Genomic DNA, 87,916 nt, shown 5'->3' with positions numbered 1-87,916 from the left:
CCATATAACACCCAAGCAATTTGCTGACTCGAAAGAGCACCAGATTGCGGTGTGTGAAGACGAAACGAACCGAAAGTTCGAATCTCACAAAACACTGAAAGCTGTCACATACCCAATTTGCTGAAGCGAGGCCACCAGGCCACGATTCGGTACCTGAATTTCTTGACGACCATAGAGCATTGGAACCACCTGATCCCATCCCGAACTCAGCAGTGAAACGATGCATCGCCGATGGTAGTGTGGGGTTTCCCCATGTGAGAGTAGGTCATCGTCAAGATTAAATTCCGAAACCCCTATCTGCTGATGCAGGTAGGGGTTTTGTTTTGCCCGCAGGAAAGTTCTTACGACAAGCTCGGACTGCTCCCGGCTGTCACAGTCCCCCGACAGTGCTAAGGTTCTGCCCTAGCTTTTGCATTTTCAAGGATGCCTTTCATGCCGGACGCAACGTCCCTCAGCCCTGCTTTCATGGTGGTTCACGGGAATCGCCTTGATGAATTGCGCAGCCTGGTGATCAGCCTGATGCGGCGCTATCCGCTGGCTCCCCTTGAAAATGAAATCGCGCTGGTACAGAGCAATGGTATTGCCCAATGGCTCAAGCTCGCACTGGCTGAAGACCCGGAAGATGATGATTCCGGCGGCTGCGGTATCGCGGCGGCTATTGATGTGCAACTGCCAGGCAGCTTCATGTGGCAGCTCTATCGAATGGTCCTAGGGCGTGATGAGATTCCGGCCAAGTCGCTGTTGGACAAGGCTCCGCTAACCTGGCGCCTGATGCGCCTGTTGCCGCAGCTTATCGAGCAGCCGCATTTCGAACCTCTACGACGATTCCTTACCCACGACACCGACTTGCGCAAGCGCTATCAACTGTCCGAGCGCCTTGCCGATCTGTTCGACCAGTACCAGGTGTACCGGGCCGACTGGCTCGAGGACTGGGCTGAGGGTCGACACCAGACCCGAAATGTCCGAGGTGAAATCAAGCCGCTCGCGCCGGCGAATTGCTGGCAAGCGGAACTGTGGCGAGCCTTGTTGCTGGATGTGGGGGAACAAGGCATGGCGCAAAGCCGCGCAGGCGTCCACCAGCGCTACATCGAACGTATCAACAATCTGGAAGCAGCTCCGAAAGGCTTGCCCGCGCGAGTCATCGTGTTCGGTATTTCCTCGTTGCCTGCCCAAGTCCTCGAGGCGCTCGCCGGTCTTTCCCGGTTCAGCCAGGTTCTACTCTGCGTGCATAACCCGTGTCGCCACCATTGGGCGGACATCGTTGCCGACAAGGACTTGCTACGTCATCAATACAAGCGCCAGGCACGCAAGACCGGCATGCCCGCCGTCCTCGATCCACAAATCCTGCATCAACATGCCCATCCGTTATTGGCCGCCTGGGGCAAGCAGGGGCGCGACTATATCAACCTGCTCGACAGCTACGATGACCCCAACAGCTATCGCGCTGTATTTCGCGACGGGCGCATCGACCTGTTCACTGATGGGACCCCGACGACCCTTCTCAGCCAGTTGCAGGATGACATCCTGGAACTCCGTCCCCTGAATGAAACCCGGGAACACTGGCCCGTCGTCGACACGGAACGAGACGGCTCGATCCGTTTTCATGTGGCCCACGGCGCCCAGCGTGAAGTGGAAATTCTCCATGACCAGTTGCTGGCCCATTTCAGTGCGGATCCGACATTGCGCCCACGGGATATCATCGTCATGGTCCCGGACATCGACAGTTATGCGCCACACATTCGCGCGGTGTTCGGCCAGCTCGACAGGAGCGACCCGCGTTTCATTCCATTCACACTGACCGACCAGGGCCAGCGCGGACGTGATCCACTGCTGATCGCCGTCGAGCATTTGCTCAAGCTGCCGGACAGTCGTTTCCCGGTCAGCGAAATCCTCGATCTGCTGGATGTCCCGGCGTTGCGCGAACGGTTTGGTATCGATGAGGCCGACCTGCCGACATTGCATCGTTGGATCGAAGGGGCGGGGATTCGCTGGGGAATGAGTGCCGAACACCGCGCCGGGTTGGGCTTGCCCGCGGAGCTTGAGCAGAACAGCTGGCATTTCGGCTTGCGGCGCATGTTGCTGGGGTACGCCGTCGGCAGCTCGCAGGCCTATGACGGCATCGAACCCTATGACGAGATCGGTGGCCTGGACGCGGCGCTGATCGGTCCGCTGGTTGCTTTGCTGGATGCCTTGGAAGTCGCCCACCAGGAACTCACCCAGCCAGCATCGCCGCAGCAATGGGGTTCGCGTCTGCACGATCTGATGCGGTTGTTCTTCCAGGCGAGTAACGAGCATGACGACTATCTGCTGGCCCAACTCGAGGACTTGCGTGAAACCTGGCTGGAAACCTGTGAGTCGGTAGGGCTGCACGATGAACTGCCGCTGACGGTGGTGCGTGAAGCGTGGTTGGCCGGGCTGGATCAGGGGCGACTGTCCCAACGCTTCCTGGCCGGAGCCGTCAATTTCTGCACCTTGATGCCAATGCGTGCGATCCCCTTCAAGTTGGTGTGCCTGCTGGGGATGAATGATGGTGATTACCCAAGAGCCCAACCGCCTTTGGATTTCGATCTGATGGGCGGCGACTATCGCCCGGGCGATCGTTCTCGCCGTGAGGACGACCGTTACCTGTTGTTGGAAGCGCTGCTGTCGGCCCGGGAAAAGCTCTATATCAGTTGGGTGGGACGCAGTATCCGCGATAACAGCGAGCGGCCGGCATCGGTGTTGATCGGCCAACTGCGCGATCATCTCGCCAGTGGCTGGCGGTTGGCCGATGACAGCAAGTCCCTCCTCGATGCCCTGACTCAGGAGCATCCGCTGCAACCGTTCAGCGCGCGTTATTTCCATCAAGGAGACGAGCTGTTCAGTTACGCGAGCGAATGGCGAATGCTCCACGACATCTCCGATGACACTGACAAAACTCAGGTGCTGGAACCCTACGTCCAGGAGGAGCCCTTGGGCCTTGGTCAGTTGCAGGACTTCCTGCGCAACCCCGTCCGCCATTTCTTCAGCCAGCGGCTGAAAGTGTTCTTCGACGCCATCGAAGCACCTCTGGCCGATGACGAACCTTTCGTGCTCGACGCACTGCAACGCTACACCCTGAGCGACAGCCTGCTCGAGGCCGCCCTGGTACGCCTGGACCAGCCGGACCTGGCCTTGGCCGCCCATGCCCAGAGGCTCCAGAACAGCGGGCTGTTGCCGATGGCCGGGTTCGGTGAGTGCATGCAGCGCGAATTGATCGAACCCTTGCCGGATCTGCTCCAGCGCTACCAACAGCTTCTGGCGTTGTGGCCCACACCGCTGACCAGTGCTGTGCCGGTCAGCCTGCAACTGCAAGGAGTGAGTGTCGAAGGGTGGCTCAGTGGCCTACACCAACGCTCCGACGGTGCGGTTCTCGCCATCACCGCCATACCCAACAGCATCGGCTCCACCAAGACCCGCAAGTGGCATCGCCTGATACGGCCCTGGGTCAATCATCTCGTGGCCTGCGCTAACGGCTTGTCGTTGACCACGGCGCTGGTGGCCAGTGATGACAGCTTGCTGTTGCCACCTTTTGAAGAGCCCGCCGCAAAAAAAATGCTTGGCGACCTATTGCAGGCCTGGCAGGCCGGTATGCGCCAGCCGCTACCGATCGCGGTGAAGACGGCGTTCGCCTGGCTCGGCCAGAGTGATCCGCTCAAGGCCGAAGCTGCGGCGCGCAAAGCCTATGAGGGCGACGGACAGACGTTCGAGGGCGAGCGGCGGGAAAACCCGGCCTTGGCTCGACAGTTTCCTGATTTCGCGGCCTTGATGGCTGACGAAACATTCCCCGACTGGTGCGATGCGCTTTACCGACCATTGCTCGAAGCCCCGTGGCGTTCATTGGTCAGCGAGGAGACCCGTTCATGAGTCAGCAGGCACCATTGGCCCTGGCTTTCCCGCTGCGGGGCAGCCAACTGATCGAGGCCAGCGCCGGTACCGGCAAGACCTTCACCATTTCGGCGCTGTACCTGCGCCTGGTGCTAGGGCACGGCGGTTCGGCGTCCGGTTTTGGCCGCGAGTTGCTTCCGCCGCAAATCCTGGTCGTGACCTTTACGGACGCCGCCACCAAGGAGTTGCGTGAACGAATTCGCACCCGTCTGGCCGAAGCCGCACGTTTCTTTCGCGATGAGATTCCAGCTCCGGATTCACTGATCGGCGCATTGCGCGATGAATTCAGTGCCGAGCAATGGCCAGGTTGTGCGAATCGGCTGGACATCGCCGCGCAGTGGATGGACGAAGCGGCCGTCTCGACCATCCATAGCTGGTGCCAGCGCATGTTGCGTGAGCATGCCTTCGACAGCGGCAGCCTGTTCACCCAGACCCTGGAAACCGACCACAGCGAATTGCTGGGCGAGGTATTGCGCGATTATTGGCGGCTGTTCTGCTATTCGATGCAAGGCGAGGCGTTGAACTGGGTGCGTACCCATTGGGGAGGTCCAGCGGCGCTGTTGCCACGGGTGAGGGGGTTGTTTTCCAGCGAGCCTGGCGACGCTGACGGGCTTGAGCCTGCCGAGCTAATCGCCGCTTCGTTGCAGGAGCGCAGTGCCGCCTTGCTCGATCTCAAGGCGCCGTGGCGGCAATGGGCCGTGGAACTGTTGGAGATCTGCCAGCAAGGCGTCGCCAGCAAGTCTGTTGATGGACGCAAGATGCAGGCGCGTTACTTCGAACCGTGGTTTCAGAAAATCACCGCCTGGGTCGATGACGAAAGCCACGAGCTGCTGGATATCGGCACCGGGTTCACACGCCTGACGCCCGAGGGCATGGCCGAAGCCTGGAAAGGCGAAGTGCCCAACCATCCCGGGCTGGAGGCCATGGCCGGTCTCAAGGCCAACCTGGATGCGTTGCCCACCCCTGATGCCGCCGTGCTGCAGCATGCCGCGCAATGGGTCGGGACGCGTTTCGAAGCGGAGAAACGTCGCCGCGCCGAAATGGGCTTCGACGACATGCTGCTGCGTCTCGACGCGGCGTTGCAGGCCGACGGGGGCGAGCGCCTGGCGAGCCTGATCCGCGAGCAGTTTCCGGTGGCGCTGATCGATGAATTCCAGGACACCGACCCGGTTCAGTACCGGATCTTCGAAAGCATCTACCGTATTGAAGACAACGACCCCGGGACCGGACTTTTCCTGATCGGCGATCCGAAGCAAGCGATCTACGCCTTTCGCGGTGCCGACATCTACACCTACCTGCGCGCTCGCGAGGCCACGGCCGGCAGGTTGCATACGCTGGGCACGAACTTCCGTTCCAGTCATGCCATGGTGGGGGCGGTTAACCATATTTTCCAGAAGGCCGAGTCCCGCCCGAAGGGGCGTGGGGCCTTTCTGTTCCGTGAGCCTTCGGGTGATAACCCGGTGCCGTTCCTGTCCGTTGAGTCCCAGGGCCGCAAGGAGTCCCTACAGGTGGCAGGGCACGCCGTTGCGGCGCTGAACATCTGGCACCTGTCGTCGGACCAGCCGCTCTCCGGTGCGGTGTATCGGCAATCCATGGCAGCCGCCTGCGCCAGTGAGATCACGGCATTGCTCAACGGTGGGCAGTCGGGGCGCGACGGCTTCACCGTCGATGGCGAAACGCTGCGCGGGTTGCGCCCGGCGGATATCGCTATCCTGGTGCGCGACGGTAAAGAGGCGCAGGCCGTGCGCGACGAGTTGTCCACGCGGGGCGTGCGCAGTGTCTATCTATCCGACAAGGATTCGGTCTTTGCTTCGCAAGAGGCGCGGGATTTGCTGACCTGGCTCAAGGCCTGCGCCGAGCCGGATGTGGAGCGACCGCTACGGGCAGCGCTGGCCAGCATCACGTTGAACCTGCCGCTGACGGAGCTGGAGCGTCTCAATCAGGATGAGCTGGCCTGGGAAGCCCGGGTCATGCAGTTTCGCGGTTATCGCACGGTCTGGCGCAGCCAGGGCGTGCTGCCGATGTTGCGGCGTCTGCTGCATGATTTCGAATTGCCCCAGGCCCTGATGACGCGCAGCGATGGCGAGCGGGTGCTGACCAACTTGCTGCACCTGTGCGAACTGTTGCAGCAGGCCGCCGGCGAGCTGGATGGCGAACAAGCCTTGATCCGGCATTTGTCCGAGCACCTGGCCTTATCCGGACAGGCGGGAGAAGAGCAGATCCTGCGTCTGGAAAGCGATGAGCAGTTGGTCAAGGTGGTCACGATCCACAAGTCCAAGGGGCTTGAATATCCGTTGGTTTTCCTGCCCTTCATCTGTTCGACGAAACCGGTGGATGGCAGTCGATTGCCGTTGCATTACCACGACGAGGCCAACAAGGCGCAGATCAGTCTCAAGCCCACCGCCGAATTGATCGCCAAGGCCGATGATGAGCGACTGGCCGAGGATCTGCGGCTGCTCTACGTGGCACTGACCCGCGCACAACATGCCTGCTGGCTGGGTGTCGCGGACCTCAAACGGGGCAATAACAACAGCTCGATCCTGCATGTGTCCGCGCTGGGTTATCTGTTGGGCGGAGGTGCGCCGTTGACCGATACGGTGGAGCTGAGGCGTTGGCTGGAAGACCTGCAACACGGCAGCGTCGCGGTGAACTGCCAGCCCATGCCCGAAGCTACTGACGAGCACTATCGGCCGCCACGCAACGACGCCGTGTTGCTCGAGCCCTTGGTGCCCTTGCGAAAAGCCAGCGAAAATTGGTGGATCGCCTCCTACAGCGCCTTGCGCATCGGCGAAAGCCTGAGCGAAGGCAGCGATACCGCGCCGGAGAATCCACAGGCCCAGAAACTGTTCGACGATGAGCGTCTTGACCCGGACGCGCCCAGGGAGACGATCGCCGTCGGTGGCGACATCCACCGCTTTCCCCGCGGCCCCGGTCCCGGCACTTTTCTCCATGGCCTGCTGGAGTGGGCTGCCGGGGAAGGGTTTTCATCCGCGCCGGCAGATATCGAGGATGCCATTGCCCGACGCTGCAATCGCCGAGGTTGGAAAGGCTGGATCACCACGCTGAGCGACTGGCTGCAGCACTTGATCAAAATGCCCATGCCCGTCGGCAGCGACCAAGCGCCGGTGGTGCTCGAACAACTGACCCGGTTCCAGGTCGAGATGGAGTTCTGGTTCGCCAGCCACAAGGTCGATGTGCAAAAGCTCGATCAACTGGTTTGCCGGTTCACCCATGGCGGTGTCGCCCGCGTTGCGGCGGAGCCGGTGCTGCTCAACGGCATGTTCAAGGGCTTCATCGATTTGACGTTCGAGCACGACGGCCGGTACTACGTGGCCGATTACAAGTCCAACTGGCTGGGTGTCGATGACATGGCCTACACCGTACAGGCCATGGAACAGTCGATCCTGGACCATCGCTACGACCTGCAATACGTGCTGTACCTGTTGGCCCTGCATCGCCAGCTCAAGGCTCGGCTTCCCGATTATGACTACGACCGGCACGTCGGCGGCGCGCTGTACCTGTTCCTTCGTGGGACCCGCTCGACCAGCCAGGGCGTGTATTTCACCAAGCCGCCACGGGCCTTGATCGAGCAACTGGATCGGCTGTTCCAAGGGGCGCCCGAACCCAAGGCTGAGCCGGCGTGGGTACAGGGAGAATTGCTATGAGTCGTTCCTTTGCCGACCTGCTGCCCAAGGCGTCCGACGATGAAAGCCTGGTTGACCTGGCGCCTTTGAGCCGTGCGCAGGACCTGCTGTTGTTGCTGACGCGCTGGGTCGAGCGCGGCTGGCTGCGTGCCCTGGACAAGGCCTTCGTGGCGTTCCTCCATGAACTGGCGCCCGACGATGATCCATTGGTCCTGCTCGCCGCTGCGCTGACCAGCCATCAACTGGGTCATGGGCACGTTTGCCTGGATATATTCGAGACCCTCAAGGAACCGGACTTTGCCCTGTCGCTGCCCCCCGAGGGTGATCCGCAGACAGGCGCGATGCTGCTGCCCTCGCAAATATTGCAGACGCTCGACGGCGCCCATTGGTGCAAGGCCCTGGCGTCCAGTCGGCTGGTGGCCTTGGCTGTGGACGAGAGCGAAGAGGCGCAGCAACGTCCATTGGTACTGTCTGGCAAGCGTCTTTATCTGCGTCGCTACTGGGGGTATGAACGGCGGATCGACGAGGCGTTGCGCCAACGATTGGTCGAGCAGGAAGCGGCGCCCGGTGACCTGCGCGAGCGTTTGGACGGGCTGTTCGGGCCGGCCAATGCCAGCGGTCCGATCGATTGGCAGAAACTGGCCTGCGCGCTAGCGACCCGTGGGGCCTTCAGCATCGTGACCGGCGGCCCGGGCACCGGCAAGACCACCACCGTTGTGCGTCTGCTGGCCCTGTTGCAAGCTCCGGCCGTCGAGGCCGGGAAGCCGCTGCGGATTCGCCTGGCTGCGCCCACGGGCAAGGCGGCGGCGCGCCTGACCGAGTCCATCAGCCAGCAAGTCCGGACCCTGGATGTGGATGAGGCTGTGCGCGAACGTATTCCCTGCGACGTCACGACGGTCCATCGATTGCTAGGCAGTCGTCCCGGCACTCGGCATTTTCGTCACCATGCAGGCAATCGCTTGCCGCTGGATGTGCTGGTGGTCGATGAAGCGTCGATGATCGACCTGGAGATGATGGCCAATCTGCTGGACGCACTGCCGGCCCATGCACGGTTGGTGTTGCTGGGGGACAAGGACCAGTTGGCCTCGGTGGAAGCCGGTGCGGTGCTGGGGGATTTGTGTCGAGACGCCGAGGACGGCTGGTACAGCCCCCAGACCCGTGCCTGGCTGGAGTCGGTCAGTGGGGAAAACCTGGCGGCCAGCGACCTGCAGCAAGACCTCAATGGCACTCATCCCCTGGCGCAGCAAGTAGTCATGCTCAGGCATTCCCGGCGCTTCGGAGAAGGCAGTGGGATCGGTCAGCTCGCTCGTTCGGTCAACCAGCAACAGCCGGAAAAAGCCCGGCAATTATTGGATAACGGGCAGTACGTCGATTTGTTTTCCTTGAAATTGGCAGGTGAACACGACACGAAGCTGGAAAAACTGTCACTCGACGGCAAGCCAGAAGGACCCAAGGGTTATCGGCATTACCTGAGCCTGCTGCGGCAGCGCCGTCCGGCCATTTCTCAGCCATTGGAAGACCATTGCTGGGCCGATTGGGCCCGTGAGGTCCTGGCGGCCTTCGACGAATTCCAATTGCTTTGCGCGGTGCGCAAAGGCCCGTGGGGCGTCGAAGGATTGAACCAGCGAATCACCGCGGCATTGCTCAAGGCCCGCCTTATCGATAGCGATCACCAGTGGTACGAAGGCCGTCCGGTACTGATGACTCGTAACGACTATGGGCTGGGGTTGATGAACGGTGATATCGGCATTGCCCTCAAGCTCCCCGAGCGTGACGGGCCGGATGCCGGCAAACAGGTCCTGCGGGTCGCTTTCCCGCGCAATGACGGCCAAGGTGGCGTGCGTTTCGTCCTGCCCAGCCGCCTGAATGACGTGGAAACCGTGTATGCCATGACGGTGCACAAATCCCAGGGCTCGGAATTCACCCATACCGCGTTGATCCTTCCGGATGCGCTCAACCCGGTCTTGACCAAGGAATTGGTGTACACCGCCATTACCCGGGGCAAGCAATGGTTCAGCCTGATCGAACCGCGGGCGGGGGTCTTCGAAGAGGCGGTCGGGCGCAAGGTCAAGCGCTTGAGCGGTTTGATGCTGGTGTTGGAGCAGGCTGACTGAATCATTGGCTTTCAAGGATTCATGTCCTTCTGGCAACCTGGCCTGTTTCGCTTTCAAGCCTGCGTAACACGCTGTCTCGCTGGCTTTTTGGCACTGTGCTATCGTTCCGGCACTTATCGTCTGGATCAAGAGATTTTCCATGGAAGTGCCTGTAGGGGAGGCAGTGCGCAGCAAGGGCTGGGGGCATGTTCTGCTTGCCGGCCTTTTGTGTTTGCTGCTGCCTGTCGCGGTTGCCCAGGAGCAGGCCTCCACGACCCAGGCCGAGCAGCGGGCCGAAGCGGTGACCCAAGTGGTCTTGGGCATTCTCAGTTATGCCCGCTGGCCGGTGGAACCCACTCAACTGCAACTGTGCATCGTCGGGCCGACCCAATACACCGACGATCTGGTCAAGGGCACCACCCAGGCCACGGGGCGGCCGGTAATAGTGCAGCGGTTGTTGGCCGATCATCCCAATATCGCCACTGAGTGCAACGCGGTCTACGTCGGCAGGCTGACCAACGATGAGCACACCCGTCTGTTTGCGTCCTTGATCGGCAAGCCCGTGTTGAGCATCAGTGAGGGCGGCGACCAGTGCACCGTGGGTAGCCTGTTCTGCCTGCGGGTAGGTGATGAACAAGTGTCTTTCGAGGTCAACCTCGATTCCGTGGCACGTAGTGGCGTGCGCATCCATCCGAGTGTGCTGCAGCTTTCCCGCCGCAGGTCCGCAACCCCATGAAGCAGAGCAAACCAAGGGTCCGTCCCACCCTGGGCTCGGTCATCGGTCGCGGTCATCTGATCGTCGCATTGGTGGCCATTACCATGGCCAGTGTGTCCCTGACCTTGCTCGGGCTGTTGGCGCTGCGAGTCTATGCGGATCACAACCTGCACTTGATCGCCCGTTCGATCAACTACACCGTGGAGGCCGCCGTGGTCTTCGATGATTCGGCCGCGGCCACCGAGGCACTGGCCTTGATCGCCTCCACCGAGGAGGTCGCCGATGCCGAGGTATTCAATGAACACGGCCGTCTGTTGGCGCGCTGGCAACGACCGCAAACCGGCCTGTTGTCGGAACTGGAAGTGCACATTGCCAAGGCATTCCTGGAAAAGCCCATCAGCCTGCCGATCGTTCACCAAGGGCAGAACATTGGTCGCATCGTGTTGGCGGGGCATGGCGGTAGCCTGTTGCGCTTTTTGCTCAGCGGTTTGGCGGGGATCATCCTGTGCACCGCGGTGAGTGCCTGGGTGGCGCTTTACCTGGCGCGGCGGCAGTTGCGGGCGATCACCGGGCCGCTGCGCAGCCTGGCCGAGGTGGCCCACGCGGCCCGCAGTGAACGAGCCTTGGACCGACGCGTGCCGCCGGCCGCCATCGCCGAACTGGATAATCTGGCCAATGACTTCAACGCGCTGCTCGATGAACTGGAATCCTGGCAGACCCACTTGCAAAGCGAAAACGAAACCTTGGCCCACCAGGCCAGCCACGACAGCTTGACCGGCTTGCCGAACCGGGCATTTTTCGAAGGTCGATTGATTCGCGCCTTGCGCAATGCCAGCAAGCTCAATGAACAAGTGGCCGTGCTGTACCTGGACAGTGATCGGTTCAAGGGCATCAATGACAATTTCGGCCACGCCGCCGGCGACGCGGTGCTGATGGCCGTGGCGACCCGGGTCCGGGCGCAGTTGCGCGAGGATGACTTGGTCGCGCGCTTGGGGGGCGACGAATTCGCCGTGCTGCTGGCGCCTTTGCACAAGGCCGAGGACGCTGAGCTGATTGCTGAAAAGATCATCGCCAGTATGGAAATGCCGATTCAATTGCCCGGCAACGCCTCCGTGTTGACCTCCCTCAGTATCGGCATTGCCGTTTTTCCCGATCACGGTGCCACACCGGGCACCCTGCTACACGCCGCCGATGCAGCCATGTATCAAGCCAAACGCCTCGCCCGAGGCGGTCAACATACGGCGGGGTCGGATCACTCCGTCGCTGATCTTCAAACCAGGAGCTGACTCGTGCGTTCATCCCTTCAAATTTCCCTGCGCTGGTTCGCGGCGCTTTTCCTGCTTGCCGTCGTGGCCCTGAGCGGTTGCCAGACGGCACCGCCGAAAGGCCTGACCCCGGCGCAAATTGCCGTACTCAAGCAACAAGGTTTCGAACTGACTGACGATGGCTGGGCCTTCGGTTTGTCGGGCAAGGTGCTGTTTGGCAGCGATGTGGAAAACCTCAACCCGGCCAGTACCGAAATCGTCGAGCGCATTGGCAAGGCGCTGCTGGGGGTGGGCATCGAGCGGGTACGCGTCGATGGTCATACCGACGCATCGGGCTCCCAGGCCTACAACGAACAACTGTCGAAGCGTCGGGCCGCGAGCGTGAGCAAGGTGCTGGCCAGCGTTGGCATGCGCGAAGAGAACGTTCAGTTGCGCGGGCTCGGTAGCAGCAAGCCGGTCGCGTCCAACGATACGGTCGAGGGCCGCACCGAAAACCGCCGCGTCGCCATCGTGGTCATCGCCGACTAGTCGGCGAATACCATCTCCCGACGCTCACCCATCAGCAATGGCCGGTTCTGTTCAGTCACCTCGCGGATGTAATCCCACAACAGCGTAATCCGCTTCAACTTCCTCAAATCCTCCCGGCAGTACATCCAGAACTGCCGGGTGACGTTGATTTCCTCCGGCAGCACCGGCAACAGCCGTGGATCCTGGGCGGCGAGGAAGCAGGGCAGGATTGCCAGCGAACGGCCTTGCTGCGCTGCCACGAATTGCGCGATCACACTGGTGCTGCGCAGGTGGGCATTGGCGCCGGGCAGGACGTTGGCCAGGTAGAGCAACTCGGAACTGAACGCCAGGTCATCCACGTAGCTGATGAATGAGTGCCTGGTCAGGTCGGCCGGGCGCTGGATCGGTGGGTGATTGTCCAGGTAAGGCTGGGTGGCGTAGAGCTGCAGTCGGTAGTCGCACAGTTTGCAGCACACATACGGGCCGTGTTCGGGGCGTTCGAGGGCGATGACGATGTCGGCCTCGCGCTTGGACAGGCTGATGAAGTGTGGCAGCGGCAGGATGTCCACCGAGATGGCTGGGTAGGCGTCGACGAAGTGGCTCAACTGCGGGGTGATGAAGAAGCTGCCGAAGCCTTCGGTGCAGCCCATGCGCACGTGGCCGGACAACGCGACGCCAGAGCCCGAGACCTGCTCGCAGGCCATGTGCAAAGTGCTTTCGATCGATTCGGCATAACCCAGCAAGCGCTGGCCTTCGGCCGTCAGGACAAACCCGTTGGTCCGGGATTTCTCGAACAGCAGCGTGCCCAACGAGGCTTCCAGCGAGCTGATGCGTCGCGACACCGTGGTGTAGTCGACGGCCAGGCGCTTGGCGGCCGTGCTGGCCTTGCGGGTGCGGGCCACTTCGAGGAAAAACTTGAGGTCGTCCCAATTCAGCGACCCCAGGGAGGTGATGTTTTTTTGCATGATGGACCGGCTTTTATGTGCATTCTTATTAGAAGTTTGCACATCTATACTCCAAAAACCGTCTCATCACCAACCGTGCTCGCGCACCTTGGTCTTTGCTGAACCAGCGCTCTCTCATAAGAACAATCCCGGAGGCCAGCATGAACGTTTCCCTTACGCCCAGCGATACCACCCTGCAAACCGTCAGACTGCTGATCGATGGCGAGTGGGTCGAATCCCAATCCAGCGAATGGCACGACATCGTCAACCCGGCCACCCAGCAGGTGTTGGCGAAGGTTCCGTTCGCCACGGCCGCGGAAGTCGATGCCGCCATTGCCGCTGCCCAGCGTGCGTTCCAGACCTGGAAATTGACGCCCATCGGCGCGCGGATGCGCATCATGCTCAAGCTCCAGGCATTGATCCGCGAGCATTCCAAGCGCATCGCCGCGGTGCTCAGCGCCGAGCAGGGCAAGACCATCGCTGATGCCGAGGGTGATATCTTCCGTGGCCTGGAAGTGGTCGAGCACGCTTGCTCCATCGGTACCCTGCAAATGGGCGAGTTCGCCGAGAACGTCGCCGGTGGCGTGGACACCTACACGCTGCGCCAGCCGATCGGCGTGTGTGCGGGCATTACGCCGTTCAACTTCCCGGCGATGATTCCGCTGTGGATGTTCCCGATGGCCATCGCCTGCGGTAACACGTTCGTGCTCAAGCCGTCGGAACAGGATCCGCTGTCGACCATGCTGCTGGTGGAGCTGGCCATCGAGGCCGGCGTCCCGGCGGGTGTGCTCAACGTGGTGCATGGCGGCAAGGACGTGGTGGATGCGCTCTGCACCCACAAGGACATCAAGGCCGTTTCCTTTGTCGGTTCGACTGCGGTCGGCACCCATGTCTATGACCTGGCGGGTCGCCATGGCAAGCGCGTGCAATCGATGATGGGCGCCAAGAATCATGCGGTGGTGCTGCCCGATGCCAATCGTGAACAAACCCTCAACGCCCTGGTCGGTGCCGGTTTCGGCGCGGCGGGCCAGCGTTGCATGGCCACTTCCGTGGTGGTGATGGTGGGTGCGGCAAAACAGTGGTTGCCAGAGCTCAAGGCCTTGGCACAAAAACTCAAGGTCAACGCCGGCAGCGAGCCGGGCACCGACGTCGGTCCGGTGATTTCCAAGCGGGCCAAAGCGCGGATCCTCGAGTTGATCGAGAGCGGTGTGCAGCAAGGCGCGAAGCTGGAACTCGATGGCCGAGGCATCAGCGTGCCGGGCTTCGAGCAAGGCAACTTCGTCGGCCCGACCCTGTTTTCCGGCGTGACCACCGACATGCGCATCTACACCGAAGAAATCTTCGGGCCGGTGCTGGTGGTGCTGGAAGTCGACACCCTCGACCAGGCGATTGCCTTGGTCAACGCCAACCCATTCGGCAACGGCACGGGTCTGTTCACCCAGAGCGGTGCGGCAGCGCGCAAATTCCAGAGCGAAATCGACGTCGGCCAGGTGGGCATCAACATCCCGATTCCGGTGCCGGTGCCGTTCTTCAGCTTCACCGGTTCCCGCGGTTCGAAACTCGGCGACCTCGGCCCGTACGGCAAACAAGTGGTGCAGTTCTACACTCAGACCAAGACCGTGACCGCGCGCTGGTTCGATGACAACAGCGTCAATGACGGTGTGAACACCACCATCAATTTGCGTTAAGGAGCCGGACATGAACATCGCATTTATCGGCCTGGGCAACATGGGCGCCCCGATGGCGCGCAACCTGCTCAAGGCCGGCCATTCGCTGAACCTGTTCGACCTGAACCAGACGGTACTGGCCGAACTGGCAGCATTGGGCGGTACCATCAGCGCCTCGCCGCGCGACGCAGCCCAGGGCGCGGCAATGGTCATCACCATGCTGCCGGCCGCCGCCCATGTGCGCAGTGTCTGGCTGGGTGAAGACGGTGTGCTGGCCGGTATCGCCGCTGGCACGCCGGCAGTGGATTGCAGCACCATCGATCCGCAAACCGCCCGTGACGTAGCGGCTGCCGCGGCGAAACAAGGCGTGGCGATGGCCGATGCGCCGGTCTCGGGCGGCACTGGCGGCGCGGCGGCGGGCACGTTGACCTTCATGGTCGGCGCCACGGCTGAGTTGTTTGCCACCTTGCAACCGGTGCTGGCGCAAATGGGTCGTAACATTGTGCATTGTGGTGAAGTCGGTACCGGGCAGATTGCCAAGATCTGCAACAACCTGCTGCTGGGAATTTCCATGGTGGGCGTCAGCGAAGCCATGGCCCTGGGCGATGCCTTGGGGATCGACACCCAAGTGCTGGCCGGCATCATCAATAGCTCAACGGGCCGCTGCTGGAGTTCGGACACCTACAACCCGTGGCCGGGCGTGATCGAAACGGCCCCGGCGTCCCGAGGCTATACGGGTGGCTTTGGCGCCGACCTGATGCTCAAGGACCTGGGCCTGGCGACCGAAGCCGCGCGGCAGGCCCATCAGCCGGTGGTGCTGGGGGCTGTGGCGCAACAGTTGTACCAGGCGATGAGCCAGCGCGGCGAGGGCGGCAAGGACTTTTCGGCGATTGTGAACAGCTATCGCAAGCCGCAGTAAACCTGTGATATCGAGAGGCTTTTGTGGCGAGGGAGCTTGCTCCCGCTGGGCTGCGTAGCAGCCCTGTTTGTTGGCGGTTGCTGCGCAACCGAGCGGGAGCAAGCTCCCTCGCCACAGAGCTGAAGCGGTGAAGTTTTCACGGTTGTTTTCCGAGAGACCACGTCGGGTGGTCTCTCGGTTTTTTGTTTCAGGCGAAGACGAAATATTTACGCACGGTCTCGACCACTTCCCAGGTGCCTTTCATGCCGGGTTCGATGACGAAAATATCACCGGCGCGCAGATGGATCGGCTCCAGGCCCTCTGGGGTGATGATGCAGTAGCCTTCCTGGAAATGGCAGTACTCCCACTTCACGTATTCCACATACCATTTGCCCGGTGTGCAGATCCAGGTGCCCATGATCTTGCTGCCGTCTTCGCTGGTGTAGGCGTTGAGGTTGACGGTGTGCGGGTCGCCTTCGAGTTTTTCCCATTTGCAGGCATCGAGTACGGGCAGCGGATGGGTGTCGCGCAGGACGGTGATGGGGGCGGTCATGTGAGCTCCGAAAGGGCGGAAGAGGACAGGCACCCTAACGCGCGGCAGGGGTGGGTAGATGTCTGTAGTCGACACCGGGCTATCCAGAAACGCGCATCAATCGGCCAGATGCCGAGCCAGGGCCTTGGCGTAGGTGGGCAAACCTTCGAAGTTGCGGGCGCACAGCAGCAGCGCCCGGTGGGTCCAGGCCTCGTGCAGTGGGACGCATTGATACGACAGCTCGGTCGGTCGCCGATCGACGGCCGCCTTCGGCACGATGGCAATGCCTGCGCCATGGGTCACCATGCGAATCATCCCGTCGAAACCCTCGGCGCGAATGCGGATTTGCATGCGCGAGCCGATGTGCAGGGCCTGTTCTTCCAGGTGGATCGCCAGGGCACTGGCGGCGTTCAGGCCGACATAGTCGTGGCTGAGGGTTTCGCTGAAACGCACGGTTCGACCGTCAGCCATGGGATGTCCGTTCGGTAGGATCAATACCAGCGGATCGTCGCGAAACGGCCAGGCCTGAAGGCCATCGGTGTCCACCGCGTCGGAAACGATCCCCAAGTCCGCCGCGCCCTCGCGCAGCGCATGGGTGATCCGTGAGCTGGGCAACTCCTGCAAGTCGATGTCGAGGTTGGGATGGGTCTTGAGAAAGCCGGCCAGCAGTTCGGGCAGGTACTCGGTCATGGCGCTGGTGTTGCACAGCAATCGCACCCGGCCTTTGACGCCCTTGGCGTATTCGGCCAAGTCCTGCTGCAGGCGTTCGGCCTGTTGCAGCAGGACCCGGGCGTGCTCGGCCAGGGCCCTGCCAGCCGGCGTTGGGGTTACGCCTCGTCGTCCGCGTTCAAGCAGGTCGATGCCCAGGGAAGCTTCCATGGCCCGGACTCGCGCACTGGCCGCGGCCAGGGACAAATGGCTGCGGGCCGCACCGGCGGTGATGTTGCCGGTGTCGAGGATGTTCAGGTAGAGGCGCAGGTCGGTGAGGTCGAAGTGCATGGGCGAGGGGCCTCTCTCAAGTGTTGCGGTGTTTGGTTTATCGTCATCGCGAGCAAGCTCGCTCCCACAGTTTGAAATGCAATCCCCTGTGGGAGCGAGCTTGCTCGCGAAGGCGCCAGTAGCATCCACAAAATCTACAGCCTCTTGCTAAAAGAGAGGCACCCTCAGTATATGGCAGATTTTCAAGCCAAGCCCCGGGGCGCACGATAGCCCCATGAACACACTCACCGCTTTCTATCAGAATCTCGGCCTGGCCCTTTCTTTACTGGTCATCGGCACCTTCCTGCTGGCCGGCACCATCAAGGGTGTGATCGGCCTCGGCCTGCCGACCATCTCCATGGGGTTGCTCGGTCTGGCTATGGCACCGGCGCAGGCTGCGGCGCTGCTCATCATTCCGGCAACCCTGACCAATCTCTGGCAACTGGCGTTTGGCGGTCATCTGCAAGCCCTGATCCGGCGCTTGTGGCCGCTGTTGCTGGCGATTTTCATCGGCACCGGGCTCGGTACGCTGTGGCTCGGCATGACAGGCGGGGCCTGGGTGGTGCGGGCCTTGGGCGGGGCGTTGTTGCTGTATGCGCTGAGCGGCCTGTTGCTGCCAACGCTGCGGGTCGGTCCGGATGCCGAGCCGTGGATCGCTCCGCTCTGCGGATTGCTGACCGGCCTCATCACTTCCGCCACTGGCGTATTCGTCATTCCGGCAGTGCCTTATCTGCAAGCGCTGGGCTTGAGCAAGGATGAACTGGTGCAGGCCCTGGGCCTGTCATTCACTGTTTCGACCCTGGCCCTGGCCGCCGGCCTGCTGTGGCGCGGCGAGCTGGGCGGGGGCGAATTGAGTGCTTCGTTGTTGGCGCTGGCCCCGGCGCTGCTGGGGATGTGGCTGGGGCAATGGCTGCGCCAGCGGATCAGCGCCGTGTTGTTCAAACGGGTATTTTTCATCGGCCTCGGTGCGCTCGGCGGCCATCTGCTGGTCAGCGGCTAGCCGAGGACGGGCTGAGCATGTCGACGCGGCGGATGTCGAAGTCGCGCTCCAGATAATCCATGCGTTGTTCGGAAAATTGCTTCATGTGCGGCAGGTTCGAATGCACCTCCAGGTGTGCCTGGGATGCCCAGATCTCATAGAAGATAAACAGCGTTGGATCCTGTTGGTCCCGCAGCATGTGATATTCGATGCAGCCAGGCTCGGCACGGCTTGGTTCGACGTAGGCGCGGAACAGCGCCTCGAAGGCCTCGGCTTTTTCCGGACGGGTCTTGGCGTGCAGGATGAAACCGTGCAGTTCGCTCATGGAGAGGGCTCCTGAATTAAAAGAGGTGCCGAAGCTTACGGCAACAATCGGTCATCCATTCTTGCGTATAGGTCAAATCACTTTTGTCGTTGCGGTGCTTATTCCGCGCGAAGCTCGTCGGTACTCTGCCGCCATCAATTTCAATCTTTCCATGCGGCGGCCAGCCAACGGCCCACGCTGTGGAACCCGATGAGGCTCCCCATGAAAAAAGTCCTGTTGCTCAACGGCGGCAAACAATTCGCCCATTCCGACGGTCGCTACAACGCCACCCTCCACGAGACGGCGCTCAGCGTGCTGGACCGTGGCGGGTTTGATGTGAAAACCACTTTCATCGATGGCGGCTACGACCTCCAGGAGGAAGTCGCCAAGTTCCTCTGGGCCGACGTGATCATTTACCAGATGCCAGGTTGGTGGATGGGCGCGCCGTGGACCGTGAAGAAGTACATCGACGAAGTCTTCACTGAAGGCCACGGAAGCCTCTACGCCAGTGACGGTCGGACCCGTTCCGATGCCTCGCAGAAATACGGCAGCGGCGGCCTGATCCAAGGCAAGCAGTACATGTTGTCCCTGACCTGGAACGCCCCGCAGCAAGCCTTCGACGACCCGAGCGATTTCTTCGAAGCCAAGGGTGTGGACGCGGTGTACTTCCCGTTCCACAAGGCCAATCAATTCCTCGGCATGACCGGCCTGCCGACCTTCCTGTGCGTGGATGTGATGAAGCGCCCGAACATCGAAGAAGATGTGGCGCGGTATGAGCGGCATTTGCGCGAGGTGTTCGGCCTTTCGCGGTAATCCAGCTACTATCGGGACTTACCCGAACGCAATCCTGCACCCAAGGCGAGCGGGCTTCTGTGGCGAGGGAGCTTGCTCCCGCTGGGCTGCGTAGCAGCCCCCCAAAAAGCGGCCGCTGCGCGCTGGAGCGCCAGCCCGGCCGAGCAGGAGCAAGCTCCCTCGCCACAAAAGCATCCTTCACACTGGATGTGCATTCCACGAGAGGCTGTCTGTGAAAGCCAGATCCGACGAGTTGCAGATTTTCGTCTGCGTGATCGAATGCGGATCCATCTCCGCCGCCGCCGAGCAAGTCGGGCAGACGCCGTCGGCGGTCAGCCGCACGTTGTCGCGGCTGGAGGCCAAGCTCGATACCACGCTGATCAACCGCACCACGCGGCGCATGGACCTGACCGAAGAGGGCAAGTATTTCTTCGAACAGGCCAAAGGCATCCTCGACCAGATGGATGAGCTGGAAGAGCGCCTGTCGTCTCGCCAGAAAAATCCTTCAGGACGCTTGCGGATCAACGCGGCCTCGCCGTTCATGCTGCACGCCATCGTGCCGCACATCGAAGAATTCCGCCGGCTTTACCCGGACATCCAACTCGAACTCAACAGCAACGACCTGATCATCGACCTGTTGGAGCAAAGCACTGACATCGCCATCCGCATCGGCACCCTTATCGACTCGACGCTCCACGCCCGCTCCCTGGGTTGCAGCCCGTTGCACATCCTCGCCAGCCCGGCCTATTTGAAGCAGCACGGCACTCCCACAAGCGTCGCCGAACTGTCGGAGCATGCGCTGCTGGGGTTTGCCCAGAACGAAGGCCTCAACCAGTGGCCGCTGCGTCACCAACATGGCGATCGCTGGCCGATCCAGGCCGCCATCAGCGCGTCCAGCGGCGAGACCGTGCGTCACTTGGCGCTGCAAGGGCAGGGCATTGCCTGCCTGTCAGACTTCATGACCCGCGACGACATCCAGGCCGGCCGGCTGAAGGTGCTGCTGGCCGATGCCAACAGCGGCTACCGCCAGCCGATCAACGCGGTGTACTACCGCAATTCGCAGCTGGCCCTGCGGATCCAGTGTTTCCTGGACTTCATCCAGGGCAAGCTCGCCGACTACGCCTCGCGGGAGTTCAAGGGTTGATTCGAAGCTTCAAGGCAAGAGTGATTTGGGCAATGAGTGTGCGCGGCAACAATGTCCGTGAGCTGCTGGGGTGGGCACCGAAGCGGACGTCGGTGGTGGAATGGATTCTTGAAGAAATGGTGTGATCCGTCAGTAAAACATAGGACCTGTGGGAGCGGGGGGGGGGGGGGGGGGGGGGGGGGGGGGTGGGGGGTGGGGGGGGGGGTGGGGGGGCCCGGCAGGCGAGGGCTTGCTCGCGAAAGCGGTGTGTCAGGCAACATTGGCGCAGACTGACACACCGCATTCGCGAGCAAGCCCGCTCCCACATTTGATCGCCAGTGACCACTCTATCTTCATCAGTCCTATAACCCCCTGTGGGTGTTGCTTCAGTCGTGTTGCACGCCCGCGCGCTTGAGCATTTGTTTGCAGCGCTCGGACAGGTGATACACGCGCAGGTGCTTGCCCGCTTTGCTGTAGCGCTCACGCAAGGTCTTGAGCGCGGCGACGGCCGAGTAGTCGACGAAGCGCAAGTGACGGCAATCGAGGGTCACCAGGGCCGGGTCGTTGGCCGGGTCGAACTGGTTGAGAAACGGCGTCGACGAGGCGAAAAACAGCGTGCCGTGCAGGCGATACAGCTTGCTGCCATCGGCTTCCTCATGGGTGTCGGCATACAGCTCCCGGGCTTGTTGCCAGGCGAAGTTGAGCGCCGCGATGATAATCCCGCAGAGCACGGCCACTGCCAGGTCGGTGAACACCGTGATGACCGTCACTGCGATGATGACCAGCACATCGTTGGCCGGCACTTTGTTGACCACCCGCAACGAGGCCCAGGCGAACGTCTGCTGCGCCACCACGAACATCACGCCCACCAGTGCCGCCAGCGGAATGCGCTCGATCAACGGCGACAGGAACAACACGAACAGCAACACCATCACCCCGGCCACCACGCCCGATAACCGTCCGCGTCCGCCGGAGCTGAGGTTGATCATCGTCTGGCCGATCATCGCGCAACCGCCCATGCCGCCCAGCAATCCAGAGGCCATGTTGGCCGCGCCCAATGCCACGCATTCACGGTCCGGATACCCACGGCTCTCGGTGATTTCATCGGTCAGGTTCGCCGGTGGACCGTCGGCTGCCGGGGAGTGGTGCAAAAACAGGTGCGGATGGTACGGAATTGAGTGCGGGGCGGCCAGCCGTTGGTCGATTGTGCTGGTGAATTTGGGGCCGCTTCGCAGCCCAGCGGGAGCAAGCTCCCTCGCCACAAAAGCGATGAAAATCTTGCGCTGAATTTTCATCAACGCCGTGTCGCGTTGTCCGTCAGCGACAAGTTTTACCTCTGCGCGAAAATTACTTTCAACGGGTTTGAAGATTCTTCGTCGAAATGATTTAAGAGTTTCACAACACATCGACGTGACCCCATTCGAGGAGTAACGCATGGCACCTGCTTTCGGTTATTGGCTATTGGTCTATGCGACCATCGCTATCATCGCGCTGATCGTCCTGATCGCGCGCTACCGGCTCAATCCGTTCATCGTGATTACCCTGGTCTCCATTGGCCTGGCGTTGCTGGCCGGGATGCCGCCGTCGGGTGTGGTGGGGGCGTACGAGGCGGGTGTCGGCAAGACGCTGGGGCACATTGCGCTGGTGGTGGCCCTGGGCACCATGCTCGGCAAGATGATGGCCGAGTCCGGCGGGGCCGAGCGCATGGCGCAGACGCTGATCGAACGTTTCGGCGAGCGCAACGCCCACTGGGCGATGGTGTGCATTGCCTTCCTCGTGGGGTTGCCGTTGTTCTTCGAGGTCGGTTTTGTGCTGCTGGTGCCCATCGCGTTCACTATCGCCCGGCGTGTGGGCGTGTCGATCCTGATGGTGGGGCTGCCGATGGTCGCCGGGCTTTCGGTGGTCCATGCGCTGGTGCCGCCGCATCCGGCGGCGATGCTGGCGGTGCAGGCGTTCCAGGCCTCGGTGGGGCAGACCTTGCTGTACGCGATCCTGATCGGCATTCCCACTGCGATCATCGCCGGCCCGCTGTACGCCAAGTTCATCGTGCCGCGCATCCAGCTACCGGCCGAGAACCCGCTGGAGCGACAATTTCTCGACCGTGAACCGCGAGCCAACCTGCCGGGTTTCGGCGTGACCCTGGGGACCATCCTGCTGCCGGTGATCCTGATGCTGATCGGCGGCTGGGCCAACCTCATCTCCACGCCGGGCAGCGGTTTCAACCAGTTCCTGCTGTTCATCGGCAACTCGGTGATCGCTCTGCTGCTGGCGACCATCCTCAGTTTCTGGACCCTCGGCCTGGCCCAGGGATTCAACCGCGAATCGATCCTTAAGTTCACCAACGAATGCCTGGCGCCGACTGCCAGCATCACTTTGCTGGTGGGCGCCGGTGGTGGTTTGAACCGGATCCTGGTGGACGCCGGGGTCACGCAGCAGATCGTCGGCCTGGCCGAGGAATTCCAGTTGTCACCGCTGGTCATGGGCTGGCTGTTCGCCGCGCTGATGCGGGTTGCCACGGGTTCGGCCACGGTGGCGATGACCACGGCCTCGGGCATCGTCGCGCCGGTGGCGATTGGCCTGGGTTATCCCCATCCCGAGCTGCTGGTGCTGGCGACCGGCGCCGGGTCGGTTATCTTTTCCCACGTCAACGACGGCGGCTTCTGGCTGATCAAGGAATACTTCAATATGACCGTCACGCAGACCTTCAAGACCTGGACGGTGCTTGAAACACTGATATCCCTGGTCGCGTTCGCCCTGACCCTCGGGCTTGCGCGCGTGCTTTGACCGCCACTGCAAGGAGTCGTCATGGACATCCTCTACCAGATCCGTGCCCGTCAGGATTCCTTCAGCGCCGGCGAAGGAAGAATCGCCCGGCTGATGCTCGAAGACGTAGGCTTTGCTGCCTCCGCCAGCCTCGATGAACTGGCCCAACGGGCGGAAGTCAGCAGCGCCACCCTGTCGCGCTTCGCCCGCACCGTCGGTTGCCGCGACCTGCGAGACCTACGCCTGCAACTGGCCCAGGCCAGCGGCGTCGGCAGCCGTTTCCTCGACCCGGCCGGCGCGCCGGAGCAGTCGGCGTTTTATGGACAGATCGTCGGCGATATCGAAGCGACACTGCGCCAACATCTGTCAGGGTTCGAAGAGTCGCGGTTTGGCGATGCCGTGAGGATGATCGGCAAGGCACGGATGATCCATGCGTTCGGCCTGGGCGGCTGGTCGGCGCTGTGCGGCGAGGAATTGCAAGTGCGGCTGGTGCGTTTTGGCTACCCGATTGCCGCCTGCCGCGACCCGGTGATGATGCGCATCACCGCTACCTCGCTGAGCGACCAGCATCTGGTCATCGCCTGCTCACTGACCGGTATCACGCCGGAGCTGTTGAGTGCGGTTGAACTGGCCCGCAGCTACGGCGCGGCGATCCTGGCCATCACCCGCGCCGACTCGCCACTGGCCCAAGTGGCCGATTGCGTGCTGCCCCTGCAAAGCGCCGAGACTTCCTTCATCTACAAACCCACGGCGGCGCGCTACGGCATGCTGCTGGCCATCGACGTGCTCGCCACCGAGCTGGCGCTGGCCCACCCCGAAGACAATCAAGAGCGCCTGCGGCGAGTCAAGCTCGCCCTGGACGATTACCGCGGCGGCGACGACCACTTGCCGCTGGGAGACTGACATGCTGTACGACACGCTTATCCGCAATGCGCTGGTCATCGACGGCAGCGACACGCCCGGCTACCACGCCGACGTAGCGATCCACGGCGGTCGCATCCAACGCATCGGCGAGCTGCGCGATGCCCGGGCCGAGGAAGACATCGACGCCGCCGGCCGCGTGCTGGCGCCAGGCTTCATCGATGTACACACCCACGACGACACAGTGGTCATTCGCCAACCGCAGATGCTGCCCAAGCTCAGCCAGGGCGTGACCACCGTGATCGTCGGCAACTGCGGCATCAGCGCCGCGCCGGTGAGCCTGCGGGGCGATCCGCCAGACCCAATGAACCTGCTCGGCACGGCCCAGGCGTTCACCTACCCACGCTTTGCCGATTATCGCGCAGCGGTGGAAGCGGCGACGCCAGCGGTCAACGTGGCTGCGTTGGTCGGGCACACGGCGTTGCGCAGTAATCATATGGACGATTTGTTGCGCACGGCCTCGGTAGGAGAAATCACCGCCATGCGTCGGCAATTGCGCGAAAGTCTGGAGGCCGGTGCCTTGGGGTTGTCCACCGGCCTCGCCTACGCCAACGCCTTTGCAGCGTCCACTGACGAGGTCATGCAACTGACCGAAGAATTGAGCGCATTCGGCGCCGTCTACACCACCCACCTGCGCAGCGAATTCGAACCGGTGCTCGAGGCCATGGACGAGGCGTTCCAGATTGGCCGTCATGCGCAGAGTCCGGTGATCATTTCCCACCTCAAATGCGCCGGCGCCGGTAATTGGGGACGAAGCCCGCAGGTGCTCGCGGCATTGGAAAACGCGGCGAAAACCCATCCGGTCGGTTGCGACTGCTACCCCTACGCGGCCAGCTCCTCGACCTTGGACCTCAAGCAAGTGACCGATGCCCATCGCATCACCATCACCTGGTCGACACCTCACCCGTCGGTGGGCGGACGCGACCTTATCGACATCGCCCGCGATTGGGAGGTGTCGCTGTTGGAGGCGGCGCGGCGCCTGCAACCGGCAGGCGCGGTGTACTACGGCATGGATGAAGGCGACGTACGACGGATCCTCGCCCACCCGTTGTCCATGGTCGGCTCTGACGGTTTGCCCGAAGACCCGTTTCCCCATCCGCGTTTGTGGGGCGCTTTTCCACGGGTCCTGGGACATTTCAGTCGTGACGTCGGGCTTTTTCCGTTGCACACCGCCGTGCACAAGATGACTGGCCTTTCCGCAGTACGTTTCGGCCTCAAGCACCGGGGTGAAATCCGTGAAGGCCATTGGGCGGACCTGGTGTTGTTCAATCCCCACACCATTCGGGACGTCGCTGATTTCAATGAACCTCAGCGGGCAGCCGAAGGCATTGACGGTGTGTGGGTCAACGGTGTCCTGAGCTATCGCGACGGCCAGGCGAATGGGCGCCGGGAGGGGCGCTTCCTGGCACGCGAAGGCGATCTGCGTCGAGGCTTTGGTCCATCGAATGGCGTGTAAATGGCTAATGGGGTGTTAATTGGCGTCACAATAATGGCATTGCGACACTAAAGAAGCCGGGTTTAAAGCCGAAGCATTGGAGTCAACCCATCTACACTGGGTCTTTTCAGCCAGGGAGCAACCCATGAGCTTCGGTAAAACCACCCCGATCCTGCGGATCTTCGATGAAGCCAAGGCGTTGGCGTTCTATGTCGACTTCCTGGGCTTTACCGTTGACTGGCAACACCGCTTCGGTGACAACTTTCCCCTCTACCTCCAAGTCTCCCGCGGGGACTGCGTGCTGCACCTGTCCGAGCACCATGGCGATTGCACGCCGGGCTCGGCGCTGCGGATCGAAACCGATGAGCTGGAAGCCTTCCAGCAGCAATTGCTTGCCAAGCAATACCGCTACGCCCACCCACAAATCCAGGCCATGCCCTGGGGCAGCCAGGACATGGCGATCAGTGATCCGTTCGGGAATCGGTTGGTGTTTACCAGCGCCATTAGTATCTGAACAGCATCACCTTCTGCCGCTTCTACTCCCTCCGGGACGAGGCCGTGATCCTCCTCCTCTAGGTTGATAGCGCGAGTTCCCTCGTTCAGGTCGTGACTCTGATGCGTTTTGTATTCGCTGAACGGTAGAGTGGTATCCCGCATAATCGATGGGGGTACGTCCGGTGGGTATGGTGATCGGCGTCGGAAGAATGCCGCTGCAGTTGATGCAGGCGGGGAAAGACTGGGGCGTGTTTCCCCGAAATAGTGTGTCCGTGAATATTGTCGTGTTGGACAGCATTCTTTCCGCTCTGTCCGGATAGAGCGCTACCACTGCATTGGCCAGCCGGACTTCCGCATGAGTTCCAGGGCCACCGGCACGAGTCGGCATTATCCCATCCATCTTCTCAATATGTTTTGCGATCCAGTCTCGGGTCGGTTGTTGCAATTGATGGACCTGTTCGGTCGTCCTGCTTAGCGTCGGAGCGTCCCTCAGGACATCTGCCTCTATGGTAGTGGAATGGAACAGGTTGTTTCGGGCCGAAACATATCGCTCGGACAAGTCGCTCAGATAGTCAGGGATGTTGCTGATCCGGTAGGTGCCGAAATTCAAATAATAGTTGGAGGGGGCAGGGGTCTTGGCACGGCCATCGTAGGACCGGTCCACGCCTCTGTAGTTCGTCATACCGCCTTTAGGCTTGGGAAGGTTGAAGTAATCGCTGAACCCAACCTCTGTAGCCTCTACATAGCCATAGGAGTGAGCGAGAAACTCTTTACTCAGTAGCCCGGTATTAAGTTTCTGATCGGACGACTTATCGTAGTTATCCGGCATCAGTGGATCGGAGAAGTTACCTATTGCGGAGTTCATAATTTCCTGCGACCTGCTTCGTCCCCATCTTTCGAACTCTCGAAGCTCCTCCGCCCTCATCAACCCAGATGGATCGACAAACCTCACCGGATTGTTCCCAACCATACAATACAAGTTCAACCCATCAACCGCCCCCGCCGGGTCGGGACTGACCCAGCGTTGCAACCACGGCGCGTAGTACCGATGCCCGTAGTAATACAACCCGCTGGCATCGCGTTCCTTGCCGGAGTAACGAATGGTCCGGTAATCGGCCTCCACGGCCGAACGGGATGCCACCCAAGCGGTTCCTCCATAGGGCAGGTAACTTTCCTGGCTGATCAGGTCGGCCTTGTCGTCGAGTTCCAGTGAGCTGGAGCCCAGGTGGTCATCAAGGCTATAGCGCAGTTGATTGGCCGCGATCCTGGACGGTCGGCCTTCGGTCCAATGCAGGTAACGCACGTTGCAGCGTCCGGCTTGCAGGGTGATGACCTCCAGGCGTTCGTTATGACGGGTGCGGATTTCGAGGCCCGGCAAGTAGCGGACTTCCTCAGTGTGGATCATTGCAGCGGCATGGGTTGTCTTGATCTTGCGCGCGCGTTGGCCACTGCTATCGTAGGCATAGTGCTCGGTGTCGTCGACACCGTTTTCGCGCTTGACCAGCACCACACTGTCGAGTTGGTTGCGACTATTCCATGCCAGTGCCTGGCCCGGACATAGGGCCTGCAGGTTGCCGTTGGCATCGAAGTCCAGCGCTATTCTGGTCGTCGTGTCGTCGCCCTGGCTCCAAGACATGAGGCGATTGCTGGCGGTGGCCACGTTCAATGTGCGGGTGTAGTTATTCCCCTCGCGAACATGACGCAGTTCGGTCAGGTTGCCGCCATCGTCGTACGTGTATCGCTCGGCAAAGTTGAACAGTTGCGTGGGGTCGAATGGAATCGTAACGGCGGTAGGAAGGGCGGGAGGGTGAGTCAGTCCGGCGGCCTCACGCCCCGTGGCGCTGGTCAACTGGTAGAGGCTGTCGTAGGTGAAGGTGCTGACGGGTTTTACCCGTTGATTGCTGTTGAAACGCTCCGGTTGGACGTTGTCGGTAATTTGCAGCACGTTCCCCACGGCGTCGTAGGTGTAGTGGAGTTCTTGCAAGGTTTTGCCAGGCACCGATGCGCTGAGCGACATCAGTCGCCCGCTGGGTGGATCGAATATCGCGCGACTCGTCACGCCGTTGCCGGCGGTTTGCGATTCGACTTGGCCGAATGCGTTGTAGACGAGGTCTTCGACAATCGTTTTTTTGGCCTCGGTGCCTTTTATTTTCAGGCTCGCGGATTTGAGTTGGCCCGCGACATCGAAGGTGTAGTGCTGTTCGTGTCGGGCGGCATCGGTCTGCTGGATAACTTGCCCCAGTGCGTCGTAGGACCAACTCGTTTTGTAGCCTTCGCTCTTTTCAAGAAGACCATCACGGTCTTTCAAGTCGGTTGGCCAGTCAGGTTGTGCAGCCTCGATCAGCATGTGCCTTGTCTGGCCAAGCGGTTTACCGCATAACGCATATTCGTCGACGATCAACGTGCCCGCGCTGTCGTCGTGGCGAATGAGCGCGCCGCATTGATTGAGCTTCGCCGATTCCTGCGAGCTGTCGCCATAGCTCAAGCACTCTACTTTACGCAGGTCTTTTCCCGCAGCTTGCTCCTTGACTGTGATCAGTCTCAGTTGGTTGTCGTAAGTCGATTGCCAGTGGTTTCCTCGCTGATCCCAACTGCGCAAAATCTGTCCGGCGTCGCCGGGCAGGTTCAGACGCCATCCGGCGTCGACGCTGTTTACTCGCAATGGTTTGCCGGACAGGCTGTAGACGGTCGCAAGATTGGCATCAGTTGCGTTGGCAAGTCGAGGGTCGCGCTGGGCAACCAGCCGCCCGGCGACGTCGTACTCTTGCCGGCTGGCGCGCATCTGGGGTTTTTCGTCTTCCTTTCTTCGGCAGTAAGCGACCTGGCGCACCGGCAGGCTGCGACCATCGACGGCGTTGATGGCGGGAGTCTTGCGATGAAGTCGTGCGCTCATGCTTCACCCCCTGCTGTCATTACTTCTTCCAGCGTGTCGTTTTCATCCTCGTCCACGGTGTACCACGGATGACGGGTCTGCCGGCGCATCCGGGAAAGTCCATTCTGTCTGGCGAGACGGGTGTGGGTAGGGCGACCCAATGCATCGTAGAACTGCTGGTCGCAATGGCCGAACTGCCGAAAGGATTTATCGTTGATGTAGCGATGCTGATCAGCAAAATAGGGACGGTAGATCCGGATCGCCAAGCCCTTGCTGTTGTATTCCACCCGTTCGCTGACGAGCCAGCGCGTTGCGGTGATCTGTTCCAGCGGTTTGCCGTCCTCGTTGAGTGTCAGTTCGCCCTTGGCATCCACGACGTAAGCGATGCCTGATTCGACCCGCTGCTTACTTTGCAGCAGGCGACCAAAGCCATCGAAGCACGTCATGGCGATGCGGATTTGTTTCTGGTCGTCATTGGGGTAACGATCGGCGACCAGTGTGGCAATGTGTATCGGCTCGCGTTTCGACGTACGAATTTCGCGTTTCAGTTTTTTATCGTCGGCAGAAATTACTTCGAGTTTCGACAGCCGGGCGCGAGCCGAGGCGCGAATATGCCCGGTCGGCAGTACATCACCGTTGCTCACACAGCGCGCTAGCCAGTCGGTGTCGTTCAGGGCTGACGCCGATACCTTTCCCATCCAACTGAATGGCGCGTAATAGATGGCGGTGGCGGCGTCCTGCAAAGCATCTTGGCTTTGCGTGATCGCTGCTGCCGCGCTCCTGGACGATTGCTTGAACGCTGCGACCGGTCTGAAGCCAACAGCGTTGTTGTTCTCGTCGCCGTAAAAGGTGCTGGCCAGTACCTGGCCGAAGGCATCGGCAAGGGCTTCCTGTACGTTACCGTTGGGGTCTTTGACCCATTGGGGCAGGGAGGTACGGTAATCGTATTGCGCCTTGGTCGTGCAGCCATCGGGCAGTTCGAACCCGGTTACAAAGCAAGTGTATGGGTCGTAGCTGATCTTGGTCACGCCGTGGCTGTTGCTCGGCTGCACGGTCTTGGTTTTGTAGAAGCCTTCCAAACCGGCGTAGGTCGTGAAGCCACTTTTGACTGACCACAGTGTCTTGGATGAGGTGCTGGCGGGAAGGAAATCGATCATGGGTTCATAGCCGATTTTTTTCAGCAGTGCTCCCTCAGGACGAGATCCTTCCGGTAACAGGTCGAAGGCTTGCAGGGCGTTTTCGTCCAGCTCGGCGGTTTCCAAATGGTCGACCAGGGCTTCGAAGCTGGCTTTGCCGTCTGGCAAGGTTTTGTTTGCCGAAGCCTCCTTGTAGCGGGTTACGGACAGGCTGGTGAGAACGGCCTGGGTCGTCCAGCTTGGCTTAGCGACGAGTTCGGAAATCTTCTCAAAAGAAATATCCTCCGGTGCCAGCCCTTCGGCTTCAGTCGCCTTGGGCAGTTTCAACGCGTTGGTCCGCTGGCGATAAGGTAAACCCAGGCGCCATTCCTGAGGCGTTCGCAGGTTGATGAATTCGGCGCGAGTTTGTGCCAGGTAGTAAAACTGTTGCGCCGGATCATGAGCATCCCGCCACCATTGTTGCGGGTCTGGTTCGCTGAACGGCGGGGTGTCGGCAGCCGTTTTGCGTCGGGCGTAGTGGACGTTCACACTGTGAATGACTGCACCGTACTGATCATGCTGCAAATTGATCAGGTGTTGACACTGCGGGTCGTCGCTCTGGCCTTCGTATTGATAGCTGATGGTCTCCAGCAGCAGGGGCAACAGGGAAGCATAGCGCCGCGGGCCTTGGGGTGCCTGTAGCAGACGGACCCGATAACGGTTTTCCTGGACCGAATACAGCGTCTCGTTTTTGCCTCCTGCGTATGTCTCGCTGCGCAGTAAATGACCGCTCAGGGCGCGGCAGATTTCAAGTCTGGTCGCTTCGTCTGTCGCAACAACCCGCTCGTCCTCATTATTTTCGTCGTATCGGCACAGTAAGGCTTTACCCAACGCCTTGGCTTGCGAATCGGCACCGTGATAGTCGCGTCGGTCCATGTCCAATGCCTGGCCGGTATGAAACCAGCTTTTTTTCAAGCAAGGCTCTGTGAAACCTGGCGAATCGGCATCGTTGGGATTGGTTTCATTGTCGGTTTGGATCAGCAAGCCGAAGCCACGGAACTCCCGTTCGACGCCATCGTAATAACCTTGGCGATAGGTAAACCGCTGGGTCAGGCGATTACCGGTGATCTCGTCCCTCTGGACCAGGCGCGATACCAGGTGCAGGGGCATCGGTACATGGCAGGCCAGGGACTCTTTGGCTATGACCCTCGAGGCTTTCTCGTCCAGCCATTCCTGGGCCGAGCTGCGATAAGTGATGCGGTTGGCGGCGCCCATGTTGTTGTAAGTGACGGTCAACAGATAGGGTTTTTCGTCGACAAAATCGTAGTGCCAATGTTGCGCAGGGGTCAGATGCGGCATGCTCAACACCAAGCTGGAGCAACCCAGCCCTTGCAGGTCGACGACGCTTACCTGGCATAAATTGTCGTAGCGCAGACCGGCCGGCCAGGGCAGCTCAACTGCGGGAGCGAAGCCATTGCCACCGCGGTTCATGAAGATCAGCATTCGATCCGCTTGCAGATAGATCAGGTCGGCGGCACCGGAACCATCCAGGTCCGCGAGACGGATGCGCGAGGCATCGAAGGTGGGGTAGGCGAGGCCCGGAAAATCCAACACGATGCTTTTGCCGAATCGCCCGTGGCCCAGGTTTGGCCAACACTTCACTTCGTCGTGGCGAATGCGCACCAAGTGTTGCTGGCCACTGCCGAGCAGATCACTGAACGCCACCAGCTCGGAAGGTGACCCGTTGAATACCGGCAGGGCATCGTCATCGTCGTCGCGAGAAACCTCCCGCGCCGCGGCGAAACCATCCTCGCGCTGGTTGGCATACAAGCGAACGCTGCGTGGGCCTATCAGGGCAAGGTCGCTGAGCCCTTCACCCATCAGGTCGGCCAGATTCCCTTTCGGACTGAAGAATTCGCTAGGAAATGCCTGGAAGGTCGCGAAGTTCGACCACTTGCGATCCGCTCCGAGCGAAAAGAAACCGCTGAGCCCCGGTTGGGCAATGATCCAGTCCAGGCGACCGTCGCCTGTGAGGTCACTCAATGTTTGGCGCAGCGTTTTCGCTGTGTCGGTGACAGGCGTCTTGGGCAGCTCTTGCCACTGACCGTAAGCCACTTCATCAGTCTTGGCTTTAGCGCGCATGGGTTCACGGTAATACCAGCCTGCGTCGCGTCGATGGAGCACGCCGGGCAACCCTTCACCGTACAAATCCACCAGTTGAAAACCCTGTTCGCCGTCGAGCACGCCCTCAAAACGTTTCCAGGCGCCAACATCGGTCAGACCGTTGAACTCGCTGTAGCGAAATTCCATGGGAGGACGACTTTGAGGCACTGCTCCGTCGCCGAACGCTTGGTCGTGCGCTGCACTCAGGAGGTTATATCCCAGGGAAGTCTCGCGGTACTCAAGCAGCACACGCCGTACGAGAACAGGATCGGCGCTCAACTCGGGGAAGCGATGAAACATCAATACCTGGCGACATAGGCGATCGGTACGTAGTTCGAAACCGTAGGCAAAGGTGGAAAACGCATCGCTACGTTTTTGCGATTGCAGGCCTGCGTAGGGCGGCTTCTCCTCATACCCGGTACTTCGCTCCCCATAGTCGAACACCAACTCGAAGTGCCATTGGTCCTGTGTGGGCGGATCTGTTTTCCAAGCGTAAAGGCTGGTGTCGGCCTTCACATTGCCGTAGCGCACATGGCTCAAATAGCGTTGGGCTCCGCCATTTCCCGCGTACACATATTGAATGTGCTCGCCATGCGCATTCAGGCTTTCCTCCAACAGCCACTCACCTACTCGGCTTGCGTCTTTTGGATCTGTTCGTCGCGACTCGGGATTTTTTCCGTAGACATGCAGACTGCCATCGGCCCCGTGCACGAGCCAGAAACCCGGTGTATCCCCATCCGACGACCAATGTTCAATCCGGTCGAAGCTGCTTTCGATTCTTGGCAGGTGGCGCGTCACTGTGTAGGTCGTGCCCAGGTCCAGGTCGTTGTAGCGATTGACTTGAGTTGGACTGATGCGATGTTCGGGCAACCAGACCACGCCGTTGGGGCCGACAATCTTGTCATCGTCGTTATAGGCGGGCACGCCCTTGCTGGTGCGCCGCGCCACGCTGGGCAACGACAATCCCCAGCCAGTGCCGAATACACCGTTGCCGGCCGAACTGCTGTAATTCAGGGTCAAGGACGGAGCAAAGCCACGCCCGGGAGAAATCGGCAATCCAACCTCATAGGAAGCCGTGCCGTGGGCGCCTATTTCGCCCCACCCTTTGCCGATACTGTGGATGGCGCCGCCCCCCTTGGGCAGCGACGGCGCGGTGATCGGCAGTGCGGTTTGTTCATTCATGGCACACCTCCGCCGACCCTGGCCGTGTAGCTCACATGCACGATGACGTCGGTCAGCGAGTCGAGCAGGTCTTTTTGCGCTTCGGGGTTCGGGAACGTCAGTTGCCATTGGGAGACCGCGCCGGTGTATTCAAACGGCAGGTAGCGTTCATCGTTGAAGTTCAAAGTGAACAGGCCGTTGTCGTCGACGCCGGTGGAAAGGGCGATCTGTTGGTTGGCGCGCCGGCCCTCCATGGCTTGTGCATTGGCATCAGGCGACATGAACACTTTGCTAGAGGTCTGGGTCAGTATGGCGCGGATGTTTTCGTAAGGACCCACAACGGTCGGCAAGGAAACACTGATGGTTTTGATCCGCCGCAAGTAGTGCTTCTGATCTTTGTAATCACTCTCGAACAGTTCTTGGGACAGCTCGAATTCGCATTGGCCTTTCTTCAGTTCGGCATGCATGTCCAGCCATGGCTTGTTGATCGTTGAAGTCTTGGTCTGGTCTTTCAATTGGCGCAGTGAAATCGTCTTGCGGATCTCCAGCTCTCGCTGGTTACGGCGCAGATATTCGGCCTGCATGTTCAACAGGCTGAGTTTCAATTGCTCGCCTGCGCCAAGTCCTCGATAGGTGGTATTCCAAGTGCCGGGCTGAATGAATTGCGTGTCGAAATCGGCGATTTCGTATCGCCAGCAAGCTTCTGCGACCAGGCACAGGCCCAGTGCCGTGTCGTAGGCCTGGCGGTAAAACAGCGCAAACCGGCTGTTCAGCCATTGGTACAGTTGTGTCTTTGTGAAGCGTTTGCTGAGAAAGTCATAATGGGTCTTGGTTTGGCTCAGGGCGGTTTCAGTCAGGCGTAGTTGCAGGCGCGTGGCGGTTTGCTGCTCGTTGAAGTGCGCCAGTTGAGCATCCACCTGGGCAAGTTCGAGTTGTGCCTGATCGTGTCCCTGCACCCATTCATCCCGGCGGCGATTGAACGATTCCATACGGTCCAGCTGCTCTGCGGCCATGCGGGCCGTAAGCGCGCCGGAGTGGGCCGCTGCGCCGGCAGCGATCATCGGGCCTTCCCAACGGCTGCCGCCAAAGCAGAAACCTGCAATGTTCGGAACCAGCATCAGTCCCCCCGCAGCGACCTGACAAGACGCCGCCGCGATCTCAAGCCCGCCGCTGGCCACGTAGAACTGGGTGGCATGTGTCTCGTTTTGGCTGATGTCTCTTTCCAGCAAACCTTTGTAGTGGTCGACTCTACCTTGGACAATTGCCTTGCTGGCCAGCAAGGCCTGGTGTTGTTGGCGGTCGATGCTCAGGAACTGGCGCTGCAGGTCGACGGAGATTTTCGCCAGGTTCCAGGCTTGCTGCTGCTGTAGTTCTTGCAACTGTGCCTGTTCCTTGCGCTCGATCAGCGACAGCAGCACGGCGCCAAATTGGCTGAGGCTTTCCACCGCGCCCAAGGCCTGGCTGTGCATGACCGAGAACCGATAGTGCGGGATAGCTGTGGGCGGCACCCGTTCAATCGTATTGTCCGAAGTATTCAAGACAGCGGGGCTGAGCAATACGCGAGGGTCCAGCGGCGCTGCAAATATCGGCAGATGCAGCGGCTTGCCGGCCATATCAAGGTTGTGTCGCAGGTTGTACAGACGGCTTTCTGCAATGTCCCAGCACTGGAGCAACTGCGGGTGGAACGGTAGGCGTAAATGCGGGCTATCGATGGCTGGCAATGACGCGTGCGAAGTGCCCTCGCGGACTGGCGATAAGGCCTGGGAGTGGGGCTTCGATCGTTCATACTCGCGCAAGTTCTTATTGGTCGCTTCGCTCAGCGTTTGCAGGCTGATGCTCGCCCAATCATCGATGAGTTGAACGGTCGGGCGTGGTCCCAACAGATCCAGCACCCGCACGTACCAAAGCTTTGCCTCACTGAGGCCGTCAGGGGTCAGTTCGCGGTACGCGGCGTCGCCTCGATTGATCAGGATGTCGAGGTACAGGAAGTAGAGCGCCTTGCGAAAGTGAGCTGGATGACTGAGCGCAATCTGATGAGGGTCGTGGGGCGCCTGGTCGGCATACGAAGGCATGTTGCTATCGATTAACGGAACGGCCCTCCAGCAGTCTTCTTTGCCGCGACTTGGATCGAAGACGCGGCGCAGCCAGCGTTCGGCCTCGTCATAGCGCTGCTCGGCGTTCAAACGATGGGCGACCAGCCATGGCAAGTAGAGGAACAGTTCGGTGAAGTAGCGGCCGTAAGGGCCGTGGAAGTCCATCCCGTTGTTGACGCCGTCGGGTAGGGTCGGTTCTGGCAAATGCTGTGTCGTCCAGTCGAACAACTCATCCAGGCCGTTCTCTGTACGGCGGATCAGTTCTGCGGCGAACGTGGTGTTCAACCTGATCGGCTGACTTGGTTTGTCAGGGAAAGTGGATGTGGAAAGGTCCAGGAACTGAACAGTTCCCTGACCCCTTATCGATTGTCCGGTGATTTTTGGATTGGCTTTGGAAGGTAAGAAGAGGAGCCCGGGCAGAAAGGCCGCTATTTCTTTATCCTCGTGAACGAGCGTAAAGAGGAGAGAATTTTTGGTTTGAATACGTTGGTCATTAAAAAGCTTTTCTCGGAGCGCTTCATTGAGACGGTTGAAATCTATTTCCGTTTTTTCTGGGGGGGAGTCCGATAAATAGGGCTGGAAGCTAAGGTCTTTATTGATGCGAATGGTTCCAAGAAAAATGCAGTTGTCGTCGGATGCAGGTTTCGTGTCGGCCTTGGCCCCCAAAGTCAGAAAAAGCAGCTCCTGCGTGCCGTTGCGATGGTGCTCTGCGACGGTACATAACAACGGCTTGATATCATTGATGTCCTTGCCGTAAAGCGCTTCGTCCTCGCAATGCCGGTGCAGACAAATTCGCGGCGTGCTCCATATTCCATTCTGCTTTTTGAAGCAAAAGCTCAAGCGAAAAAGCGGATGGCTTGTCGCCGATTGCAGCGCAGGGGCATGTGCGGAATCAATGTTGGAGGCTTTCGGGTCCTGATGGATGCATTCCGCCCAGACAACGAACAGACGGTTGTTGAACCAGACAGGACGAATCGTGTGCTCCACCGCACTTTCGGGAATCGGCACATCGGCTTTTTCCCAATCCGACCAGGCATACGGATCCGGCTGATCCACTTTGTGGGCGATGGCAGGGGTCTGTGGTGGCGGACCGTTCAGCGGGCGTTGCGCCATGTTCAGCGAACGCCAGAAATAGGTATTTTCGGTGCGTGACTTGGCGATGAAATAGTAGGTGCTGTTGGCAAAGTCTTCGCCGTCGATGTAGCCATTGAGAATATTCAGGTTGGCGATTTCTTCGAATCGGGTCAGGTAGGCCATGACCGCCGACTGAACCGCATCTGCCTGGATTCGGTTCTGGTTGAGGGCGTTTTCCAGCTGCTGGAAGTTGTCGCTCTTGTTGCTCCTCAGAGTGGGGTCCAGATAACTTGCCGGGAAATAAAGCAGCTTTTGATGGGCCGCCCAGATGGGGTATTGATGCATCTCGTTGCGCCACGTTTGCATAGGCTCGGGTGTGATGCTTGCCCGGTCGTAACCGGGCTCCATATTCATCAGGATGCGGTTGATGTATTGCTGAAGGCTGGCAATGGCGCACGCCACGGGCGTGGTGGGCACATCCTGACTGACCAGTACGTCCAGCAGCCAATATTCATAAAGGTCTCGGGCAGTCTGGAGTCGCACTGTTCCTGGCAAGCTTTTGCCCGGCGCGATCTTGTGTAGGTAGAACGCCAACTGCGCATCGCGCAGGCTTTCATCCAGCTGCTTTTTCATGGCAACGGTCATATTCAATCCTTGAATAAAAATGTACGCATCAATGGCACGCAGCAATCAGCCCTTCACCGACGTTTTTCCACTCCTCGGTCGGGCTGTCGCCATTAAGTGCGGCGGCCTTGAGCAGCAGGCTTGCCGACAGGCCAGTACTGATGCAACACGCCTGGCAGCGCATGACCCAATCTACGTCTTGCATCGTGGTGGCGCGTCCTGAAGGCAGTTGCGCTGTCAGGCAACTCACTTGCTCAACGTTCCAGCCCAGCAGATGGGCCAACAGTTCGTTGGCTGTCTCTGCTGAATGTTGCGACAGGTCTTGATTGGTGAGTTGGAAGTAGTGCAACAGGTTCTCTTCTGACTGCGCCTGATGTCTTGCGCAATGACTGAACCGTTCGAGTAAATACAGCGTTTGAGGCTTAAGCGTTCCCGAACTGTTCGAGGCTAACCACGTGGGGTGGTCCATCAATGTCTGTAGCGTGCTGCTGCTCAGATGTAAGTTCTGGCAGGCTTGCGCGGTGCGAAGCACGCGTGCCAGCAACGGGGAGACTTCGCCGTCAGGTGCGATGATGGCCTCGACAATTTCCTTGGCATTCGTCTCGGCCATTTTCATCACACAGGGGGAATACTCGGCGGGCAAGTCAGCGATATCGTGCAGCAGTGTTTCTACCAGGCGTTGGTCGTCTCTGGTGAGCTTGGCGTGCTCTCGAAGTGCGGCCAGTCGGTTTTCCAGAGTTTGATTCAACGGTAAGTCATCTCTGGAAGTGTCGAACAGGCGACACCACGCCAGCACATCGAGATGGTTTTGCTTGAGCCAGTCCACTGCCCAATCCATCGCCATCAGTACATCGAGAATGTCTGGGGACGTAGTGTCCAGTGCCCCCGTCACCAACGCCCGACAGAACTTATCCCCACCGAGTAACCGAGCCAGTTCCGTGCACTCAAGAGGCGACAGTCCGAACATCCGCGCGATACGGGCCTGACGGTAGAGCGAGGAGATCGTCGGCAAATCCTGTTTCAATGGCAGGTATTTTTCAGTCTGTTTCACAAGCAGCAACAACGCATCTTCAGTGATGGCAAGTCCCAGGCCCGCGCCGAGGTAGCTGAGCGTCTTCAGGTCGGTGGTTTCGAGATCCGTCGCCTGCCCTTCCCACGCAGGGCTTTCGAGCAGACGGGTGCGATTGAATACCTGGTCAAACAACGAAACACGCTCTGCGCTAGCGCGAGTCGGCATTTCGCTGATGAGCGCGGCAAACTCGTCTGGTGTGATGCCATGGCGCCGCGTCATGTACTGATAGACCCCGAGCGCCCGCAAGGTATTGGCGCTGAGTGTCATCGCGGTGTTGACTTCCGAATACATGATATTGATGAGCAACGTATCCAGCTCGGCAAAGGGAATGCCCGTCCATTGCTGCAGGCGGATCATTTGCTGCATGCGGTCGAAACGTTCGAAGGACTCGTGGCTGAACCCTTGCTTGTCCCTCTGGGTTTCAAGCGCGAGGGCAGAGGAGGTGTCGGGCCCATTGATGTAAGTAGAGCCTTGGCGGTTACGAGTCGAGGGCGGGATATGGGTTGAGGAGCGAGCGCTGTATCTGCCATGCCCCAGTAGTTGCTCGACCTGTTCCGTCGATAGCCCGGTGCGCTCCCTGAAGCATTTGAGGTCTCGCAGGCCTGCGAGATCTTTGGTGCCATAGGCTTCTTCCAGTGCCTCGAAATCTAGATCCGAAGCGAGCGGTGCGAGCAAGATTTCCTGCTGCTGCGGACTGAGCCCTGAAAGCAGCGTTTGCGCCTCGCTGGGTGGTTGCGAAACGTGCCCGTACGGTGAGCCGTCCTGGCAAAACGGCAGCTTGAGACTGATCCTGTAATTCACTTCGCCCAAGGTGGGTTTACCTGAGCCCAACCCAAGCAGGCATTGCTGATGATGAAGGTCATAGGGCAGTGAAAAGGGATAGTGTGCGCTGGCCAAGGCCTGATGGACCGTTGTGTCCTCATCGAGACTGGCCTCGATATGGCTGCGCAACGTGTCGTTGACGATGTTGAGCATGGGGCGTGGAACCAAGGCGCTCTGTGGATCGAGCATCAGTGTGTCGAGATCCGGTCGACGTGATGCCAGGGATATCTTGCGGCTATCCGTGGAGCTGTCTTCCAGCCGCCTGGCGAACCGGTACAGCGCACGCAGGTAGGCCACGGGCGAGTCGATCGCGGCGATGTCACCGTCTTTGCAGAATTGATCCCAGTTTTCCTGGAACAGCGCTTGATAGCTGATCGGCCCGGATGTTGGGTCTGAATCAAGACTGCGTCGAACACGGCGGGTATTGCTGGAGGAGAGTTGATGCTCCAAGTACAAGCGACTGATCCTTCGGGCATGGCCCTGCGCGTTGTCGTAGGCCTGCTCGGCATTTGCATCGCAGTACCTGGCGACTTCCTGGGCGAACTGCGCCTTGCTCATGCGCACAATGTCGAACACCGATGTCACGCCCATTTGTTCCAGGGCGGTTTTCAAAGCGGTTTTTGTGGCGTCCTCGCCGTCGTGGGAGCCAACGAGCCTGTGCAACAGTAAGTTGTTGCTTACGTCCATGTGGGGCCTCTCCTGTGCGCACGGAATGTGCTTGTCCAAGCGAAAACCGTACAGGAGCGGGCCAAGAAAGGCGGTAGGACGAGAGGCGGGAGATTTGTACGAAAGAGCGATTTGTGGCTGCGCTGAAGCAAACCCTGTGGGAGCGGGCTTGCTCGCGAAGGCGGTGGCTCAGTCAACTTCAATGCTGGCTGATCTGACGCCTTCGCGAGCAAGCTCGCTCCCACAGTGGGTCATGCAGATATCGAGGCGGGTGTTAGACGCGGAAGTGGCTCACCATCATCTGCAACTGATTGCCCAACCGCGCCAGTTCCACACTGGAGGCAGCGGTTTCTTCGCTGGCGGCGGCGGTCTGTTCGGAGACGTCGCGCACGTTGATGATGCTGCGGCTGATCTCCTCAGCCACGGCGCTTTGCTGCTCGGCGGCGGCCGCGATCTGCTGGTTCATCGACTGGATGTTCGACACCGTGCGGGTGATGTTCTCCAGTGACACACCAGCCTTGCGGGTCAGGGCCACGCTGCTGTCGGTGAGGTTGCGGCTGTTGTTCATCACCGCAGCCACTTGCTGGGTGCCGTTCTGCAGGCCGGCCACCAGGCCTTCGATTTCCTCCGTGGATTTCTGCGTGCGCTGGGCCAGGCCACGGACTTCGTCGGCGACGACCGCGAAGCCACGGCCTGCTTCACCGGCGCGGGCGGCTTCGATGGCGGCGTTGAGCGCCAGCAGGTTGGTCTGTTCGGCCACGGCCTTGATCACGTCCATCACCGCGCCGATTTTGTCGCTTTCCTGTTGCAACACGGTCATCGCATCGGTAGAGCGCACCACCTCGCTGGCCAGGCGCTCGATCTGGGCGATGGCTTCGCTGACCACCTGATCGCCGGCGCGGGCTTCACCGTCGGCGGCGGCCGCGGCCTGGGAGGCTTCCTCGGCGTTGCGCGCCACTTCCTGGACGGTAGCGGTCATCTCGTGCATGGCGGTCGCGACCTGGTCGGTCTCGACTTTTTGGCTGTTGACCCCGGCGCTGGTCTGCTCGGTCACGGCGGACAGTTCTTCGGCGGCGCTGGCGATCTGGGTCACGCCATCGCGGATGCCGCTGATCAGGTCACGCAGGGTCACGCCCATGCGGGCGATGCCTTGTTGCAGCACACCCAGTTCATCGCGGCGGGTGACGATAACGTTCTGCGACAGGTCGCCGCTGGCAATGCGTTCAACCACGGCCAGGGTTTCGCGCAGTGGGCCGGTGATCTGACGCGTAATGATCACGGCGGCAATGACGCCGACCAGCAACGCCAGGAGGGTGCTGATCAATTGCAGGGTGCGGGCCTCGGCGCTTTCGGCGTCGCGGCGGTCGAGTTGGATCTGGTACAGCTGTTCGCTCAGGGCCACGATGGTCGCACCCTGGTCGGTCATTTCCTTGCGTGCCTGCACCACGTCGGCGGTGGCCAGCTTGAAAGCCTGCACAGCGCTGCGGTACTGGGTCAGGGCGTTTTCCAGCTGGCGCAGTTCATCCTGGCGGGTGCTGGAGAAAAGTTCATTCAGTGGCTTGAGCGAAGCGATGGCGGCGTCCAGTTGGGCGACGGCCTTGCGTTCAGTGTCGGCGTTGCTGTTGGCGGTGTAGCCGCGTACTTCATAGCGGGCCAGCATGAAGGCCTGCTTGGCCTCGGTGATGGCCTGGAACTGGGCGAAACGCTCATCGCTGAGGGCCATCTGGCGCACGTCGGCGTCGATGGTCTCGATCAGCTTGTGGGCGACCTCTGCGTTGGTGCCCATGACATCGCGGGCGCTGTTGCCGGTGCGGTAGGCGCTGCGCATCTTATTCAGGGACACCTGATAGGCGCCGATGACTGCGCTCTGCTCCTTGAGCAGCTTGACGTTTGCCGGGCTCTTGAAGCTGCTGAGCAAGGCGTTCTGTTGCGCCACGAAACCATCGAGGGTGGTCTGCACATTTTGTGCGACGGTCTCGTCACCGTTGGCCAGCATGTATTGCAGGCGAACGACGCGCAGCTTGGTCAGGCCGGCGTTGAGCTGGGTGATGTCGCTCATCCAGTTACTGCGATCGATCAGCCCGCCGAGGCTGGTCCAGCTGGTCAGGGCCAGCAGGCAGGTCAGTACCAGCACCAGGCCAAAGCCCAGGCCCAATTTCATGTTGACGCTAATGTTGCCAAACCAGCTGTTCATCAATTCCTCCAGGAACGTTGTGCTGCTTGATCGTCGGTACGCTGGAAGATTGTTGTTGTTAAGAGCCAGCAAGAACATGTAACAGGGCTGTATCGGCGACGGCCTCCGGATCTGAAGTTTTTTTTCACATCGCTTTCACTGCCTGCCTACGTCGGCCTCTCTACTGTCGCGCCATCGAATCACAGGGTGGATGCCGTCGGGGCGGCTTGATGTGGAACTGAGACTGAGTTTTTTCGGCCTGGCGCGCTCGATCGATACGAGTCGCTTCGCCCGTTACCAAAACACGATGGTCGTGCTGGCTTCGGCGCTGCTGGTCATCCCGCTGGTCTTCTGGCTGCTCAGCCCGGCGGCGGTGCCGGACCTGGCCCATGGCAACGTCGCTGGCGCCCGGGCCTTGGCCGAGGGCTGGGCCAAGGGCGAGATGATTGTGCTGGTGCGCCATGTCGAGCGCTGCGACCACGCCAAGGCTGCGTGCCTGAATGACCGCGAAGGCATCACCGATCGCGCCCGTGCCGTTGCGGTGGGCCTCGGTGCCCGGTTCGAACAACTGGGCCTGGACAATGTCGACCTCTACAACAGCCCACGGGTGCGCACGGCACAGACGGCGGGGTACATGTTCAACAAGGTGAGTGCCGGTGACGATTGGCTGTTCAACTGCCGACACGATCTGCTGCGCAATGCCTTGGCCCACAAGGTGGCCGGGCGCAACCTGATCCTGGTCACCCACAGCGAATGCATGCAGGCGATGGAAACCGCGCTCCAGCGCCCGACTTCCTCGTTCGGCTATGGGGCTTCGTTGTTCGTTTCCAGCGCCCAGCCACAAGCGCCACGATTGCTCGGTTTTATCGAAGCCTCCGATTGGCGCTCGGTGACATTCCAATAACTTTCCCCTCGATCAGGACCGCTCATGCTGACGTCTGCTCGCGCCCGTTTCTACGGGCTCAACCTCGGAATTCCCCTGGCCTGTGCCGCCGTGGTGTTCCTGCTGTTCGATCTGACCCGTATCGACATCGCCATCAGCGATCTTTTCTACGACCCGTTGCACCGAGTCTTTGCGTTGCAGCACGAGCGCCTGTTCGAGCAAATCACCCACAAATGGGCGAGGGTCATTCCGAACTGGACGGGCGAGGCGGCGATTGTCGGTGCACTGCTGTCGTTTATCTGGCCGCTGTTCAAGCCTGAGAAACACCCCGCATTGCTTCGTGTGCTGGACAAGGCCAGGTTGACCAAACCGCTGCGTGTTGCCCACAGGCACCGTCGCGATTTTCTCTATGTGGTCTTCGCCTTTTCCCTCAGCACCGGCGTCATCCATTACCTCAAGGGCCACACCAGCGTGTATTGCCCGGTGGAAACCACCCAATACGCCGGCAAGATCGAGCACAGGGAATGGTTCCAGAATTTTGACCTGCTAAAGGTCGCCGGCGACGGCCGCTGCTGGCCCGGCGGTCATGCATCCGGCGGCTTCACGATGTTGGCGCTGTATTTCATCGCCCGGCGCTACCGCTGGCGTCACTCCAAAGCCGTGATGTATGGGGCGCTGGCCTTGGGGTTTGTCTATGGCACGACGCGAGTCCTACAGGGCTGGCACTACATGTCCCACACCTTCTGGGCGGGGATCTTTGTCTGGTTGAGCTGTTGGCTGATGGCGTTGCTGTTTTATGGGCGAGCGGCCTTGGAACAACCGGTGTCGGGCAACACCCTTCGTCAGCCTGAACGCCAGGCAAAAAAAAGCCCGCTGGGAGCGCGGGCTAAAACCTTAGTTTCTTGAATGAGCGAGGGGACTTTACCGAATCACGCGGGGGCGTAGGGTGAAGAAAAGTTCATGGGGCCGGCGCCTTGCACGACCTCATGTCCTCCGACACTTTTCACCTGAGATCAAACCGATCCAGGTTCATCACCTTGACCCACGCCGCGATGAAGTCGTTGACGAACAGCTCTTGCGCATCCGCGCTGGCATAGACTTCGGCCAAGGCCCGTAGCTGGGCGTTGGAGCCGAAGACCAGGTCGACACGGGTGCCGGTCCATTTGACCTGGCCGGTCTCGCGGTCGCGGGCCTCAAAGGTTTCCTGAGTGTCAGAGAGTGGTTTCCATTCCACCCCCATGTCCAGCAGGTTGACGAAAAAGTCATTGCTCAACGTCCCTGGCCGTTGGGTAAAGACACCGTGCGCCGTATGGCCGACGTTAGTATCCAGTACCCGCAGACCGCCGATCAGCGCCGTCATTTGCGGGGCGCTGAGGGTCAGCAGTTGTGCCTTGTCGATCAGCAGCGCCTCGGCAGACACGCGGTACCGCCCCTTGAGGTAGTTGCGAAAACCATCGGCGATGGGCTCGAGAAAACCGAACGACTCGACGTCCGTCTGCTCCTGGCTTGCGTCCATGCGTCCCGGTGCGAACGGAACCGTCACGCTGAGCCCGGCATTTTTCGCCGCCTGTTCAACACCGGCGCTGCCGGCCAGCACGATCAGGTCCGCCAGGGAGATTTTCTTGCCGTCGGATTGGGCGGCGTTGAATTCGCTCCGGACCTTGTCGAGGATCGCCAGCACCTGGGCCAGTTGCTCAGGCTGGTTGACCGGCCAATCCTTCTGCGGGGCCAGGCGTAGGCGGCCTCCATTGGCGCCGCCGCGTTTGTCGGAGCCGCGGAAAGTGGAGGCCGCGGCCCATGCCGTAGACACCAGCTGTGAAACCGTGAGACCCGAGGCCAACAGCTTGCCTTTCAGGGTGGCGACGTCGCTGTCGTCGACCAGCGGATGGTTGACCGCTGGAATAGGGTCTTGCCACAGCAGTTCTTCGTTGGGCAGTTCCGGACCGAGGTAGCGTGAGAGCGGGCCCATGTCGCGGTGGATCAGCTTGAACCAGGCGCGGGCAAAGGCGTCGGACAGTTGCTCCGGGTTTTCCAGGAAACGCCGGGAGATTTTTTCGTAGATCGGGTCGAAGCGCAGTGCCAGGTCGGTGGTCAGCATCGTTGGGTTGCGCCGTTTGGCCGGGTCGTGGGCATCGGGGATGATGCCCGCGCCTGCACCGTTTTTTGGCGTCCATTGGTGCGCGCCGGCCGGGCTCTTGGTCAGTTCCCACTCGAAGCCGAACAGGTTCTCCAGGTAGTTGTTGCTCCAGCGGGTGGGCGTGGTGGTCCAGGTGACTTCCAGGCCACTGGTGATGGTGTCGGCGCCCTTGCCGGTGCCGAAGGTGCTCTTCCAGCCCAGGCCTTGCAGCTCCAGGCCGGCGGCTTCGGGCTCGGCACCGACATTGTCCGCAGGTCCCGCGCCGTGGGTCTTGCCGAAGGCGTGGCCGCCGGCAATCAGTGCCACGGTTTCTTCGTCGTTCATCGCCATGCGGCCGAAGGTTTCGCGGATGTCCAGCCCGGCGGCGACCGGGTCCGGCTGGCCCTCGGGGCCCTCCGGGTTGACGTAGATCAGCCCCATCTGCACGGCGGCCAGCGGGTTCTCCAGGTTGCGTCCGTCGTCAGTGCGGCTTTCTTCGTTGCCAGCCTCGGCGACCAATTGGCCTTCGCCGGGATCCTGCATGGCGGCTTTGTCGGGCTTGCCGTAGCGAACATCGCCCCCCAGCCATTTGTTTTCGGAACCCCAGTAGACGTCTTCATCCGGCTCCCAGACATCGGCGCGGCCACCGGAAAAACCGAAGGTCTTGAAGCCCATGGACTCCAGCGCGACGTTACCGGTGAGGACGATCAGGTCGGCCCAGGAAATGTTGCGACCATACTTCTGCTTGATCGGCCACAGCAGCCGGCGTGCCTTGTCGAGGCTGACGTTGTCGGGCCAGCTGTTGAGCGGCGCAAACCGCTGCTGGCCGGAACCCGCCCCACCGCGTCCGTCACCGGTGCGGTAGGTGCCTGCACTGTGCCAGGCCATGCGGACAAACAGCGGCCCATAGTGGCCGAAGTCCGCCGGCCACCAGTCTTGGGAGTCGGTCATCAGTGCATTGAGGTCTTGTTTCAAGGCCTGGAAGTCCAGGCGCTTGAACGCTTGGGCATAGTTGAAATCCTCGCCCATGGGGTCGGACAGCGAGGAATGCTGGTGCAGGATCTTCAGATTCAGTTGGTTCGGCCACCAGTCGCGGTTCGTCGTGCCACCGCCAGCGGCGTGATTGAACGGGCATTTCGATTCGTTTGCCATGGGAAGCTACCTTTGGTCGTATTCATCCAGCTATCCAGCCCGGCCGGGCTTCGGATAGCGACAGGCGAAATAAATGACACAGGGCGCAGGGCTCACAGTTCGCTCAACTGATCGTGTGTGGCGACACGGCTAAATGGCCCACGACAAGCCCAATACGTTTCTGAGCGCTTCGTATCTCTTTGTCAGGTTTCACGGGCCGGATTGCACCAGCCTGAATTCAGGCTAGTTCCCCTTTGCCAGATAGCTAATAGGCGCAGTATTAACGCTCGATAGGGTCAATCTTTTAACGAGGCCAAGCGGTGAGGCAGATGATGGGAACGGTCAACCGATAAAACGCATCACTGTGCGTACCAAGGTCGAAGCCATTCACTTAAGAAAGTGATGAACCCGTGGCGAGGGAGCTTGCTCTCGCTGGGCCGCGAAGGGGCCCCACAATGTTGCGGTCGCTGCGCAACCGAGCGGGAGCAAGCTCCCTCGCCACGGATTTTCACTGCCTTAAATGAACAGTGTTGCGAACCTGCTCGTGCCTTACAAAAGTTTTTTTCCCCGGTGATTGTCGACGCTGTCTGTGAGACGCGTCTCTTTTTTGCGTAGAAAGTTTCCGCTCTCTTGAACCGAAGGCGATATGCAGGGTCTGGTGTCCGCGCATGGCTGTGCGTGCCTGCTGCCATTTCTGTATCGAGGGATCGAACATGTCCGTATTTGCCTTAGGGACGAGGCTAGTCGTCGCGTCGCTGTGTTTTCTCGCGATGAACATTGCCGTCGCCGCGCCAACCCCCGGCGATACGGACCTGATCCGTGAGCGTCAGGACCGGCTGCTCGAAGAGCAGCGCCGACGTCTTGAAGAACTCAAGGACCTGCCTGGCAAGGAGGCGAAGCCGGCCCAGCCCACGGCACCTGTCGATACCCGTTGTTTCCCGATCAAGACCATAGAGCTCAAGGGCGCCGACGCCCTGTCCGAAAGCGAGCGCCAGCGCCTGCTCAAGCCCTTTCTCAACCAGTGCCTGGGCGTGCCGCAGCTTAACCAGTTGCTCAAAGTCATCACCGACCATTACCTGGAAAAAGGCCTGGTCACCAGTCGCGCCTACTTGCCGCAACAGGACCTGTCCAGCGGTCACCTGCAAGTGCTGGTGGTCGAGGGGCGCCTGGAAGGATTGAAAGGTGCCGAGAACAGTAAGCTGTCGGAGCGCGAGTTGGCGATGGCGTTTCCCGGCAAAACCGGCGAACTGCTCAACCTGCGTGAGATGGAGCAGATGGTCGATCAACTGAACCGCTTGCCGTCCAACCGTGCACAAATGGAACTGACGCCGGGGCAGAACATCGGCGGCAGCGAAGTGCGGGTCAATAACACCCCGCAAAAACCTTGGCGCGCCGGCCTGTCACGGCATAACGATGGGCAGAAAAGCACCGGCGAGCAGCAATGGGGCGCCTCCCTGGACTGGGACAGTCCCCTGGGCCTGGCTGACCAACTGGCCTTGCGCGGCGGCCACGATGCCGTCAGCGATCACCAGAAAACCTCGCGCAACGGCATGCTCTATTACAACCTGCCGTTTGGCTGGTGGAACCTGAGCTACACCTACAGCCAGAGCGAGTACCGCGCCGTGGGCCAGGCCAACGGCTTCAACTTCAAGCAGAGCGGCGACAGCCAGAACCATCAGGTGCGCCTGGAGCGGGTGGTCCATCGCGACGCGGTGAGCAAGACCTCCCTCAACACGGGCCTTTCGTACCTGCGTACCAACAACTTCATTGAAGACAGCAAGCTCGCCGAGAGCAGCAATCGCATCAGCGAGGCGCAGTTCGGCATCAACCATGGACGGCGGATTGGCAATGCCTTCGTCAACCTCGACCTGGGCCTGCAACAAGGTATTGGCGCCCTCGATGCCCAGGGCGATCACGAGCCGGGTCCTGGCGTGCCGGATGCACGCTATCGCAAATACACCGCCACCCTCAGCTACCTGCAACCTTTTGAGCTGGGTGGCGAATCCTTCAGCTTCAGCAGCCTGATGACCGGCCAGCGCAGCGAAGACGTGCTGTTCAGCCCGCAGCGCATGAGCCTGGGCGGCCTGTCGTCGGTTCGTGGCTACAAGGACCAGACATTGTCCGGCGACAGCGGCGGCTACTGGCGCAACGACTTGCGTTGGAGCCGCCCGGTGACGTTGGAGTGGATGCGCCCGGTGTTCGCTGAATACGGCACCAGCCTCGGTTATGACCAGGGCGTGATTCGCGGTAATCGCTACAACGGCGACGAGCACGGGCGCATGTCGAGCAATTCGCTGGAGTTGTTCGCCCGTGGTGAACACCTGAACGCCAGCGTCACCTTCGCCCATTCCCTGGAACGTCCGGATGCCCTGACCGAGCGCGAAGCGCCGATCTATTTCCGCTTGGATGTATCCATCTAATTTTTGCTGCAACGAGACCTGATCATGGACGACCGCCAATACGCCTTCCTGGCCCGCCAGCCTTCTGCTGCCCTGAAAACCCGCGACACCTTCTGGGGCATGCCCAAGCGTGGCCTGGCGTTCCTGCTGGTCAACGTCATGTTCTGGCAACCGATGTGGGCCCAGGCTGGCGGCATTGTGGTCAGCGCGCCGGGCACCAGCCTCGGCCAGGCCGGCAACGGCGTGCCGGTGGTCAACATCGCCAAGCCCAACGGCAGCGGTCTGTCCCACAACCAATTCAAGGACTACAACGTCGGCAGCAACGGCGTGATCCTCAACAACGCCACCAATCCCGCCCAGTCCACGCAACTGGGCGGGATTATCCTTGGCAACCCGAACCTCAAGGGTTCGGCCGCGAAGGTCATCCTCAACGAAGTCAACGGTGGCAACCCGAGCCAGCTGCGTGGCTACACCGAAGTGGCGGGGCAGTCGGCCCATGTCATCGTCGCCAACCCCTATGGCATTACCTGTAACGGTTGCGGGTTTATCAATACGCCCAAGGCGACCCTGACCACGGGCAAGCCGATCATCGAAAACGGCCAGGTGGGTCGCTATCAGGTGGACCAGGGCAGCGTCGCCATTGAAGGGGCGGGCCTGAACGCGAACAACGTTGACCGCTTCGAAATCATTACTCGCAGCGCCAAGATCAACGCCGAGATACAGGCGAAGAACCTGACCATCGTGGCCGGGCGCAATGATGTTAATGCCAACACCCTGAATGCCACTGCCCGCGCCGATGACGGCAGCGCCAAGCCCGAACTGGCGATCGACTCCTCTGCGTTGGGCGGCATGTATGCCGGGGCGATCAAGTTGGTGGGCACCGAAGCGGGTGTCGGGGTGAAGCTGGATGGCAAGATGGTTGCCAGTGGCGGGGATATTCAGCTCGATGCCAATGGGCATTTGAGTTTGGCGCAGACGGTCGCCGCCGGAGCCATCGACATCGAAGCCAAAAGTCTGGAAACCCGTGGCCAGGTGTACGCCGGTAGCCGTCTGGACGTGAAGACCCAGGGCGACCTGAGCAACCAGAAAAACCTGGTGGCGCGCGACAGCATTCATCTCGACAGCGGCGGTACGCTGAGCAACAACGCGATCATCGAAGCCGGGGTCAATCCAGACAACAGCCGCAACACGGCGGGCGATGTCACCCTCACGGCAAAACAGCTGAACAATGGCGGCAAAACCGTCATTGCCAGTCGCGACCTGAATGTCACGACCACCGCAGCGCTGAACAACCAGGGCGGTACGCTCAGCGGGCAGCGCAAGACCACGGTCACAGCCGATACTGTGGATAACCGCAACAAAGGCCGAATCCTTGGCAACAGCGAACTGCACCTGAAGGCCAGTCAGGTGCTGAACGCACAGGGCGGCCTGATCAATAGCCAAGGCATTTTGACTGCCAACCTGGGCTATCTGGACAACAGCGCAGGCGAACTGTCCAGTCTGAACAGCGCGACCCTGGTCCTCGGCAGCCTGGACAACCTGACCGGCCTGGTCATGGCCGGCAAGAACCTCGACATCACCAACGCGGGCGCGATCAACAACCAGGGCGGCGAACTGTCCAGCCAAGGCAGCGTGACCGTGCGCACCGCCAGCCTGGACAACCGCAACAAAGGCACCGTGGCCGCCAATGGCAAGCTGCTGGTCACGGCGACCGGCCAGGTCAACAACGCTGATCAAGGCCTGATCGCCAGCCGCAGTGCCGGCGTCGAGCTCAAGGCCGCCCGCCTGGACAACGCCAAGGGCACGCTGCAAGGCAAGGGCCCGGTGACCGTGGTTGTGACGGGCGATATTGATAACCAGGGCGGCACGATCATCGCTCAAGACGCCGACCTGAACATCGAAGCGGCCAACCTGGACAACCGTGGCGGCGTGCTGTCCAGCGTCAAGGCCGCGCTGGAAGCACGCACCACCGGCGTGCTGAAAAACGGCTACGACGTGAACCGCCAGGGCGGCACGATCCAGGCCCAAGGACTCAGCATCCAAGCCTTGGCTGGGCTGTTCAACGACGGCGGTCGCATCGCTGCGCAAGCCGGGGATGTCGTGATCACCAACGCAGCTGCGGATATCAACAATCGCAACGGTGGGATATACGCCACGGGCAAGGTCTGGGTCACTGGCCGGGGAATGGACAACAGCGGCGGCGGGCAGGTCAGTGCCAGTCGCATCGACTTTGACCTTTCGGGTGCGCTGAACAACAACGCCGGCATTATTGAAAGCCAGGACAGCCTGGATATTCTGGCCGCCAGTTTGAGCAACCAGAAAGGCCAACTGCGCACCCTGGGCCAGAACAGCACCACGGTGTTCAAGATCGGTGGCCTGTTCGATAACAACGACGGCACCCTGGAAACCTCCAGTATTGATGTGGGCTTCAACACCGGCAGCGTTCAGAACGTGGGCGGCAAGCTGTTGCACACCGGCCTGGGCGTGTTCGGCATCAGCCAGGCCAACCTGGGGCAGGCTGGCGGTCAGCTGGTGACCTACGGCAACCTGACGGTGACGGCTGATCGCTGGACCAACAACACGGCGATCCAGGCCGGGCACCTGGTCGTGGATGTCGACCAGTTGACCCAGACCGCCACCGGCCAGTTGCTCAGCACCAATAGTATGGTGGGCCGAGGCAGCAACTGGCGCGTCGACGGCCTGATCGGCAGTGATGGAGCCATCGACCTGCAACTGACCGGCGCCTATACCGGCAACGGTCGCTTGAGCAGTCTCGGTACCCTGGGCCTCAAGGCGGCACTGATCAATCTGGAGCAAAACGGCAGTATCGCTGGCGGTGGCAACACAACCGTCGTAGTCGATGGCGTCCTCAACAGCTACGGTCGGCTGACCTCGGCGGCGGACCTGAGCGTCACGGCCGCCACGCTCAACAACTACGGCACGCTGGGCAGTGCCGCAGCGCTTGGCGTATCGACCGGCGACCTGCTCAACGAGCACGGATTGATCTTCAGCGGCGGCAACACCAGCCTGCGCGTAAACAACCTGACCAACCGCTATGCCGACATCTACAGCCTGGGTGATCTGAGCATCGATCGCGACGGCCTCGGCACCCGTGCCAACCGCATTCTCAACAGCTCCGGCACGCTGCAAAGCGACGGCAACATGCGCTTGGCGGCCAGCACCATCGACAACGTCCGTGAGGTCTTGGCCACCAACGATGCTGGCATCTACACCGCCTCGATCAGGGAAGTGGCCTGCGTACCAGGTGATTGCGACGGCCCCAAGCAAAACCACGTCTGGCAGATCGTCCAGCGCGATAAGTTCGAAGTCACCGCGGCCAGCGCCGCCTCCAGCATCACCACCGGCGGCAACCTGAATATCCAGGGCGACACCCTGACCAACCGAAGCAGCAGCATCGGCGTCGGCGGTGCATTGACCGCCAACCTCGTCAGCCTGAACAACATCGGCATCGAGACCGGCGAGATTGAAACCTCGCGCACCTTCAGGTCCCAACGCACGCGCCGCCCGGGTAGCTGGCGCGCAGAGGCCAATGACTTCACCAACAAATACTGGTTGCAGAGCCCAGGCTACAACGCCAATGACCTGAGCGGTCTTGAAGCGGCGATGAGCCATTTTATCGGCAGAACCGAACGTGAGCTGACGCAGTTCCGTACTCAGACAACCACCACCGACAGCCAAACCTATGCCGCGATTATCCAGGCCGGTGGTGCCGTCGACATTCCTACCCAGGGCGACCTCAACAGCGGCGTCGTGCGTGGCGGCTACAACTACGTTGGCGCCGGCCCACGCACCGACACCCAGGCCGACAACGCCTTCTCGACCCGCATCAGCGTCAATCGGCAGCTACCTCCGAACCTGACCCAGCAACAAGTTGATCCACTGGCCTTGCCGGGTTTTGACTTGCCCACCGGGCAAAACGGCCTGTTCCGCATGAGCGGCGACGGCTCCACCACGCCGACCCAGAGCACGGGCCTGACGCAAGTGCGTGGCCTGCCGGACCGTTCGTTCCAGGCCAACCCGCAAAAATACCTGATCGAGACCAACCCGGCGCTGACCGACATGCGCCGGTTCATGAGCTCGGACTACCTGCTGACAAACCTCGGCTACGACCCGGACACCGCCGCCAAGCGTTTGGGCGACGGCTTCTACGAACAACGCCTGATCCAACAGGCGGTGATCGCCCGCACCGGCCAACGCTTCCTCGACGGCCAGAACTCCGACGACGGCATGTTCAAGTACCTGATGAACAACGCCATCGCCAGCAAGGACAGCCTCAACCTGTCCCTGGGCGTCAGCCTGACCGCCGAACAGGTTGCGGCCCTGACCCATGACATCGTCTGGATGGAAAACCGGACGGTGAATAATCAACAGGTGCTGGTGCCGGTGCTTTATCTGGCCCAGGCCAACCATCGTCTGGCGCCGAATGGTGCGCTGATTCAGGGTTCAGACGTCAGCCTGATTGCGGGTAAGAACCTGAACAATGCGGGCACCTTGCGTGCGTCCAGCAACCTGAGGGCGACGGCGGGCGACAGTCTGGTCAACAGTGGGTTGATGGAAGCGGGTGGTCGGCTGGATGCGTTGGCGAGTAATAACCTGACTAACAGGGCGGGTGGGGTTATTGCTGGGCGGGATGTCAGTGTTGTTGCCGTCGCTGGTGATTTGACCAATGAGCGAACCATTACCCGGCATGCCAGCAGCACTGGCTACAAGACTGAGCAACGCGAATTTGCTGACAACGCGGCGCGGATTGAGGCGAGTCATGACCTGACGATGGGTGCAGGACGGGATATCGCCAACAAGGGGGGCGTGCTCAAGAGCGGCAATGACATGGGCTTGCAGGCGGTGCGTGATGTAAACATCACCTCCGCCGAGCAGGTGGACAGCAACACGATGGGGAGCAGGCACCGGGACCAAACCATTACCCAAAATGGTTCCAGCGCTACTGCGGGCCGGGAGATGAAGGTGACGGCCGGGCAGGACCTGCGGGTCGTTGCCAGCAACGTCATCGCCCAGAGCACCCTGGCGCTGACTGCCGGGCGCGATATCGCGATCACGTCTGCCGCCAACGAAAGCCATCGCTCGTCCCAGAGCAAAAAAGTCAAAAGCAGCAGCGACCTGGTGCGTCAGCAGTCTTCGGTTATCCAGTCGGGTGGGGACCTCAGCGCCAAGGCAGGGCAAGACCTGAGTCTCGTCGCCAGTCAACTGAAAGGGGCCAAGAACGTTGCGCTCGACGCCACGCGCGACATCAGTCTGCTGTCCGCAACGGACGAAACCGCAGAGTTCTACTCGAAGAAAAGCAAAGGCTCCTTTGGCCGCAGTAAAAGCGAACAACGGGAAAGTTATGACAGCACCAACGTCGCGTCGGTGGTTGAGGCGGGGCAAGACCTGACGGTCAATACCAGCCAGGCCGCCGGTGGCGGTGTCACGCTGGATGGCGGCCGCAACGTCACGGTGATCGGCAGCCAGTTGAACGCCGGCAATGATTTGGTGGTGGGTGCCACTGGTGATGTGGCGGTGCTCTCGGGTATCGAAGAACACGGCTCCTATAGCAAGAAAACCAAATCGGGTTTCCTCGGCTTGTCCAAGAGCGGCAAAAGCGAGCTGAAAACCACGGCCTCCCAAGTGGCCAGCGAGCTGGAAGCAGGCAACGATGTGGTGCTGGTCGCGGGCAACGACTTGCGTTTGCGCGCTAGCGAAACCACTGCCGGTAATGACGTGGAACTGCGTGCAGGCCTGGTCAAGGACCGCGGTGACATCAACCTCGTCGCGGCCAATGACGCCGCTTACAGCCATAGCGAGCAATACAAGAAGAAAACCGGGCTCTCGGTCTCGGGTGGCTTCCTGTCGTTCTCCTCGGCCAAAGAGTCGGGTCGGATCGCGCAGAGCAGCACCAGCGTGGGCAGTCAGGTGACGGCGGAACGCGATGCGACTTTACAGGCAGAGCGCGATATCAACCTGGTGGGCAGCGGGATTGAAGCTGGGCGTAATGTCAGTCTGAATGCCGGGCGTGATGTGAATGTTCTGGCCGCGCAAAACAGTCGTTCCGAGCGGGATTGGGAAAAGAACAAGCAGGCTGGGATCGGTGTTTCTTCGGATGCTAATGGCATCAATTTCTTCGCTGGCGTGGATCGCACCAAAGAGAAAAACCGGCTTGAACAGCAAACCGCTGCCGCCAGCCAGATCAGTGCCGGTCAAAACCTGGTCGTCAACGCCAAGCGCGATATCGCCCAGACAGGCTCGGACCTTGAGGCGTTCAACGATATCGACTTGACGGCAGGTCGGGACATCAAGATCGACGCAGCCCGTGAAAGGCTGCTGATCGAGCATGAGCGCGAGAGCGAGCGAAACGGCGCCAGCCTGAGCATGAACCATAACTACGGTCGCACTCGCGATGCCGTCAAAGGGGCCGGCCAGGGTGAAGACAATGTCAGTAAGGCTTCCAGCACGCTGAGGGCTGTGGACAGCGTTTCCCAATTCGCTTCAGGCCCCACGTTCGACGCGAAGATCGGTAACAGCAAACAGAGTACCAGCGAGCAGATCGTTGAACAGACTCGCCGTGCGTCGACGCTGGACGCGGGCAACGATCTGAATATGATTGCCAACAATGATGTCCGGGCGAGTGGCAGCCAGTTGACCGCTGGGCGCGATATCAATATCAAAGGCCGCGATATCACCCTTGATGCCGCCAAAGGCAGCTATGCCGAAGAAACACGTGAACGGCAAAGTTGGGGCGGGATCCACGGTGGTACCAGTGGCGGCTTCAAGATTGGTGTTGGCGGTAGCAATGGCATTGCCAGCGGCGACAGCGAACAGCAAACCTCGACCGTCACATCCCTTGATGCGGGGCGAGACGTCAATCTGCGTGCAAGCAATGACCTGAACCTGATAGGTACTCAGGTCAAGGCTCAGCGTGACATCGACCTGCGCGCTGCAAACAACCTGAACATCCGTGCCGCTCAGAACGACAGCGCCAGCGACAACATCCGCAAGAGTGGCGGCGGGGAAGTCGGCCTCAGCGTCGGCTCTGAAGGTGTCGGCATCTACGCCAGCGTCAACCTGGGCAGAGGTAATCTGGAGCGTGAGGCCCAGCGTCAACAACAAGCCTATCTGTATGCGGGCAATCGCTTGGGCTTCACCAGCGGCAAGGACACGAATATTGCCGGTGCAGACCTGCGCGGTAATGAAGTCATCGGTCGCGTAGGCCGCGACCTTAATGTTTCGTCGGTGCCTGATACGGGCAAGGTCGAAGGCAAAGAGTTCGACCTCAGTGTGACGGTGACCGTGGGGCCGGGTGCGGGCGTGAGTGGCTCGGTCGGTTATGGCCAGACCACCGGCTCGACAGAATGGGTCGGGCAACAGACCCGTATCACCGGGCAAGACAAGGTCGACATTCGTACCGAAAACCATACTCAGCTGGACGGCGCCTTGATCGCCTCGGACACCGGCAAGCTAAAACTCGACACTGGCACGCTGGGCTTCCGCGACATCGCTGGCAAGGACAAGGAGCATGGCTATTACCTGAACGTCGGTGGCAGCTACTCCAAGGGCGGCGGCGGAACCCAGGACAGTAGCCAGGTCGGCAAAGGCGAAAAGGACAAGAACGGTTGGAGTGTTGAAGGCTGGAACTACGAGAAGGACCGCCAGCAGATCGTACGGGCCACCGTGGGTGCTGGCGACGTTGTGGTTCGCAATGACGCCGGGACCGGAGCCGACTCGGCGAAAGGCTTGAACCGCGATGTCGACAAGGCCTACGAAATCACCCGGGACGATGAGCACCGTACAGACTTGTACGTGACCAAGTCCTCCGTGACGGCGGCCCTCAATCCGTATGAGACCGCCAAGGAGTGGACCAAACAGCTTCGCAATTACGACGAAACGGCCAAGCAGAACTTCCAGCAAGCCGGTTACGACTTCAACGCGGCGGTCAACAAGATCGAGGCGGGGTTGGGGCGAGAAATGGATGCAAATGCCTCGGCGATGGTAGGCGTCGATTTTGCCGAAGAGACCATGGAGGCGCTGATCATCGGCGGCCTCACGCGTGCCCAGGCCATGAAGACCATGGGGGATCCAGAGTTTCAAGAGCGGGTGCTGGCTGAGGTAGGTCGGCTCGCAGGTGTGGATGTGAAGCAGGTCGAGGCTATCAGCAAGGAAGTCCAGGTGACCTCGTCTGACACTGGGCGCCCACCGGCTTTGGAGCTAGATGCCTCTTATGTTACTGAAGACGATGTCGAGAGGCTGAGCCTTGCCCAAGATACCTTACGGACATTTTCGGGGATCAATGAGTACGCCGCCGCGCATCAAGATGAGCAGCAAGCGATCTCGGTAGTCATTGCCATGGCACAAGGCCCCAAAGGGCTCGTGCAACTGGCTGTCATCAACGCAGCCTCTGAAACCGAGCCGGGCAAAGCGCTGCTTGAGAAAACCGAGCAATTCAGTCAAGCCGTAGGGGAAAAAATCGCCAACGAGATTGAAGGTACAAAGCTCGATTCAAAATTCGAAACGGACAAGTACCTGATCGGCGGCGGTCAGTTCATGGCATCGGTGTTGACAGGTGTGCTTTCGAAAGGCAGAGGAGCGAAAGAGCCTAAGTCCGTTTCGGTAGTGGACGGAACGGGTGCAAAAGGGAACGTTTCTGGTTTACTACCTAAACCCGGTAACACATCTGTACCGGTGAGTGGTGTAGGTGCGGGTGCCATCTTTAAGGTGGATTCCAACCAAATAGGTAAGAAACTGGGTAAGCATGTTAAAGATTATGGCGGTGATGCAGCCAATCCTGCAGATCGCAAAGTTGTGCTTGATCGGATTAATGACATTGGGAATCATCCTGAGAAGGTGATTCCTGGGACTTTCGCCGGACAGGGAGCGAATGGCGCACGTGGTGATGTATTTTTTAGAATAAAAGGTAATGATGTGGTTGTTACTAAGCCTAATGGAGAGTTTGTGACTATCCTGAAGGACGGAGCAATTCAGAATCCCTCTGTGCTAAGCGCATTAAAAGGAGATGTAAGGTAATGAGGCGCCCTGATCTTATGACCGCTTGGTTGCTGGCTGTGCTTGGGAAGAAACTATTGTCAGTAAATGCTATTTTTCATGTTTTTGCTTCTAGAAGGGACCCTTTTCCTCAAGAAGTCAGCTTTCAATTCTATGGTTCTGAGGCCGGGAAGTTCTATGGTGGTGGTGACGGCTCATCGCTATTGTTTTCTCTCGGTCCAATTGTCGGTTGCGACTTAGGTGAGTACGGCAGGCAAGACGTCTTTTGTGTCTCTGGCGAGCCCTATTTTCTTAATGTTGTGGAGAAAAAATTGCTTTCAGCTTCGCTGGTGCAGTCTTCAGTGGCCGAGGCGGTAATAGGCGTTGCTCTTTCGTTTGATGGCGACTCTTGTCTATCCGTATTGAATTTAGGAGATGAGCTTTTTGTTTATGACGAAATTCCAGTTGAGATAATACGTAGTGAAGGGCTTGATTTGATTTCGGTGAACTAGCCTTAAGACAAAAAAGGGGGCAGGTTTGTTTTATGAAGCGCAGAGGGCAGATTTGTTGGTTTTATGGGAACCGAAATGAGCGATTTTAGCATCTCGTGGACGGCTCCAATCAGACCGTCTTATTCGCTTGCGGGGATTCCGTTAGGAGTTCATATCAAAGATTTTGAAAGGGTTCTTGATGAATATGCTTTAGAAAATATGGAGGGTGCGTATAGGTTTGTAGGATCCCCAGTTCTAAGGATGGAAAATTATTTTGATTCGATGGGGGATGGTGGGTATGGGTTTCATATTGTTGATTTGGAGTTGACTAATTGGCGTCTGTATTATGATAGCTCAGATCATCCAGGTGTTGAGACAAGGGCTCTTCATGTGCTTGCTCGCAACTGGAAGATTTATGCTGTTAAAGCGTGGATGTATGAGAGCCTTGCTGACGGTGGTAAGCCGATAAACTCATATCAAGGTAAGTTGCCAGAAGGTATTGGGTTAGGAAGCTTTGTGAGAGAGCTATTGCCGTACGCAAATCTTGAGTTCGATAGCGCAGAAGAGTGGTTTTGTACAAGCAAAGAATATGGAGGGTTGGAGGTGGCAGGTTATTGCTGTGATCTGGATGATAGGCCGGATCAGATAATTACTGCGTTAACAGTAGTTGGCTAGTTGGCAGGGATTGAGAAAAATGGGAGTTGAGCTGTTTTTCGAAAAGGTGACAGATTTATTGTGTGGCGTGTAGAGAGGCAAGCCTATTGCCTTTGCCCCATTATAATTAATCTGCCCCCATTTTCTCTATCACCCAACACATGATCGGCGGCGGGGACGGCGCGCGCGGGGTTGTGTTGGTTCCTATGGTCCAGGTCAGCCAGGCCATGTATTCAACGTGGTTAATCAAAATGGGATTATCCGATACCTAAATGGGCAGGCTGGGGAATCGGCTAATATGAATAATTTTTTAAGACACTGCAGTTGATGAGAACTAACTCAGCAAAAAGGGGGCAGGTTTATTTTATGAAACGCAGAGGGCAGATTTGTTGGTTTTGCTCGGTTTATAAATAGATCTGTCCCCTTTTTTTAACGACGAGAGCCATACCAAGAGTAAAAGCGACCTGGCCTGATACAAGATGAAAGGCGAGGGGCGAACCGACGAAACCTTGCGCCAGAGCGCTCTGGTTGCCCAAGGAAAGTTGGTGATCAAGGCCGTCGATGGGCTGCGCATCGATGTCAAACAAGTGGATCAGCAGAGCGTCAGCCAAACCATCGATGCAATGGTGAAGGCTGAACCGGAACTGGCCTGGATGAAAGAGGCCCAGGCGCGTGGCGACATTGACTGGCGCCAGGTGAAGGAAATCCACGACAGCTTCAAATATGACAACTCCGGTCTGGGAGCCGGGGCCAAGATCGCCATCGCGATTTTGATGTCGTTCATCATGGGGCCGGCAGGTTTCGGACTGTCGGGCACCAACCTTGCGGTCGCCACCAGCCTGAGCACCACGGCGGTTACCAGCACCATTGAGAACAAAGGCAACCTGGGACTTGCGCTGAAGGAAACAGTCAGCGCCGATAGTGCATCCGCATACGCGGACCAAGAATGGTTTAGTAGTACCGACAGCTCCAGCACGACCACTCAAGGCGTCGAGCCGTCGACGGGTTCGGCGGGGTCGGCAGGTTCGGCATCGAGCGCGAGTAATTCCTCCAAGGATATCTTCCGTTGGAACACCGCGACTGACACTGCAATCCGCACAACCGGGCAAGCAGTGATCTCCAGCAGTATCTCCACCGCGATCGGTGGTGGCAGCTTTGGCAGCAATTTCAATGCTGCCCTGCTGGGAGAGGCCGGCAATGTGGCGATGGCGACCGGCTTCAACTGGGTGGGCGATACCATCAAGTTCCCCGATGGCGGCCCACAGAAAATTGTTGCCCACGCGATCATGGGTGGCCTGCTGGCTGAGCTGACGGGCAGCGACTTCAAGACCGGTGCGGTTGCCGCCGGTTTGAATGAAGCGCTGATTCCTGGCATGGCCAAGGTGGCGGGTGAAAACAAAGATCTGCAACTGATGCTGTCGCAACTGACGGGGCTTCTGGCAGCGGCTGCGGTCGATGGCGACCTGAATACAGGTTCGACGATCGCCAAGAAAGCGACGGAATTCAACTATCTGTTCCATGCCGAACTGGTCGAAAGAGAACAGAAGCTCAACACCTGCGCCTCCCCAGCGGATTGCCAATCCGTCAGGGACTATTACAACAACCTTGATACGACTCGGAACAAAGAGTTCGGACAGTACTGCCGGAATAACCCGGCTAGCTGTTTGCAGGTGACGAAGCAGTTGGTGGATGAGATTCCAGCCAATGAGAAGATGCTGCATGACGGCAGGAGCGCCGGGCTCGATCGTTCGGCAGCGCTTTGGGAAATTACTCGAAGTAACGAGCGGGCCATCAATACCGGCATCATCGAGAAGACGCGTACCGATAAAGGCGATGGGGCTGCCTTTCTGACGGAGCTTGCGGCGGATGGATTGAGTCAGGACCGGGGGCTGTTCTCGTCGACGGCTGGGGGTAAGGGTGGTACAACCGGGGTTAAGGTTGGGGTTGTAGGAAACGATAACAAAAATGGGATGCTGGGCGCCCAAGGTGTTCAAACTGCAAGTAAGACAATCTGGAAGGGTGATGGTAAAGAGCGTTTGGATGTAGAGAACCCTAATCCTGGCCAGCGTCCAGGCCAGCTCCACTATCAGGATAATAAAGGGAATAAATATCTTTATGATCCTCAAACCAAGTCATTTCCCGATGCGCCAAAATCAGTAAACCAACTTTTGAAAAGCTCAAGATTTTCGCAAGCTATCGAAAAAGGTATGTCAAAATATTTGGGGGGAGTCATGATTAAGATGAATGGGAAAATGAAAAAGGAACTGGAGGGAGTTGATCGGGTTGAACGCCAACTTCCTTCTTCTTTGGCTGATATTGCTGCAGCGGGCATTATTGAAAATGGTGGGTGCTTTCTTCTCTCTGCTCTAGCTAGTAAAAGCACCAATGCGGCCGAGTCTGATTTTTTGGACCGCACTGGATGGGAGTGTTTTGTAAATTCAATTCATATAGATGACTTTGCGGAATCAGATTATCTCTTTAATGCGATCCTTTTCGTTCGTTCGGTGTTCGGGGAGTGGGCGCGCAGGAGGTATGGCGGGGTTTTTCAATCGATAATCTCAAGTGATGAATTTGGATCGGTTGTAAAATTTCATTTTTTGCGAGATGGCGAGTCTTGGGTTGGAAGTGATCTTGAGAAGTATGAGGAGTCGATTTTGTTGGTTGATTCTGCCCAAGACTACAAGTCTAAGGAGCTGCTTTTTGACTGGTTTGTATGTGGCGAAAAGTAGCGAAAGAAGAAAAAAGGGAGGCAGGTTTATTTTGTGAGGCGCAGAGGGTCGGGCTCATTGCTTTTCTTGGTTTATAAATAGATCTGTCCCCTTTCCTGCGGATTGTTTTGGTTTCCTCCTTCAAGCGATGATTGGCCCAGCAGGTGGGGATGGTGAGGAATCATTTGATATTGAGGTTTGCACTCCGAAGTGGATTGAAAAAAATCTTGGAGTAGATGAGGTTCTTATAGGAGTGCATCACCTTGTCGTTCGTGAGTACAATTATCAAAAAATCGTTCTCGCTATTGAGAAATTTTTGCTGAGTTGTTCAGGTGCAAACTGGAACGAGGTTTCAAAAAAAGTATCAAGATTGGGCTTTTGGGAGTTTGAGGCCTACGAAGATGGAGGGGCATGAGTGAGGCGGGTCATTCTCTTCTAGACTGACGTCCACCTGACAACTCTATAAGAGGACGGATTTGGTTTGTAACAATATAGCGGGGCAGGCTTATTGGTCTTGCTTGGTTCGTAAATAAAACTGTCCTATGTTTCTAGGTGGCGTATGTACGCATTGCCAGATGATTTTGATTTTTTTCTATTGACCGAATGCTACTTGGAAATGGTAAGTTTTGGGGTGGCAATCACCAAGTTGGACTTTGCACGTCCGCAAGCGGCCCCTGGTGTATCTCCTTATAAAGTCTCTTTCTGTATAGAGGGAGGGTTGACGTATAAGGTCGGCGGCACCTTAGGGCGGCGAGAGTTTTCTGACTCGTATACGAGTGCGCCTTTATTGGACTTTTTACTGCAAGACGTCGTGTCGGTTAAAGAGACTGAAGGCGCGGGGTTGGAGATAACATTCCATTCTGGCGACACGATCGCCGTTGAGGCTGATAGCGAAGGTGGGTATGAGGCCTATTCAATTTATTTGGATTCTGGTGATATTGTAGTGGTTTAATTTGCAAATAGATCTCCATCCTTCGTGAAAAAAGGGCGCAGATCTATTTTGTGAGGCGCAGAGGGAGCGGGCTTATTGATTTTGCTCGGTTTATAAATAGATCTATCCCCTTTCCTTTTAGTGTTGGAAATTCCCAAATCGCGGCTCCCACTTTAATGATGAAATCGGGAATCATTATGACTGCTGATATTAAAGTTACGATTGCACCTGACTTGTTAGTAAGTAATGAGGTGTTTAACACTCGCTGTGCGAGGAAGCGGGAAGGCGGGTTGCTCTCGGTGGCAAGCTTTTTGACTGCGGGGGCGTCAAGCGATTCCGTATCCTTAGTATTGAATTATTTATATGGGTTGATTGAAAAAAAGTTTCCTGATTACGATCTGTGGTTTTTTATGGGTAGTTCGGCTTGGCAGCCAGATACTCGGATTGTGCGCCATCGGAAGTTGTGGGGAGCATTGAAGTCTAGGGGGTATGAGGTTGTAGGCGGCAGTCATTCGCAAGAGTACATTGTCGAGGCGGAAGGAAAAATCAAGTTTTTTGGTGCATTGCGCCTGTCGAAACTGTCTATTGAAACCGTCGCCAGTGTACTTGAGGCAGAGCGTTGTTCATATGTGGCTGCGCTCCCTAAGGGTTTTGATGTTCAAATTGCTCTTGATAAGGGGTGGTCGGGGGATGTAGAGGAAGATTTGAGTTTTCATTATTTGCTCTCTGAAAAGCAAGGTTTTCTGTTTAAAAAAGTAGGTGAGTTTGATGACGGTGAGCGGGGATTCATATCTGTTGGTTTGCTGGAGCAAATAAGTGTGTTGTTGCATTAAAACGGTTCCTTGTAATTACTGTGGGTCAGAAAGCGAACGAACTGCTTGGTGAAAGAGGTGTGGTGAAAAGGGGCAGATTTATTTTGTGAGCGCAGAGGGGGTTAGCTTGTTGGTTTTTGCTCTGTTTATAAATAAGCTGTCCGCTTTTCCCATTGTTTTGCTGAGTCGAGATGAAAAAAGCGCCTTGGAGGGCCATTGATGCGACACGACGTTGTTTTACGCTTTGTAGCGATGACTTTATTCTGCTTCACCCTGACCGGATGCATTCATTACGAACATAAAAGCGCAGAAGGAAAACCCTGGGCCGAGGTCGCGACAATTCGGCAGTTCGACAAGCATTTGTCGATAGACAAGATCGATGACGATACGTCGCTATATTGGCTAGCCCGCCAAACCGAGTATCGACTCGGCGCAGGAAAGCATAAACTTTCCGTTAAGTACGCTATTGGAACTGGATACTCACGTCCAATTGAAATGACCGTGGATTTGGTCGGTGGCCGTACCTATGGGCTTTATGGCATTTCGTCGATGAAATGGTGGTATTACGAAGTTCGTGATGTCGAGACAGGTCTTTCGGCGAAAGTTATAGAGCCGGCCGTCACAACGACGCCTTCTGGATCAGCCGGGCAGGCGGTCCAATAGTTTTATCGTGGAAAGGGCGTTTGCTCTCTGTCGGTTGGCGATGAATAGCGAGGGTTGCTTCGCAGCCCAGCGGGAGCAAGCTCCCTCGCCACAGAAGCCGGATTGTTGATCGCTCGCCCATGGCGCAGTTTTATTTTGCTATCCCCTTCTTTTGTGGTTACAGCGGACACCACGGGTCTCCCCCATTCGCGCTTTCCAGGATCTTCGGAAAATTTCGTCCAAATCCCCAGCCTGAGGCCACGGCAGTCATGGTGGTTTTGCAAGCGGGGTTCTTTTCCGAGACGATCACGTTCATATAGAACTGGCTGCCGTAGATCGTTGGTGCCCATAGCACCATGTCGCTTCTGTCGGCATTGCTGTCGACTTTCAATTGGATGGTATTGACGAGTCTCCCACCCGTCGTGAGCTCGGTCACTTGTGGGTGAAAGCAGTGGTTCAGGTAGCCTTGCACCCGCTCTTCGACCACCGCCCGCTCTTGCGTCAGGCAGTACTCGGGGCTGGTTACGCCAGTGTTCAGCAGTTCGTCCTTGGTATACGGATGCAGTGAGCAGCCGCTCAATAGCAGAAAAACGATCCCTGTAAATTTCTTGTACAAAACTCATGCTCCATCTGAAAAGGGGATATTTTCCATCTATTTAAAGAGGTGGATGGCCGTGTGGCTGGATAAGTGACTGGCCCAAGGGCCGTCAGCTTGTCTATCGTGAAGGTGTTCATCAACACTTTGATGAGTACACCGATGGTGGCGTTCAACGCGACGACGCAGAGGGCAAATATCACCTCAGTGATCTCCCATCAGTGGCCATGGAGCGACTTCCAGGACTTGAACTCTGACGGCCGTAATCCATAGCGTGCGAGCACCCCTTCGTGCAGTCGACGGAGTTCTTCGACGATCAGTGCTTGCACTTCCGGCTGCTCCCTTTCTGAAACATATTCCGCTACCGAGTGTTGAATACAGAACAACGGGTCAAGCTCTGGGTGAGTGACGATTTCCCGAATGGTCTTCTTGATGAGGTCTCGCCATGCCAGGCGTGAAGGGTCCGGTTCCGCAAGGTCTTGCTTGATTGCCAGATATTCCTGTGTTGAGCGTTCGTGGGCCCAGATATACAGGTCGCGAAGCAGCTCTACACGGGTCATTTCGTACGCACCCAATGTGGCTCGGCTGTAGGCCTGCTCCGGTACATACAGAAAGGTCAGCGGACAAAGGTTGGCTCGGAGCAAGGGGAGATTCGCTGCCAGTCGAGAGGAGCGTTTATTGATGTCGGCAAAAGGCTGAAAATAGGGCAGGGTGTGGGGCTCAGCCGGGTGTCCTATTGCGAAATAACGCCGTGCCCTGCCTTCTCCCTGTGCAGTGATTTGGCTGCTTTCGGCCAGGTTTGCAAGGATGCGCTGCGCCGTTCGCCGGAAAATTTAGGGTGCCAGGCCAAGAGCTCTGAGAGGCTCGCCCACTCCTGGATGCCAGGATACTGTTATATGTCGGTGGTCGAAGGCATGAGTGTGTTGGCGCTGTTTGAGAAGATTTTGGCGCGATTGTGGCGCAGTTCTTGACGAACTGCGCCACAGCTCATCGGAGTAGATAGATGTAGTCGCTCCCGACGGTGGGGGCTACGTTATGGCCATAGGCGCCCGTCATCACTTACTCCGCCGCCTGCGCCCGCAATCGTCTGCCAATCACATCCATCACATCACACCCGTCGCGCAACGCGATCGTCAGCATTTTGCAAAAATCGGAAAGCACCAGCGTGTCGGAACTGACCTCTGAGCGGAACGCGATGTTTTCCAGCAGTTGGGTCACGGTGCGGATGCGGTAGTCGGCGGTTTCGAAGAGGACATCAAGCGGGGCTTCGGTGTCGATCAGCAGGGTAGCGGGGGTGCAGTCGATGCCGGTGATGGGCATGTATCGATTCATTGGTAGGACCTCATTCAGTTGAAAGGAGCTACCTCGTTGCCGGGTCGCCAAACCCGAGTCGCCATTGGGGCGACGAGGAACTATAGGCCGCTCCGCTCAAGCACCACAAGACGCCGCTTTCCGAGCTTCATGTAGGAGCTTTGGCCTTCCAGCAGCGGTATTTCCCTACATCGCTTTGCCGCTATCAACAAGGTCGAAACCAGCCATCCATTAGGCACATTGGCATGGCTAGAGAGGTGACCGTGGCGAGGGAGCTTGCTCCCGTTCGGTTGCGTAGCGATCGCAAAATCTTGGAGCCGCTTCTCCCGAAGCGTCGGACCGGCCCAGCGGGAGCAAGCTCCCTCGCCACGGTTTGTGTGTTTGCCCGCGTGTCCATTTAACTGACAGGCATTAGCCTGAGTCTGCGTCAATCCAGTGCGTTGAAGGAGCGGTTCATCGCGACAATATCGGCATGGCTAGGGTTGGGCCCGAGCCGCTCAAAGTGTTTAGGAAACTCTTCTCGCTTCGCAGCGGCTTGCCCTTTGGACGCGGCCAATAGTGCGTCGCGCAGAGTCTCGGCGTCGTAGTCACAGCAATAGCCTGGCGTACACGGTTGTTGTCTCCAGGACTCTTCCAGGGAACCTCCGTCGACCGGATCAAAGCCCGCTTGGTTGACCAGGGACATCACCGTTTCCTTAGCCTTGGGATCGTCGCCGGCCACTGCTGCTGCCAAGCGACCTGGCGTGCCTTGGGCACTGCCCAACTCCGCCAAGGTATAGGCCAGAATATTGTTGAAGGCCTTGATGACAGGTCGCCCAACCTGCTTCGAAACCCAAACGCTTTCCGTCATCCCTTGATCAATTTCAGCAATGTTGGGGTCACGTAGGCCAGGGTAGTAGTTACTCGTGTCCACCACCGGGACGCTGTCGGGTACAGCGGCAAACAGATCAGCAGGCAGCGCGCTCAACGCCGGTAGCGGTATGGATAGCACGATAACATCCGCGCCATCGACTGCGCCGCGAATGTCCACCGGTTTGGCTCCAATCTCTTCGGCGAATGCGCGAACGCCGTTGATGCCACGAGAGTTCGCAACACGTATATCGTGACCGGCAGCCTTGAATTTGCGAGCAAGGGTGCCTCCGATGTTACCGGTTCCGATGATGCCGATTTTCATGGCTAAGCCTCCTGAGTCATTTGTCTTGCACCGATTCTAGGAGGCTGGTGTGATAATGGTAAGTACCTACCAAAAGGTGTGTAACTCACCATCGAGGAAGAAATGGAACGGGAATGGGATTGCGGCGATCCGCAAAATCGTCGGAAATGGGCCGAGGCAACAACCGAAACGCTTCGCGTACTGGAAGGGAAGTGGAAGATCATTATCTTGTGCCAGCTTTTCGCGGCGAAGGGCGCGCTGCGTTTCTCGGATCTGGAGAAATTGATAGAAGGGATCAACCAAAAGATGCTGATCCAACAGCTAAAACAGTTGGAAAAGGACGGCATTGTGCAGCGGACGGTGTACCCACAAGTGCCACCTAAAGTGGAGTACAAGCTCACGCCCATGGGACATGCACTGGGGCCGTCGATCCAGGCGTTGATCGAGTGGGCAGAGATGAGGCGCGATCACACCTGACATGACCGTCGAAGCGCAATGGCCCGACGCCTGCTGAGCCGTCTGTTTATGTTTCGTCGCATTAGGGGGAACCAATTCTCCAAGCACAAAAAAGGCACTTGCGATAATCACTAAATGCCTTTTTGTAAACGCTATGCGCAGTGAGGAATTTTCTCTACTTCTTTATAAATTTGCTCCCCTTTTGCAATTTCGGCTGTACGTAAATCATACGCAGTCTGCAAATTCAGCCAAAACTGCGCCGACGTGTCCAATGCAGCTGCCAGGCGCAAAGCCACATCCGCACTGACGCTACGGCGCATCAATACGATGTCATTTACGGTGGGGGCAGACACGTGCAAAGCCCTTGCAAGCGCAGCAGCCGTCAGGCCAAGCGGTTCCAGGTACTCTTCCTTGAGAATTTCTCCAGGGTGTACGGGCCTCATGCCATTCTTAAACATGACTCACCTCAGTGATAATCTACGATTTCTACGTTTTCGGGGCCGTTGGCGCCCCAGACAAAACAGATGCGGTACTGAGCGTTGATCCGGATACTGTGTTGGCCTTCCCTGTCGCCGTACAACTGCTCCAGCCTGTTTCCAGGCGGTGAGCGTAGATCGTTGAGATCGACTGCCGCATCGAGCATGCCGAGCTTACGCTCCACCACTGAAAGGATGGCTGACCAGTGTCGGGTTCTACCTGTTTCAAAAAGGGTTTGGGTATCGGCGCATCTGAAGCTTCTGATCATCTCTTAATGCTTAACGTTATTCGTTAAGGCGAGTCTACATCGTTTGCTGAGATACTCAACCGCTTGCTGGAGCCTTATGTCGGAGAGACGGTTTCAGCACTCCCTCAATTTCGCCCAAAACTCCTCCGCCGATGGGCTAATGGCACCCGTTGGGCGAGTGAGATGAATGTCCAACGGGATATCCCAGCTTTCATCGAGCGCCCGCACAAGACGTCCGTCGGCGACTTCCTGTTCGGTCAGGCTTCTTGGCAGCCAGGCCACCCCTTTGTTTTCCAGCGCCATGGACATGAGCACCGCTGCGAGGTGGCTGCTGAACAGCGGCTTGAGGTGCAGGAACTCTTCCTTGCCCTGAAGTCGATGAGCGACGATGCGTCCCAGACCGGACTCCTGGGTATACGCCAAGTAGGGCAGCGATGCGGGGGCATTGCCAAAGTTCGCAGAAGCGCTCGCCAGCGGAACGAGCACATCCCCGCCCACTTTTTTACCGATGAACTGATCAGGGGCCAACAGCGGTGGAACATCCGGATGACGATGGCAAAGCAGGAACTGCACGTGGCCTTGAATCAGCATTTGCTCACAGGCCGCCATGCTATCGGAATGCAGTCGTACCGCCTCGATGGGGGCGCCGTTTTCCGTGCTCCGCAGCCATCTTGGGAAAAACGTGAACGACAGCGAATGGGTGGCCGCGAATTGCAGCGTCTTGATCGCCATGCCCGCCACTTCCTGGGCTTCGCTGCGCATTCGGTACAAGCGCCTGGCCGTCTCTTGGGCGCTTGGCAAAATCTGCTTCCCCGCCTCGGTCAGCGTGGCGCCTTGTGGCGTGCGAACGAACAGTTCGACACCCATCCAATTTTCCAATGCGCGGACTCTGCGACTGAAGGCCGGTTGGGTCACGTGGCGTGCTTCAGCGGCACGTACAAAGCTGCCGTACTCAGCCAGCGCCGAAAAATCTTCTAGCCAAACGAGTTCCAAGGGCAATGCCTCCTGTGCATGGGGCGCGGCATTATTAGCATTGGGCGGGTGTCATCGCAAAGCATAACGTGGGGCCATCAACAACAAGAGGACCTCGTCATGCGTATCGTCGACATCCGTGAAAAAACCGTTTCCATTGCCTCGCCAATTGCCAACGCCTACATCGATTTTTCCAAAATGACTTGCTCGGTCGTCGCTGTCGTCACGGATGTGATTCGCGAGGGTAAACCGGTCATCGGCTACGGTTTCAACTCCAACGGTCGTTATGGCCAAGGCGCTTTGATGCGTGACCGCTTCCTGGCGCGCATCACCGAAGCCGACCCTGAGTCGCTGATCGATAAAGAGCACAATAACCTCGATCCGTTCGCCATCTGGAAAACCCTGATGACCAACGAAAAACCCGGTGGCCATGGTGAACGTTCGGTGGCCGTGGGCACCATCGACATGGCTGTCTGGGACGCCGTCGCCAAGATCGAAGGCAAGCCGTTGTATCGCCTCCTGGCTGACCGTTACCGCAGCGGCGTGGCCGACGACAAGGTCTGGGTCTACGCCGCTGGTGGTTATTACTACCCAGGCAAGGACGACGCCAAGCTTCAGGACGAAATGCGCAGCTATCTGGATCGCGGTTACGACGTGGTCAAGATGAAGATCGGCGCGGCGCCTCTGGCTGACGATATTCGTCGCATCGAATCGGTACTCAAGGTGGTCGGTGACGGGCGTCGCCTGGCAGTGGATGCCAACGGTCGCTTTGACCAAGACACGGCCATTGCTTATGCAGAGGCTTTGAAACCCTACAACCTGTTCTGGTACGAAGAAGCCGGCGATCCTCTCGACTACGCCTTGCAGGCTGAGTTGGCCAAGCACTACGACCTGCCGATGGCTACCGGTGAAAACCTGTTTTCCCATCAAGACGCCCGCAACCTGCTGCGCCATGGCGGCATGCGTTCCGATCGTGACTACGTCCAGTTCGACTGCGCGCTGTCCTACGGTCTGGTCGAGTACATGCGCACCCTGGAAGTGATGGAAGACATGGGCTGGTCTTCGCGTCGTGTCGTTCCCCACGGGGGCCATCAGATGTCCCTGAATATCGCCGCGGGCCTGCACCTGGGTGGTAACGAATCCTACCCGGATGTGTTCCAGCCGTTTGGCGGTTTTGCTGACGGGATTCGCGTCGAAAACAGCTATGTGGCGCTGCCGGATATTCCAGGCGTCGGCTTCGAAGCCAAGTCCGCCTTGTACGCCGTCATGCGCGAACTGGGCGAGGGCTGATAGCCCGAACGGCGGCCTCTTCGCCTGAGGCCGCCGTTATCAGGCGTCACCCACTGACGCCGCACCACACGCCCATCACAACAATAAAATGAGGTGCTCCCGTGGAAATCTCCAAGTCCCGCTGGTATAGCCAGCTGTATGTGCAGGTCCTGATCGGCATCGTGGTCGGCGCCGCAATTGGTCACTTCGAACCGCAGTTCGGCGCCAAGCTTCAACCCTTTGCCGATGGTTTTATCAGGCTGATCAAAATGCTGTTGGCCCCGATTATTTTTGGCACCGTGGTGGTCGGTATTGCCAAGATGGGCAACATCAAAGAGGTTGGAAGAATTGGCGTAAAATCGCTGATCTATTTCGAGATTCTTTCAACCATCGCGCTGGTGATCGGCCTCGTCGTGGTCAACATCGCCAAGCCCGGCGTGGGGATGAACATCCATGTCGAGACACTCGATGGCAGTGCTATCGCCAAGTACAGCCAGGCCGCTTCTGCCCAGGGCGGCACCGTTGATTTCTTCATGAACATCATCCCGCCAACTTTTGTCGGTGCGTTTTCCAATGGCGTCATGCTGCAAGTCATTCTGCTTTCTGTCTTGATGGGGGTGGCCCTGGTTCAGATGGGTGAGACCAGCAAACCGCTGATCAATACCATCGATCTGTTTCTGCAAGGGCTGTTCAAGATTGTGGCCATGGTCATGCGGTTGGCTCCGATTGGCGCTGGCGCGGGCATGGCGTTCACGATCGGCAAGTATGGCATCGGTACACTACTGTCCCTCGGCCAACTGCTGGTAGCGCTCTACGTCACTACCCTGGTGTTCATTGTGGTTGTGCTGGGCACCGTTGCTCGATGGTCGGGCATGCCCTTGTTGCAGTTTCTTCGTTACTTCAAGGACGAGATTCTGATTACCCTCGGGACTTGCTCGACCGAGGCTGTGCTGCCGCGGATGATGGTCAAGCTGGAAAAGCTGGGCTGCAAAAAGTCAGTGGTGGGAATGGTGCTGCCGACGGGCTATACCTTCAATGCCGATGGCACCTGCATCTATCTGACCATGGCTGCGATCTTCATCGCCCAGGCCACCAACACACCGCTGACGTTTATGGACCAGATGATTCTGTTGGGCGTCTTCCTGCTGACTTCGAAAGGTTCGGCGGGTGTGGCGGGGGCCGGGTTCGTCACCCTTGCGGCAACGCTGACCACCATCCACTCCATTCCGCTGGTCGGCCTGGTCCTGCTCCTGGGTATTGACCGTTTCCTGAACGAAGCGCGGGCGGTGACCAACCTGATCGGCAATGGCATCGGCACCCTCGCCATTGCCAAGTGGGACAATTCTTTCGATGTGGATGCTTGTGAGCGGGAAATCGCGGCCATGAAAAATGAAAAGGCGGCGCGTAGGGCGTTGGCTGCGCAGAAATGATTGGCATCGCTTGCCCGGTCGTGCTGAAGCTTTGATTGCCTGGATTTCAGGCACAAAAAAGACATCCTTGGACTAATGCCAGTCAGTCAAGCGAAATAAAGCCGGGCTGTAACCCCGTGGTATTCCATTTAACCGACTGGCATTACTTAAGACCGAAATCAGGTAACTGTCAGATCGAGTCTGAGCTCTATAGATGACGTTGTTCGTTGCCGCATTATTTCCCATCCTGCTGCATCAGGGCTTTGCGTAACTTCCCGGGTGACATGCCAAACATGCTCTGAAAGTGCCGAATAAAATGTGGCGCATCGGCGAAGCCGCATTCAAAGGCGATCTCGCTAATCTGGCGGTCGGAACTCACGAGTAGCCATCTACCGAACCGGAGTCGGACCTGTCGGTAGAACTGGGCCGGGCTGTTGTTGGTTTCAGCGACAAACAGGCGTTCCAATTGCCGTTTGCTGGTGCCGACCAGATGCGCAATGGCCTCGATATCCAGGGGTTGGGCCATGTGTTTCTCCATCAACATCACGGCTTCGTGCAGCCGACGATTGGATGAACTGGCGTACCCGAGGGCCTTGCGTCGGGCGACGAAACTGCTGGACGTGTTCTTTGCCACCGTCATCTGATGCACAACCTTGCCCGCACGATCCGGTCCGCAATGCAGGCCAATCAGATGAAGCGCCAATTCGATGACTGATACACCGCCCGCGCAGGTGATCCGGTCCCGGTCGATCAGAAAATCTCTGTTGATGACAAAGCGCAACGAGGGAAACAGTCGCTTCCAGTCGTCGCCATGATAGGCGTGGACACACGCCGTTCGCCCCTCCATCAGCCCATGTCCCGCGAGCACGAAACTGCCGGTGCACAGGCCGATCAACGGCACCTGTGCCGCTGCGGCCTGGTGGAGGAACGCGGGATAGGTTTTCGGCACTGCCTCGATGGAGTCGAGCAATCCACCAATCACCACGATGTAGTCGAAACGCTTCGGATCAGCGAGTTCACTGTCGATCGGTACGTCCAGTCCGCTACTGGAAATGACTCTTTGCCCGGGAGTGCCCAGTACTTTCCATTGGCAGCGTATGGGGCGGCTTTGATCTCCTGTATCGGCGGCATGCCGCAACGCATCGGTCAGCCCTGACAGTGACAGCAAGGGGAAGCGTGGCCACAACATGATGCCAATAGACAGCTCGGCGGTGCCGCGGCGCATGGGTGGATGACGCGCCTGTCCATGATCGAGCTCGTCCACGAGGCTTTCCGGGGGTGCCACGGGCTCTGTGCCGCCAGAATGTCGCAAATGTTCAATCATTCGTGCAAAGCGTCCAACCAGTTATACCGCCGGGCCCACTACGATGGACCGATGCGAAACGTTCTGCTGCCACAATAAAAATTATCGAGGAGCATCCGATGAAGACGTCCAAAGTCCAGCGTTTTTCCGGTATCTGTGCCGGTTTTCTGGTGTCCGTGCTGGCCACGGCACCGGTGTTCGCATTGGAGACAGTAGAGCCGGGAAGCCTGACCATCGCCTTCAGTGGTGATATGCCAGGAACAGGGTATCAAGATAGTCGGATGGTCGGCTATGACGGTGAAATTCTTCAACAAATTTCCGAAAAGCTGGGCCTTAAGGTCAAACCGGCATTGATGGAATGGTCAGGGACGATTGCCTCGGTGCAGTCCAAGCGAGTGGATGTCATGGCCGGCACCATGGGCTGGACCGAGCAACGCTCGAAAATCATGGCCTTGAGCGATCCTATTCACTACTTCAAGAACGGTATCACCCAGACAGACAAGACCAACTGGAACAGCCTCAAGGATTTGCAAGGCAAGAAAGTCGGCACCATCACCGGTTTTTCGTTCATCCCCGAGATGCGCAAGATCGATGGCCTGCAAGTCGCCCTGTACGACACGTCTGATGCGGCCGTTCGCGATCTGCTCGCCGGACGGATCGATGCGGTGATCGGCGATCCACCGGTCATGCAATACGCCATTTCCCGCAATGAGCAATGGCACCTGCGTTTCAACGCCTTTGTCGACAACGATCCGAATTTCCCATTGCTGACTGGCTTGGGCCAGGTGGTGTTCGGCTTCAACAAGGCCAGTCCGGAACTGGTGACGGCGGTTAATGCGCAGATTCAGACGCTCTGGAAAAACTGTGAGATGCGCAAGGTCGGCGCTCGCTACGGCCTGACCCAGGATGTCTGGTTCATGCCCGAAGGCAAGGACCTGCGCCTGGGCGTCGATCGCCCAGCGGACTGGACGCTACCTGGCTGCAAATAAGTGTGTGAGGCGGTGGGCCGGACTCATCGCCATGCCTATAACAAAAAGAGGTTAGCCAAGATGTCGAGCCCGTCTGACACCGCGTTGCTGCGCGTGCACGAATTACACAAGAACTATGGCGATCTGGAAGTGCTCAAGGGCATCAGCCTGGAGTTGAAGCCCGGTGAGACCCTGTCATTGATTGGCCCAAGCGGTTCTGGAAAGTCCACCTGCCTGCGTTGCATCAATTACCTGGAAAAACCCACCAGCGGCGAGATCTGGCTGGGGGGTGAGCTGATCGGGCAGGTCAAGGACGGCAAGCGTTTGCGCCTGATGAGTGATCGGGAGATGGCGCCGCAGCGCCGCGAGATCGCCATGGTGTTCCAGTTGTTCTATCTCTGGCCGCACTTGACCGTGCGCGATAACGTCGCGCTCGGTCCCATCAAGGCCCAAGGCATGCCGCGCAAGCAGGCGTACGAATTGGCCGACGCGATGTTGGAAAAAGTCCATCTGCGGCACAAGGCCGAGTCTTATCCCGAGCAGTTGTCGGGTGGTCAGCAACAGCGGGTCGCCATCGCCCGGGCTTTGGCCCAGCAACCGAAAGTGATTCTGTTCGACGAACCGACCTCGGCGTTGGATCCCGAGTTGGTCGGCGAAGTGTTGGCCGTGATTCGCGAGCTGGCGGAAGAGGGCCGCAGCATGATCATGGTTACCCACGAAGTGAGGTTTGCTCGCGATGTGGCGGATCGGGTGATCTTCATGGACGGCGGGCGCATTGTCGAACAGGGGCCGTCGGCGCAAGTGATCGACAACCCTCGTCACGAACGCACCCGCAGTTTTCTGGGGCGCATGGCTGTGGAGAGCGCCTGATGGTGAATCTGCAAGCTTTCCTCGGACTGTTGCCCTTGCTGTTGAAAGGCGCAATGAACGCGTTGGAAATCGCCCTCTGCACCTTGGCGCTGGCCAGTGCGGGCGGTTTGATACTGGCGGTTTTACTGACGTTCAGCCGATCGCGACTGGTGCACGGCGCCATTGCCTGTTTCATCGAATGGATGCGTAACGTGCCTGCGCTGGCACACCTGTTCCTGATCTACTTCGGGCTGTCCTATCTGGGAATCAACTTGCCCGCGTGGTTGGCGGCCATCGTCGGTTTGAGCCTGGTGGGCAGCGCAGTGCTGGCCGATACTTTCCGAGCCGGCTTGCAATCGCTGCACGTCGGCCAGCATGAAGCCGGACAGGCTGTCGGCTTGCACCGTCTGCAAATTTTGCGCTACATCCTCTTGCCCCAGGCCCTGCGCGTTGCGTTGCCGGCTTACGCCAACTATGTCACGCAACTGATCAAGGACACGTCCATCGCCTCGGCCATTGCCGTGCCGGAAATCATGTTCCTTGCCCGCAATCTTGTGACCTCCACGTTCCAGACCTCGCTGATTTATCTGGCGGTGATGTGCATCTATGCGGCGATGATCCTGCCAATTGGCGTGGGATTCATCCGACTTGAACGTCATCTGAGGGCGGCGCGATGATCAGTTTTTTCCAACAATACCCGGAATACTGGAGCGATTGGTTCGCGCGCCTGCTACTCGGCGCGCGAGTCAGCGCCGAGCTGTCCCTGACAGGCTTCGCCCTGGCGGCGGTGTTGGGCGCGTTACTGGCCTGGGCGATGAAGAGCCCCAGCGTATTGCTCAAGCGTTTGGCGGTGTTCTTCATCCAGGGGATGCGTGCGGTGCCGCTGCTGGCGTTGCTGCTGGCGCTGTACTTCACCTTGCCCAGCCTCGGGCTGACGCTGTCTGGTTACTGGGCCGGCGCTATCGGTTTGGGTTTGCAGGGCTCGGCCTACGTCGCGGAAATCCTGCGCGGTGGACTGGACTCCTTGCATCGCGGCCAACGTGAGTCGGCCATCGCTACCGGCCTGACGCCATTGCAAGCCTTCACCTCGGTGATCTTTCCGCAAGCCATTCGCGGCATGTTGCCGCCATTGCTCAATGCCTATGTGTCGATTCTGAAGGACAGCTCCCTGTGCGCCTTGATCGCCACCGATGAGTTGATGCTGGCGGCCCGGGCCATCGCGTCCGAATCCTTTTTGCCGATGCATATTTTCCTGCTGGTGGGGTTGTTCTATTTCGTCATCGCTTTCCCTCTTTCTCTGTTATCGCGGGTACTGGAAGTACGATTTTCTCGCGGACGCAAAACCATTCGAGGCTGAACACATGAACATCAAGGATCGAACCGCTTCCCACAGCATCGGCCAGTTGCGGCAAGCGCTGGCCTCCGGAGCGCTCACGAGCGAGTCCCTGGTTGGCGCGCAACTGGAGCGGATCGAGCGCTTCAACGGTCAACTCAATGCTTATGTCGAAGCCTATCCCCAGCGCGCGCTCGGTGCCGCCATCGCGGCCGATCGGCAACGGGCTGCCGGTGTCAACCTGGGGCCATTGCATGGCATTCCGGTGGCGATCAAGGATTTGTTCGAAATCGACGGCAAGGCCATCACCGGTGGCTCGCTGGCACAGCAGCCGCGTATCTCGCGGCTCACCGCCACGGCAGTCCAGCGACTGGAGCGCGCCGGGGCGATCATCATGGGCAAGACCCACACCGTAGAGTTTGCTTTCGGGGGGTGGGGCACCAATGCCGTGATGGGCACGCCGTGGAATCCATGGGACTGCGACGTGCATCGTGCTCCAGGCGGGTCCAGCAGTGGTTCCGCGGTGGCCGTGGCCGGCGGATTGGCAAGCGCGGCATTGGGCACCGACACCGGCGGCTCGGTGCGGATTCCGGCGGGTATGTGTGGTTTGGTTGGGTTGAAAACCACGCGTGGGTTGGTGAGCCGTCACGGTTTGATTGAGTTGTGTCCATCGCTGGATTCGGTGGGACCGATTACGCACACCGTCGAAGACGCCGCGTGGATGCTTGACGCGCTGCTGGGGCCGGACCCGCTGGATTCGGTCTCGGCCAAGTCGCCAGTCTTCAGTGCCGCGGCAGGCTTGAACCTTCCGGTGCCCGGTCTGCGCGTCTGGGTGCTGCCACAGACCGAACGCGTACACATCTCGCCTGGCGTATTGGCAGCGTATGACCAGGGGCTTGAGCAATTGGCCGCACTGGGCATGCATCTGGTCGAACAACCGCTACCGACTTCCCTGGAGCAGTGCATGCGCGTTGCCGGTGGCCTCATGAGTGCCGAAGGCTACGCCAGCCTTGGTAGTTTGTTCGAACGCGATGATCTGCGCTTCGATCCTCATGTGCAGCGTCGGGTGCTGAGCGGACGCGCCATCGACGCGGCGGCTTATATCGATTTGCACAACCAGCGACGTGTTGCCCGCCAAGCCATGGACGAAGCCATGTCCAACGTCGATGCCTGTGCGTTTCCGACCAACGCCATTGGCAGCGTGCCGCTGAATCAGGTCGATGAGTACGGCACGCCGCTGGCCTTGCTCGGCCGTTTCGCCAACCTGCTCAATCTCTGTTCAGTGGCGCTGCCGGTGGGCTTTGACGAGCAACGTATGCCGGTCTCGATGCAGATCGTCGGGCGTGCTTTCGCCGAACCCTTGGTCCTGCGGATCGCCCATGCCTACCAGCAAGTCAGTGATTGGCACCAGCGGCGGCCTGTGGGTTGGGACCTGTCGGACAGGGTGGTGGCGTGATGGAAATCTGTGTCGTCGGAGCTGGTATCGTGGGCTTGAGCAGTGCCTGGTTTCTACACAAGGCCGGTCGTAATGTCACCGTTGCAAGCGCTGGCCGATCCCGCTCTGCTAGCGCAGCGCCTTAACTTTCTCAATTCACGGAGTAAACCCGATGGCAACGATTCAACGTTTTCAGAGCAACGCGCGGATGTCCGGTGTGGTCAGTCACGGCGATCTGCTTTACCTCTCCGGCCAGGTGCCCACGGATCTACACCTTGGCATCGAAGAGCAGACGCGGCAGGTGCTGGCCAAGATCGACGCCTTGTTGTCACTGGCGGGCAGCGACAAGGGCCAGCTTTTGAGCGCACAGATCTGGCTCAAGGACATTGATCGTGATTTCGCGCCGATGAATGCGGTGTGGGACGCCTGGCTGCCAGCGGATAGTGCTCCGGCACGGGCCACTGTTCAGGCGCGCCTGGCGCGGCCTGAGGTGCTGGTGGAGATTATGGTTATAGCGGTGAAACCTGCTTTTGGTGTTTGAGACGGTTGGGGCGACGCTTTTTTGGGTTGCGGTGGGTTGCGTAAGGTGCGCTGGTCTGGTGGTGGGATGGGTAAGCGTGGTGGTACGCGGGTTATCTACTACAACGCGCTTTCTGAAGGCCACATCTGGTTGCTGATCGCCTACGCCAAGGCGAAGTTCGACAACCTGCCGACCGCCTTCTTGAATCAATTGAAAGAGGAGATCAGTAATGGATCATGAAATGGAGAACTTTCAGAAAGACTTGTTGGCTTCGGTACGCCAAATGAAAGCTGGCAAGGCGGCACGCAAAACCGAGGTGACGCTTTCGGCTGCGGCTGAGGCCAGGGCTAAAGTCGGTGTATCCCAAAGTGCATTTGCAGAGCTGCTGGGAGTCAGCCTGCGTACGTTGCAGGATTGGGAGCAGGGTCGTCGGCGACCTGCCGGTGCGGCACAGACCCTTCTGCGGGTCGCGAGCCAGCACCCTGAGGCGTTGCGGGACCTTCAAGCCGTCTAAGGCTTAATTACGTTGCCAATTGGAGCCGTTACCGATCAGCGTATCGGAACGAACTTCCCGCTTCTCTCTTTCTGGATTGCCGTCACCAAAAAATTGCCGGTGGCGCTGAAGCCCCTGATTTCACTGGATTCCGGGCATAAAAAAAGACGTCCATGGACGTCTTTTTTGTAGAGTTGGTGGGCCGGGGTAATCTGAATCAGTTATACAAGTTATTGATTTAAAACATTAATTTATTATTTTGTTTTTGTCTGGAATACCAATTGGAATGCCGTGCGAAATGGCACTCCCTTGACCAACCGTTTGCATTCGATCTGACCATCGATTGCATCGGAGTTGACCGTCGAGCTTAGTAACCATGATTGGCAGAGAACTGCCTCAAGCGGACGTTGATCCCCCTACCTGAAACGAGCACATGGTCATCCCCGTTCACGATTGATGCTCGATCCTGTGGACCCGCATGTTCGTCCTCAGAAGTGGCACTCATTTTAACCGGCTGACGCCTCGTCGCTTGCGGTGACAAGTCGGCGCCTCCGTCAATATTGCAAAGTGACCTAGGTTCTGGTTTCATGTGCTTCGTCTTGACTACTGCTCGCGGGTGGCCATGCTGTGAGTTGTCAGACGCCCTTTTTTGACTAGATCCGCGTTCACGTAAAGCCGCACATCTAATGGCCCTATAAGTGCAGCTATTTCACGTCGACGCTTAGGGATAGTCATGTCTGCGAAATACCCTTGCCTTCGGGCCGCCATTTCTGAATTGATCGCCAAAATTCCAGGCGACAATATCGATTTCCGTCAGAACGTCTGTAACCAGCTCATTCATGCTGCTCTCGGTACCGTTAGTCCGGAAATTGCCGGCAGAGACCGCTTACCGATCACTCGGACCGCTAGCAAGTACGATGCTGAACTCATTCAATACGATCTGATTCATACCATGCATCGCGCCATGAAAATGCTCGGTATCGAGCAATGGGCAGCCATGCGTATCGCATTGGACGTCATTGATGCCCTTCGAGCAGCACGAGTTGGGGTGAATCAAGTGCAGCTCCTGCTCGACCCGAGTTACAAAAAAGCTGCTCGGAAGAAAGCGTTCTCTGCGCTCCTTGAGAAGCTCGAAGGTAATGAGACAAATGGCTCTCTGCTGCCGACCACGGCGACGCTGGCCATTGTGAAGGGACTGGTGCCAATGCCTGATACATCGTGGGAAGGCCGGTTCGACCTTGCGGCCAACTTCCCACGACGAGGCCGGAGTCAGCTTGTTGAGCTCGTAAACAGTAGTGAATGCTATCTCTGGCAGTTCCCTCCGGCTTCTAACGAGTCCACTTCCTGGGCAGTACATGATCGCTATCTCTCCGAGAGCCGGATCCATTCGGCAGAAATGGGCATGGGCTTCTCTATCATCCAGGCCCCTTGGAGAAGATCAGATTGGCCTTCTAAAACCGACTTCTACAACCAGTACTCATTGTACTCACCCATGTGGAATTGCCAGCGTACTGTCTCAACCCTAGAGGCGTTGAGTTGGAGGCTGGGCAACCTTCATCACTCGACGATTCGCGATGGCCGCTATGGGGCAGCCGAGTTTTCTGAGCTGCTCCCAGATGGCCTGGCCTCACTACCCCGGATACACGGTTGTCACGAATGCCGGACGCTGTACGTTGATAAATCGGCCGAGTGTGCGGGTGTGCCTAACAATTGCAGATGCGGTAAGCGTGTCACAACGATGCCAGCTATTAACCAGACCGCACCTACGAACTGAGTTTTTCATTCGGTGATAGGGCTGCGTCCATGCAAAGGCACGCTAAGGGTTCAGGAAGTCGCTTATCCCGGGTCCAATGCCCTATCGCCATAATCAAGCGAGAGGAAGTTATGATCGAGGAGATCATTATGGAACACGATCCAAAGAAATTGGCTGCACTGACCGCCGCCGCTGTGGCCGCAGAACTCGCGTACGACCAGGGGTTCGTAGACGGGATCTCGGTCGGACAGGCTGTTGGCTTCGTTGCCGGCGTCACGAGTCTGAAAGCTGCGCTTTCAGACGGACTGAGGCACGGCTCTCCTGAGTGTGGGAAAGCGCTTGAAAGTTTGAAACGCCTTGGTATTGGAGATAAATGAGTTTGGGGTCGGCCAAAGGATCTGGCCGACCACTTTAACGGTCTCTGTCGAAAAATCAGTGGGACCTCATCGCGCGGCCATTGAGAGTGACCGTTTATGGCCGATTGCAACCGCAATCGGCCATACTTGTAGCTGCAAGCTCAAGCACGCCCCGCAAAGCCTGCTGGCGCTGCTTTTTTCTCTTTGGACTGCTCAATTTTTCGGATGCTTTGGAACGCCAGCAGGTCCACGTCAAAGATGCTAATCACCGCCTGGTTGTTGCCATGTACGTGGGCAATCTGTCTCTCATGGTGCGCCTTGAAAGGTGCTTGAGCATTTGACCCTCCGAACTGTCCTGTATTTGCCAGCATGATGGGTTGGTACATATGGAACTGCAGAGCCGTGGCCATAGTGTCAAAGGTACCGATGTCCCTGTTCAGCGCTGCGATGACGAAACCATCCGTGATATCGCGCATGTCTGACGCGAGCTTCAAATCGGTAGCGTCGTAGCAAATGGCACCAGTCAGCTTAGCAGTAACACCGTGCTGATCTTTGAACTCAACAATCACCTGATAAGGTCGGTGTCCCACCACTCCAGCCTTCAACTCCCAAGGTATTCCGTACTGTTTACCTTGATAGGCTCGGATGATCTGTCTGCCGGCAGCACTTTCCTGCCGCAGAAGCCACACAGCCCGATTGATGGGCTTCTTAAGATATGGATGCTCAACGAAGGTCTGGCCCGCAAAAATAACGGCTCCAGTACTGTCCGACAGTCTATGCAAAAGCCACATATCGTCGGGATGGATGGCGAGTTCCGGAAATACGATAAGGTCTAGCTGGGCCTTTCGCTGGGCTGCGGATTTCCGATTAGCAAACCGGGCAGCAGCAAGCTGCTGTCCTAGCAAGCGACACATTGCTGCAAGATGCGCCCTGTGCCTGGATCGGTAGGGCTCTGTCCACTGCAGTGGATCAGCCTCAGAGAAATCCGAGTCCCGAGGCATTAAGGACTGGACCAGAGCGACCTTAAAAGCACTCAGGTTTGTCTCTTTTGAGCACTCGATCGGCAGGAGGTATGCCGGAAGATTAGACTGCCTGCCGTAGATGCGGCCTTGCTCAGCCAACCTGGCCTTGACTAGCTTGAGCAAGTCCGAAGGGCAACTAACTTCAGCAAACCCTTCAACGACGTTCCTACTGATCTCCAACCCTGGCCACTGCAACAAACGCATGACCAACTCGTTGAGCCATGGCGAAATGGGGGTAGGTTCTTCGCCCAACCCACGACTGAGAGGCATCAAACCCAGGCGCCGTTTGTACCAACTACTCTGGATACCGCGATAACGATCAAACTGCTCCTCACGAAGAGGGAAAAAGCGAGTGGTGAAGTCGCTTTCCCCTATGATGGCAGAACGTAACAGACGCCCGAGGCGATAGGCCCATGCCAGCTCTTCTGAGCACCATGACGGCTTCTCGTTCCAGGGATGCACGATCTTGTTTGGAGCTTTTATCGTCAAGGTCAGGGGGGTAGTAGGATCTTGTATCTTGCTCCAATCGACACAGTCCACTGACAGCCAATCCAAGCCCGCCCCATCGTTATCGAGAAAGCCAGAGGGCGCCACTTTCAAAAGCTCTGCCGCCAACTTTAGCAACGCGTTTTCCTGTACAAAAGGATTCTCAGGATGAGCCACTATTGCCAGCAAGGAGCGTTTGCCCCCAGGCCAATTTTTAATCCGTAAAGAGGTATCTTGAGCTTGGTGCGGTGAGAGGTACCGTTCTACGTGTTTGATCCAACCAACTTTGCCTCTGCCCACCCACGAGGTGTGCAGCTCCCCGAGAACCCTTGGCTCGATCATGGCAATGTCATCTATTAGCTTGCTGGATTCTTTGACAGTTAGCCTTTGGAGCCAATTGCCCAGCCAAATAACAAACTTGTCGCGCTGCCCAGTAATTCTCATCACGAGCAGCCCTGCTGTCAGCCCGGTAGATATCTCTACGTTGGCGGGGAGCGAGAGGCGCAAGGCCTCGTGCAAAGCACGATATGAAACGAGTTCGGTAGACTGGGGCAATGCTGTTGGGTACTGCATGACCGACAGGAACAGTGCCGCCTGTTGATGCAGATACCAAGGAAGGTTTTCGTTTGCGACGATTTCTAAAGCGGTCTGCAGCAGCTCCTTGCGATAACCGGGAATGTCCGCCGACGCGGGATAGCTTTCTGGGCGATGCAGTCCCGTCTCCACTGCGCCGGCTCTGAACAGATCAGAGAGCACGAACAATGAAACATCCCGCTCGGCCGGATTCGCGTCAGGGCTTAATTTTAGCTGCAACGCCTGCAAGACAGGCCGCAGCAACTCGGTAGACGGGAAGATGTCTAGCCCGCAGCGCAGTACGCTAGCTAACGCCGGATTGCGTGACCAGCAAGCAACTAGCTTTCTGGCAATGGTCTCCATCTCATGATCGAGCGCTTGGCGCTCACTCACTTCGATACTCGCCAAAGCATCTTCGGCAGGTAACTCGGGGTCAGCCATACTACGACGCATCCGTAACACTTGGCGCAATCGGTTGGCTGCAAACCGCTTGACGGTGTCGTCACGCACGTCTGCTCGAGGAAGGGAGATACGAGCCAATGCCAACGGATTCTCATCGACGTCGCCAGCATCCTCTAGTGCGTCCGCCAGCCAGAGTAAATGATCCAAACTTCCGGTGGCTTGCAGCAATGTGGCAGGGTCTGGCGCCGTACTGATTTGCCCGTTAACGCCACGCATGAAGCGAGACGTACTGCCCTGTACGGCAAAGTCCTCCCAAGCAACGGCCTCAGACTTTTCCTTCTTCGTTTCCAAGCCGTTATGAGCGTCCTTAAAGCACCAGTTGATTAGGTTATTAGCCCAATCGCTCATAGCATTTGCAAGGGTCTCAAGTGCCATGCTTTGTGCTGCATCGGTTGGAATCGCCACTACCAGACGCATGTCATCCACGTAGCGGCAGTAATCGATCAGCCTGGCCGATACCGTAGCGTCATTCAGTTTGACAGGGATGACGAATCCTTGCCGTAAACCATCAAGTACCATCTGATCAAAGTCATGCATGTAAGCGTTGGCGAAAAAACCACTCGCCACCAGCCCTTGAGGCAGGCCCAATTTGAGGTCGCTGCGGCAGGTAGAGTCGGTGCTACTCCACTGCCAGTGAATGATTTTTTCCACCGCTTGCCAAAATGATTCTGCTTCTGATGCCGTGTAAGGTATGGAAAATTTGGTTGCATAACTTTGGTACAGGTCTCGCAGGCGGCTGACGACTGCAGGCTGATTCACGCAATCATAGAACTTGGCTAAGTCGAGCTTTACTACGAAAAGACGCTCGTCATGCAAAGTTGGAAGCGCTTCACGGCAGACCTCTGCCGGACGTTCCAGGAAACGCTCATAATCAACAAAAAACTGCGAGTAGGTAGTGGCATTGCCCCAGCGAAAACGCGCCTGCTGCCGCCCGTCCGAGTCTTTGCGCCAATCACAGAAAAGCCGGTTCCCGTAGCTACAAACTTGCTGTCTGGCTTGTGTCTTGCTGACATAGCTTGCAGAGTCTGTATTGCCCTGCAACGTTTCCACCGCATCAGCGAGGCACAGCATGACGGCTGACGCCATGACCTGCTCGCGAATACTGACATGGGCCAACGGGCGAAGATCCGGCTCGGTCTGCTGCGACCCATCAGGCTTGTTTATGGGTTTGAATTTCCAGTCACCACCATCATCCTTTGATGGAAAGTACCACTTGCCATTCTTCGGGGCTGGGACCAAACGCAGTGGGCTGGCGGAGCTATGATCGCCGATGGAGATCTGGTGTTGCCACACTTGGAGGGTCCGAGGAAGCAATAGTGAGACTTCTTCTAACTCCAGGATGTCGGCATACCAATTATGCCGCCGAATATAGGCATCGGCTTTTTTCCAAGCCTGAGCCAGAACAGCCTCATCAGCAAGCAGGGAGAGCGAAGGCCCCAGACGCTCGTAACGACTAGCAACGACACTCACGCGGCAGGCTCCATAACAAGATTGGTGATTAATTTATCGCTGAATTGGCCGAACTGGATCAATCGAGTGTTGAACCGTAGGGGGCGGCGGTTGCCAATTTTCTTGACTGTCTGGACCTTACACCGCACACCAATGTGGTTCTTGGCGACGGTCTCCTCTCTCGGCTCCCACTCCTGAACGGGGCAACCAGATGTCTGGAACAGATGAGTGACAAAAGTCCTGTAGGCATCTAGGCCGGGAAAAAACCTCCTGTTCATCACAAGCTCCTTATGTATCCCGGCATCTTATCGTATGCCATCCCGAGATTGGGGTAACGCAATTGTCCGATTGCAAATAGTCGCTGCCCAGACGAATAACAAAGCATTATGAGTTTTCCTCTCGATAGCTCGCTGAGCAGCGCTGCTCTCCGTTGAAAGTGGCGCTGCACGTCCATAGCATCTCAATCAAACCTACTTAGTCCTGACGTACTGCGATCAAGTCGGCTAGGTTAATTGGCTACATCAATCGCTTTTTATGACTGTCGAGAGATAAACAGTGAATTGCCCCCGGTTTGCTGCCTACCCACGACTCGAGCGTGCGATCAGCAATTCTAGGTCGCTCTCTAATCGCTTCCAGATCAGTAGGGCGGTGAGTCGATAATAATACCGGGTGGCGTCGGAATGGTCTTTCAGGTACTGAGTGAGAAACCAGCGCACATGCTTGAGCTGCCAGGTCCAGGGATTATCGCGTTGCCATCGCTGTTGGATGGCCGCTTGCATGATCCGAGCTTGATGTAGGTGTCGTTGCTGCGTGACCTTCGAACCAGTCAGTACGCCACTCAGGAACAGCGCCATATCAAAGGGCTTGGTCACGTTCTACCTCCAATGTAGGCCGAAACCACATCGATCCGGTTATGCCCAAGTTCAACGCTGATCTGTTGCCGCGCCTGTTGATCAAGGTCGTGGTCAATGTGATAAAAGTGCCCACCATTGACTGGTGCCGCTTGGCCAGTGAGCTGTTCGTAACGCTCGCAGGCGTAGGCCGCTCGCAGTTCATGGAAACCCTTCAGTCCGTGTTCATGTAGCGTTTCGCGGGCGAGGAGCACGGTCTGTTGCAGGAACGCTGCGTAGCTTTCGTCTCGGGCCAGCAAGTTGCGGCTGCGGGGCGGCGACGCATGACGAGCCAGCTGCAGCGCCGCCTTCACCTCGTCATTTGCCACAAGCCATCGCGGTGCGGATGCCCCTGAGCGGCCGCCTTTGGTACCGTCCTGGATGTTGATGCGGCCAAGGCGCTCGGCCTCACGGTGCAGTCGTGGCAGGTCAGCCAGGATCGCTTCGCGCAGGCGCATACCGGTTGTTCGGGCCAACAGGACAATCGCGGCCACCCGCTCGTGTTGCTGTTCGCCTAGCGCCTGGAGTACTCGCCGCACCTGTTGGTGGTCTTGGCCATCCGGCGCACGGGTGCGTACGCTCGAGCGCCGCAGTCCTAACGCCTGACTTGGGCTGGCGATCCTCACATCCTGATCACCGCGCAGCGCGGCGAGGGTGCGGTTGACGCTGCTCAGGCGGTTCTGCGCGGTGGCGATGCAGAGTTCACCTTGCTGGATCTGCTGGCGCAGATACGCGGCGTAGTCTTGTAGCGTCTGTCTATCGATCTGGCGCGCATCGTTGTAACCGGGGCCGTCCTCTGACCGACACCAGCGCACGAACGCCTGCCAGCGATCGCTATGCGCTTTAACCGTGGCGAAGTGGCCGCCGGCAAACAAATCCTTTAGCGCTTGTGGGCCCGCGTAGCTCAGCTGGCGGCCATAGCCAAAGTTGCGACCCTCACGCCGACTGATCAGAGCCATCGTCATCACCGTGTTCGTTTGTTTGCAGAAAGAGCAGCAAGGCTTTCCAGTGGGGGCTGAGCCTGTCCATCTGCTGCCAATGTGTCGGGCGGATCAGGAGGGCGTTCTCCTGGTGTTGTAGCAGCGCCCCTTCCTCACGCAGTTGCTCGATCAGCCGGGCTAGGTTGGCAGGATCTAGGGGGTGTGTGGCGACAGCGGCGACAGTGGCGACAACCCGCGTCGTTTCTGGCCTGGCGCGTGGCGACAGGGTGGCGACAGCGGCGGCGACACGCCGCGATTCTGGCTGTGGTTGATGTTGCGCCTGGTAGCGGCGCACCGCGTCATTGAGGCGAAACATGGCGGACCTCGAAAGTTTTTCCGTCGCGACTGCTCAGCCAGCGATGAGTGATCAGCACGACCAATAAAGAGGCGGTATGGTCAGCGCTCTTGCGGGCAAAACGAGGGCCGTTGCGATTGACGTCGCGGACGCTGAAGTGGGTCCAGCCTTTCTGCACCAGCCAGCGCAGCAATCGATCCGCCTCTTCGCATCGGCTATTGACCGGCGCCTGTTCGGTCAGTCGCTGGATCTCGGCCAGGTAGTAATCCATCAATGTGGAGGCGCGCTGGATGTGTCCTTCGTCCAACGCACTGGCCTCTTCAACCATGGCTAGCACGCCCGCGATACGCAGTACATTCGCCGCCGCCTTGCCTGCGACAGGCTGGACGCCGGCCAGCTCGCCGAACTCGCCAGACTGACATTCGATGGTGTCGTGAATATCAATCCAGGCACGACGGGCACGGGCAGTCAGCTCCAGCGTGGCGGGATTGAGTGACCCCCCCTGGTGAAGTGACCAGGGCTTTTGCAGTAGGGTGGTGATCCGCTGTTGGTAGCGCTGGACTTTGGCATCCCGGCTCAGGTCAATCGCCTTGTAGAGCCGCTGGCCGGCCAGGCGCTCGGGCCAACTGACCAGGCAACGGCCGAGGATGCCTTGGCCATTGATCACCGGGTCTTTGAACAGCTGATTGGCCAGGTAGGGTTGCAGCATCAGGTGCAGGCTGAGGCGGCGGTCATAGGCACGCAGGCTTTCTCCGGCCATGGAGCGCGCCCGGTCGATCGGGCTGCCATCCCACAGTGTCGACAAGGTGGTGATCGCCTTGAGCAGGTTCTCTTTGCTCATGGTGCTGCTGCCCAAGAACTGGCCGCCTTCATCATTGAACAAGCCCATGCTGGGCAAGCCCTGGCACAGACTTTTGACCAAGGCCTCAATGGTGGGCTCGGCAATGATCAGTCTCGGTGGTACCGGCTCGGACAGCTCAGCGCCTTTCGCCTCCGCGTGTTTCTTTGCGGTTGTGGGTTTGGCCATGATGCTGGTAGCGGCGCGATAGGCTTTGAGCTTTTCCGCATAAAGGGTCCACTGCTGTCGCTCCCAGTCGCGCGCCGCCCTTAATGCCAGGTGATCCACCGCGCTTTTGCGATCCCCCGAGGACGCCACCGTCAGTAGGTAGAGGGACAGCGGATAGGTTCGGCCGTCGAGTTGGACATTGGCATGACCCTGGCTCACCAGAGCAGCGCTGGCCAGCACTGATTGTGCGGCCATGGCGCATGGCACACCGATCACCTCGGCCAGTCTTTCGACCGCAGG

At 58.6% G+C, this 87,916-nt stretch carries 62 protein-coding genes, 1 rRNA gene and 3 pseudogenes (1 of these 66 running past the window's edge); 41 read left to right on the top strand and 25 right to left on the bottom strand.

Annotation, left to right across the window (positions count from 1 at the left end):
• Window positions 1-161 precede the first annotated feature (161 nt).
• The 7 genes from rrf to ACIPQ1_RS24145 all read left to right on the top strand — a co-directional run bounded on the left by rrf (window position 162) and on the right by ACIPQ1_RS24145 (window position 12,151).
• A 5S ribosomal RNA gene (rrf, locus tag ACIPQ1_RS24175) occupies window positions 162-277 on the top strand.
• Between the two features lie 155 nt (window positions 278-432).
• Complete coding sequence (gene recC, locus ACIPQ1_RS24170) at window positions 433-3,885, top strand: exodeoxyribonuclease V subunit gamma (protein WP_446534904.1); 3,453 nt, start codon at window positions 433-435, stop codon at window positions 3,883-3,885.
• Window positions 3,882-7,571 carry an exodeoxyribonuclease V subunit beta gene (gene recB / locus ACIPQ1_RS24165; RefSeq protein WP_411386424.1) on the top strand — a complete coding sequence of 1,230 codons (3,690 nt, stop codon included), beginning with the start codon at window positions 3,882-3,884 and terminating at the stop codon, window positions 7,569-7,571. Before recC ends, recB begins: the two co-directional genes overlap by 4 nt.
• Complete coding sequence (gene recD, locus ACIPQ1_RS24160; protein WP_446534903.1) at window positions 7,568-9,664, top strand: exodeoxyribonuclease V subunit alpha; 2,097 nt, start codon at window positions 7,568-7,570, stop codon at window positions 9,662-9,664. Before recB ends, recD begins: the two co-directional genes overlap by 4 nt.
• A gap of 139 nt (window positions 9,665-9,803) precedes the next feature.
• The gene (locus tag ACIPQ1_RS24155) at window positions 9,804-10,379 is read left to right on the top strand and encodes a YfiR family protein (protein WP_250963954.1); all 576 of its coding nucleotides are present in this window, start codon (window positions 9,804-9,806) and stop codon (window positions 10,377-10,379) included.
• Window positions 10,376-11,644, top strand: a complete 1,269-nt coding sequence (locus ACIPQ1_RS24150) for a diguanylate cyclase domain-containing protein (RefSeq protein WP_411386426.1) — start codon at window positions 10,376-10,378, stop codon at window positions 11,642-11,644. Before ACIPQ1_RS24155 ends, ACIPQ1_RS24150 begins: the two co-directional genes overlap by 4 nt.
• Window positions 11,645-11,647: 3 nt before the next feature.
• Entirely contained in the window at window positions 11,648-12,151 is a 504-nt protein-coding gene (locus tag ACIPQ1_RS24145) for an OmpA family protein (protein ID WP_411386427.1), read from the top strand.
• Here ACIPQ1_RS24145 and ACIPQ1_RS24140 read toward each other — a convergent pair.
• Window positions 12,148-13,095 carry a LysR family transcriptional regulator gene (locus ACIPQ1_RS24140; RefSeq protein ID WP_411386428.1) on the bottom strand — a complete coding sequence of 316 codons (948 nt, stop codon included), beginning with the start codon at window positions 13,093-13,095 and terminating at the stop codon, window positions 12,148-12,150. The two genes, ACIPQ1_RS24145 and ACIPQ1_RS24140, sit on opposite strands and share 4 nt — an antisense overlap.
• Before the next feature lie 140 nt (window positions 13,096-13,235).
• On the opposite strand from ACIPQ1_RS24140, the gene ACIPQ1_RS24135 reads away from it, so the two are divergent.
• Both ACIPQ1_RS24135 and mmsB read left to right on the top strand, forming a co-directional pair.
• On the top strand, window positions 13,236-14,762 hold the full coding sequence (locus tag ACIPQ1_RS24135; RefSeq protein ID WP_446534902.1) for a CoA-acylating methylmalonate-semialdehyde dehydrogenase: 1,527 nt from the start codon (window positions 13,236-13,238) through the stop codon (window positions 14,760-14,762).
• A 10-nt stretch (window positions 14,763-14,772) separates the two neighbouring features.
• Window positions 14,773-15,660 (top strand): 3-hydroxyisobutyrate dehydrogenase, encoded by an 888-nt coding sequence (mmsB, locus tag ACIPQ1_RS24130; RefSeq protein WP_250963949.1) that lies wholly within the window; start codon window positions 14,773-14,775, stop codon window positions 15,658-15,660.
• Window positions 15,661-15,847: 187 nt separating this feature from the next.
• On the opposite strand, the gene ACIPQ1_RS24125 is transcribed toward mmsB, so the two are convergent.
• Window positions 15,848-16,192 carry a cupin domain-containing protein gene (locus ACIPQ1_RS24125; RefSeq protein WP_060739285.1) on the bottom strand — a complete coding sequence of 115 codons (345 nt, stop codon included), beginning with the start codon at window positions 16,190-16,192 and terminating at the stop codon, window positions 15,848-15,850.
• Window positions 16,193-16,288: 96 nt separating this feature from the next.
• Window positions 16,289-17,170, bottom strand: a complete 882-nt coding sequence (locus ACIPQ1_RS24120; protein ID WP_446534901.1) for a LysR substrate-binding domain-containing protein — start codon at window positions 17,168-17,170, stop codon at window positions 16,289-16,291.
• Between the two features lie 214 nt (window positions 17,171-17,384).
• Here ACIPQ1_RS24120 and ACIPQ1_RS24115 point away from each other — a divergent pair, with 214 nt between their 5' ends.
• A complete protein-coding gene (locus ACIPQ1_RS24115; protein WP_446534900.1) occupies window positions 17,385-18,149 on the top strand; it encodes a sulfite exporter TauE/SafE family protein in 765 nt (254 codons plus the stop codon).
• Here the strand turns inward: ACIPQ1_RS24115 and ACIPQ1_RS24110 are convergent.
• Window positions 18,139-18,453, bottom strand: coding sequence for a putative quinol monooxygenase (locus ACIPQ1_RS24110; protein WP_207963412.1), 315 nt, complete (start codon window positions 18,451-18,453; stop codon window positions 18,139-18,141). The two genes, ACIPQ1_RS24115 and ACIPQ1_RS24110, sit on opposite strands and share 11 nt — an antisense overlap.
• Before the next feature lie 201 nt (window positions 18,454-18,654).
• On the opposite strand from ACIPQ1_RS24110, the gene ACIPQ1_RS24105 reads away from it, so the two are divergent.
• A complete protein-coding gene (locus tag ACIPQ1_RS24105) occupies window positions 18,655-19,245 on the top strand; it encodes an NAD(P)H-dependent oxidoreductase (protein ID WP_250963946.1) in 591 nt (196 codons plus the stop codon).
• A gap of 211 nt (window positions 19,246-19,456) precedes the next feature.
• On the top strand, window positions 19,457-20,368 hold the full coding sequence (locus ACIPQ1_RS24100; protein ID WP_250963945.1) for a LysR substrate-binding domain-containing protein: 912 nt from the start codon (window positions 19,457-19,459) through the stop codon (window positions 20,366-20,368).
• Between the two features lie 365 nt (window positions 20,369-20,733).
• On the opposite strand, the pseudogene ACIPQ1_RS24095 reads toward ACIPQ1_RS24100, so the two are convergent.
• Window positions 20,734-21,462, bottom strand: a pseudogene (locus ACIPQ1_RS24095) (SulP family inorganic anion transporter); the annotation flags it as partial.
• 319 nt (window positions 21,463-21,781) lie between these two features.
• Between ACIPQ1_RS24095 and ACIPQ1_RS24090 the strand changes: the two are divergent.
• The 4 genes from ACIPQ1_RS24090 to ACIPQ1_RS24075 all read left to right on the top strand — a co-directional run bounded on the left by ACIPQ1_RS24090 (window position 21,782) and on the right by ACIPQ1_RS24075 (window position 25,980).
• Complete coding sequence (locus tag ACIPQ1_RS24090) at window positions 21,782-23,131, top strand: GntT/GntP/DsdX family permease (RefSeq protein WP_411386434.1); 1,350 nt, start codon at window positions 21,782-21,784, stop codon at window positions 23,129-23,131.
• Window positions 23,132-23,152: 21 nt separating this feature from the next.
• Window positions 23,153-24,013, top strand: a complete 861-nt coding sequence (locus tag ACIPQ1_RS24085) for a MurR/RpiR family transcriptional regulator (RefSeq protein ID WP_434704929.1) — start codon at window positions 23,153-23,155, stop codon at window positions 24,011-24,013.
• A gap of 1 nt (window position 24,014) precedes the next feature.
• Entirely contained in the window at window positions 24,015-25,487 is a 1,473-nt protein-coding gene (locus ACIPQ1_RS24080; protein ID WP_446534899.1) for an N-acyl-D-amino-acid deacylase family protein, read from the top strand.
• Window positions 25,488-25,611: 124 nt separating this feature from the next.
• Complete coding sequence (locus ACIPQ1_RS24075; protein WP_250963940.1) at window positions 25,612-25,980, top strand: glyoxalase superfamily protein; 369 nt, start codon at window positions 25,612-25,614, stop codon at window positions 25,978-25,980.
• 6 nt (window positions 25,981-25,986) lie between these two features.
• Here ACIPQ1_RS24075 and ACIPQ1_RS24070 read toward each other — a convergent pair whose 3' ends face one another.
• The 6 genes and pseudogenes from ACIPQ1_RS24070 to ACIPQ1_RS24045 all read right to left on the bottom strand — a co-directional run.
• Window positions 25,987-28,854, bottom strand: a complete 2,868-nt coding sequence (locus tag ACIPQ1_RS24070) for an RHS repeat-associated core domain-containing protein (RefSeq protein ID WP_446534898.1) — start codon at window positions 28,852-28,854, stop codon at window positions 25,987-25,989.
• Complete coding sequence (locus ACIPQ1_RS24065; RefSeq protein WP_446534897.1) at window positions 28,851-33,293, bottom strand: SpvB/TcaC N-terminal domain-containing protein; 4,443 nt, start codon at window positions 33,291-33,293, stop codon at window positions 28,851-28,853. The genes ACIPQ1_RS24070 and ACIPQ1_RS24065 overlap by 4 nt, the downstream gene beginning before the upstream one ends.
• The gene (locus ACIPQ1_RS24060) at window positions 33,290-37,084 is read right to left on the bottom strand and encodes a Tc toxin subunit A-related protein (protein ID WP_446534896.1); all 3,795 of its coding nucleotides are present in this window, start codon (window positions 37,082-37,084) and stop codon (window positions 33,290-33,292) included. Before ACIPQ1_RS24060 ends, ACIPQ1_RS24065 begins: the two co-directional genes overlap by 4 nt.
• A 28-nt stretch (window positions 37,085-37,112) precedes the next feature.
• The gene (locus ACIPQ1_RS24055) at window positions 37,113-39,644 is read right to left on the bottom strand and encodes a Tc toxin subunit A (RefSeq protein WP_446534895.1); all 2,532 of its coding nucleotides are present in this window, start codon (window positions 39,642-39,644) and stop codon (window positions 37,113-37,115) included.
• A 253-nt stretch (window positions 39,645-39,897) separates the two neighbouring features.
• A complete protein-coding gene (locus ACIPQ1_RS24050) occupies window positions 39,898-40,602 on the bottom strand; it encodes a methyl-accepting chemotaxis protein (protein WP_434576621.1) in 705 nt (234 codons plus the stop codon).
• A gap of 201 nt (window positions 40,603-40,803) precedes the next feature.
• Window positions 40,804-41,682, bottom strand: a pseudogene (locus ACIPQ1_RS24045) (methyl-accepting chemotaxis protein); the annotation flags it as partial.
• A 325-nt stretch (window positions 41,683-42,007) separates the two neighbouring features.
• Here ACIPQ1_RS24045 and pmrG point away from each other — a divergent pair.
• Both pmrG and ACIPQ1_RS24035 read left to right on the top strand, forming a co-directional pair.
• Complete coding sequence (gene pmrG, locus ACIPQ1_RS24040; protein WP_411386441.1) at window positions 42,008-42,700, top strand: lipopolysaccharide core heptose(II)-phosphate phosphatase PmrG; 693 nt, start codon at window positions 42,008-42,010, stop codon at window positions 42,698-42,700.
• 24 nt (window positions 42,701-42,724) lie between these two features.
• Entirely contained in the window at window positions 42,725-43,585 is an 861-nt protein-coding gene (locus tag ACIPQ1_RS24035; protein ID WP_411386442.1) for a phosphatase PAP2 family protein, read from the top strand.
• 97 nt (window positions 43,586-43,682) lie between these two features.
• Here ACIPQ1_RS24035 and katG read toward each other — a convergent pair whose 3' ends face one another.
• A complete protein-coding gene (katG, locus tag ACIPQ1_RS24030) occupies window positions 43,683-45,947 on the bottom strand; it encodes a catalase/peroxidase HPI (RefSeq protein WP_446534894.1) in 2,265 nt (754 codons plus the stop codon).
• A gap of 692 nt (window positions 45,948-46,639) precedes the next feature.
• Between katG and ACIPQ1_RS24025 the strand changes: the two genes are divergently transcribed.
• The 9 genes from ACIPQ1_RS24025 (at window position 46,640) to ACIPQ1_RS23985 (ending at window position 63,575) form a co-directional block, all read left to right on the top strand.
• Window positions 46,640-48,346, top strand: coding sequence for a ShlB/FhaC/HecB family hemolysin secretion/activation protein (locus tag ACIPQ1_RS24025; RefSeq protein WP_411386444.1), 1,707 nt, complete (start codon window positions 46,640-46,642; stop codon window positions 48,344-48,346).
• A 24-nt stretch (window positions 48,347-48,370) separates the two neighbouring features.
• The gene (locus ACIPQ1_RS24020; RefSeq protein WP_446534893.1) at window positions 48,371-57,358 is read left to right on the top strand and encodes a hemagglutinin repeat-containing protein; all 8,988 of its coding nucleotides are present in this window, start codon (window positions 48,371-48,373) and stop codon (window positions 57,356-57,358) included.
• 17 nt (window positions 57,359-57,375) lie between these two features.
• Window positions 57,376-57,828 (top strand): hypothetical protein, encoded by a 453-nt coding sequence (locus ACIPQ1_RS24015; protein ID WP_411386446.1) that lies wholly within the window; start codon window positions 57,376-57,378, stop codon window positions 57,826-57,828.
• Between the two features lie 75 nt (window positions 57,829-57,903).
• A complete protein-coding gene (locus ACIPQ1_RS24010) occupies window positions 57,904-58,482 on the top strand; it encodes a hypothetical protein (RefSeq protein WP_411386447.1) in 579 nt (192 codons plus the stop codon).
• 524 nt (window positions 58,483-59,006) lie between these two features.
• The gene (locus tag ACIPQ1_RS24005; RefSeq protein WP_446534892.1) at window positions 59,007-61,190 is read left to right on the top strand and encodes a DUF637 domain-containing protein; all 2,184 of its coding nucleotides are present in this window, start codon (window positions 59,007-59,009) and stop codon (window positions 61,188-61,190) included.
• A 73-nt stretch (window positions 61,191-61,263) separates the two neighbouring features.
• The gene (locus ACIPQ1_RS24000) at window positions 61,264-61,584 is read left to right on the top strand and encodes an immunity 8 family protein (protein ID WP_353050742.1); all 321 of its coding nucleotides are present in this window, start codon (window positions 61,264-61,266) and stop codon (window positions 61,582-61,584) included.
• 144 nt (window positions 61,585-61,728) lie between these two features.
• Entirely contained in the window at window positions 61,729-62,121 is a 393-nt protein-coding gene (locus ACIPQ1_RS23995; RefSeq protein ID WP_250965873.1) for a hypothetical protein, read from the top strand.
• A 176-nt stretch (window positions 62,122-62,297) separates the two neighbouring features.
• On the top strand, window positions 62,298-62,933 hold the full coding sequence (locus ACIPQ1_RS23990; protein WP_446534891.1) for a hypothetical protein: 636 nt from the start codon (window positions 62,298-62,300) through the stop codon (window positions 62,931-62,933).
• 198 nt (window positions 62,934-63,131) lie between these two features.
• On the top strand, window positions 63,132-63,575 hold the full coding sequence (locus ACIPQ1_RS23985) for a hypothetical protein (RefSeq protein ID WP_250965875.1): 444 nt from the start codon (window positions 63,132-63,134) through the stop codon (window positions 63,573-63,575).
• Between the two features lie 157 nt (window positions 63,576-63,732).
• Here ACIPQ1_RS23985 and ACIPQ1_RS23980 read toward each other — a convergent pair whose 3' ends face one another.
• The 4 genes from ACIPQ1_RS23980 to ACIPQ1_RS23965 form a co-directional block, all read right to left on the bottom strand.
• The gene (locus tag ACIPQ1_RS23980; protein ID WP_250965876.1) at window positions 63,733-64,170 is read right to left on the bottom strand and encodes a hypothetical protein; all 438 of its coding nucleotides are present in this window, start codon (window positions 64,168-64,170) and stop codon (window positions 63,733-63,735) included.
• Between the two features lie 197 nt (window positions 64,171-64,367).
• The gene (locus ACIPQ1_RS23975) at window positions 64,368-64,709 is read right to left on the bottom strand and encodes a hypothetical protein (RefSeq protein WP_446534890.1); all 342 of its coding nucleotides are present in this window, start codon (window positions 64,707-64,709) and stop codon (window positions 64,368-64,370) included.
• A gap of 499 nt (window positions 64,710-65,208) precedes the next feature.
• Complete coding sequence (locus ACIPQ1_RS23970; RefSeq protein ID WP_207963380.1) at window positions 65,209-65,481, bottom strand: hypothetical protein; 273 nt, start codon at window positions 65,479-65,481, stop codon at window positions 65,209-65,211.
• Window positions 65,482-65,887: 406 nt separating this feature from the next.
• Window positions 65,888-66,634 (bottom strand): NADPH-dependent F420 reductase, encoded by a 747-nt coding sequence (locus tag ACIPQ1_RS23965; protein ID WP_446534889.1) that lies wholly within the window; start codon window positions 66,632-66,634, stop codon window positions 65,888-65,890.
• Between the two features lie 102 nt (window positions 66,635-66,736).
• Here ACIPQ1_RS23965 and ACIPQ1_RS23960 point away from each other — a divergent pair, with 102 nt between their 5' ends.
• On the top strand, window positions 66,737-67,090 hold the full coding sequence (locus tag ACIPQ1_RS23960) for a winged helix-turn-helix transcriptional regulator (RefSeq protein WP_202894655.1): 354 nt from the start codon (window positions 66,737-66,739) through the stop codon (window positions 67,088-67,090).
• A 131-nt stretch (window positions 67,091-67,221) separates the two neighbouring features.
• Here ACIPQ1_RS23960 and ACIPQ1_RS23955 read toward each other — a convergent pair whose 3' ends face one another.
• The 3 genes from ACIPQ1_RS23955 to ACIPQ1_RS23945 form a co-directional block, all read right to left on the bottom strand.
• Complete coding sequence (locus ACIPQ1_RS23955; protein WP_250965879.1) at window positions 67,222-67,527, bottom strand: HigA family addiction module antitoxin; 306 nt, start codon at window positions 67,525-67,527, stop codon at window positions 67,222-67,224.
• A gap of 8 nt (window positions 67,528-67,535) precedes the next feature.
• On the bottom strand, window positions 67,536-67,814 hold the full coding sequence (locus tag ACIPQ1_RS23950; RefSeq protein WP_446534888.1) for a type II toxin-antitoxin system RelE/ParE family toxin: 279 nt from the start codon (window positions 67,812-67,814) through the stop codon (window positions 67,536-67,538).
• Between the two features lie 93 nt (window positions 67,815-67,907).
• Complete coding sequence (locus ACIPQ1_RS23945; protein ID WP_250965880.1) at window positions 67,908-68,786, bottom strand: LysR family transcriptional regulator; 879 nt, start codon at window positions 68,784-68,786, stop codon at window positions 67,908-67,910.
• Between the two features lie 99 nt (window positions 68,787-68,885).
• Here ACIPQ1_RS23945 and ACIPQ1_RS23940 point away from each other — a divergent pair, with 99 nt between their 5' ends.
• A complete protein-coding gene (locus ACIPQ1_RS23940) occupies window positions 68,886-70,055 on the top strand; it encodes a mandelate racemase/muconate lactonizing enzyme family protein (RefSeq protein WP_250965881.1) in 1,170 nt (389 codons plus the stop codon).
• 101 nt (window positions 70,056-70,156) lie between these two features.
• A complete protein-coding gene (gene dctA, locus ACIPQ1_RS23935) occupies window positions 70,157-71,464 on the top strand; it encodes a C4-dicarboxylate transporter DctA (protein WP_207963369.1) in 1,308 nt (435 codons plus the stop codon).
• A gap of 214 nt (window positions 71,465-71,678) precedes the next feature.
• Here the strand turns inward: dctA and ACIPQ1_RS23930 are convergent, their stop codons facing one another.
• On the bottom strand, window positions 71,679-72,707 hold the full coding sequence (locus ACIPQ1_RS23930) for a GlxA family transcriptional regulator (RefSeq protein ID WP_446534887.1): 1,029 nt from the start codon (window positions 72,705-72,707) through the stop codon (window positions 71,679-71,681).
• 158 nt (window positions 72,708-72,865) lie between these two features.
• Here ACIPQ1_RS23930 and ACIPQ1_RS23925 point away from each other — a divergent pair, with 158 nt between their 5' ends.
• The 11 genes and pseudogenes from ACIPQ1_RS23925 (at window position 72,866) to ACIPQ1_RS23875 (ending at window position 80,474) form a co-directional block, all read left to right on the top strand.
• The gene (locus tag ACIPQ1_RS23925) at window positions 72,866-73,735 is read left to right on the top strand and encodes a substrate-binding periplasmic protein (protein WP_411386457.1); all 870 of its coding nucleotides are present in this window, start codon (window positions 72,866-72,868) and stop codon (window positions 73,733-73,735) included.
• Between the two features lie 60 nt (window positions 73,736-73,795).
• Window positions 73,796-74,584 carry an amino acid ABC transporter ATP-binding protein gene (locus ACIPQ1_RS23920; RefSeq protein WP_446534886.1) on the top strand — a complete coding sequence of 263 codons (789 nt, stop codon included), beginning with the start codon at window positions 73,796-73,798 and terminating at the stop codon, window positions 74,582-74,584.
• The gene (locus ACIPQ1_RS23915) at window positions 74,584-75,240 is read left to right on the top strand and encodes an amino acid ABC transporter permease (protein ID WP_446534885.1); all 657 of its coding nucleotides are present in this window, start codon (window positions 74,584-74,586) and stop codon (window positions 75,238-75,240) included. Before ACIPQ1_RS23920 ends, ACIPQ1_RS23915 begins: the two co-directional genes overlap by 1 nt.
• Window positions 75,237-75,920, top strand: coding sequence for an amino acid ABC transporter permease (locus ACIPQ1_RS23910; protein WP_186705964.1), 684 nt, complete (start codon window positions 75,237-75,239; stop codon window positions 75,918-75,920). The genes ACIPQ1_RS23915 and ACIPQ1_RS23910 overlap by 4 nt, the downstream gene beginning before the upstream one ends.
• Before the next feature lie 4 nt (window positions 75,921-75,924).
• Window positions 75,925-77,352 carry an amidase gene (locus ACIPQ1_RS23905; protein WP_446534884.1) on the top strand — a complete coding sequence of 476 codons (1,428 nt, stop codon included), beginning with the start codon at window positions 75,925-75,927 and terminating at the stop codon, window positions 77,350-77,352.
• The gene (locus tag ACIPQ1_RS23900) at window positions 77,352-77,477 is read left to right on the top strand and encodes an FAD-dependent oxidoreductase (RefSeq protein WP_446534883.1); all 126 of its coding nucleotides are present in this window, start codon (window positions 77,352-77,354) and stop codon (window positions 77,475-77,477) included. The genes ACIPQ1_RS23905 and ACIPQ1_RS23900 overlap by 1 nt, the downstream gene beginning before the upstream one ends.
• A gap of 26 nt (window positions 77,478-77,503) precedes the next feature.
• Entirely contained in the window at window positions 77,504-77,872 is a 369-nt protein-coding gene (locus tag ACIPQ1_RS23895; protein WP_446534882.1) for a RidA family protein, read from the top strand.
• A gap of 9 nt (window positions 77,873-77,881) precedes the next feature.
• Window positions 77,882-78,091, top strand: a pseudogene (locus ACIPQ1_RS23890) (transcriptional regulator); the annotation flags it as partial.
• Window positions 78,081-78,365: a helix-turn-helix domain-containing protein gene (locus ACIPQ1_RS23885; protein WP_207963357.1), complete on the top strand. Its 285-nt coding sequence runs from the start codon at window positions 78,081-78,083 to the stop codon at window positions 78,363-78,365. The pseudogene ACIPQ1_RS23890 and the gene ACIPQ1_RS23885, both read left to right, overlap by 11 nt.
• A gap of 712 nt (window positions 78,366-79,077) precedes the next feature.
• Window positions 79,078-80,118: a hypothetical protein gene (locus ACIPQ1_RS23880; RefSeq protein WP_446534881.1), complete on the top strand. Its 1,041-nt coding sequence runs from the start codon at window positions 79,078-79,080 to the stop codon at window positions 80,116-80,118.
• A gap of 128 nt (window positions 80,119-80,246) precedes the next feature.
• A complete protein-coding gene (locus ACIPQ1_RS23875) occupies window positions 80,247-80,474 on the top strand; it encodes a hypothetical protein (protein ID WP_446534905.1) in 228 nt (75 codons plus the stop codon).
• A 140-nt stretch (window positions 80,475-80,614) separates the two neighbouring features.
• On the opposite strand, the gene ACIPQ1_RS23870 is transcribed toward ACIPQ1_RS23875, so the two are convergent.
• The 5 genes from ACIPQ1_RS23870 to ACIPQ1_RS23850 all read right to left on the bottom strand — a co-directional run.
• Complete coding sequence (locus tag ACIPQ1_RS23870; RefSeq protein ID WP_446534880.1) at window positions 80,615-84,466, bottom strand: RNA-directed DNA polymerase; 3,852 nt, start codon at window positions 84,464-84,466, stop codon at window positions 80,615-80,617.
• Between the two features lie 557 nt (window positions 84,467-85,023).
• On the bottom strand, window positions 85,024-85,317 hold the full coding sequence (locus ACIPQ1_RS23865; protein ID WP_446534879.1) for a hypothetical protein: 294 nt from the start codon (window positions 85,315-85,317) through the stop codon (window positions 85,024-85,026).
• Complete coding sequence (locus tag ACIPQ1_RS23860; protein WP_446534878.1) at window positions 85,314-86,294, bottom strand: integrase domain-containing protein; 981 nt, start codon at window positions 86,292-86,294, stop codon at window positions 85,314-85,316. The genes ACIPQ1_RS23865 and ACIPQ1_RS23860 overlap by 4 nt, the downstream gene beginning before the upstream one ends.
• On the bottom strand, window positions 86,272-86,631 hold the full coding sequence (locus ACIPQ1_RS23855) for a hypothetical protein (RefSeq protein WP_446534877.1): 360 nt from the start codon (window positions 86,629-86,631) through the stop codon (window positions 86,272-86,274). Before ACIPQ1_RS23855 ends, ACIPQ1_RS23860 begins: the two co-directional genes overlap by 23 nt.
• On the bottom strand, window positions 86,615-87,916 hold the 3' portion of the coding sequence (locus ACIPQ1_RS23850) for a YfjI family protein (protein WP_446534876.1). Its footprint extends 99 nt past the window's final position; the window shows 1,302 of its 1,401 coding nt (coding positions 100-1,401); its start codon lies beyond the right edge, outside the window; its stop codon occupies window positions 86,615-86,617. Before ACIPQ1_RS23850 ends, ACIPQ1_RS23855 begins: the two co-directional genes overlap by 17 nt.

Source organism: Pseudomonas sp. LARHCG127, assembly GCF_052871455.1.
This window is presented reverse-complemented; position numbering and strand designations above follow the sequence as displayed.

Excerpts from the sequence above, each read along its gene's own strand:
- mmsB (WP_250963949.1), top strand. The coding sequence starts at position 14,773 with ATGAACATCGCATTTATCGGCCTGGGCAACATGGGCGCCCCGATGGCG.
- ACIPQ1_RS24135 (WP_446534902.1), top strand. The coding sequence starts at position 13,236 with ATGAACGTTTCCCTTACGCCCAGCGATACCACCCTGCAAACCGTCAGA.
- ACIPQ1_RS23940 (WP_250965881.1), top strand. The coding sequence starts at position 68,886 with ATGCGTATCGTCGACATCCGTGAAAAAACCGTTTCCATTGCCTCGCCA.
- ACIPQ1_RS23875 (WP_446534905.1), top strand. The coding sequence starts at position 80,247 with ATGGAACACGATCCAAAGAAATTGGCTGCACTGACCGCCGCCGCTGTG.
- ACIPQ1_RS24035 (WP_411386442.1), top strand. The coding sequence starts at position 42,725 with ATGCTGACGTCTGCTCGCGCCCGTTTCTACGGGCTCAACCTCGGAATT.
- recD (WP_446534903.1), top strand. The coding sequence starts at position 7,568 with ATGAGTCGTTCCTTTGCCGACCTGCTGCCCAAGGCGTCCGACGATGAA.
- ACIPQ1_RS24075 (WP_250963940.1), top strand. The coding sequence starts at position 25,612 with ATGAGCTTCGGTAAAACCACCCCGATCCTGCGGATCTTCGATGAAGCC.
- ACIPQ1_RS24115 (WP_446534900.1), top strand. The coding sequence starts at position 17,385 with ATGAACACACTCACCGCTTTCTATCAGAATCTCGGCCTGGCCCTTTCT.
- ACIPQ1_RS24155 (WP_250963954.1), top strand. The coding sequence starts at position 9,804 with ATGGAAGTGCCTGTAGGGGAGGCAGTGCGCAGCAAGGGCTGGGGGCAT.
- ACIPQ1_RS23900 (WP_446534883.1), top strand. The coding sequence starts at position 77,352 with ATGGAAATCTGTGTCGTCGGAGCTGGTATCGTGGGCTTGAGCAGTGCC.
- ACIPQ1_RS24055 (WP_446534895.1), bottom strand. The coding sequence starts at position 39,644 with ATGGACGTAAGCAACAACTTACTGTTGCACAGGCTCGTTGGCTCCCAC.
- ACIPQ1_RS23895 (WP_446534882.1), top strand. The coding sequence starts at position 77,504 with ATGGCAACGATTCAACGTTTTCAGAGCAACGCGCGGATGTCCGGTGTG.
- recB (WP_411386424.1), top strand. The coding sequence starts at position 3,882 with ATGAGTCAGCAGGCACCATTGGCCCTGGCTTTCCCGCTGCGGGGCAGC.
- ACIPQ1_RS24050 (WP_434576621.1), bottom strand. The coding sequence starts at position 40,602 with ATGACCGCTACCGTCCAGGAAGTGGCGCGCAACGCCGAGGAAGCCTCC.
- ACIPQ1_RS23960 (WP_202894655.1), top strand. The coding sequence starts at position 66,737 with ATGGAACGGGAATGGGATTGCGGCGATCCGCAAAATCGTCGGAAATGG.
- ACIPQ1_RS24090 (WP_411386434.1), top strand. The coding sequence starts at position 21,782 with ATGGCACCTGCTTTCGGTTATTGGCTATTGGTCTATGCGACCATCGCT.
- ACIPQ1_RS23970 (WP_207963380.1), bottom strand. The coding sequence starts at position 65,481 with ATGAATCGATACATGCCCATCACCGGCATCGACTGCACCCCCGCTACC.
- ACIPQ1_RS24080 (WP_446534899.1), top strand. The coding sequence starts at position 24,015 with ATGCTGTACGACACGCTTATCCGCAATGCGCTGGTCATCGACGGCAGC.
- ACIPQ1_RS24120 (WP_446534901.1), bottom strand. The coding sequence starts at position 17,170 with ATGCACTTCGACCTCACCGACCTGCGCCTCTACCTGAACATCCTCGAC.
- ACIPQ1_RS23910 (WP_186705964.1), top strand. The coding sequence starts at position 75,237 with ATGATCAGTTTTTTCCAACAATACCCGGAATACTGGAGCGATTGGTTC.
- ACIPQ1_RS23955 (WP_250965879.1), bottom strand. The coding sequence starts at position 67,527 with ATGTTTAAGAATGGCATGAGGCCCGTACACCCTGGAGAAATTCTCAAG.
- ACIPQ1_RS23905 (WP_446534884.1), top strand. The coding sequence starts at position 75,925 with ATGAACATCAAGGATCGAACCGCTTCCCACAGCATCGGCCAGTTGCGG.
- recC (WP_446534904.1), top strand. The coding sequence starts at position 433 with ATGCCGGACGCAACGTCCCTCAGCCCTGCTTTCATGGTGGTTCACGGG.
- ACIPQ1_RS24060 (WP_446534896.1), bottom strand. The coding sequence starts at position 37,084 with ATGACCGTTGCCATGAAAAAGCAGCTGGATGAAAGCCTGCGCGATGCG.
- ACIPQ1_RS24085 (WP_434704929.1), top strand. The coding sequence starts at position 23,153 with ATGGACATCCTCTACCAGATCCGTGCCCGTCAGGATTCCTTCAGCGCC.
- ACIPQ1_RS23885 (WP_207963357.1), top strand. The coding sequence starts at position 78,081 with ATGGATCATGAAATGGAGAACTTTCAGAAAGACTTGTTGGCTTCGGTA.
- ACIPQ1_RS23880 (WP_446534881.1), top strand. The coding sequence starts at position 79,078 with ATGTCTGCGAAATACCCTTGCCTTCGGGCCGCCATTTCTGAATTGATC.
- ACIPQ1_RS24020 (WP_446534893.1), top strand. The coding sequence starts at position 48,371 with ATGGACGACCGCCAATACGCCTTCCTGGCCCGCCAGCCTTCTGCTGCC.
- ACIPQ1_RS23985 (WP_250965875.1), top strand. The coding sequence starts at position 63,132 with ATGCGACACGACGTTGTTTTACGCTTTGTAGCGATGACTTTATTCTGC.
- ACIPQ1_RS24105 (WP_250963946.1), top strand. The coding sequence starts at position 18,655 with ATGAAAAAAGTCCTGTTGCTCAACGGCGGCAAACAATTCGCCCATTCC.
- ACIPQ1_RS24150 (WP_411386426.1), top strand. The coding sequence starts at position 10,376 with ATGAAGCAGAGCAAACCAAGGGTCCGTCCCACCCTGGGCTCGGTCATC.
- katG (WP_446534894.1), bottom strand. The coding sequence starts at position 45,947 with ATGGCAAACGAATCGAAATGCCCGTTCAATCACGCCGCTGGCGGTGGC.
- ACIPQ1_RS24070 (WP_446534898.1), bottom strand. The coding sequence starts at position 28,854 with ATGAGCGCACGACTTCATCGCAAGACTCCCGCCATCAACGCCGTCGAT.
- ACIPQ1_RS23855 (WP_446534877.1), bottom strand. The coding sequence starts at position 86,631 with ATGTTTCGCCTCAATGACGCGGTGCGCCGCTACCAGGCGCAACATCAA.
- ACIPQ1_RS24025 (WP_411386444.1), top strand. The coding sequence starts at position 46,640 with ATGTCCGTATTTGCCTTAGGGACGAGGCTAGTCGTCGCGTCGCTGTGT.
- ACIPQ1_RS23975 (WP_446534890.1), bottom strand. The coding sequence starts at position 64,709 with ATGACCCGTGTAGAGCTGCTTCGCGACCTGTATATCTGGGCCCACGAA.
- ACIPQ1_RS23995 (WP_250965873.1), top strand. The coding sequence starts at position 61,729 with ATGTACGCATTGCCAGATGATTTTGATTTTTTTCTATTGACCGAATGC.
- pmrG (WP_411386441.1), top strand. The coding sequence starts at position 42,008 with ATGCCGTCGGGGCGGCTTGATGTGGAACTGAGACTGAGTTTTTTCGGC.
- ACIPQ1_RS24015 (WP_411386446.1), top strand. The coding sequence starts at position 57,376 with ATGACCGCTTGGTTGCTGGCTGTGCTTGGGAAGAAACTATTGTCAGTA.
- ACIPQ1_RS23860 (WP_446534878.1), bottom strand. The coding sequence starts at position 86,294 with ATGGCTCTGATCAGTCGGCGTGAGGGTCGCAACTTTGGCTATGGCCGC.
- ACIPQ1_RS24065 (WP_446534897.1), bottom strand. The coding sequence starts at position 33,293 with ATGAATGAACAAACCGCACTGCCGATCACCGCGCCGTCGCTGCCCAAG.
- ACIPQ1_RS24010 (WP_411386447.1), top strand. The coding sequence starts at position 57,904 with ATGAGCGATTTTAGCATCTCGTGGACGGCTCCAATCAGACCGTCTTAT.
- ACIPQ1_RS23950 (WP_446534888.1), bottom strand. The coding sequence starts at position 67,814 with ATGATCAGAAGCTTCAGATGCGCCGATACCCAAACCCTTTTTGAAACA.
- ACIPQ1_RS23920 (WP_446534886.1), top strand. The coding sequence starts at position 73,796 with ATGTCGAGCCCGTCTGACACCGCGTTGCTGCGCGTGCACGAATTACAC.
- ACIPQ1_RS23925 (WP_411386457.1), top strand. The coding sequence starts at position 72,866 with ATGAAGACGTCCAAAGTCCAGCGTTTTTCCGGTATCTGTGCCGGTTTT.
- ACIPQ1_RS24140 (WP_411386428.1), bottom strand. The coding sequence starts at position 13,095 with ATGCAAAAAAACATCACCTCCCTGGGGTCGCTGAATTGGGACGACCTC.
- ACIPQ1_RS24110 (WP_207963412.1), bottom strand. The coding sequence starts at position 18,453 with ATGAGCGAACTGCACGGTTTCATCCTGCACGCCAAGACCCGTCCGGAA.
- ACIPQ1_RS23965 (WP_446534889.1), bottom strand. The coding sequence starts at position 66,634 with ATGAAAATCGGCATCATCGGAACCGGTAACATCGGAGGCACCCTTGCT.
- ACIPQ1_RS23915 (WP_446534885.1), top strand. The coding sequence starts at position 74,584 with ATGGTGAATCTGCAAGCTTTCCTCGGACTGTTGCCCTTGCTGTTGAAA.
- ACIPQ1_RS24125 (WP_060739285.1), bottom strand. The coding sequence starts at position 16,192 with ATGACCGCCCCCATCACCGTCCTGCGCGACACCCATCCGCTGCCCGTA.
- ACIPQ1_RS23990 (WP_446534891.1), top strand. The coding sequence starts at position 62,298 with ATGACTGCTGATATTAAAGTTACGATTGCACCTGACTTGTTAGTAAGT.